114 protein-coding genes, 1 other RNA gene and 1 pseudogene (1 of these 116 running past the window's edge) are annotated in these 115343 nt (G+C 35.5%); 68 read left to right on the top strand and 48 right to left on the bottom strand.

The genetic code is table 11. The features are described from left to right. The 9 genes from RM706_RS08215 to RM706_RS08175 form a co-directional block, all read left to right on the top strand. Positions 1-434, top strand: the 3' portion of a protein-coding gene (locus RM706_RS08215; RefSeq protein WP_311350574.1) for a methylmalonyl-CoA mutase subunit beta. It extends 943 nt beyond the left edge of the window; only the last 434 of its 1377 coding nucleotides appear in the window; its start codon lies off the left edge, out of view; it ends in the stop codon at positions 432-434. Then, positions 427-2493: a methylmalonyl-CoA mutase gene (scpA, locus tag RM706_RS08210; protein ID WP_311350573.1), complete on the top strand. Its 2067-nt coding sequence runs from the start codon at positions 427-429 to the stop codon at positions 2491-2493. The genes RM706_RS08215 and scpA overlap by 8 nt, the downstream gene beginning before the upstream one ends. Before the next feature lie 147 nt (positions 2494-2640). Beyond that, positions 2641-3414, top strand: a complete 774-nt coding sequence (locus RM706_RS08205) for a ParA family protein (protein WP_311350572.1) — start codon at positions 2641-2643, stop codon at positions 3412-3414. Next, the gene (locus RM706_RS08200; protein WP_311350571.1) at positions 3415-4326 is read left to right on the top strand and encodes a ParB/RepB/Spo0J family partition protein; all 912 of its coding nucleotides are present in this window, start codon (positions 3415-3417) and stop codon (positions 4324-4326) included. Continuing rightward, complete coding sequence (locus RM706_RS08195; RefSeq protein ID WP_311350570.1) at positions 4319-4987, top strand: DUF5683 domain-containing protein; 669 nt, start codon at positions 4319-4321, stop codon at positions 4985-4987. Before RM706_RS08200 ends, RM706_RS08195 begins: the two co-directional genes overlap by 8 nt. 4 nt (positions 4988-4991) lie before the next feature. Beyond that, on the top strand, positions 4992-5690 hold the full coding sequence (gene dapB / locus RM706_RS08190; RefSeq protein ID WP_311350569.1) for a 4-hydroxy-tetrahydrodipicolinate reductase: 699 nt from the start codon (positions 4992-4994) through the stop codon (positions 5688-5690). Positions 5691-5739: 49 nt separating this feature from the next. After that, positions 5740-7449: a signal peptidase I gene (lepB, locus tag RM706_RS08185; RefSeq protein WP_311350568.1), complete on the top strand. Its 1710-nt coding sequence runs from the start codon at positions 5740-5742 to the stop codon at positions 7447-7449. Between the two features lie 17 nt (positions 7450-7466). Continuing rightward, the gene (locus RM706_RS08180; protein ID WP_311350567.1) at positions 7467-8099 is read left to right on the top strand and encodes a WbqC family protein; all 633 of its coding nucleotides are present in this window, start codon (positions 7467-7469) and stop codon (positions 8097-8099) included. Further along, entirely contained in the window at positions 8092-8400 is a 309-nt protein-coding gene (locus RM706_RS08175; RefSeq protein ID WP_311350566.1) for a DUF6122 family protein, read from the top strand. Before RM706_RS08180 ends, RM706_RS08175 begins: the two co-directional genes overlap by 8 nt. Here the strand turns inward: RM706_RS08175 and RM706_RS08170 are convergent. The 7 genes from RM706_RS08170 to RM706_RS08140 all read right to left on the bottom strand — a co-directional run bounded on the left by RM706_RS08170 (position 8377) and on the right by RM706_RS08140 (position 14618). After that, positions 8377-9417 carry an endonuclease/exonuclease/phosphatase family protein gene (locus RM706_RS08170; protein ID WP_311350565.1) on the bottom strand — a complete coding sequence of 347 codons (1041 nt, stop codon included), beginning with the start codon at positions 9415-9417 and terminating at the stop codon, positions 8377-8379. The two genes, RM706_RS08175 and RM706_RS08170, sit on opposite strands and share 24 nt — an antisense overlap. Before the next feature lie 3 nt (positions 9418-9420). Continuing rightward, positions 9421-10299, bottom strand: a complete 879-nt coding sequence (locus RM706_RS08165) for a rhomboid family intramembrane serine protease (protein ID WP_311350564.1) — start codon at positions 10297-10299, stop codon at positions 9421-9423. Position 10300: 1 nt separating this feature from the next. After that, the gene (locus tag RM706_RS08160) at positions 10301-11035 is read right to left on the bottom strand and encodes a rhomboid family intramembrane serine protease (RefSeq protein ID WP_311350563.1); all 735 of its coding nucleotides are present in this window, start codon (positions 11033-11035) and stop codon (positions 10301-10303) included. Further along, a complete protein-coding gene (gene mutL, locus RM706_RS08155; protein ID WP_311350562.1) occupies positions 11036-12865 on the bottom strand; it encodes a DNA mismatch repair endonuclease MutL in 1830 nt (609 codons plus the stop codon). Next, positions 12865-13149 carry a riboflavin synthase subunit beta gene (locus RM706_RS08150; RefSeq protein ID WP_311350561.1) on the bottom strand — a complete coding sequence of 95 codons (285 nt, stop codon included), beginning with the start codon at positions 13147-13149 and terminating at the stop codon, positions 12865-12867. Before RM706_RS08150 ends, mutL begins: the two co-directional genes overlap by 1 nt. Positions 13150-13357: 208 nt before the next feature. Then, positions 13358-13852: a 6,7-dimethyl-8-ribityllumazine synthase gene (gene ribH / locus RM706_RS08145; protein WP_311350560.1), complete on the bottom strand. Its 495-nt coding sequence runs from the start codon at positions 13850-13852 to the stop codon at positions 13358-13360. Positions 13853-13856: 4 nt separating this feature from the next. Next, entirely contained in the window at positions 13857-14618 is a 762-nt protein-coding gene (locus RM706_RS08140; protein ID WP_311350559.1) for a tetratricopeptide repeat protein, read from the bottom strand. Between the two features lie 114 nt (positions 14619-14732). Here RM706_RS08140 and recF point away from each other — a divergent pair, with 114 nt between their 5' ends. Genes recF through RM706_RS08125 form a run of 3 tightly spaced genes read left to right on the top strand, consistent with a single transcriptional unit; the run spans position 14733 to position 16529 of the window. Then, a complete protein-coding gene (recF, locus tag RM706_RS08135) occupies positions 14733-15812 on the top strand; it encodes a DNA replication/repair protein RecF (protein WP_311350558.1) in 1080 nt (359 codons plus the stop codon). Position 15813: 1 nt separating this feature from the next. Then, positions 15814-16233: a lipocalin family protein gene (locus RM706_RS08130; protein WP_311350557.1), complete on the top strand. Its 420-nt coding sequence runs from the start codon at positions 15814-15816 to the stop codon at positions 16231-16233. Continuing rightward, complete coding sequence (locus RM706_RS08125; RefSeq protein ID WP_311350556.1) at positions 16233-16529, top strand: DciA family protein; 297 nt, start codon at positions 16233-16235, stop codon at positions 16527-16529. The genes RM706_RS08130 and RM706_RS08125 overlap by 1 nt, the downstream gene beginning before the upstream one ends. 53 nt (positions 16530-16582) lie before the next feature. On the opposite strand, the gene RM706_RS08120 is transcribed toward RM706_RS08125, so the two are convergent. Both RM706_RS08120 and RM706_RS08115 read right to left on the bottom strand, forming a co-directional pair. Continuing rightward, positions 16583-17002 (bottom strand): nucleoside-diphosphate kinase, encoded by a 420-nt coding sequence (locus RM706_RS08120; RefSeq protein WP_311350555.1) that lies wholly within the window; start codon positions 17000-17002, stop codon positions 16583-16585. A gap of 48 nt (positions 17003-17050) precedes the next feature. Continuing rightward, a complete protein-coding gene (locus tag RM706_RS08115) occupies positions 17051-18094 on the bottom strand; it encodes an alkaline phosphatase D family protein (protein ID WP_311350554.1) in 1044 nt (347 codons plus the stop codon). A gap of 75 nt (positions 18095-18169) precedes the next feature. Here RM706_RS08115 and RM706_RS08110 point away from each other — a divergent pair, with 75 nt between their 5' ends. The 6 genes from RM706_RS08110 to RM706_RS08085 all read left to right on the top strand — a co-directional run bounded on the left by RM706_RS08110 (position 18170) and on the right by RM706_RS08085 (position 26315). Then, the gene (locus RM706_RS08110) at positions 18170-19186 is read left to right on the top strand and encodes a DHH family phosphoesterase (RefSeq protein WP_311350553.1); all 1017 of its coding nucleotides are present in this window, start codon (positions 18170-18172) and stop codon (positions 19184-19186) included. Further along, the gene (gene gldI, locus RM706_RS08105) at positions 19183-19731 is read left to right on the top strand and encodes a gliding motility-associated peptidyl-prolyl isomerase GldI (RefSeq protein ID WP_311350552.1); all 549 of its coding nucleotides are present in this window, start codon (positions 19183-19185) and stop codon (positions 19729-19731) included. Before RM706_RS08110 ends, gldI begins: the two co-directional genes overlap by 4 nt. 15 nt (positions 19732-19746) lie before the next feature. Continuing rightward, positions 19747-20856, top strand: coding sequence for a peptidylprolyl isomerase (locus tag RM706_RS08100; RefSeq protein ID WP_311350551.1), 1110 nt, complete (start codon positions 19747-19749; stop codon positions 20854-20856). A gap of 141 nt (positions 20857-20997) precedes the next feature. After that, positions 20998-22005 (top strand): DUF3810 domain-containing protein, encoded by a 1008-nt coding sequence (locus tag RM706_RS08095; protein ID WP_311350550.1) that lies wholly within the window; start codon positions 20998-21000, stop codon positions 22003-22005. Positions 22006-22072: 67 nt separating this feature from the next. Next, entirely contained in the window at positions 22073-25015 is a 2943-nt protein-coding gene (locus tag RM706_RS08090; RefSeq protein ID WP_311350549.1) for an amidohydrolase family protein, read from the top strand. Positions 25016-25025: 10 nt separating this feature from the next. Continuing rightward, a complete protein-coding gene (locus tag RM706_RS08085; protein WP_311350548.1) occupies positions 25026-26315 on the top strand; it encodes an amidohydrolase family protein in 1290 nt (429 codons plus the stop codon). 102 nt (positions 26316-26417) lie between these two features. Here the strand turns inward: RM706_RS08085 and RM706_RS08080 are convergent, their stop codons facing one another. Then, entirely contained in the window at positions 26418-27221 is an 804-nt protein-coding gene (locus RM706_RS08080) for a hypothetical protein (RefSeq protein WP_311350547.1), read from the bottom strand. A 68-nt stretch (positions 27222-27289) separates the two neighbouring features. On the opposite strand from RM706_RS08080, the gene RM706_RS08075 reads away from it, so the two are divergent. The 12 genes from RM706_RS08075 to RM706_RS08020 all read left to right on the top strand — a co-directional run bounded on the left by RM706_RS08075 (position 27290) and on the right by RM706_RS08020 (position 42746). Continuing rightward, the gene (locus tag RM706_RS08075; protein WP_311350546.1) at positions 27290-28084 is read left to right on the top strand and encodes a TrmH family RNA methyltransferase; all 795 of its coding nucleotides are present in this window, start codon (positions 27290-27292) and stop codon (positions 28082-28084) included. A 5-nt stretch (positions 28085-28089) separates the two neighbouring features. After that, positions 28090-29322 (top strand): M48 family metallopeptidase, encoded by a 1233-nt coding sequence (locus tag RM706_RS08070; RefSeq protein ID WP_311350545.1) that lies wholly within the window; start codon positions 28090-28092, stop codon positions 29320-29322. A 44-nt stretch (positions 29323-29366) separates the two neighbouring features. Next, on the top strand, positions 29367-31571 hold the full coding sequence (locus RM706_RS08065; protein WP_311350544.1) for a RelA/SpoT family protein: 2205 nt from the start codon (positions 29367-29369) through the stop codon (positions 31569-31571). Between the two features lie 36 nt (positions 31572-31607). After that, positions 31608-32063: a Fur family transcriptional regulator gene (locus RM706_RS08060; RefSeq protein WP_311350543.1), complete on the top strand. Its 456-nt coding sequence runs from the start codon at positions 31608-31610 to the stop codon at positions 32061-32063. Between the two features lie 13 nt (positions 32064-32076). Beyond that, on the top strand, positions 32077-33345 hold the full coding sequence (locus RM706_RS08055; RefSeq protein WP_311350542.1) for an adenylosuccinate synthase: 1269 nt from the start codon (positions 32077-32079) through the stop codon (positions 33343-33345). A gap of 100 nt (positions 33346-33445) precedes the next feature. Then, entirely contained in the window at positions 33446-35122 is a 1677-nt protein-coding gene (locus RM706_RS08050; RefSeq protein ID WP_311352003.1) for an OstA-like protein, read from the top strand. A gap of 15 nt (positions 35123-35137) precedes the next feature. Further along, the gene (locus RM706_RS08045; protein ID WP_311350541.1) at positions 35138-36331 is read left to right on the top strand and encodes an aspartate aminotransferase family protein; all 1194 of its coding nucleotides are present in this window, start codon (positions 35138-35140) and stop codon (positions 36329-36331) included. 87 nt (positions 36332-36418) lie between these two features. Continuing rightward, complete coding sequence (locus RM706_RS08040; protein WP_311350540.1) at positions 36419-37819, top strand: tetratricopeptide repeat protein; 1401 nt, start codon at positions 36419-36421, stop codon at positions 37817-37819. A 21-nt stretch (positions 37820-37840) separates the two neighbouring features. Further along, positions 37841-38758 (top strand): polyprenyl-phosphate transporter, encoded by a 918-nt coding sequence (locus RM706_RS08035; RefSeq protein ID WP_311350539.1) that lies wholly within the window; start codon positions 37841-37843, stop codon positions 38756-38758. A gap of 19 nt (positions 38759-38777) precedes the next feature. Further along, positions 38778-39815: a DUF368 domain-containing protein gene (locus tag RM706_RS08030; protein ID WP_311350538.1), complete on the top strand. Its 1038-nt coding sequence runs from the start codon at positions 38778-38780 to the stop codon at positions 39813-39815. Continuing rightward, a complete protein-coding gene (locus tag RM706_RS08025) occupies positions 39769-40518 on the top strand; it encodes a shikimate dehydrogenase family protein (protein ID WP_311350537.1) in 750 nt (249 codons plus the stop codon). The genes RM706_RS08030 and RM706_RS08025 overlap by 47 nt, the downstream gene beginning before the upstream one ends. Before the next feature lie 137 nt (positions 40519-40655). Then, positions 40656-42746 (top strand): DUF349 domain-containing protein, encoded by a 2091-nt coding sequence (locus tag RM706_RS08020; protein WP_311350536.1) that lies wholly within the window; start codon positions 40656-40658, stop codon positions 42744-42746. Positions 42747-42788: 42 nt separating this feature from the next. On the opposite strand, the gene rny is transcribed toward RM706_RS08020, so the two are convergent. From rny to RM706_RS08000, 4 genes are all read right to left on the bottom strand, one after another. After that, the gene (rny, locus tag RM706_RS08015) at positions 42789-44360 is read right to left on the bottom strand and encodes a ribonuclease Y (RefSeq protein WP_311350535.1); all 1572 of its coding nucleotides are present in this window, start codon (positions 44358-44360) and stop codon (positions 42789-42791) included. A gap of 50 nt (positions 44361-44410) precedes the next feature. Next, positions 44411-44521, bottom strand: a non-coding RNA gene (ssrS, locus tag RM706_RS08010) — 6S RNA. A gap of 52 nt (positions 44522-44573) precedes the next feature. Continuing rightward, a complete protein-coding gene (locus RM706_RS08005) occupies positions 44574-44867 on the bottom strand; it encodes a cell division protein ZapA (protein ID WP_311350534.1) in 294 nt (97 codons plus the stop codon). Positions 44868-44880: 13 nt separating this feature from the next. Next, a complete protein-coding gene (locus RM706_RS08000) occupies positions 44881-45171 on the bottom strand; it encodes a hypothetical protein (protein ID WP_311350533.1) in 291 nt (96 codons plus the stop codon). Between the two features lie 169 nt (positions 45172-45340). On the opposite strand from RM706_RS08000, the gene RM706_RS07995 reads away from it, so the two are divergent. Genes RM706_RS07995 through RM706_RS07985 form a run of 3 tightly spaced genes read left to right on the top strand, consistent with a single transcriptional unit; the run spans position 45341 to position 50167 of the window. After that, positions 45341-47032: a M23 family metallopeptidase gene (locus RM706_RS07995; RefSeq protein ID WP_311350532.1), complete on the top strand. Its 1692-nt coding sequence runs from the start codon at positions 45341-45343 to the stop codon at positions 47030-47032. 58 nt (positions 47033-47090) lie between these two features. After that, positions 47091-49505 carry a TonB-dependent receptor gene (locus RM706_RS07990; protein ID WP_311350531.1) on the top strand — a complete coding sequence of 805 codons (2415 nt, stop codon included), beginning with the start codon at positions 47091-47093 and terminating at the stop codon, positions 49503-49505. Between the two features lie 2 nt (positions 49506-49507). Continuing rightward, positions 49508-50167, top strand: a complete 660-nt coding sequence (locus RM706_RS07985) for a hypothetical protein (RefSeq protein ID WP_311350530.1) — start codon at positions 49508-49510, stop codon at positions 50165-50167. A gap of 2 nt (positions 50168-50169) precedes the next feature. Here RM706_RS07985 and RM706_RS07980 read toward each other — a convergent pair whose 3' ends face one another. Then, a complete protein-coding gene (locus RM706_RS07980) occupies positions 50170-51318 on the bottom strand; it encodes a cysteine desulfurase family protein (RefSeq protein WP_311350529.1) in 1149 nt (382 codons plus the stop codon). Positions 51319-51431: 113 nt separating this feature from the next. Here RM706_RS07980 and RM706_RS07975 point away from each other — a divergent pair, with 113 nt between their 5' ends. Beyond that, a complete protein-coding gene (locus RM706_RS07975; protein WP_311350528.1) occupies positions 51432-51953 on the top strand; it encodes a hypothetical protein in 522 nt (173 codons plus the stop codon). On the opposite strand, the gene RM706_RS07970 is transcribed toward RM706_RS07975, so the two are convergent. Next, positions 51950-52489: a DUF8465 domain-containing protein gene (locus tag RM706_RS07970; protein ID WP_311350527.1), complete on the bottom strand. Its 540-nt coding sequence runs from the start codon at positions 52487-52489 to the stop codon at positions 51950-51952. The genes RM706_RS07975 and RM706_RS07970 overlap by 4 nt on opposite strands. Before the next feature lie 90 nt (positions 52490-52579). On the opposite strand from RM706_RS07970, the gene RM706_RS07965 reads away from it, so the two are divergent. From RM706_RS07965 to RM706_RS07955, 3 genes are read left to right on the top strand one after another with little or no spacing between them, the layout of a single operon-like run. Further along, a complete protein-coding gene (locus RM706_RS07965; RefSeq protein WP_311350526.1) occupies positions 52580-52891 on the top strand; it encodes a DUF2752 domain-containing protein in 312 nt (103 codons plus the stop codon). An 11-nt stretch (positions 52892-52902) separates the two neighbouring features. After that, a complete protein-coding gene (locus RM706_RS07960; RefSeq protein ID WP_311350525.1) occupies positions 52903-53226 on the top strand; it encodes a CCC motif membrane protein in 324 nt (107 codons plus the stop codon). A 3-nt stretch (positions 53227-53229) separates the two neighbouring features. Then, on the top strand, positions 53230-53538 hold the full coding sequence (locus tag RM706_RS07955) for a CCC motif membrane protein (protein WP_311350524.1): 309 nt from the start codon (positions 53230-53232) through the stop codon (positions 53536-53538). Between the two features lie 40 nt (positions 53539-53578). Here RM706_RS07955 and RM706_RS07950 read toward each other — a convergent pair whose 3' ends face one another. Next, positions 53579-55780, bottom strand: a complete 2202-nt coding sequence (locus RM706_RS07950; protein WP_311350523.1) for a RecQ family ATP-dependent DNA helicase — start codon at positions 55778-55780, stop codon at positions 53579-53581. Between the two features lie 192 nt (positions 55781-55972). Between RM706_RS07950 and RM706_RS07945 the strand changes: the two genes are divergently transcribed. From RM706_RS07945 to lptB, 4 genes are read left to right on the top strand one after another with little or no spacing between them, the layout of a single operon-like run. Further along, positions 55973-56938: a KpsF/GutQ family sugar-phosphate isomerase gene (locus RM706_RS07945; protein WP_311352001.1), complete on the top strand. Its 966-nt coding sequence runs from the start codon at positions 55973-55975 to the stop codon at positions 56936-56938. Next, entirely contained in the window at positions 56938-57771 is an 834-nt protein-coding gene (tatC, locus tag RM706_RS07940; RefSeq protein ID WP_311350522.1) for a twin-arginine translocase subunit TatC, read from the top strand. The genes RM706_RS07945 and tatC overlap by 1 nt, the downstream gene beginning before the upstream one ends. Then, on the top strand, positions 57761-58111 hold the full coding sequence (locus RM706_RS07935) for a carboxymuconolactone decarboxylase family protein (RefSeq protein WP_311350521.1): 351 nt from the start codon (positions 57761-57763) through the stop codon (positions 58109-58111). The genes tatC and RM706_RS07935 overlap by 11 nt, the downstream gene beginning before the upstream one ends. 54 nt (positions 58112-58165) lie before the next feature. Continuing rightward, complete coding sequence (gene lptB, locus RM706_RS07930; RefSeq protein WP_311350520.1) at positions 58166-58906, top strand: LPS export ABC transporter ATP-binding protein; 741 nt, start codon at positions 58166-58168, stop codon at positions 58904-58906. A gap of 5 nt (positions 58907-58911) precedes the next feature. On the opposite strand, the gene RM706_RS07925 is transcribed toward lptB, so the two are convergent. After that, entirely contained in the window at positions 58912-59718 is an 807-nt protein-coding gene (locus tag RM706_RS07925) for a DUF4198 domain-containing protein (RefSeq protein WP_311350519.1), read from the bottom strand. A gap of 76 nt (positions 59719-59794) precedes the next feature. Continuing rightward, positions 59795-60517 carry a CDP-alcohol phosphatidyltransferase family protein gene (locus RM706_RS07920; RefSeq protein WP_311350518.1) on the bottom strand — a complete coding sequence of 241 codons (723 nt, stop codon included), beginning with the start codon at positions 60515-60517 and terminating at the stop codon, positions 59795-59797. A gap of 97 nt (positions 60518-60614) precedes the next feature. On the opposite strand from RM706_RS07920, the gene RM706_RS07915 reads away from it, so the two are divergent. The 9 genes from RM706_RS07915 to RM706_RS07875 all read left to right on the top strand — a co-directional run bounded on the left by RM706_RS07915 (position 60615) and on the right by RM706_RS07875 (position 73910). Then, positions 60615-61781 carry a lipoprotein N-acyltransferase Lnb domain-containing protein gene (locus RM706_RS07915; RefSeq protein ID WP_311350517.1) on the top strand — a complete coding sequence of 389 codons (1167 nt, stop codon included), beginning with the start codon at positions 60615-60617 and terminating at the stop codon, positions 61779-61781. A 2-nt stretch (positions 61782-61783) separates the two neighbouring features. Then, the gene (locus RM706_RS07910) at positions 61784-63661 is read left to right on the top strand and encodes an ABC-F family ATP-binding cassette domain-containing protein (protein ID WP_311350516.1); all 1878 of its coding nucleotides are present in this window, start codon (positions 61784-61786) and stop codon (positions 63659-63661) included. Continuing rightward, entirely contained in the window at positions 63661-64161 is a 501-nt protein-coding gene (locus RM706_RS07905) for a hypothetical protein (RefSeq protein ID WP_311350515.1), read from the top strand. The genes RM706_RS07910 and RM706_RS07905 overlap by 1 nt, the downstream gene beginning before the upstream one ends. A 164-nt stretch (positions 64162-64325) precedes the next feature. Further along, a complete protein-coding gene (locus tag RM706_RS07900; protein WP_311350514.1) occupies positions 64326-64883 on the top strand; it encodes a cob(I)yrinic acid a,c-diamide adenosyltransferase in 558 nt (185 codons plus the stop codon). 124 nt (positions 64884-65007) lie between these two features. Further along, positions 65008-65232, top strand: coding sequence for a DUF2795 domain-containing protein (locus RM706_RS07895; protein ID WP_013551418.1), 225 nt, complete (start codon positions 65008-65010; stop codon positions 65230-65232). Positions 65233-65364: 132 nt separating this feature from the next. Continuing rightward, positions 65365-68727, top strand: coding sequence for a preprotein translocase subunit SecA (gene secA / locus RM706_RS07890; protein WP_311351999.1), 3363 nt, complete (start codon positions 65365-65367; stop codon positions 68725-68727). A gap of 159 nt (positions 68728-68886) precedes the next feature. Next, entirely contained in the window at positions 68887-69765 is an 879-nt protein-coding gene (locus RM706_RS07885) for a sensor histidine kinase (protein WP_311350513.1), read from the top strand. A gap of 59 nt (positions 69766-69824) precedes the next feature. Continuing rightward, complete coding sequence (locus RM706_RS07880) at positions 69825-72341, top strand: M14 family zinc carboxypeptidase (protein ID WP_311350512.1); 2517 nt, start codon at positions 69825-69827, stop codon at positions 72339-72341. A gap of 6 nt (positions 72342-72347) precedes the next feature. Continuing rightward, entirely contained in the window at positions 72348-73910 is a 1563-nt protein-coding gene (locus tag RM706_RS07875; RefSeq protein ID WP_311350511.1) for an amidohydrolase family protein, read from the top strand. 9 nt (positions 73911-73919) lie between these two features. Here RM706_RS07875 and RM706_RS07870 read toward each other — a convergent pair whose 3' ends face one another. From RM706_RS07870 to RM706_RS07860, 3 genes are all read right to left on the bottom strand, one after another. Then, complete coding sequence (locus RM706_RS07870) at positions 73920-74156, bottom strand: hypothetical protein (protein ID WP_311350510.1); 237 nt, start codon at positions 74154-74156, stop codon at positions 73920-73922. Between the two features lie 316 nt (positions 74157-74472). After that, the gene (locus RM706_RS07865; RefSeq protein WP_311350509.1) at positions 74473-74715 is read right to left on the bottom strand and encodes a hypothetical protein; all 243 of its coding nucleotides are present in this window, start codon (positions 74713-74715) and stop codon (positions 74473-74475) included. Positions 74716-74897: 182 nt separating this feature from the next. Next, positions 74898-75572 carry a peptidoglycan DD-metalloendopeptidase family protein gene (locus RM706_RS07860; protein WP_311350508.1) on the bottom strand — a complete coding sequence of 225 codons (675 nt, stop codon included), beginning with the start codon at positions 75570-75572 and terminating at the stop codon, positions 74898-74900. An 83-nt stretch (positions 75573-75655) separates the two neighbouring features. On the opposite strand from RM706_RS07860, the gene msrA reads away from it, so the two are divergent. After that, the gene (gene msrA, locus RM706_RS07855; RefSeq protein ID WP_311350507.1) at positions 75656-76339 is read left to right on the top strand and encodes a peptide-methionine (S)-S-oxide reductase MsrA; all 684 of its coding nucleotides are present in this window, start codon (positions 75656-75658) and stop codon (positions 76337-76339) included. 48 nt (positions 76340-76387) lie between these two features. Here the strand turns inward: msrA and RM706_RS07850 are convergent, their stop codons facing one another. From RM706_RS07850 to RM706_RS07835, 4 genes are all read right to left on the bottom strand, one after another. Beyond that, positions 76388-77833 (bottom strand): hypothetical protein, encoded by a 1446-nt coding sequence (locus RM706_RS07850; protein ID WP_311350506.1) that lies wholly within the window; start codon positions 77831-77833, stop codon positions 76388-76390. Continuing rightward, complete coding sequence (locus RM706_RS07845; RefSeq protein WP_311350505.1) at positions 77805-78398, bottom strand: hypothetical protein; 594 nt, start codon at positions 78396-78398, stop codon at positions 77805-77807. The genes RM706_RS07850 and RM706_RS07845 overlap by 29 nt, the downstream gene beginning before the upstream one ends. Beyond that, on the bottom strand, positions 78382-78924 hold the full coding sequence (locus tag RM706_RS07840) for an RNA polymerase sigma factor (protein ID WP_311350504.1): 543 nt from the start codon (positions 78922-78924) through the stop codon (positions 78382-78384). The genes RM706_RS07845 and RM706_RS07840 overlap by 17 nt, the downstream gene beginning before the upstream one ends. Positions 78925-79059: 135 nt before the next feature. Further along, entirely contained in the window at positions 79060-79485 is a 426-nt protein-coding gene (locus RM706_RS07835; protein ID WP_311350503.1) for an Ohr family peroxiredoxin, read from the bottom strand. A 197-nt stretch (positions 79486-79682) separates the two neighbouring features. Here RM706_RS07835 and meaB point away from each other — a divergent pair, with 197 nt between their 5' ends. Genes meaB through RM706_RS07820 form a run of 3 tightly spaced genes read left to right on the top strand, consistent with a single transcriptional unit; the run spans position 79683 to position 82573 of the window. Further along, positions 79683-80711, top strand: a complete 1029-nt coding sequence (meaB, locus tag RM706_RS07830; protein ID WP_311350502.1) for a methylmalonyl Co-A mutase-associated GTPase MeaB — start codon at positions 79683-79685, stop codon at positions 80709-80711. 43 nt (positions 80712-80754) lie between these two features. Beyond that, positions 80755-81717, top strand: a complete 963-nt coding sequence (locus RM706_RS07825) for a glycosyltransferase family 2 protein (RefSeq protein ID WP_311350501.1) — start codon at positions 80755-80757, stop codon at positions 81715-81717. Further along, entirely contained in the window at positions 81698-82573 is an 876-nt protein-coding gene (locus tag RM706_RS07820; RefSeq protein ID WP_311350500.1) for a lysylphosphatidylglycerol synthase transmembrane domain-containing protein, read from the top strand. The genes RM706_RS07825 and RM706_RS07820 overlap by 20 nt, the downstream gene beginning before the upstream one ends. On the opposite strand, the gene RM706_RS07815 is transcribed toward RM706_RS07820, so the two are convergent. The 10 genes from RM706_RS07815 to RM706_RS07770 form a co-directional block, all read right to left on the bottom strand. Further along, positions 82570-84228 carry a glycosyltransferase family 39 protein gene (locus RM706_RS07815; protein ID WP_311350499.1) on the bottom strand — a complete coding sequence of 553 codons (1659 nt, stop codon included), beginning with the start codon at positions 84226-84228 and terminating at the stop codon, positions 82570-82572. The genes RM706_RS07820 and RM706_RS07815 overlap by 4 nt on opposite strands. After that, positions 84225-84800: a phosphatase PAP2 family protein gene (locus RM706_RS07810; protein WP_311350498.1), complete on the bottom strand. Its 576-nt coding sequence runs from the start codon at positions 84798-84800 to the stop codon at positions 84225-84227. The genes RM706_RS07815 and RM706_RS07810 overlap by 4 nt, the downstream gene beginning before the upstream one ends. A 3-nt stretch (positions 84801-84803) precedes the next feature. Continuing rightward, positions 84804-85031 carry a DUF8828 family protein gene (locus tag RM706_RS07805; protein ID WP_311350497.1) on the bottom strand — a complete coding sequence of 76 codons (228 nt, stop codon included), beginning with the start codon at positions 85029-85031 and terminating at the stop codon, positions 84804-84806. A 7-nt stretch (positions 85032-85038) separates the two neighbouring features. Continuing rightward, positions 85039-86448, bottom strand: a complete 1410-nt coding sequence (locus RM706_RS07800; RefSeq protein ID WP_311350496.1) for an MATE family efflux transporter — start codon at positions 86446-86448, stop codon at positions 85039-85041. A 2-nt stretch (positions 86449-86450) separates the two neighbouring features. Beyond that, on the bottom strand, positions 86451-87233 hold the full coding sequence (gene mazG, locus RM706_RS07795) for a nucleoside triphosphate pyrophosphohydrolase (protein ID WP_311350495.1): 783 nt from the start codon (positions 87231-87233) through the stop codon (positions 86451-86453). Between the two features lie 108 nt (positions 87234-87341). Then, the gene (locus RM706_RS07790) at positions 87342-87701 is read right to left on the bottom strand and encodes a CoA-binding protein (RefSeq protein WP_311350494.1); all 360 of its coding nucleotides are present in this window, start codon (positions 87699-87701) and stop codon (positions 87342-87344) included. 350 nt (positions 87702-88051) lie between these two features. Beyond that, a complete protein-coding gene (locus tag RM706_RS07785; RefSeq protein WP_311350493.1) occupies positions 88052-88606 on the bottom strand; it encodes a pyridoxamine 5'-phosphate oxidase family protein in 555 nt (184 codons plus the stop codon). Positions 88607-88615: 9 nt separating this feature from the next. Further along, on the bottom strand, positions 88616-89623 hold the full coding sequence (locus RM706_RS07780) for a 3-oxoacyl-ACP synthase III family protein (RefSeq protein ID WP_311350492.1): 1008 nt from the start codon (positions 89621-89623) through the stop codon (positions 88616-88618). Between the two features lie 110 nt (positions 89624-89733). Further along, the gene (locus tag RM706_RS07775) at positions 89734-91044 is read right to left on the bottom strand and encodes an ABC1 kinase family protein (RefSeq protein ID WP_311350491.1); all 1311 of its coding nucleotides are present in this window, start codon (positions 91042-91044) and stop codon (positions 89734-89736) included. A gap of 11 nt (positions 91045-91055) precedes the next feature. Beyond that, positions 91056-91715, bottom strand: coding sequence for a TetR family transcriptional regulator C-terminal domain-containing protein (locus tag RM706_RS07770; RefSeq protein ID WP_311350490.1), 660 nt, complete (start codon positions 91713-91715; stop codon positions 91056-91058). A 381-nt stretch (positions 91716-92096) separates the two neighbouring features. On the opposite strand from RM706_RS07770, the gene htpG reads away from it, so the two are divergent. From htpG to RM706_RS07755, 3 genes are all read left to right on the top strand, one after another. Next, positions 92097-93986 carry a molecular chaperone HtpG gene (gene htpG / locus RM706_RS07765; RefSeq protein ID WP_311350489.1) on the top strand — a complete coding sequence of 630 codons (1890 nt, stop codon included), beginning with the start codon at positions 92097-92099 and terminating at the stop codon, positions 93984-93986. Positions 93987-94079: 93 nt separating this feature from the next. Further along, on the top strand, positions 94080-95414 hold the full coding sequence (locus RM706_RS07760) for a hypothetical protein (protein ID WP_311350488.1): 1335 nt from the start codon (positions 94080-94082) through the stop codon (positions 95412-95414). 3 nt (positions 95415-95417) lie between these two features. Next, positions 95418-95777 carry a DoxX family protein gene (locus RM706_RS07755; RefSeq protein ID WP_311350487.1) on the top strand — a complete coding sequence of 120 codons (360 nt, stop codon included), beginning with the start codon at positions 95418-95420 and terminating at the stop codon, positions 95775-95777. Here the strand turns inward: RM706_RS07755 and RM706_RS07750 are convergent. Continuing rightward, positions 95774-96172: a hypothetical protein gene (locus RM706_RS07750; RefSeq protein ID WP_311350486.1), complete on the bottom strand. Its 399-nt coding sequence runs from the start codon at positions 96170-96172 to the stop codon at positions 95774-95776. The genes RM706_RS07755 and RM706_RS07750 overlap by 4 nt on opposite strands. Further along, positions 96165-96743: an RNA polymerase sigma factor gene (locus RM706_RS07745; protein WP_311350485.1), complete on the bottom strand. Its 579-nt coding sequence runs from the start codon at positions 96741-96743 to the stop codon at positions 96165-96167. The genes RM706_RS07750 and RM706_RS07745 overlap by 8 nt, the downstream gene beginning before the upstream one ends. Positions 96744-96872: 129 nt before the next feature. On the opposite strand from RM706_RS07745, the gene RM706_RS07740 reads away from it, so the two are divergent. Together RM706_RS07740 and RM706_RS07735 are read left to right on the top strand one after the other, a co-directional pair. Beyond that, entirely contained in the window at positions 96873-97220 is a 348-nt protein-coding gene (locus RM706_RS07740) for a DUF6249 domain-containing protein (RefSeq protein ID WP_311350484.1), read from the top strand. A 64-nt stretch (positions 97221-97284) separates the two neighbouring features. After that, positions 97285-97920, top strand: coding sequence for an MOSC domain-containing protein (locus RM706_RS07735; protein WP_311350483.1), 636 nt, complete (start codon positions 97285-97287; stop codon positions 97918-97920). Positions 97921-97975: 55 nt separating this feature from the next. Here the strand turns inward: RM706_RS07735 and RM706_RS07730 are convergent, their stop codons facing one another. After that, the gene (locus tag RM706_RS07730; protein WP_311350482.1) at positions 97976-98347 is read right to left on the bottom strand and encodes a T9SS type A sorting domain-containing protein; all 372 of its coding nucleotides are present in this window, start codon (positions 98345-98347) and stop codon (positions 97976-97978) included. A 199-nt stretch (positions 98348-98546) separates the two neighbouring features. On the opposite strand from RM706_RS07730, the gene RM706_RS07725 reads away from it, so the two are divergent. The 3 genes and pseudogenes from RM706_RS07725 (at position 98547) to RM706_RS07715 (ending at position 100320) form a co-directional block, all read left to right on the top strand. Then, the gene (locus RM706_RS07725) at positions 98547-99437 is read left to right on the top strand and encodes an AraC family transcriptional regulator (protein WP_311350481.1); all 891 of its coding nucleotides are present in this window, start codon (positions 98547-98549) and stop codon (positions 99435-99437) included. A 1-nt stretch (position 99438) separates the two neighbouring features. Then, positions 99439-100035 (top strand): alpha-ketoglutarate-dependent dioxygenase AlkB family protein, encoded by a 597-nt coding sequence (locus tag RM706_RS07720; protein ID WP_311350480.1) that lies wholly within the window; start codon positions 99439-99441, stop codon positions 100033-100035. A gap of 53 nt (positions 100036-100088) precedes the next feature. Beyond that, positions 100089-100320 (top strand): annotated as a pseudogene (locus tag RM706_RS07715) (DUF2805 domain-containing protein). 3 nt (positions 100321-100323) lie between these two features. On the opposite strand, the gene RM706_RS07710 reads toward RM706_RS07715, so the two are convergent. Then, the gene (locus tag RM706_RS07710) at positions 100324-101043 is read right to left on the bottom strand and encodes a S1/P1 nuclease (RefSeq protein ID WP_311350479.1); all 720 of its coding nucleotides are present in this window, start codon (positions 101041-101043) and stop codon (positions 100324-100326) included. A gap of 199 nt (positions 101044-101242) precedes the next feature. On the opposite strand from RM706_RS07710, the gene RM706_RS07705 reads away from it, so the two are divergent. The 6 genes from RM706_RS07705 (at position 101243) to RM706_RS07680 (ending at position 108922) form a co-directional block, all read left to right on the top strand. Then, on the top strand, positions 101243-102103 hold the full coding sequence (locus tag RM706_RS07705) for an SPFH domain-containing protein (RefSeq protein WP_311350478.1): 861 nt from the start codon (positions 101243-101245) through the stop codon (positions 102101-102103). Positions 102104-102151: 48 nt separating this feature from the next. Beyond that, positions 102152-102283 (top strand): type II toxin-antitoxin system antitoxin, encoded by a 132-nt coding sequence (locus RM706_RS07700; protein WP_311351997.1) that lies wholly within the window; start codon positions 102152-102154, stop codon positions 102281-102283. A 63-nt stretch (positions 102284-102346) separates the two neighbouring features. After that, a complete protein-coding gene (locus tag RM706_RS07695; protein ID WP_311350477.1) occupies positions 102347-104545 on the top strand; it encodes a DUF5916 domain-containing protein in 2199 nt (732 codons plus the stop codon). 126 nt (positions 104546-104671) lie between these two features. Then, entirely contained in the window at positions 104672-106870 is a 2199-nt protein-coding gene (locus tag RM706_RS07690; RefSeq protein WP_311350476.1) for a DUF5916 domain-containing protein, read from the top strand. Positions 106871-106913: 43 nt separating this feature from the next. Next, positions 106914-108176: a DUF819 family protein gene (locus RM706_RS07685; protein ID WP_311350475.1), complete on the top strand. Its 1263-nt coding sequence runs from the start codon at positions 106914-106916 to the stop codon at positions 108174-108176. Between the two features lie 44 nt (positions 108177-108220). After that, positions 108221-108922, top strand: a complete 702-nt coding sequence (locus RM706_RS07680; RefSeq protein WP_311350474.1) for a DUF4369 domain-containing protein — start codon at positions 108221-108223, stop codon at positions 108920-108922. Positions 108923-108926: 4 nt separating this feature from the next. Here RM706_RS07680 and RM706_RS07675 read toward each other — a convergent pair whose 3' ends face one another. From RM706_RS07675 to RM706_RS07640, 8 genes are all read right to left on the bottom strand, one after another. Further along, complete coding sequence (locus RM706_RS07675; protein ID WP_311350473.1) at positions 108927-109196, bottom strand: hypothetical protein; 270 nt, start codon at positions 109194-109196, stop codon at positions 108927-108929. A gap of 25 nt (positions 109197-109221) precedes the next feature. Then, on the bottom strand, positions 109222-110190 hold the full coding sequence (locus tag RM706_RS07670) for a type I phosphomannose isomerase catalytic subunit (RefSeq protein WP_311350472.1): 969 nt from the start codon (positions 110188-110190) through the stop codon (positions 109222-109224). Between the two features lie 17 nt (positions 110191-110207). After that, complete coding sequence (locus RM706_RS07665) at positions 110208-110615, bottom strand: 6-pyruvoyl trahydropterin synthase family protein (protein ID WP_311350471.1); 408 nt, start codon at positions 110613-110615, stop codon at positions 110208-110210. Further along, positions 110606-111139 carry an isopentenyl-diphosphate Delta-isomerase gene (idi, locus tag RM706_RS07660; protein WP_311350470.1) on the bottom strand — a complete coding sequence of 178 codons (534 nt, stop codon included), beginning with the start codon at positions 111137-111139 and terminating at the stop codon, positions 110606-110608. Before idi ends, RM706_RS07665 begins: the two co-directional genes overlap by 10 nt. Before the next feature lie 76 nt (positions 111140-111215). Next, positions 111216-112124, bottom strand: coding sequence for a PorP/SprF family type IX secretion system membrane protein (locus tag RM706_RS07655; protein WP_432264975.1), 909 nt, complete (start codon positions 112122-112124; stop codon positions 111216-111218). Positions 112125-112174: 50 nt separating this feature from the next. Then, positions 112175-114148, bottom strand: a complete 1974-nt coding sequence (locus RM706_RS07650) for a T9SS type B sorting domain-containing protein (protein WP_311351995.1) — start codon at positions 114146-114148, stop codon at positions 112175-112177. Between the two features lie 78 nt (positions 114149-114226). Beyond that, positions 114227-114871 (bottom strand): restriction endonuclease subunit S domain-containing protein, encoded by a 645-nt coding sequence (locus RM706_RS07645; protein WP_311350468.1) that lies wholly within the window; start codon positions 114869-114871, stop codon positions 114227-114229. A 28-nt stretch (positions 114872-114899) separates the two neighbouring features. After that, positions 114900-115343: hypothetical protein (locus RM706_RS07640; RefSeq protein ID WP_311350467.1), on the bottom strand; the 444-nt coding region annotated here is incomplete at its 5' end.

Genomic DNA, 115343 nt, shown 5'->3' with positions numbered 1-115343 from the left:
ATAAAGACAATGAGTTTGGGGAACGCATCGCAAGAAACCAGTTGCTGTTATTAAAAGAAGAGAGTTATTTTGATGAAGCAGTCCATGCAGTTGAAGGTTCATATTATATTGAAAGTTTAGCACAACAATTGGCGGAGAAGGCCTTAGCACTTTTCAAACAAATTGAAGCTGCAGGCGGTTTTTTAAAACAATTAAAAGGAGGTATCATCCAAAAAAAGATAAAAGAAAGTGCTGCAAAAGAGCAAACAAAGTTTGATTCGGGAGAACTGGTGTTATTGGGCACAAACAAATACCAAAATCCTGATGATAAAATAAAGGGTGATTTAGAACTATATCCTTTTGTCAAAAGAGAAAAACGCAAAACCGTTATCGAGCCAATTATCGAAAAAAGACTTTCAGAAGCAACGGAACAAAATCGTTTGAAAGATGAGTAGAAAAAATCTTCAAAATATCAAGCTGCAAGATCCAAAACTTAAACCACAAAATTCAAATTCCGGTTTTGACTTTGCGGCAGGAATTCCACCCTTTCTTCGTGGACCGTATTCCACCATGTATGTTCGCAGACCTTGGACCATTCGCCAGTATGCCGGATTCTCTACTGCTGAAGAAAGCAACGCTTTTTACAGAAGAAATTTAGAAGCAGGGCAAAAAGGTTTGTCAGTGGCCTTTGACCTACCAACGCATCGCGGATATGATAGTGACAATGAACGGGTTGTGGGGGATGTGGGCAAAGCAGGGGTAGCAATTGATTCGGTCGAGGACATGAAAATTCTCTTTGACCAAATTCCGCTAGACAAAATGTCGGTTTCCATGACCATGAATGGTGCGGTGCTTCCCATTATGGCGTTCTATATTGTAGCTGCAGAAGAACAAGGGGTTGCCTTAAATCAACTTTCGGGTACTATCCAAAATGATATTTTGAAAGAATTCATGGTGCGCAATACTTATATATACCCTCCAGCGCCATCCATTCAAATAATTGCTGACATTTTTGAATATACAAGTCAAAAAATGCCCAGATTTAACAGTATCAGTATTTCTGGTTACCATATGCATGAAGCTGGCGCACCTGCAGCTTTAGAAATAGCCTATACGTTGGCCGATGGAATCGAATATATTAAAACAGGAATAAAAGCAGGGTTGAAAATCGATGATTTCGCGCCACGTCTATCTTTCTTTTGGGGTATTGGCATGAACCATTTTACTGAAATTGCCAAAATGCGCGCTGCACGAATGCTATGGACCAAATTGGTAAAACAGTTCGATCCAAAAAATGAAAAATCGCTGATGTTGCGAACACATTCCCAAACAAGTGGTTGGAGCCTAACCGAGCAAGACCCTTTTAATAATGTTGCGAGAACCACCATTGAAGCTATGGCAGCTGCTTTGGGGGGCACCCAAAGTCTTCACACCAATGCCTTGGATGAAGCCATTGCCCTACCGACAGATTTTTCAGCTCGAATTGCACGAAACACTCAAATTTATTTACAGAACGAAACACAAATCACAAAAACTGTTGATCCATGGGCAGGTAGCTATTATGTTGAAGGTTTGACCAAAACCATAGCAGATGAGGCATGGAGACTTATCAATGAAGTAGAAGAATTAGGTGGAATGACCAAAGCTATTGAAGCAGGAATTCCAAAACTCCGTATTGAAGAAGCTGCAGCCAAAAAACAGGCCCGTTTAGATAGCGGTCAAGAAGTGTTGGTAGGAGTCAACAAATATGTTTTGGAAGACGAAGACGATTTACAAATTCTTGAAGTAGACAATCAGAAAGTACGTCAACGGCAAGTGAGCAGTTTAGCTGAAATAAAGGCTTCAAGAAACACAGAGAAAGTTTCAGAAGCCTTGCAAAAGATAGAAAATGCCGCAGCTTTAAAAATGAAAGGCAAAACCAGTAAAAATTTGCTAGCTTTAGCCGTAACAGCAGCAAGAGAACGAGCCACACTGGGAGAAATCAGTGATGCCATGGAAAAGGCTTTTGGTCGTTATCGTGCTCAAATTCAATCAGTAAGCGGTGTGTATTCAAAAGAAATCAAAAACGATAAAAGCTTTGAAAAAGCTAAGCAGATGGCAGACGACTTCGCCGAGAATGAGGGGCGTCGCCCTCGTATAATGGTGGCAAAGATGGGTCAAGATGGTCATGATAGAGGAGCAAAAGTAGTCGCTACTGGGTATGCAGACTTAGGCTTTGATGTGGATATTGGTCCATTGTTTCAAACTCCCGCAGAAGTAGCAAAGCAAGCTGTTGAAAATGATGTACATGTATTAGGTATTTCTTCATTGGCAGGCGGGCATAAAACATTAGTGCCAGAAGTTATTAAAGAACTAAAACATTATAGTAGAGAAGATATTATGGTCATTGTGGGTGGAGTCATCCCCAAACAAGATTATGATTTTTTATATAAAAGTGGGGCAATTTCGGTTTTCGGACCAGGAACAAAAATTAGTGAAGCCGCTATAGAAATCTTAGAAATTTTAATGGATTAGCTGAGAGAATTACAGTTAAATAAATAACTTCATTTAAACTTTAACTTTCCTTAACGCAGATAGCAATACTTATTCACTTTGTGTTAACAAAATACATTTTACAGCGTTGTAAATAATCGTATTTTTACCTTTTAACTTACTTGATAAATGGGCAAAATTATTGCTATTGCTAATCAGAAGGGAGGGGTTGGTAAGACCACAACAACAGTAAACCTAGCGGCCTCTTTGGGTGTTTTAGAGAAAAAAGTGCTTCTTATTGATGCTGACCCCCAGGCAAATGCCACCTCTGGACTTGGTGTTGATGTAGACAGTGTTGAAAAAGGTACGTACCAATTGTTAGAGCATACTTCAAATGCTCTAGATACAATTCTTACCACAGATTCTCCAAACGTAGACTTGATTCCTTCACATATTGACCTTGTGGCCATTGAAATTGAACTAGTGGATAAGGACAATAGAGAATACATGATGAAGCAGGCGATTGGCAGCCTAAAGGAAAGTTATGATTATATTTTGATCGATTGTGCCCCATCATTGGGCTTGCTGACTTTGAATGCGTTAACAGCGGCTGATTCTGTTGTGATTCCTATTCAATGTGAGTATTTTGCTCTTGAAGGACTTGGGAAACTTTTAAATACAGTTAAAAGTGTTCAAAAAATTCACAATCCTGATTTGGATATTGAAGGCATGTTGTTGACCATGTTCGATTCACGTTTGCGCCTATCAAACCAAGTAGTCGAAGAAGTGAAAAAACATTTTGCCGACATGGTATTCGATACCATTATACAACGTAATGTTAAGTTGAGTGAAGCACCAAGTTATGGAGAAAGCATTATAAAATATGATGCTAGCAGTAAAGGAGCCTCGAACTATTTAAACTTGGCAAATGAAATTTTGAATAAAAACAAGGAGACCGTTTAAATGGCGAAAGCAACAAAAAAACAAGCTCTGGGCAGAGGTCTATCTGCATTATTAAAAGACCCTGAAAACGATATTCAATCGGTATCAGACAAGAATGCTGATAAAGTTATTGGCAATGTTGTGGAGCTTGAAATTGATTCTATTGAAGTAAATCCGTTTCAACCCCGTTCCAATTTCAATGATGAGGCTTTGCAAGAGCTGGCCAGTTCAATTCGTGAGTTGGGAATAATTCAACCGATTACAGTTCGAAAACTTGATTTTAACAAATTTCAATTGGTATCAGGTGAGCGGCGTTATCGTGCCTCAAAACTTGTAGGTTTAGAAACCATTCCTGCCTATATCAGAATTGCGAATGACCAAGAGTCATTAGAGATGGCTTTGGTAGAAAATATACAAAGACAAGACCTTGATCCAATTGAAATTGCACTTTCATACCAACGATTGATTGATGAAATTCAATTGACCCAAGAAAAAATGAGTGATCGGGTAGGCAAAAAAAGGTCTACTATCACCAACTATTTGCGACTTTTAAAATTAGACCCTATTATTCAAACCGGAATGCGAGATGGATTTTTAAGCATGGGGCATGGTCGAGCATTGGTAAATATTGAAAAGAAGAAGAACCAATTGGGTATTTATGAACGTATTTTGACTGAAAAATTATCAGTTCGAGAAACCGAACAATTGGTCAAAGAGCTTCGCGATGATAAAAAAGGAAAATCTACGTCGTTAGCTAAAAACAGTTCTAAAGAACTTCCTGGATATATATCAAAACATATCGATTCCATCAAAAATCATCTTGCCGTTAAAGTTGATGTTTCATCATCTGCTTCCGGAAAAGGAAAAATTGTAATTCCATTTCATTCAAAAGAAGAATTTCAACGACTGAAAAAAATATTATCAGGTGAGTAAACTAAGTTGCTTTTTTGTTCTTTTTTTAATCTTTAATTCCTTTATTTTTTCACAACAAGAAGAACAAGAAGATAAAAAAAAAGAAGCCCTTCCTGAACAAAAGGCTGATTCACTTAAAACAGGCCTTGCTGAGGAGGGTGTTGTTTTTGAAGAGGTCACTTATGAACAACTCGTTATAAATCCTTTAGCGCCAAGCAAAGCTGCCTTTTATTCTACTATTCTTCCTGGATTAGGACAGATTTATAATAAACGCTATTGGAAGGCCCCTATAGTCTGGGGTGCTATTGGGCTTGGCGTGGCGAGTTATTCAGCAAACAATACCGAGTACAGACGTTTTCGTGATGCATTTAAACGAAGACGTGCTGGATTTACAGACGATGAATTTTTTGATTTGGGAGAACCAGATCTAAATAAAACTACAGCCGATGTCTCTGATGAAGCTTTACAAGATGCTCAGGAAGCTGCTCAGCGAAATCGTGATTTAGCCTTATTGATTACCATTGCTTTATACGCTTTAAATGTAATAGACGCCAATGTTGATGCACATTTAAAACAGTATAATGTTGACGATAGACTAGCCATGGATATTAAGCCCTACATAAACCTTAATCCCATAAATGCGGATCCTAACTATGGATTGGCATTAGTGGTGAAATTCTGATAAAATGAATATAGCTTTATTCGGATATGGAAAGATGGGGCAAATGCTTGAAAAGATTGGCATTACTCGAGGGCACCAAATTGTAGCTAAAATTGATGTTGATAATGCTAATATCGATTATTCAAATATTGATGTCGCCATCGATTTTAGCACTCCTGATGCTGCCTTCGAAAATATTACCAATTGTTTTGAACATAATGTGCCCGTAATCTCGGGAACTACAGGTTGGTTATCAAAAATGAATGAGGCAAAGTCTATCTGTAATCGTAATAAAAGTGCCTTTATCTATGCCTCTAACTTTAGTCTTGGAGTAAATATCTTTTTTGAGTTAAATAAAAGTTTGGCAAAAATGATTGCCAATCTTGAGCAATACAAAGTGTCACTTGAAGAAACGCACCATACTCAAAAATTAGATGCTCCAAGTGGTACCGCAATCACCTTAGCCGAAGGAATTATCGAAAACGCTGTATATTCGGGTTGGAAAATGGATGAAGTAGAAGAAAATGAAATTCCGATAACATCAAAAAGAATTGGCAAGGTTCCTGGGACGCATACCATTACTTATGAAAGTTTAGTTGATGCCATTGAAATTAAGCATACCGCTCATAATCGCGAAGGTTTTGCGTTGGGCGCTTTAGTTGCCGCCGAATGGATTCAAGGCAAAACGGGTATTTTTTCTATGAAAGATGTGTTAAATCTATAGTAAATCGTAACAAAAAACACTTAGCTCAGTCTAAGAAACAAACTAATTTATGAACGGTACACAGTGGATTATTTTTATTCTGATTATTCAGGTCATTCATTTTCTTGGTACTTGGAAGTTATATGTAAAAGCCGGTCGAAAAGCATGGGAAGCTGCCATACCAGTTTATAACGGTATTGTATTAATGCAAATTATCAACAGACCTAAATGGTGGGTTCTGTTGCTATTCATACCAATAATTAATTTATTGATGTTTCCTGTGGTTTGGGTCGAAACTATTAGAAGCTTTGGTAAGAACAAATTAGTGGATACTTGGCTAGTTATTTTGACACTTGGTTTTTACATCGCCTATATCAACTATGTCGAAGATGTTAATTACATTGAAAATCGTGACTTAAAACCACGAACAGGTTTGGGCGAATGGGTAAGCTCTATTGTTTTCGCCATTGTTGCTGCAACCTTTGTCCACACCTATTTTATTCAACCTTATGTCATACCCACTGGTTCATTGGAGCGTACTTTGAGAATTGGCGACTTTTTATTTGTAAGTAAATTTCATTTTGGAGCTAGAACACCGATGACCGCAGTAGCAGCTCCAATGGTTCATGATACTATTCCAATTATAAAAAAGAGGTCTTATCTCAATGAACCTCAAATTCCATATTTCAGGCTTCCAGGTTTTCAGACACCAAAAAAAAATGATATTGTTGTATTTAGTTGGCCTGCTGATACTGTGCAACAGTTTTTTGTGAAATCTGAAGGTGTTGAAAAACCAATTGACAAGAAATCAAATTATGTTAAGCGTTGCGTAGGCACACCTGGTGATTCGTTAGCTGTTATTGATGGTTATGTGCATATCAATGGTAAAAAATTGCGACTTTCCGATCGAGCTAAGGTCATGAATAATTATATCGTTTATTCTTCTAAAGGAGTTTCGAGTAGGTTATTAAATGAAATAGAAGCAACAGACTATACCAGAAAATATATTCCCGCTACATTATCACAAAACCAATATAATGTGCTACGCGCTAATGGAATTGCCGTTGGGACTGATGAAAATGGAAAGCCTGCCATTTATACAGAACCGAAAGGCCTTCCTATTGAGTTGATACGACAATTGCGCCTTTCTTTAAAGGAAGAGTCTCCACGTTCAAAAGTTGCTAACATGACAGATGAAATGGTCGAACAACTCAGAGCTAATTCGGCAATAGATTCTGTTGTCATGGAAGTAAATCCAGCCGGTGAACCTGGTTACAATGTTTTTCCTCAAAGCCCATATTATCGATGGAATGTTGACAATTTTGGTCCCATTTATATTCCAAAAGCTGGAAACACTGTTGAAATCAACAAAAAAACAATTCCGCTTTACAAAAAGATTATACGAGATTACGAACATAACGATGTCAAGGTAGAGGCTAACCGAGTACTCATCAATGGTAAAGAAGTCAATTCATATACATTTAAGCAAGATTATTATTGGATGATGGGTGATAATCGTGATCATTCTGAAGATAGTCGAGCTTGGGGCTATGTAGCTGAAGACCATATTGTTGGTAAGCCTGTCTTTATTTGGTTAAGTTTTGACAATTTTCAAGATGGCATCAAATTCAATGAAAAATTGCGTTGGGATCGTATTTTCACTACTGTTGGTGGCAGTGGCGAACCTGTTTCTTATTTCAAATATTTTTTAATCTTATTGGCAGGCTATTTTGTATTTGACTTTTTTAGAAAAAAAAGAAAGTCAAAATCGACAACCTAACTACTTAATCATATAGTTTGAAGGTATTACTCCATCCAGCATATTTCCCCAATATAGCAACTGTTGTCACTATGGAAAAACACCAAATTGTTTGGGAAACCCAAGATAACTACCAAAAGCAGACTTATCGGAACCGTTGTCACATTTGTACTGATCAAGGTAAACATCTGTTAACCATACCGATTAAACATGTCGGTGGTAGTTCAGGACGTCAAAAGTATAAAGACGTTAAGATTGATAATAGTTATCGTTGGCAACAACAACATTGGAGAACTCTGGAAACAGCATATAGAACATCTGCTTTTTTTGAATTTTATGAAGATGAATTGGAGCCTTTATTCGCTAAGAGGTATGAATTTCTAATGGATTTTAATCTTGAGAGCATCGAATTTATCTCTGAAGCGTTGGGTATTATGCCATCAAAAGAAAAGACTAATAGCTATCAATCTGGTTTCAACCAAGGTATTGATGGTCGGTTTTTGGTAAATGCTAAAAAAGAACTTGCATTCAAAAACACTCCTTATTTTCAAGTTTTTGAACATCGAAATGGTTTTACACCAAATACCTGCAGTCTTGACTTATTATTCAATGAGGGTACAAATGCATTAAGCTATTTGAAAAATCAAAATCTACCTTTTTTAAATGCTTAGGCATATTTTACACTATGGAATTCACTTTATAGTGCCTATAGCCATAGGCCTTTTCTTTTTCAAAAAAGACCAACTTAAAATAATTTTAATACTCTTAGCAAGTATGCTAATAGACTTGGATCATTTATTGGCAAATCCAATTTTTGACTCGAATCGATGTAGTGTTAATTTTCATCCCCTGCACAGTTATTGGGCAATAGCCATATATCTAATATTAACATATTTAAAAAAAACAAGAATACTAGGTTTGGGTTTACTCATTCATATTTTGGCAGACCTAGTCGACTGCGCCTTTATCTGACTTTAATTTTACGGTGGCCATAACTGGATAATGGTCTGATAATTTTATATCAAAATTCGTATGTGAGGTAAATTCAAAATTGTTATCAGCAAAAATATAATCGATTCGCATTGGAAAGCCAAATAGCTCATAGGTTTTACCTAACGCTGATCCTTTTTCTAAAAAGCTATCCTGAAAATTATTATTTATGGTACGGTATACATTAGAAAACTGAGTATTATTAAAATCTCCCATAATGATTTTACGATAATTTATACTATTCATATGATCTCTAATAATTTTAGCTTGTTCCAGTTGTTTTTCAAACGTTTCATTAATTTTTTTATATGTCCTTTTTGTTGTTTTCTCTTCTGTTAATATTTCAGTATTAGGTACAATATTGAAGGATTGTAAATGAATATTATAGACCCGTATAGTGTCATTACCAATTAAAATATCAGCGAAAATTACATTATTTGGAGTGTTTGGTAGATTTAAAGACCCTTCATCTATAATCGGAAATTTTGAAAAAATTGCTTGTATGCTTTTTGGTATTGTTTTAGGTGTTTCACTTCTATATGTGTATTGTCGTAATTGTTGATAGCGTATTCTACTATGTTCTTGTAAACATAGAATATCGGGGTTTTGCTTACTGATAAACTCAGTGATTTTATCACCAATGTTCGGTTCTCTAATCCATTCATTTTTGTTAAAACCCCATACATTATAGCTTAACACCTTAAGCTCTTTCTTTTTTTTGGGATTACTATCTTCAAAATTAATCTTGTAGAAACTACCAAATACAATATGCGATATCAATAAAAGTCCTGCAGAAATTAATAAAACTGTTTTGCGTTTAACTAACCAAAAACACAAGAAAACAGCATTGATAACATATAACAAAGGAACTGCAAGACTTAATACAGATAAAAAACCCGACACATTAAAAAAGTAGGAGAATAGTGTTAGCAAAAGTAATGATGCGAAAACAATATTTAAACCCAATAACAACCTATAAAAGAATAGCTTTCTTTTCAACCCTTAATCTTCTTTACCTGCTTTAAACAGAAAATCTTTTTCAGCTTGTGATAAACTTTCATAACCAGATTTACTGATTTTGTCTAATATAGCATCTATTTTTCTTTGTCGGGTTTCTTTATCATAGTCGACCTTACTTCCTGTACGCTTTGTAGTGTTCTTTTTATAAACAGTCTTTAAAGGTGCTTTCTTTTGACTAGGTTTAAACAAATCGCCTATATTATTTAAAAAATTAATAAAACCTTCGCCAATATCTCTGCCCTTAAATAATTGCCTTGCGTAAACATAACCCAATAGTGCCCCTCCTAAATGAGCAAACATTCCACCAACGTTTTCCCCTGAAGCTAGGGTAACTACATCTTTTAAAATTACAAATGCGCCCAATTGCCAAAGCTTTACATTAAAGAAAATAATCCGTATTTCTTGATTGGGAATATAAGTACATGTAAAAATTAAGACCGCCGTAACTCCTGCAGACGCCCCAATAAGTATAGCATTGGTATCAGATAGCGTCGGAAAAACATTGTATGCCATAATAAACAATGCCCCACCAATAATAACACCTAGAAAATAGACCGCTATGAACTTCTGACTGTCAAAAAGGTTAAAAAAGATTCGACCAAAAAAGTAGAGTAACAACATGTTCCAAAAAATATGCCCAAAACCTGCATGAAAAAAGGAATAAGTAACAATAGACCATGGTTGTGATATAAAAGGGACTATAGCTTCCGGCAACTCAAACCAGCTTATTATCTGTTCACTTGAAATACCAAATAGAACTGGTAATAGGTTTACCAATAAAAAAATAAGCACGTTTACCGCAATTAATTTTTCTGCAAAATTTAACCGTGCAAATTGATATTGTAAATTTCCACCTGCCATATTAGTTCCAACGGTTTTTATTAAACTGGTTTTTTTTCCAGTACCACATTATGATAAAGCCGATTAAAGCTCCTCCGATATGTGCAAAATGAGCAATACCCGTGTTAGCACCTGAAATACCAAAAAATAAATCACCGAGTATGATTAGTGGAACGAAATACTTCGCCTTTATAGGAACTGGCAGAAAAATAAGCATTAGCTCTGCATTGGGGTACATGAATGCGAAAGCTACCAAAACCCCATAAACGGCACCAGAAGCGCCAACAGCCGGTGTATTAAAGGCGGACAACATTCCATCAACAGTATCTCTTCCCACAATATCATTCCAACCAGGACTATATTGCCCATTCTTTAATGTTTCTAGAACTTGACTTCTTGATACTCCACTATTTACAAGAGCTTCCAAGCCTTCATTAAAATAATAATAATTGACTGCCGTATGCAATAATGCGGCTCCAAGGCCAGCTGAGAAATAAAAGAACAGAAATTTATTGCGTCCCCAAGCACTTTCTAAAGGAGAACCAAACGCCCACAATGCATACATATTAAAAAGAATATGCATAAAGCCACCGTGCATGAACATATGGGAGACGATTTGCCACCATCGAAAATTTGAACTTTCAGGGAACCATAGAGAAAACCATAGATACATTTGGTCTCCATACAGTTGCGTAGCAACGAAAAAGAGTACGTTTATTATTAATAAATGCTTAATCGCATCTGTCAACCTTCCCATTTACATAAATTTTTTTTCTATCGCCTCAGTCTCTATCGTCGTATAAATTATTCTATTGAACGGGTCTAATTTAGACTCTTTACAACCAAAAAGATCATTGACTAAAGCCATTTGTGATTCTGCATCCATCGCTTGTCCAGTTTTAAGAGCAATAGTTTTACAAAGCGTTTTTGCCATAAAATCTGCCGGTGAGATTGAATCGTTCCTATTTTCTACTAACTCAGCCAATACCATGCCAATTGAGGTTTCTGTCATGATATTCGGAATACCAGACACAGTGACTTGTTCTTCATTATCAAATGTCAAAATAAATCCTAAAACAGCAAGATTTTCACAAAGTCCTTTAAGTTGTTCAATCTCTTGTACAGTAAACTCTAACTGTAGCGGAAACAACAATTGTTGGCTAGCACCTTGTTTTAGGGTATCATCACCAAGGAATCTTTCATACAATACTCTTTGGTGCGCTCGATTTTGGTTAACGACCAACATGCCTGATTTTATTGTGGTCACAATATATTTCCGTCGCAACTGAAACGTAATCTGATTGGTATCTAAATCTTCCGTTTCTCCTTCAAAAATATCAGGAGTTTCAATTTCTGATTCAAAATGAACACTACTAAAAGGCGTATCATTTTCAACAGAATCTACATATAAATTTTCCCATCCCTCAGCAGATTCCTTTCTAAAGGTATTTCCAGCTTTTTTGGTTATTTGGGAGCCTTCATCAAAAGGGTTAAATCTAGAATCTACTGTTACTCGGGGTAGAATCGCTTCTTTACCTTGATATGAATAGGGAGTCTGTAAATTATTGTCATGTTCAAAATCTAAAGCTGGAACAACGTTAAACTGCCCCAAACTATGCTTGATTGTGGAACGTAATATAGCATATAGTGTATTCTCGTCATCAAACTTTACTTCGGTTTTTGTTGGATGTATATTAATATCAATCGACCCAGGGTCCACATCTAAAAAAAGAAAATAGCCTGGTTGCATCTCTGATTTTATTAATCCTTCAAATGCTGCAATAAGGGCATGATGCAGATAAGGGCTTTTAATAAATCTTCCATTGGCAAAGAAAAATTGTTCGCCCCTGCTCTTTTTTGCAAATTCAGGTTTGCAAATAAAGCCAGATACCTTGAGTACTTCTGTCTCCTCTTCAACAGGTACCAATCGCTCGTTCATACGATTGCCAAAAACATGAACAATCCGTTGTCGAAAGCTTTCAATGGGCAAATTAAAGAGCTCAGAGCCATTATTATAAAATTGAAAAGCAACTTCGTGATGTACCAAAGCTACCCGCTGAAATTCATCTGTGATGTGACGCAACTCTACTTGATTTGATTTTAAAAAATTTCTGCGGGCGGGAATATTGAAAAACAGATTTTTAACGGCAATAGAAGTCCCTTTTGGTGTAGCACTAACCTCTTGCGAAATAACTTTACTGCCCTCTATTTTTAAATGAGAACCTATATCAGCCCCATCAAGTTTAGTTTGTAGATCAACGTGAGCAATAGCGGCAATAGAAGCCAAAGCTTCACCTCTAAACCCCTTAGTGTTCAAATTAAACAAATCTTCAGCAGCAGAAATTTTTGAAGTAGCGTGACGTTCAAAAGAAAGTCGAGCATCAATTTCACTCATTCCACTACCATTATCAACAACATGAATAAGTGATTTACCTCCGTCTTTAACAATTAGCTTAACATTGCTTGCGCCAGCATCAATAGCATTTTCCAATAACTCCTTCACAACAGAAGCTGGTCGTTGCACTACCTCACCCGCTGCAATTTGATTGGCGACATGGTCCGGTAAAAGTTTTATAATGTCGGCCATTAAGGTTTGAAAAATATGGACAAATCGAAGTCAATAATGTATAGAAATAGCAAAACTAAGACCGCCAAGATAATTAAAAAACGTATTTTAAGATTTCTATCTCCTTCTGTCTTTAAATCATCAAAAGCTGAGGAAAACTTATTCTTTAACCCTCTATTGCTTGTTGCTGTACTCCGGTATTTATCAAGTTTATGTTCAATCTTGAATGGACTACCCTCACCTTTATAATAACGTGGTTTATATTCGAAAGTTCTATTTCCTCTAAGTTTTAAAAAGTTTCGCATTATGTCCTTTCACTATGTTCTCAAAGGTAATTAAAAAGGAAAAGTACGCTATCACCTAGCTCACAAAAAATGTTAACAGATGTTTCGTAACCATCCTTGATTTTCTTCTGAACAATACCTCAAAACTCACTCTTATCGCTTTTTAAGGTAAACTTAAGATTGAGTCTTGGACTTGACAAGATTTTTGAATTTGTGTTTGAATTAGTTCTTAAGCTTTAACTTCACTCCCTAGAACCGCCATTTGAATAGCTGCGATGGCGGCTTCAGTACCTTTATTACCATGCTTTCCTCCACTGCGGTCAATAGATTGCTGTAAGAAATCGTCTGTCAAAACACAAAAAATCACTGGAGTATTATATTGAACGTTAAGGTCTTTAATGCCTTGTGCAGTAGCTCCGCATACATAATCAAAATGACTGGTTTCACCTCGAACAACACTACCTATAGCAATAACCGCGTCAACCTCATGAGTAGTCAACATTTTTTTGCTCCCAAAGACAAGTTCAAAACTACCAGGGACATTCCATCTAAGAATATTTTCTGCTTGCGCACCACAATCTATCAGTGTATCAAAAGCCCCATTGTATAATGCTTCAGTAATATTGTTATTCCATTCTGAAACAACAATTCCAAACCGAAGTTTTTTAGCGCTTGGGATTATCGATTTGTCGTAAACAGATAAATTTTTATTCTCGGTAGCCATTTTGCTACTTTTTTACAGAACCTATAAGGGCCTCGATATTGTTTGCTTCATTTGCAGAAGAGAAATCATTTTGAATACGCTCAAAAAACTCTAATGCCTTATCTGTATATCCTAGATTCATTGCTGTAATTCCTGCTTTATATAAATATTTAGGAGTTGTATAAGCATTAGCATTGTGGGCAATAGCCTTCTCATAATAATCCAAAGCATCTTCAGCTTGATTCAATTGAGAAAAAGAATCGCCGATAGCACCTTTCGCGAGCGCCCCTAAAACTGCATCATCGGAAGAAAAATTTTCCAAATAAGAAATGGCCTCTTGGTAATTTTGGGTATTTAAATACGCCATACCAGCCGAATAATTCGCCAGGTTTGCAGCTTTGGTACCTTTATATTCTTCAATAATATCTAAAAAGCCATATTTACCTTCAGACCCCACTAACGCCAAATTCAATAAAGAATCTTTATTTGCTTCATTGGCCATCGCCTGGTCAAAATACTGTTGTGGATAATAAAGTTCGTTTGCGGCACTTGTCTCCTTTGGCTTTTGAACAAATTGATTATATGCCAAATATCCTAAAACCCCAATCGCAATTGCACCGATAACACCGAGAATATAGTTCTGGTTTTTAGAAACCCAAGCCTCGGTTTTAGAAGCGCTCTCATCTAAAGTACTGAACACTTCTGCCGTCGTACTGTCTTTCACATCAAATTCTTGCTCCTCTGCCTTATTTTTTGGCTTGTAGCCCCGCTTCTTATATGTAGCCATTATTTGTTTTATTAATCGCGCAAAAATAAAGTTTTTATCCAAAACCGAAAGGTAAATTATTCGTTATTTTTGGAATCTTTGCTATTCAAAAACCAATTCGCCCTAAAGCAAAATATGTTTTTAAAACGCTTATCATTAGTTAATTACAAGAATTTTTCTTCTCAAAATCTAGATTTTGACCCAACAATCAACTGTTTTGTAGGTGCTAATGGTATAGGCAAGACGAACATTTTAGATGCGATTTACCATCTTTCTTTCGGTAAAAGCTATTTCAATCCTGTAGCCACGCAGAACATTAGACATGGTTCAGATTTTTTCATGGTCGAAGGCGAATTTGAAAAAGCGAACCGATCTGAAAAGATTGTTTGCAGTTTTAAAAGAGGCCTAAAAAAGGTTATTAAAAGGAATGGAAAGGCTTATGAAAAATTTTCTGATCACATCGGTTTTTTACCATTAGTACTTATTTCACCGGCAGACCGTGATCTCATCACTGAGGGTAGTGATACCAGAAGAAAATTTATTGATGGGGTAATTTCGCAATCTGATAAGGAATACCTACAAACGCTTATCAAATACAATAAGGTTTTAGTTCAGCGCAATTCATTATTAAAATATTTTGTTGCCAATAACACTTTTGATCAAGACAATCTCACTATTTATGATGGGCAGCTAGCCACACTTGGAACATCTATTTTTACAAAAAGACAACGCTTTTTGGAAACCTTCATTCCTATTTTTAAAGAACAATATTTTAATATCTCAGGAAAAGAAGAAGGGGTTTCGTTAGCATACCAAAGCAAATTAAAAGAACAAGGCTTAATATCATTATTAAAGGATTCCGTACAAAAAGATAGAGCCATGCAATATACTAGTGTTGGAATCCATAAAGATGATTTAGAATTTACGATTGACGGATATCCTATCAAAAAGTTTGGAAGTCAAGGCCAACAAAAGTCTTTTTTGATTGCTCTTAAACTTGCTCAATTTCATTTTATAAAAAAACAGGCAGGTACTACACCAATCTTACTTTTGGATGATATTTTTGATAAGTTGGATGAAAATAGGGTCTCCCATATTGTTTCATTAGTTGATAATGACACCTTTGGACAAATTTTTATCAGTGACACCCATGCAGACCGTACGGAAAATGTGGTAAAAAGCATACATCAGAGTTACAAAATATTTAACTTGTAATATGTTTCGTTTTCGGCTATTCTTTATTTTGACTTTTTTTGTTGGCTGTTCTAGTGCTATACAAAAAGAAAACCTCAATCTGCTAAATGGGTATTGGGAAATAGTATCTGTTGAATTCCCGGATGGACAAAAAAAAAACTATAAGGTTAACCCCAGTATTGATTATATCGAATTAAATAAAATGCAAGGCTATAAAAAGAAAATGCATCCGAAATTAGATGGCACTTATGATACCTCAAATGACGCGGAATCCTTTAAAATCATAGCAAAAGGAAATATATTCTTGATTTCATATAAAAATGATTTAAGTGCTTGGGAAGAACAATTGACCAAACTAGAAAAGAACTCTTTCAGTGTTGTGAATGAAGATAACATTACATACTCGTACAGGCGTTATGAACCTATCAATATTCAAGAGTGATGGCAAAACGAAAAAACTCACATTTGAATATGGGCGATGCCCTGAACGAGTTCATCAAAGAAAATAAGCTGCAGAAAGGTATTGACAAAGTAGACGCAAAAGAAGCATGGGTGAAATTAATGGGTAATGGTGTCAATAATTATACTACTCAGGTTGAATTGAGAAATGAAACACTCTTCGTATCACTTTCCTCTTCTGTGTTACGGCAAGAACTAAGTATGGGTAAAAGCAAAATCATTGCAATGCTCAATGAAGAATTGGGTAAAAATTTGGTTAAAAAGCTAGTTTTACGATAATAAAAAAAGCCATCAGTAAATAATGGCTCCTAACTATAATTTAAACTTACCCATTAAAAAACTTCTCTAGCTGCAAAATGAAAAGCCCCTTCTATAGCAGCATTCTCATCACTATCAGAGCCATGGACCGCATTTTCTGCGATGTTACTAGCATATAATTTTCTAATAGTTCCTTCAGCAGCTTCGGAAGGATTTGTGGCACCAATCAATGCGCGAAAATCTTCAACGGCATTATCTTTTTCTAAAATAGCCGCAACAATTGGTCCTCTAGTCATAAATTCTACCAATTCTCCAAAGAATGGTCGCTCACTGTGAATTGCATAGAAAGCCTGAGCGTCACGTACGCTTAAATGGGTATATTTCATAGCTGCAATTTTAAAACCAGCAGCAGTTATTTTTTCCAAAATAGCACCAATGTGTCCATTTTCAACGGCATCTGGTTTAATCATGGTAAAAGTTCTATTAGTCGTCATTTTCTTAAATTTTGCGCAAAAATAAGCTTTTTATATAGCCTGACAAGCCTAGTAGGCTTGTTTTAATTCTTGGAGTACCACTCCATGATCACCAATTATTTTCAATGTTGCCGTTTTTTTCTCAATATCAAATTCAATAAGCCCAAAACTTGGTATGGCAGTTACTTCGCCAACACGATACTGGTTGGGTTCTCCACTATAACTTGAATAAGAATGTGTCAATCCACTGCTGGTAAAATCAATCAAAGGATAAGACAAACCCTTCAAATCTTTTCTTGAGAATTCAGAAATATGCCTATCACCAGAAAGAATAAGTACTCCTTTGGCTCCAGAGCTGGTAATAAGCTTTTCCATTTTATCCACTTCGGCTGGGTGATTGGCCCATTTTTCAAAGCCATGTTCATTCGATAAAAATTGTATACTACTTACAATTAAATTGAAATCAGCATTTGAAGTTTTCAACTCATTTTCAAGCCATTGCCATTGGGCTTTTCCTAAAATGGTTCCATCTCCATAATCATTAGGCTTATACCTTCTGCCTTCTTTTTTATCATCAATCAAACCAGTCCTGAAATAACGGGTATCTAAATTGATGATTTTAATCAAACCGTTAGGTTTAGAAATCATCTGCGAAGAATAAACACCTTCTTGTTGCCTTCTCTCATCGTTTTGTGGAACATCCATAAAATTCAAGAAAGCTTGTTGACTTCCTTTTTTAGCAGAAAACTCTATGCCTCCATCATTTAGACCATAATCATGGTCATCCCAAGTACCAGTTATAAAAACTTTCTCTTTTAAGGTCGCATAATTTGGGACGGTATCTTGCAAATCATAATGCTCTTGTATTTTTGAAGTGTTATCGGTGTCTGCATAAACAATATCACCTCCCCATATAAAGGCATCTGGATTTTGAGCCAGAATATCATCCCAAAAAACATTTTCCATATCGTGTTTATTGCAAGAACCAAAGGTGATAATGAAATCATTCTCTGAAGTTGCCATATTTTTAAGCTCATCTGAGACAATTGAAGATTTAGATCTACAAGCAACTATTAAAGAAAATAGTAGCATTAAAAGAAAAATATTACGCATAAGCTGAATTTTTAACTGAACAAAAATAGCATATCATGAATTACCACTGTGTTATATTATTGTATCTTTGAGCGCATGAATTCAGCTGACATCGCTACCTTAAAGTCGCTATTTGCAACTCCACAAAGCATTGTAATCGTACCACATAAAAACCCAGATGGTGATGCTATTGGCTCTACTTTGGGCCTTGCAAAGTTCTTAGAAGCTTTAGGACAACAGCCTAAAGTAATTGTGCCTAATGATTATCCCAAGTTTCTAAAATGGATTCCGGGCAATGAAGCAATTCTAAATTTTGAAAGAGAAAATTCTCAAGCAAAAAGACTTATCGAAGAGGCCAACATAATTTTCACCCTAGATTTCAATCATTTATCAAGAACAGGGCAAATGGAATCATTCTTAAAGGTTGCCAAAGCTGATTTTATAATGATAGACCATCACCAACAACCAGATGATTATGCCATGATCACCTATTCTGATGTGGGTATGAGTTCAACTTGTGAAATGGTTTACAATTTTATTGATTCCCTCGATGGTACTGATAAAATAACTAGAGAAATTGCCACTTGCCTTTATGTTGGTATAATGACCGATACAGGATCATTTAAATACTCATCAACAACCAGTCAAACCCATAAAGTGGTTGCGAATCTTATAGATAAGGGTGCAGAAAACATGCAAATTCATCAGCAAGTTTTTGACACGAACTCACCGGCGAGACTTCACTTGTTGGGAGTTGCTCTAAATAATTTAGTGATTTTAGAGGATTTTAAAACTGCCTATATCACAATGTCACAAGAAGAGCTCGATAAGTACGATTACAACAAGGGCGACACCGAAGGTTTTGTTAATTATGGACTTACCTTAGAAGGAATTACTTTTGCAGTAATTTTTATTGAAAATAAAGAAGAAGGCATTATAAAAATATCGTTTAGATCTGTAGGTGACTTTTCGGTCAACGAGTTTGCTCGGGCTCACTTTAATGGAGGTGGTCATACGAATGCTGCAGGTGGACGAAGTGAAGTTGGTATGAAAGAGACAACAAGTAAATTTATAAGCTTATTGCATGGCTACAAAAACCAATTGAATCCATGAAACGGCTATTGACAGTTTTTACTCTTATATTATTTTGTGGATGCGGTCAACCCGAGCCAAGAAAACCTGTACAAATAAAATCAGGTAGTTTTTTTAAAGCTTCTATTGAGCGTAGTAAAAAGTTATTGGCCGAAGAAGAAGCCTTATTTAAAAGCTATATAAAGAAAGATACCATTCATGAATATTTTATGAGCGATACTGGGTTTTGGTATCGGTATGAAGCTAAAAATGAAACTTCTGACTACGAGTTAAAAACGAATGATGAAATTTTACTCGCTTACACCATTACAAATTTTAATGGTGATATTATCTATTCTAAAAATGATATTGGAATAGTGCAACATGCCATTGATAAATCACAATTATTTCCTGGTTTGCGAAATGCGGTAAAGCTTTTGAAAGAAGGAGAAAAAGCGACTTTTTTATTTCCATCTTCCCAGGCTTATGGCTATAAAGGCGACAATAATAAAATAGGTCCGCAGACACCTATCATAGCAAGTCTTGAACTATTAGAAATTCTCAAAAAACGAGACAATTTAAATTAAATATTTTAGAATACAATGAAACAATTTTTTATTTGTTCCGCAATTTTATGCTTGGTTTTAGTAAGTTGTAAATCCAGTAAGTACGCAGATTTAGGCGATGGAATATATGCCGATATTCAAACAAACAAAGGTGATATTGTGGTACAGTTATACCATGGGGCCACACCGGTAACCGTCGCAAACTTTGTCTCACTTGCAGAAGGCAACAGTCCTTTTGTAAGCGACGAATACAAAGAAAAGAAATATTATGATGGGCTTACTTTCCATAGAGTCATGAAAGACTTTATGATTCAAGGGGGAGATCCCTTAGGTCTGGGAACTGGTAATCCGGGATATAAATTCAAAGATGAACCGGTAGACTCCCTTACACATTCTGGAAAAGGTATCCTTTCTATGGCTAACAGCGGACCAAAAACCAATGGTAGCCAATTTTTCATTACCCACAAAGAAACGCCATGGTTAAATGGAAAACATACCGTTTTTGGAAAGGTGGTGCATGGCATTGAGGTTGTGGATAGCATTGCCAACGTAAAAGTGTTGGCTCAGAACAAACCTGAAGAAAATGTGGTGATGAACCACGTTGAGATTATCAGAAATGGTAAAGAGGCAAAAAAGTTTGACGCCATTCAGATTATGACAGACTACTTCGCTGAGGAGGAGAAAATAATAGCTGCAATGGCAAAAATGAAATCAGATTTTGTTGCTGAATTGAAAGAGCAAGAGGTGAACGCGGTTGGCACAACTAGTGGGTTAAAATTATTCTCTTTAAAAAAGGGTGAAGGTGAACAACCTAAGATTGGACAACAAGTAGCTCTTAATTATGCTGGCTGGTTAATGGCAGACGGTACGCTATTTGATACTAGTGAAGCCGAAATTGCTCAAAAATTTGGAAATTTTGCGCAAATTAATCAGATGCACCGTGGGCAATTTTCTCCAATGGTTAGCAAGTTTAGCCCAGAAGCGCCATTGGCACCTGGTTTTAGAGAAGGAATGCTAACAATGAGAGTTGGTGATAAAGTACGTTTGTTTATCCCACCACACTTAGGGTATGGCGATAACGATTATGGTCCAATACCTGGTGGTTCAACTTTAGTATTTGACCTTGAAATGGTTAATATTCAATAAAAAAATAAAAGCTGTTTTGAAACTCCGATGAAACCCATCGGAGTTTTTTGTTTTAGTTAGAATCTAATGTTTACTTTTAGTTTTGTGAAATTTTCAAAAAAGACGGTACTTGCTCTATCGATAATTCCCCAAATTATTTTTGTGAAATGGTTTGGAAGCTATCCTGAATTAGTTGAAAAGTATTATTCGGAAGGAATCTATCCTCTTATTTCGAAGTTTTTAAGAACTCTTTTTGGTTGGATTCCTTTTTCAGTAGGTGATATTTTCTATACACTATTGGTATTTTCTGCAGTCCGTTATTTGTACCTAAATGCCAAGTTCATCAAAATAAAACCAAAACAGTTTTTTCAGCACATCGGAATAGTATTTTCTATTGCTTATTTTCTTTTTCACCTATTGTGGGGCATGAATTATTATCGACTACCCATTAACGAAAAATTAAATTTTGAAATGGAGTATACTAATGAAGACTTGGCCACATTCACTATGAAAATGGTCAATTATACTAACAATTTGCAGTTAAGACTTACTAATGACAGCACCAAAGCTGTGCAAATACCTTACAGTACAAAGGAGATTTATAAAAAAACATTAGAGAGCTATGAAAGAGCATCTAAAGTGTTTCCAAGTTTTGTCTATGAAATACCAAGTCTGAAATCTTCGCTTTACTCTTTGCCATTGACCTATATGGGGTATGGGGGATATTTAAATCCGTTTACCAATGAAGCTCAGGTCAACGCTATTGTGCCAAATTTAAGATTACCCTCAATTAGTGGGCATGAAGTTGGTCATCAACTGGGATATTCTTCTGAAAGTTCAACGAATTTTATAGGTCTTTTAGTTACATCGGGTAACTCTGACCTTTTTTTTAGATACGCTGCTCAATCACATGGTTTAGCCTATTGCCTATCAGATTTAAAGATGAAAGACGAAAAAGCCTTTGAAATTTTGTTTTCTAAACTCAATATTGGTGTTAAAAAGAACTATCAAGAATTGAATGTTTTTTGGAAACAATATGAAAACCCGACCGAGCCCATTTTCAAATCTATTTTCAATACTTTCTTAAAAGCGAACAATCAAGAAGAAGGTATTGAAAGTTATAATGCTGTAGTTGGTTTATTAATCAATTACGACAAGGCATATCAGTAGTATTTTCAATTTGCACAACTAGCGTTGTTATTTTACCTTTAGAAAGACTAATTCAAAAAATGTATTAATGAAAATGAGACTTCTCTCGATTGCCCTATTATTGTGTGGGGCTACTTTATTTGCGCAAGATTATTTTCCTAAAAATGATGGCGTAAAATCAAAGAACAACAACTACATCGCATTCACGAATGCTAAAATTTATGTCTCACCAGTACAAGTAATTAATAAAGGAACATTACTTATTCAAAATGGAAAAGTTGTTCAGGTAGGTACTTCCGTAACGATTCCTAAAAATGCGGTCATTGAAGACTTAAATGGCAAATCTATCTATCCATCATTCATTGATGTATTTTCAGGTTTTGGAGTTGAGAAAGCAAAACGCAACCCTGCTCGAGGACGTTCAACACAGTATGAAGCAACAAGGGAGGGTTTTTATTGGAACGACCATATTATGCCAGAAAATGAAGCTATTGGAAAGTTCAAATATGATGATAAAAAAGCTACTGAACTTCGTAAAGCTGGTTTTGGAGTTGTAAACAGTCACTTTCAAGATGGTATTGCTCGTGGCACAGGAGTACTTGTTGCCCTAAACGCAAGTGGTAACGATGGTGATCGAATTTTAGAAGATCAATCGGCCCAATATTTTTCTTTCACAAAAAGTATTGCTAAAAGACAATCGTATCCGACATCGTTGATGGGGGCAACTGCATTATTACGTCAATTGTATTATGATTTGGATTGGTATGCAAAGGGTAACGTGAGCACTAAAGATCGTTCATTAGAAGCTCTTTTAGAAAATAAGAATCTTCCACAAATATTTGCTGCTGGAAGCAATGGAAATGTGATGCGTGCTGATAAAATAGGTGACCAATTTGGAATTCAATATGTCATTTTAGGAGGTGGTGATGAATATCAGCACATTGAAGCAATTAAAAATACCAATTCAAAATTGGTTATACCTATAAACTTTCCAAACGCGTACAATGTTTCAAATCCGAATGCCGCTGAATACGTAAATCTATCGGATATGCGTCATTGGAATCTGGCACCTACCAATCCTAAGGTATTAGCAGACAATGAAATACAATTTTCATTGACAGCTCATGACTTAAAGTCGCCATCAGATTTTAAGACCATGTTGATGAAAGCGATAGCACATGGACTTTCTAAAACAAAAGCTTTAGAAGCTTTGACTACTGTGCCAGCCAGTATCCTTGGAAAGTCAAATACTATAGGTACGCTTCAAACAGGTAGGCAAGCCAACTTTTTGATTACCTCAGGAGATATTTTCGATGAGAGCACCACACTTTATGAAAATTGGGTGCAGGGTACTAAAAATGTCATCAATAACAAAGACCAAAAAGATATTAGGGGTGATTATGATTTGGTAGTAGTTGGCCAAGCCTATAAAATGGTGGTGACCGGAGAAATTAGTAAACCAAAGGTTGAAATCAAGAAAGATACCACCAAGTTAAAGTCAAAAATTGATTATACCGGAGATTGGTTAAATTTTTCATTTACAACGGCAGACGACAAAATTTATAGAATGACAAGTTTGGTAGTCAATGACTCCAATAATTTATCGGGTAAGTTATTTCTACCAACTGGCAAGGAAAGTTCATTTAATGCTACAAAAACAAGTTCATTTGAAGCAGCTGTAAAAAAGAAATCTAAAGAAAAAGTGCCTGAACTTGTAGCCCTAACCTACCCTAATATTGGTTATGGCAATGCATCCAAGCCAAAACAAGAAACCATGTTATTCAAAAATGCTACCGTGTGGACTGGGGAAACTGTGATGGAAAATACAGATGTATTGGTAAAAAATGGAAAAATCACTCAAGTAGGTTCTGATTTAAATGCCAACGGCGCAACAACAGTTGATGCAACTGGAAAGCATTTAACCGCAGGTGTTATTGATGAGCACTCGCATATTGGGGCATTGGCCATTAATGAAGCTGGGCACAACTCAACCGCAGAAGTAAAAATGGAAGATGTGGTCGATTCAAAAGACATTGATTTGTATCGTAATCTTGCAGGTGGGGTAACAACCATTCAGCTTTTACATGGCTCCGCAAACCCCATTGGTGGTCGTTCGGCTATTCTTCGTTTAAAGTGGGGAGAAGATGTGAACGGATTATTATTTCCGAACATGCCTAAATTTATCAAGTTTGCCTTGGGTGAAAATGTAAAGCAATCTAACTGGCAAAGTTTTGCACGTTTCCCGCAAACGAGAATGGGCGTTGAACAGGTATTTATTAATTACTTTCAAAGAGCCAAAGAATATGATGCCAAGAAAAAATCAGGGCAAGCATATCGTATTGATGAAGAAATGGAAGCTTTGGCGGAAATCTTAAACGGAGAACGTTATATCAGTTGCCACTCTTATGTTCAAAGTGAAATCAATATGCTTATGAAGGTTGCTGAAAAATTTGATTTTAAAGTGAATACGTTCACTCATATTTTAGAGGGCTATAAAGTAGCTGATAAGATGGCAGAGCATGGCGTGGGCGGTTCTACATTTAGTGACTGGTGGGCTTACAAATATGAAGTAAACGATGCGATTCCGTATAACGCTGCAATTATGGCAAGCCAAGGGGTTACTGTTGCTATTAATAGTGATGACGCTGAAATGTCTCGCAGATTGAATCAAGAGGCTGGTAAAACCATTAAATATGGAGGAATGTCCGAAATTGAAGCGTGGAAGACCGTTACGTTAAACCCTGCAAAACTTTTGCACATTGATCATAGAGTTGGGAGCATTGAGGTTGGTAAAGATGCCGATTTAGTACTTTGGTCTGACCACCCCATGTCCGTATATGCGAAAGCAGAAAAGACCTTAATTGAAGGAACTGTTTATTTTGATTTGGAGAAAGATAGGGCACAGCGCGAAGCTATTCAAAAAGAACGTAACAAACTGATTACAATGATGTTGAACGAGAAAGCTAAAGGTGCTAAAATGCAAGGACCAAGACAAAGCAAAAAAGCACGGTTTGTGTGCGAAACTCTTTAAAAAATTAACAATGAAAAAATTAAATTTAATACTGGCAGTTTTATGGGGTTTTGTTTTAGTGGCACAACAAACCCCTGCAAATGAACAATCAGCACCTTTGACTATTGAAGGTGCAGTGGCGCATTTAGGTAATGGCGAAGTTATTGAGAACTCGCTTATCATGTTTGCTGATGGTAGAATAACTTTTGTGGGCGATGCCAAAATGAAAATAGCACGAATTGGTGAAGTCATTGACGCTTCTGGAAAGCATGTGTACCCAGGGTTTATCGCTCCAGGCAAATCTCTTGGCTTGGTAGAAGTCAATGCTGTTCGTGCAAGTAATGACCAAGATGAAATTGGCGACATCATCCCGCATGTCCGCAGTTTAATCGCTTACAACGCCGAATCTAAGGTGGTGGAAAGTATGCGTCCAAATGGGGTTTTGATAGGTCAGATTACACCACAAGGGGGGCGTATTTCAGGAACCTCATCCATCGTGCAATTTGATGCTTGGAACTGGGAAGATGCCGCTTTAAAAGTGGATGATGGCATTCATTTAAACTGGCCCAGTTCATTTAGAAGAGGTCGGTGGTGGTTGGGTGAGCCAAGGGGGTACCAACCAAATAAAAATTATCAAAAAAATGTCGATGAAGTTAAAACCTTTATAGGTGATGCTTTAGCTTATGGCAAAGTTCCTTCAAAAGAAATGAATCAAGCTTTCGCAGCAATGCAAGGGCTTTTTGACGGTTCTCAAAAATTATATGTTTATGCGCATGGGCAACTTGAAATTATGGATGCCATTAACTCAGCAAAGAATGCCGGCGTACAACATGTTGTCTTGGTTGGAGGGTATCATGCTCATAAAGTTACCGACTTTCTAAAAAAAAATAACATTCCCGTTTTGGTGCGTTTCACACATACCCTACCTTTCTTTGAAGATGATGACTATGACTTTACGTTTAAGCTGCCAAAAATGCTTCTAGATGCTGGCTTGTTGGTGGGATTACAAAATTCTGATGCTTCTAACTTTCAAACTAGAAACCTACCCTTTTATGCAGGTCAAGTGGTGGCACAAGGCTTGGATAAAGAAAAAGCCTTGCAATTGATTTCAAGTAACAATGCCAAAATACTCGGTATAGATACCGATTATGGCACCTTAGAAGTTGGTAAGAGCGCTACGCTTTTTATATCAGAAGGTGATGCCTTAGACATGCGCTCCAACCTATTGAACAAGGCCTTTATCGATGGGCGTGATATTTCATTGGAGACACACCAAACCAAACTTTGGAAACGCTATATAGGAAAGTTTGAGGGAAAATAAGATTTAAAGAAACATATCGATTGGCTTTTAAATTGAGACTAATCGATGTGTTCTAAAGCTGACAGATTCGTTAAATATAATTAGAAAAGTCAAAAGAGTATTCTACTCTTCTTTAGGCTTCTCCCAATAAACCGCCCTTTCAGGCTTCACGTAGAAATCGTCAGAAAGTTTCGCCTCACTAACTGAAATGTTTTCAAACTCCACCGTATTTCTAGCCTCTTTGATATTACGACCTTCGTAATTATGCCAAGTAATTGATTTTGGCAAAGCCAAACCATTGACAGGTGCCCAATCATCATAGCGAATCCACTTTACATTATCTGATTTTTCACCGCTACGATAGGTAACGGTATAGCCTAACCAAGCCATTTGATTAGTTTCAGCGTCATAGTGAATAAAATACTCGTCTTTAGGGGTTGTACCTACTCCACTATTATAACTAATACTTATTCCTGGATAAGTAATCCCATCAAAAACCAAATCTTCAGTTTCTCCGTACACAATACCATCATCTGCCAAAACAAAAGGCATAGCGTAGAAATAGAACATAAGGTTATGGTAAAATTCTACATTACCTTCATAATTTTCATTACTGTCTAACAACCAAGGTTTACCATCAAAACCCATTGAAAATTGATCCGTATCAATTCGGTCTTTTCTATTCCATAGGTCCGTGGTATGTGTTTCCGGATTATCCGCCTTGGAAATGGTATAAATAAGGGTACGCTGCTTTTTCCACAAGTCAAGTCCGCCGTGTGCATCAAAGACAACCACCAAGCCCTCTGGATAGGTTTTCGTTATAATTTTTTCTTCTACTTTGGTTTCAGCAGGAATAGCCGATTCTTTTGGGGTTTGCTTACACGATACAATAAATAATGTCAGTAATAGAAAAGAAAAAATCTTCATGGTTTTGTTATTTACAATTTCTGTCGGATAGTATCTATTAAAATTACGCGAATACTTATTTTTAAGCCGTGGAGGAACAAAAAATAATCACCAGTCTTCAAAACCCTTTGATAAAGAAGGTATTACAACTCAAAGAAAAGTCTCGTGAGCGAAAAAAGTCAGGCCTTTTTATTATTGAAGGTCAACGAGAATTAGAATTAGCGCTAAAAGGTGGGTATACCATAAAGACTTTAATGGTTTGTCAAGAATTAAGAGATGATACGGAATGGTTCCAAAAATCGAGTCATCCAACCATCCAAATATCCAAACCAGTTTATGAAAAATTGGCTTATCGTAAAACCACTGAAGGTATTCTGGCTATTGCAAAAGCCAAACCTCATGCTTTGAAAGCTATTACGTTCCAAACAAAAAAACCCCTGGTTTTAGTAGCTGAAGCCCCTGAAAAACCAGGTAATATCGGTGCGCTACTCCGTACTGCTGATGCTGCCAATTTAGATGTGGTAGTTATTGCTAATGCTAATACTGATCTTTACAACCCCAACATCATTAGATCAAGTGTGGGTTGTGTTTTCACCAGGCAGGTTGGAATGGGCACAACGGACGAAATCATCACTTTTTTAAAAGAAAATAATATTAAAATCTGTTGCGCTGCTCTTACAGCTTCAGATAACTACATAAATACAGATTACACAGATGCAACAGCAATTGTGGTAGGTTCAGAAGCTACTGGTTTAAGCAACAGCTGGTTAGAAAATTCAGACCAAAACCTAATAATTCCGATGCAAGGTGAGATTGACTCCATGAATGTTTCGGTGTCGGCAGCAATACTTATATTTGAGGCCAAGCGCCAACGCGGATTCTAAATTTCATGAATAGCAGTTCCCTATTTTATTCGATTATTGCCATTTTGATTATTCAATTTCTAATTGATTTTTTGCTAGATTATTTGAATGCAAAGCGTTTTAAAGAAAGTATTCCAAATGAACTCAGTGATGTTTTTGATAAAGAAGAATATAATAAGTCGCAAGCTTATAAAACGACCAATTACCGTTTTGGAATATTAAGCGATGTGTTTTCGTTACTCATCACTCTAGGTTTCTTGTTTTTTGGTGGCTTTGAATGGTTAGATGCTATAGTTAGAGGCTTTACAGAGAACCCTATTATCATGGCATTGTTCTTTTTTGGTATTTTGGTTTTTGGCAATAGCATAATTTCGTTGCCTTTCTCTTTGTACCAAACTTTCGCAATTGAAGAAAAGTTTGGGTTCAATAAGACTACTAAAAAACTTTTTTTTATTGATATCTTAAAAGGATGGTTGATGACCGCCATTTTAGGCGGTGGCATATTGGCTTTGGTCATCTGGATTCTGCAATGGTCAGGACCCGACTTTTGGTTGTATGCGTGGGGAGTTTTTATCATTCTAATGCTTCTTATGAACCTGTTTTATAGCAAGCTCATTGTTCCACTTTTTAACAAACAAACTCCACTCGAAGCCGGGAATTTAAAAGATGCCATTGAGGGATATGCCAAAAAAGTAGGTTTTGAGCTTAAAAACGTTTTTGTTATCGATGGTTCAAAACGGTCTACTAAAGCGAATGCTTACTTTTCAGGTTTTGGAAAACAAAAAAGAGTTACCCTTTTTGATACGCTTATCAATGATTTAGATGAAGATGAAATCGTTGCGGTTTTGGCCCATGAGGTTGGCCATTATAAGAGAAAGCACATCATTTTTAATCTTATAGCATCAATATTGCTAACTGGACTAACACTTTTTGTTTTATCTCTTTTTGTAAACAATCCTGATTTATCATTAGCTATCGGAGTTCAGAAGCCTAGTTTCCATGCTGCTTTAATCGGTTTTGCGCTACTTTACAGCCCAATTTCGGCAATTACTGGTCTAGCCATGAATTATCTTTCTCGGAAGTTTGAATTTCAAGCAGATGATTATGCCAAAGAGACTTTTGAAGCGATTCCTTTGATCACATCTTTAAAAAAACTATCCAAAAATAGTTTGAGTAATTTAACTCCGCATCCTGCATACGTTTTTATGCATTACTCACATCCGCCATTAATAGAGCGCATCCGCAATTTAAAGGCATAATATTTGTTGCTAAGCTGTTAAGATTACATTAATTTTAATATTCAATGACTGAAGCGGCTATCGAATTAGAAAACAAGCAGATTGCAAAGCAATACAAAGAATTGCTTCGCATTAGCTATCAAACGCTTACCCCATCGGATAAGAAACTGATACGCTCCGCTTTTGATGTTGCCGTTGATGCCCATAAAGAACAGCGAAGAAAGTCAGGTGAAGCTTATATTTTTCACCCCATAGCCGTGGCTAAAATTGTAGCTGCGGAGATTGGCCTTGATGCCGTTTCAATTGCCTCTGCCCTGCTCCATGATGTTGTGGAAGATACACCGTACACGCTAGATGATATTGAACGAATGTTCGGTGAAACCGTCGCTCGTATTGTAGATGGACTCACTAAAATTGCGCATCTTAAAAAAGACAAAAATATAAGTCAGCAAGCTGAGAATTTTAGAAAGATGTTATTGACTTTAAACGATGATGTTCGGGTAATCATCATTAAAATAGCTGACCGTTATCACAATATGCTCACTATGGACTCCATGCCAGAGCATAAGCAAGTAAAAATTGCTTCTGAAACCCTATACATCTATGCTCCTTTAGCTCATCGCATAGGACTTTACAATATCAAAACTCAACTTGAGGATCTCAGTTTAAAATATACTGAACCTGAAGTCTATGATGATATTTTCAATAAAATTGAAGATACCGAAGAAGAACAAAAAGCATATATCAGTTCTTTTACAAAAGTAATTGGAGATTCTTTAGATACCGAAAAGCTTAACTATACTATCAAGGGACGCATGAAGTCCATTTTCTCAATTAGAAGAAAAATGATAGCCCAAAATGTTGCTTTTGATGAAATCTATGACAAATTTGCCATCAGAATAATTTATAGCGCAGACAGAAAGAATGAGAAGTTTATTGCATGGAAAATTTATTCCATTGTAACCGATCATTTTACGCCAAACCCAGTAAGACTTAGAGACTGGATCACTTCACCTAAATCTACAGGTTATGAAGCACTGCATATTACTGTAATGGGGCCTGAAGGCAAGTGGGTAGAAGTACAAATACGTAGTGAACGTATGCATGAAATCGCCGAAAAAGGCTATGCAGCGCACTTTAAATACAAACATGGCGAACAGAAAGAACAAGGTATTGAAGTTTGGCTCAATAGATTACAAGAAGCCTTGGAAAGTGCCAACAGTAATGCAGTTGATTTTGTTGAAGAATTTAAACTCAATTTATATTCTAAAGAGATTTTTGTATTTACCCCTAAAGGGGAGCTAAAATCATTACCTAAAGGAGCAACCCCATTAGATTTTGCGTTTCATATACATACAGAGGTAGGAATGAAAACTCGGGGAGCTAAAGTAAACGGGAAACTCGTGCCTCTCAATACCATATTGCATAGTGGCGATCAAGTCGAAATTATGACATCGGAAAGTGCAAAACCCAATCAAAATTGGTTGGACTATGCCAGTACTGCTAGAGCGAGAGCAAAGATAAAGTCATCATTGCGGGAGGAAAAAAGAGAAGTTGCAGACGAGGGCAAAGAAATATTAAGGCGCAAGTTAAAGTCACAAAAAGTCAACTTGAATGAAGATGTTGTCAACAAAATGGTCATCTTTTTTAAATTAAAGACCAGCCTTGATCTTTTCTTTAGAGTAGGTAATGGAATTATTGACAATCAAAAAATAAAAGAGTTCGCATCATCTTACAACAATGCATTTCTTAATTTCTTTAAAAACAAGATTAGGCGCACCCCTGCACTTGAAGATGTAAACAAAGATGAAATCACAACTAACTATGACATGCTTGTTTTTGGTGGTGAAGAAGAAAAACTACCTTATAAACTATCACAATGTTGTAACCCAATACCAGGAGATGAGGTTTTTGGTTTTGTTAGTGTTAGCGATGGCATTAAAGTACATACCAAGAACTGTCCAAATTCAATCTCACTGCAATCAAATTATGCATATCGCATAATGAGTGCAAAATGGATAGATTCAACTCAAGAAGAGTTTACTGCAGATATACAGATAACGGGCATAGACAACCTTGGTCTTATCAATGAAATCACCAATATTATCTCAGACAATATGCATGTAAATATGCGAAATCTTAATTTTAGTACTAATGGTGGTACTTTTACCGGGAAAATAACAGTGGTAGTAAAAAATAATGCCATCCTCAAAAAATTAACCGCTAATCTTAAGCAAATCGGAGGCATTGATAAAATCACCAGAATATAATTTTTAGCTGTACATTTGCAAGATAGTATTATCACTATGGGCAACGTTAAAAATCAAGAGATTGTAAAAAATGTTTTTACCTCGTTTTTAGAAGAAAACGGGCATCGAAAAACGCCTGAACGTTACGCTATTTTACAAGAAATTTATGAAAGTGATGATCATTTTGATGTAGAATCTTTGTACATTAAAATGAAGACCAAAAATTATCGGGTAAGCAGGGCTACGCTTTACAATACAATTGAATTACTATTAGATTGCAAGTTGGTCAGAAAACATCAATTTGGTAAAAATCAAGCACAATACGAAAAGTCTTATTTTGATCGTCAGCATGATCATGTCATTTTAACTGATACTGGTGAGGTCGTGGAGTTTTGTGATCCGCGTATTCAGTCGATAAAAAAAACAATTGAAGAGGTTTTTGATATTAAGATTAACAACCATTCATTATACTTCTACGGAACCAGAAACAAAGAAGAAAACCTAACCGAATAACCAAAAAAACTTCATGGTAGATTTATTGCTTGGACTCCAATGGGGAGACGAAGGAAAAGGAAAAATAGTTGATGTTCTTACCAAAGATTATGATATTATAGCAAGATTTCAGGGAGGTCCAAACGCAGGGCATACCTTGGAATTTGACGGCATCAAACACGTTTTGCATACCATCCCCTCAGGAATATTCCACAAAAACGCCTTGAATGTAGTTGGCAATGGTGTCGTAATAGACCCTGTAATCTTTAAAAAAGAATTGGATAATCTCAAAAAGTTCAATATTGATATTGTTTCAAAGCTTTTTATTTCTAGAAAAGCACATTTGATTCTGCCTACCCATCGCCTGCTGGATGCTGCCTCTGAGGCAGCTAAAGGGAAAGCAAAGATTGGTTCTACTTTGAAAGGGATTGGCCCTACTTATATGGATAAAACTGGGCGAAATGGAATGCGCGTTGGCGATTTGGAATTTGAAAATTGGAAGGAAAAATATCGAGCTTTGGCCAATAAACACGAAGCGATGATAGATTTTTATGATGTCGATATCCAATACGATTTAAAAGAACTTGAAGCTGAATTTTTAGAAGGAGTTAAAGAGTTGAAAAAATTAAAATTTATAGATAGCGAAGAATTCATGTTTTCTGCTATGTATAACGGAAAAAAAATATTAGCGGAAGGTGCACAAGGGTCTCTATTGGACATTGATTTTGGAACCTATCCTTTCGTGACTTCATCTAATACCACAGCAGCCGGAGCATGCACCGGTCTTGGTGTTTCTCCTAATAAAATTGGTCGCGTATTAGGTATTTTCAAGGCTTATACTACAAGGGTTGGAAGTGGACCTTTCCCAACTGAGTTGTTTGATAAAGATGGTCAAACCATGGGTCGCGTGGGCAATGAGTTTGGAGCCACAACTGGGCGTCCAAGACGTTGTGGTTGGTTAGACCTGGTTGCCTTAAAATATGCAGTTCAAATTAACGGAGTAACTGAACTAATGATGATGAAAGGTGATGTTCTAAGTGGTTTCAAAAAGCTAAAAGTCTGTACCGCTTATCAATATAAAGGCGAAGAAATTAATCATCTACCCTATAATATTGAATCTGAAAATGTAACTCCGATTTATAAAGAAATGAAAGGATGGGACAAAGATTTGACTCAGCTTACTTCAGAATCAGAATTTCCCGATGCTTTAAATAATTATATCGATTTTCTTGAAAAAGAACTCAATGTTCCGATTAAGATTGTTTCGGTTGGACCCGACAGAACCCAAACGATACATCGATAGGTTTTCCCAAACCTTTCTAAATCTAAATAAGTAGTTGTTTCAAAAATCCTACTTTTGGGCAAAATTGTACGATTTGAAAAGATTATTGGTTTTCGTTTTTATGATATCTTTTTTTATTACCAATGCACAGGTAGAAGCCAAAGAAGAAAAGCAAATCAATATTGTCTATGGTGCCAATTTCACAAAGGATGAAGCACAATTTCCTGGAGCTTCTATTTTTTCAAAAGATGATGAAAGACAAGTTCAGTTTGAACATCAAGGTGCCGATTTATGGTGTGATATTGCAATCTTTTATTCGGCAGAAAATAAATTAAGGGCAATAGGGAACGTTCGCTTGCAACAGGGTGATTCCATCGAAATGAACAGCGGTAAAATAAACTATGATGGTAATACCAAATTAGCAAAGGCCTGGGAAAATGTCGATTTGACCGATGGACAGATGACCCTCACTACCGATACTCTCTATTTTAATCGCGAAAAACAAGAATCTTTTTACAATTCTGGCGGTAAGGTGGTTGATTCGACAAACACGTTGACAAGTATTATTGGAACCTATTTCATGGAGCTTAAAAAAGTACAGTTTCAGGATAGCGTTCATATTGACAATCCAGAATACATTATTGATTCAAAGCAACTAGATTATTATCGGGTTTCCAAAAACGCCTATATGTATGGTCCATCGACCATTGTCGGCGATGAATATACAATTTACTGCGAACGGGGTTTTTATGATACTAAGATAGAACAAGGCTATGGGGTAAAGAATACCACCATCAATTATAGCAATCGAATCATTGAAGGTGATAGCGTGTATTTTGATAAGACAACATCATTTGCCTCGGCTACCAATAACATCAAGGTTACAGATACTATCAATAATGGTGTAATAAGAGCACATTATGCAGAGGTTTTTAAAGAAAAAGACTCTGTTTTCGCTACAAAAAGAGCGGTTGCCATTAGTCTAGTACAACAAGATTCTCTTTATATTCATGGTGATACCCTATTAGTTACTGGGAAACCCGAAGCACGAATATTACGAGCTTTCAGAAATGCAAAGTTTTACAAAACAGATTTGAGCGGTAAGTGTGATTCCATTCACTCCGCTGAAAAAACAGGAGTGACCAAATTAATTACAGATCCTATTTTATGGAATGTTGACAATCAAATGACAGGCGATAGCATCCATTTGATCTCTGATTTAGAAACTGAAAAATTGGATTCTTTAAAGGTCATAGAAAATGCCTTTATCATAGCATTGGACACTATCGGAAAAGTAGGATATAATCAAGCTAAAGGAGTAAATCTTTATGGCAAGTTCATTGAAAACGAGCTTAAAATCATTGATTTAGTCAAAAACACAGAAGTCATCTATTATTTGTACAATGATGATGATGAATTAATAGGTATTGACAAAACCATTTGCAGCAAAATTCGCTTGTTCATGGAAAACAATGACATTGAAGACATTACTTTTTTCGTGAATCCAGAAGGCGATATTTTTCCTGAAGAAGATTTACCAGTTGATAGCAGAAAACTAAAAGGTTTTATCTGGCGCGGTGAAGAACGTATTTATTCTAAAGAGGATATTTTTGATGAAGATGACAATAACATTCAACTTGTAAAAATAAGGGGAATAGATAATCCTGTGGATATTGATACGGAGGAACGTGAACGAAGTGGTCTACCTCCTCTAGAGAAACCAAAAGGACAAATTCCCAATTCAAAGGCGACAAAAACCAAACGATCCTTTTTAAAAAAGGTGGACAGTAACGAATAATTCCAGATTACTGAAATGAAGGATGATTTCTTCAAATACCAGGCACAAACCACACCGTACCCATTGGCACTAGAGATATCTCACGCCAAAGGCAGCTATATTTATGATACCGATGGAAATGCTCATTTAGATTTTGTAGCAGGAGTATCGGCTTGTAGTCTCGGTCATTGTCACCCCGAAATTGTCAAAGCAATAAAAAATCAGCTAAATAAGTATATGCACGTTATGGTGTATGGCGAATATGTGCAACAATCGGCTGTTGAATACACCAAATTATTGGCTTCATTATTACCCAAAAATTTAGAAACCACGTATTTAGTAAATTCAGGTACAGAAGCCATAGAAGGAGCATTAAAACTTGCGCGTAGAGTTACAGGTCGCACACAATTTATAGCTGCAAATCATGCATATCATGGCAACACTATGGGCAGTTTAAGTATTATGGGGTTTGAAGAGCGCAAAAAAGCTTTTCGTCCTTTGATTCCGGATGTGACATTTTTACAGTTCAATTCTGAAGAAGACTTAGATAAAATAACAGTCAAAACGGCAGGGGTCGTACTAGAGACAATTCAGGGTGGTGCTGGTTTCATCCTTCCAAAAGGTGGGTACCTAAAAAAGGTCCGCCAACGCTGCGATGAAGTTGGTGCTTTATTAATTTTAGATGAAATTCAACCTGGATTTGGAAGAACAGGAAAACTATTTGCTTTTGAGCATTATGGCATTACTCCAGACATTCTAGTCATTGGAAAAGGAATGGCTTCTGGGCTACCCGTAGGTGCATTTGTAGCCTCTCACCAAATGATGGCCTCATTCCAAGATCAGCCTAAACTCGGTCATATTACCACTTTTGGCGGAAATCCTGTCATAGCGTCTGCCTGTCTAGCCACATTAAAGGTCTTAACTGATAATCAATTTATTGCCCTTGCACTGGTAAAAGAAAAATTGTTTAAAAGGTTTTTGGTACACCCTTTGATTATGGAGATAAGAGGAAAAGGGTTGATGCTGGCAATGCTATTTGAAAATGCCGAAATTGTTAACTATTTGATATTGTCTGCTGCTAGGAAAAAGCTTATTTTGTTCTGGTTGTTATTTGAACCTAAAGCCGTTCGTATTTCTCCGCCTCTAACAATTTCGGAAGAAGAAATTGAAGAAGGGTGCGGGCAAATTATCGAAATATTGAATTGCTATCAACCAACGACTGTTAACTAAATTGTTGATAACAAACCCAAATCAAGGACCAGAATCAGTCTACATATAGGCTAATTTTAAGTCCATAGTAAAACCAAAAACGTTTCTATGGCGTTACAACCTAACGAAAATAACGAAGATTCTGTTTTAAAGTTTGAGTCAATGCTCAAAACTGATGATGTCTATTTTTTTGATGCTGACGATTTTGAGGGCATTATTCATCATTATTTAAATCATGGCAAAGTCTCTCTAGGCAAAAAAGCTATTCAAATTGGTTTACAACAACATCCGCATTCAGTTGAATTAAAATTACTAAGAGTAGAGGTACTGGTTTTTGAAGACGACTTTAAACAAGCAGAGCTTTTACTTGATGATTTACAAACAATAGATAGCAATAATGAAGAAATTTTTGTTCAACGCGCCAATATTCTATCCAAACAAGATGATCATCAAGGGGCAGTGAATATGTTGCTTGAAGCTTTACATATGGCTGACGATAGTTTTGACATTTATTCTTTGTTGGGTATGGAATATCTGTTTATGGATGATTTTGAACAAGCAAAAAACAGTTTTATCAAATGCTTACAGTTAGATGAGAGCGACTACTCTTCATTATATAATGTTATTTATTGCTACGAGTTTTTAGAAGATTTTGATGGAGCAATTGTCTATTTAAATGACTACCTAGAACGAAATCCATATTGCGAAGTAGCATGGCATCAGCTTGGAAAAATGTTTTTCACAAAGGGCATGTACAAAGAAGCTCTTACCGCTTTTGATTTTGCCATTATCTCAGACGAATCATTTTTAGGAGCTTACTTCGAAAAAGGAAGGGTTTTAGAAAAGTTGGGGAAATACAATGAGGCTATAGAAAGTTACCAAACGACCATAAATATTGATGACCCAACCTCGCACGCATATCTAAGAATTGGCAGATGCCATGAGCGCTTAGGCAATGATGACTTAGCAAAATATTATTATTACAATACAGTGCATGAAGATCCCCTATTGGATAAAGGTTGGATAGCTATTACTGAATTTTATACCAAGAAAAAAGACTATAAAAAAGCTCAGAGATATATCAATAAAGCAATAAACATTGATGGGGAAAATGCGTTGTACTGGAAAAAGAGCGCTAAAATATTCGTGGCCCTTAACAATTTAGATGAAGCTGACTTTGCTTTCAAACAAACAGTTGATTTAGGCAACTACGAACTAGATACTTGGCAAGAATGGGCTGTGGTACTTCAAAAACTTAATGACTATCATTCAGGTGTGCAGGTATTATTACAAGGTCTCGAGTTTTATCCCGATAATGCCGAAATGTGCTATCAATTATCTGGTTTATATCTAAAGACTGACCAAATAGCGTTGGCAAAAGAAAAATTAAGTGATGCCTTACAATTAAATTCAGAAAAAGCAGTTTTCTTTAAGAAGAAATTTCCTGAATATAGTAATGTCAAATGGGTAAAGGATATTTTTACTGAAAACAAAAAAGCATCTACTTAATTCATACATCTTAGAAAATAAATGGCAGGTCGAAATTCAATTGACTACGTACTTATCGCGCTTAAAGGTATTGCAATGGGTGCTGCAGATGTTGTACCTGGGGTTTCAGGAGGAACAATAGCATTTATTTCTGGTATATATGAAGAACTAATTTCTTCTATTAACAATATTAATTTAGGGCTGTTAAAAACACTAAAAAAAGAAGGTTTTAAAACTTTTTGGGAGCAACTTAATGGCAACTTTTTGTTGGCACTGTTTTCAGGAATTTTTATCAGCCTTTTTTCATTGGCCAAATTTCTCAGTTGGCTATTAGAAAACGAACCTATTCTACTTTGGTCATTCTTTTTTGGTTTAGTAACAGCTAGCATATTTTTGGTAGGGAAAGAAATAAAAAAATGGAATATTATTTCAATCACCGTACTGCTCTTAGGTGCAGCCATAGCCTATTTTATTACAACTTTACCTCCAAATGAGAATGTAAATAGCCTTCCTTTTCTTTTTTTATCCGGTGCTTTGGCAGTATGCGCTATGATTTTACCTGGTATCTCAGGAGCTTTTATTTTGGTTCTCTTAGGTTCTTATAAGACAATTTTGGATGCCGTTCACGAAAGAGATATCAAAATGGTAGCCACCGTTGCAATTGGCGCTATTTTTGGATTATTAAGTTTTGCCAGATTGTTAAAATGGATGTTCAAAAACTACAAGAATACAACCCTAGCACTTTTGACCGGATTTATTTTAGGTTCTCTCAATAAAATATGGCCTTGGAAAAAAGTTCTAGAAACCAAGGTCTTTGATGGTAAAATCATTCCGATTAAAGAAAACAGTATTTCTCCTTTCACTTATGAAGGTGATTCTCAATTAATGTTGGCAACTATACTCGCCATAGTGGGATTTTCTCTTATTTTTATCCTTGAACGGGTGGCTACCAAAAAATAAGGAAGTCTAAATACCATTTATGCATCAACCAAGAACGTTAGTTGATAAAATCTTTTTAGTCGTTAAAGGGCTCTTTATGGGTGCTGCAAATAAAGTGCCAGGTGTATCTGGTGGTATTGTGGCATTTGTGGGCGGTTTTTATGAAGAGTTTATCTATTCACTCCAAAAGATTAATGCTAAGGCCTTCAAACTTTTATTAAATGGAAGGTTCAAAAGTTTTTATAAATATATAAACGGAACATTTTTGGTGCTATTGATAACTGGTATGCTTATTAGTTATTTTAGCATATCACGACTGCTGGACTATTTTTTAGACAGAAAAGAGCTTTTTGTTTGGGCCGCTTTCTTTGGTATGGTTTTGGGTTCGATCTATTACATTTCTAAAGACTTCGAACATTGGAACAAAAAGACTATTATAGCAGGATTAATAGGCTTGTTTGTAGGTGTTTCAATTAGTTTTTTAAGCCCAGCAAAAGAAAATGACAACCTTATCTTTATTTTTTTCTGTGGAATAATCAGTGTTTCTGGAATGACATTACCTGGACTTTCGGGGTCATTCATTCTAATTTTATTGGGTAACTATGTGCTACTCTTAGTAGACTCTGTAAATAGTCTTTATGACACCTTTGCCGAATTTATAAATGGTGATTTTAGTTTTTACAAAAATAAAGCACGGATGCAAACACTGACTATTTTGGTTGTATTTACTTTAGGCTCCGCAACTGGTTTAGTCACCTTATCACATTTGTTGGGTTACGTGTTAAAACATTACAAAAAAATAACCACAGCTGTGATTATTGGTTTTATTACAGGATCTTTAGGAGTATTATGGCCATGGAAAAAAAGTATTTTTAAAACTGATTTTTTAGGAAATGTGCTATTAGATACCAATGGTAACCAAATTATTTTAAATTATCGGCGTTACTGGCCCAATATAACATCAATGGAAACTTGGGGTGCTATTTTCTTTATTATTTTTGGAATTTTCATATTATTGAGTTTAGATTGGTATGGCAAAAACAGAACGCAAAAAAAACAGGTTCGGACTGGTCGGTAAGAACATTTCTTATTCTTTTTCGCAAGGATTTTTCACAGAGAAATTCAAAAAACTTGGTTTAGTCAACACTTCTTATCAAAATTTCGATCTAGATGATATTACTAAATTCCATGATTTGATAAATGATAATAATTTAAAAGGTCTTAACGTTACCATTCCTTATAAGGAACTTATAATTCCTTTTTTAGATTCTTTAGATTTAAACGCAGAAAGTATTGGTGCGGTAAATACAATCAAATTTACTTCTGGCACATTAAAAGGTTTCAATACTGATGCCTATGGGTTTGAAAAAGCCATAAAGCCTCATTTGAAAACACAACATAAAAAAGCGCTTCTTTTGGGAACTGGTGGGGCTTCAAAAGCCATCGCTTATGTGTTTGATGCCCTGGGTGTAGATTATACTTATGTTTCAAGGAATCCCACAAAAAACCAATATACTTATCATAAATTAGATAAAACTATTCTTAGTGAGTATACCATAATTGTAAATTGTAGTCCTGTCGGCACTTACCCTAATATTGAAGAAAAACCTAATATTCCGTATGAATACATCACTCCCAAACACCTGCTTTTTGACCTAATTTACAATCCTGAAAAAACTGCTTTTTTAAAAACTGGTGAAGCCAATGGAGCAACAATTCAAAATGGTCTTGCTATGCTCGAGTTTCAGGCTGAAAAAGCATGGGAAATTTGGAATTCATAGCTTTTCTGCTTCAAGTATATCGACTTCTTTAAACATCAAATCATCAAAAGAATAAGAGTTATCTTTGCCATTGCTGGGTATAGTTAGTAACTTACCCATAAATGCCATCAATCTAAAAACCGTAAAGAATAATCGTGATGGACGAAAAAGAACACAAACTGCAAGATATTGCAGGTGATAAAGAACAGGCGACCCCTGATACAGAAACAAAAAAGGATACTGTTGAACAAAATACAGTTATCGGAGAACCCGTATTGGAATCCACCTCTGATACTGACACTAAAATTTCAACTACTGAGGAAAATCAATTAAAAGAAGAACCCTCATCGGATACTGATGCCGTAGTTTCATCTTCTAAAGAAAACCAGCCCAATAAAGATGATAAGGTCTTGGAGGAAATTGACCAAGAAAATGCTGAGGATGCTGAGGACACGGAAAACCAAAAAAGGCATCAAATTCCTGTGCTTGATTACCATTCCATGTCCATGGAAAATTTGGTGGGTGAATTGCAGCGGTTGGTAAAAAATGAGAAAGTACAGGCTATAAACAAGCATGTTAACGATATCAAGCATGAGTTTGACCATAAATTTCAAGAATTTTTAGAGCATAAAAAAGAGGAATTTATAGCCAGTGGTGGTAATGAGATAGACTTTAGGTACAATTCAGTCACCAAAAGACAATTTAATGAGGTATATGGAGAATTTCGTGAAAAGCGTAATCAATACTACAAAAACTTAGAGCAAAGTCTTAAGCAAAACCTTGAAAAACGCTTAGGAATTATTGAAGAACTAAAAGGGCTGGTGAATGTTGAAGAGGATATCAACACCACTTATAAAAATTTCAAGGAAATACAAGAACAATGGCGCAATGCTGGCCCGGTTCCTCGAAATAACTACAATGATGTTTGGCGGACCTATCACCATCATATTGAAATTTTCTATGATTTTTTACATCTAAACCGGGAGCTTCGGGATTTAGACTTTAAACACAACCTTGAAGAAAAACTAAAATTAGTTGAGGCCGCAGAATCATTACAAAATGAACCTGACCTAGGAAAAGCATTTAGAGAGCTACAAACCTTCCATAAAGTTTGGAAAGAAGATATTGGACCTGTAGCCAAAGAACAGCGAGAAGAAATTTGGGAGCGCTTTAGCAATGCTACCAAAGCCATTCATACAAGAAGGCAAGAACATTTTAACCAACTAGAAGCCTCTTACGAGAAAAACCTCATCAAGAAGAATGAAATCATTGCTTCGATACGTACCATATCGGAAAATATTTCAGATAACCATAGGGGCATTCAAAGTCAAATCAAAGAAATAGAAGCGCATAGAGAAGCCTTCTTTAAAGCAGGTAAAGTTCCCCAAAAGGTAAATGAAGCCACTTGGTCTAGTTTTAAAGATGCCGTGCGTGCTTTCAACAGGGGAAAAAATAATTTTTATAAGGGACTTAAAAAAGAACAACACGATAATCTTGAGAAAAAACGTGCGTTGCTTGGTTTGGCATTGGCATTAAAAGATAATGATGACCATGCCATGGCAACTCCAGAAATGAAACGTATTCAAAGTGAGTGGAAAAAAATAGGACATGTCCCCAGAAAATATTCCGATAAGATTTGGAACGAATTCAAAAACGCATGTAATCACTACTTTAACAAGCTTCATTCTGAAAGGAATGAGACTCAAAAAGAAGAGTTTGCCAACTTTGAAAAAAAGAGTGCTTGCTTAGACCGCTTGAAGGTATTTCAGCTAAGCGGTGATAAGAAAAAAGATATTACTGCTATCAAAGAATTTATCGCCGAGTGGAAATCATATGGTCGGATTCCGTTTAATAAAAAACATATTAACGGTAAATTCAATAAAATCATTGATGCGCTTTTCAAAAAACTAGACGTTTCTAAACAAGAATCAGAATTGCTTAAATATGGTGATAAAATAAAGCAGCTGGCAAAATCTGATAATGATAATGCCATCAATAACGAGAGAACTTTTGTTAGACGTAAGATTGAAGAAAGTAAAAGTGAAATCCGTCAACTAGAGAATAACCTTCAATTTTTCTCTAATGCTTCTGAAGACAACCCATTAGTAAAAGATGTAATTAAGAACATCAATAGACATAAAAAAGCTTTGGATAGCTGGAAGGCGAAACTTAAGAACCTCAATATTATGGAAAATAACCTTAACAAAGAGTCTCAAGAAAAAGAAATTGAATCAAGCGAAGAAGAATAGCAATCGCTTTCAATTAATTCCACTTTCGTAAGATTCACGAAGCTATTTCGCCACGTTCACCGCTCTTGTCTCCCGAATAACAGTCACTTTAACTTGACCAGGGTAAGTCATATCCGTTTGTATTTTTTGCGATATTTCAAATGATAGTTCTGCGGCTTTGTCATCATTCACTTTTTCGCTTTCTACAATCACCCTTAGCTCTCGACCAGCTTGTATTGCATATGCTTTTTGAACTCCACTAAAGCCAAAGGCAACGTCTTCAAGATCTTTCAAACGCTGAATATAAGAATCCAATACTTGTCGGCGTGCCCCAGGTCTTGCTCCACTAATAGCATCACAAACTTGAACAATTGGAGAAATTAAGGTTGTCATTTCAATTTCATCGTGGTGAGCTCCAATCGCATTACATACATCTTTTTTCTCACCAAACTTTTCAGCCCACTGCATTCCTAAAATAGCATGTGGTGTCTCTACCTCAACTTCAGTATTGGGTACCTTACCTATATCATGCAATAAACCTGCTCGCTTGGCAATCTTGGGGTTAAGACCCAGTTCCGCCGCCATTACACCGCAGAGTTTCGCAACTTCTCTTGAATGTTGTAACAAGTTTTGACCATAAGAAGAACGATATTTCATTCTCCCAACTGCCTTAATTAACTCAGGATGTAGTCCGTGAATTCCTAAGTCGATTACGGTGCGCTTACCAATCTGAACAATTTCTTCATTGATTTGTTTTTCGGTCTTTTTTACAATCTCCTCAATTCTCGCAGGATGAATACGACCATCTGTTACCAAACGATGAAGTGATAGTCGAGCAACCTCTCTACGAACAGAATCAAAACATGACAATATAATAGCTTCGGGGGTATCATCAACAATAATTTCTACCCCTGTAACTGCTTCTATAGCTCTTATGTTACGACCTTCACGACCAATAATACGACCTTTGACATCATCAGACTCAAGATTAAATACCGATACGCAATTTTCAACAGCTTCTTCTGTACCAATGCGTTGTATGGTGTTGATAACTATTTTACGAGCCTCTTGCTGTGCCGTAAGTTTGGCTTCTTCCAAGGTGTTTTGGAGGTAGGCCATTGCATCAGTCTTAGCAGTGCCCTTTAGAGATTCCAGCAACTGGCTCTTAGCATCTTCAGCTGATAGGCCAGAAATTACCTCAAGCTGTTGTACTTGACTTTTATGAAGTTTATCAACTTCTGATTGTTTCTTGTCAAGGATTTCGCTTTTGTGATCAACCTCTTTTATTCGACTCTCTAATTGCTCGTTAAGTCTTTTCCCTTTTGCAAGCTCACTGCTTACTTGAGATTCTTTATCTCTTGTACGCTTTTCGGCTTCTGCAATTTTCTTGTCTTTATTAATAATTACTTTTTCATGCTCTGCTTTCAGTTCTAAAAACTTTTCTTTAGCCTGAAAAATTTTATCTTTTTTAATATTTTCACCTTCTTTTTTTGCTTCTCGAATGATACTAGATGCCTCTTTTTTGGCACTTGTCATTGTTTTTGCAGCTTTTCCTTTCTCTAACACCTTGGCAATTATAAAACCAATTACCAGTCCGACTACTGCTGCTATAATACTTATTGTGGTACTATCCATAATGCTATGTTTGATTAAAAAAAAAGCCCACATTGAATGAAGTTTTGTACAAACTCCTAAATAACAGGTTTAGGGCTAACAAGCTGCTCAAGAATCCCTATGCGAGTAGGGCCCGCTTTTACAACTTAAACTCACCCTTTTTAAATGTAATAACGTTGAGTTTGTCAAAAAATAAATACCAATGTGGGCAGTAAAATTATTTTAAAGAACGTTTTATGACCCTAGTTTACTGTGAATTAATTCATCCAAAGCCCTTAAACGTTGCTCTGCGGATTTCGTATTCTCAGATTCATTTATTCCACCTTGCTCAATTTTAGAGGCGAATTGTAAGGCGCACATAGCAAGAACATCTTGTTTATCACGCACTGCATAATTCTGCTCAAATTTTTTCGCCAAGTGGTCAATATTCTTAGCGGCTTTTCTCAGACCCTCTTCTTGCTTTGGATCAATCGTTAATGGATATACCCTATCTGCAATTGATAGTTTGATTTTGAGCTTCTCCTCCATACTTTTTACAAAACTATTCAGCCAATTGGGCAATACAACTGTCCAATTCTCTAATTAGTGTATTTATTTTAAGCTTAGCTTCTGTCTTATTTGTATTACTGCCTAACATTGAACTTGCAAGTTTGAGAGAGTTATATTTCGCTTCCCAATCAACCAAGGCGTTCTCCTTTTTTTGTTGCTCTTCTTTTACCGTCATCAAATCTTCGTTCAATTTGATATTAGTCTTTTGTAGAACCTCTAACTTATGTAGAAGTTTGCTTAACTTATTTTCTAAAGAATCAACAATTTCAACAAGTTCGCTCATATGCAAATAGCAATGCGTATTAAAACAAAGTTAACCAACCTTGACCAACCAAGCAATAGTTTTATCATTTAATATAATCGTGGTATTTTGTAAATATCTTGATGTTATATACTCCCTTTTTTAAAGATTCAACTCTATTCGCTACTTTAGTATAAATTTCTGACTTACTATGCAATTACGCTTTTGTAGTGTACTATTTTTCACCTTTTCATTTCTATTTTCACAGGATAAATATCCAAAAGATGTCTTTGCAAAACCCTTAGACATTCCTATTGTGCTTGCCGGAACTTTTGGTGAACTACGATCCAACCACTTTCATGCGGGTATAGATATTAAAACCCAAAGACGTCAAGGCCTTCCGGTATATAGTATTGCTGATGGTACGGTAACACGTATTAAAATATCGCATTGGGGTTATGGAAAAGCGCTTTACATAGCACACCCAAATGGATTCACATCAGTTTATGCACATCTTCAAAAATTCAGCCCAGAAATAGAAGCTTATATAAAAAAACAGCAGTATCGAAAACGGTCTTATGAAATAGAGGTCTTTCCAGATTATGGAGAATTACAAGTCGATAAGAAAGCACTTATTGCCTATTCTGGTAATACTGGTGGCTCATCTGGTCCCCATCTTCATTTTGAAATACGAAGTAGTGTGACGGAGAAACCCACGAACCCGCTATTATATGGCTACCAGGTCAGAGATGCCACAAATCCTACTTTAATTGGCCTTTTTGGATACCCACTTTCGGAAGATGCCCAAATCAACCAGACCGCCAATAAAGTTCAAATCAATTTCACCAAACAGAATGATGGGTCTTTCTTGGCTGATAAGGTGACAGCTTCCGGCTCGATTGGCTTTGGATTCAATGGTTTTGATAGACAAGATATGGCCGCCAATAAAAATGGGGTTTACTCCGTCAAACAGACTGTCAATGGTAAAGTACATTCTGAATATGATTTTGAAACTTTTTCGTTTAGGGAAACACGTTATATCAATACCTTAATTGATTATGCTCATTTTGGAAAGTTCAGACAACGTATTCAAAAATGCTTTAAAGACGAAAATAATAAGTTAGACATTTACAAATCACTCTATTTAGATGGTAAGGTTTTGGTTAAAGAAGGTTTTAATTATAATGTGGAAATTGAAATAGCCGATATTGAAAACAATACTATAAAGGTTATCATTCCTGTCGAAGGGAAGAAAGAAAGCCTGCGAAGAGAAAAGGAAATACCAAAAACTGACCACTTCATTTTAGCTAACAAGCCAAATACTTTTGATTTGGGTGGTGCCAAGGTCTACTTTCCTATAGGTACTTTTTACCAAGACTTATTTATAGATTTAAAAAAGGGTAAGGACACGATACAAATACATAATGAGACTGTTGCGGTGCATCGAAATTTCACTATTTCTTTTGACGCTTCGAAGTTTCAGAAATCAGAACAAAAACAATTTTTCATAGCCCGTATCGATGATAAAGGGAACCTACGGTATAATAAAACATACAAAAGAGAAAATACGTTTACCACTAGAACACGAGCTCTTGGCACATACTCTGTAGCTAAAGATACTATAGCACCAGTAATAAAACCTAAAAATTTCAAACCAAAAGAATGGTTGAGCAATTATAGATATTTAAGCCTAAAAATTACGGATGATTTAAGCGGTATTAATAATTATTCTGCTTACTTAAACGGAGAGTGGATTTTAATGGAATATGAACCTAAGACAAACACCATTACCTATAATTTTGACGATAAGATTGCTAACCAAACAAAATGTGACCTAATAGTGGTAGTTGTAGATAATGTAGGCAATTCAACTACCTTTGAGCAGACTTTCTTTAGAAAATAGCGTTTTGAGCCGAACAAAATCGTTGCTTTTTATATTTCTTTTTTTTTGTGCCAGCACTATGTTTGCACAAATTGCAACTATTACGGGTGTGGTTTTAGACGAAAATAATCGTCCTATTCAAGGTGTAAACATTAGTACTACCAACTCTGGTACAACCACAAAATCAGATGGAGTATACCTTTTACAAATAATTGCTGATGTAAAAAACACCATTACCTTTTCACATATTGCGCATGAAAACATTGTTCTTGAGAATATCATTTTAAACACTAATGAAACTTTTGAATTTAATCCGATTATGAAAGTCGGTGCAATTCAAATTTCGGGAGTTGAGGTTTCGCCAACTGGCAAAAAAAATGTAGAAGGCATTACAACCGTGGCTCCAGAATTAGTACGAAAGATACCAGGGGCAAATGCAGGTATTGAAAATATTCTAAAGCTTTTACCTGGTGTTTCTTTTAATAACGAACTAAGTACGCAATACAATGTTCGTGGCGGTAATTTTGACGAAAATTTGGTCTATGTTAATGGGATTGAGGTATACCGTCCTTTTTTGGTACGCTCAGCACAACAAGAAGGCTTCAGTTTTACAAACAGCACCATGATTGAAAGTCTCGAATTTTCGGCAGGAGGTTTCCAAGCAAAACATGGAGATAAGTTATCATCAGTACTTGACATTCAATATAAAATTCCTAGTTCCTTTGCAATACAGGCCGATGCAAGTCTTTTGGGTGGGGGAATTACCCTAGAAACCTCGTCAAAAAATAATGATTTGACAAGTATTACCGGAGTGCGATATCGCGACAATAGCCTTTTTGTCAATAGCCAACAAACCCAGACTAATGTGAATCCTACTTTTGTGGATGCACAAACCTTTCTGACCTATCAGTTTACAAAAAGTTTCAGGCTTAATTTTTTGGGGAATTTTTCAATTAATGATTACCAAAATCAACCTTTGACACGACAGACCAATTTTGGTACTATTACTGAACCAAGAGCTTTGCTCATTTTTTATGAGGGGGAAGAAAAGAACCGCTACCAAACTGAGTTCGGAGCGCTAAAAGCACATTACTTATTAAATGAGACTATAAAATTAGAGTTAACTGCATCGGTATACCATACCACCGAAGAAGAGTTTTCAGATATTATTGCTACTTATCAGCTTGGAGCAGTAGACACCAATTTAGGTAGTGAAAACCTTGGCGAGATTACAGATTCACGTGGTATTGGCGCGCAACAGAACAGGGCAAGAAACCAATTGGATGCTTTGATATTTAATCTATCTCATCGAGGTTTCCTTAAAAAAAATAGGGCTTCACTTGAATGGGGCGCAAAATTTGCCCATGAAGATTTTAGAGATCAACTGAGAGAATCAGAATTTATTGATTCTGCCGGTTTTTTTATCCGCCCTCGTGACCCGCAATTCGCAAACAATCAACCCGAACAACCTTTCGAAGGTGATATCGTGCCCTTTGAAAGTGCAAGAGCATCCAATTTTGTACGAACTAATCGATTATCAGGATATATACAATTTGAAGACCAGACCAAATGGGGTAATAATAACATCTATTACAATTTAGGAATTAGGGCACAGTATTGGAGATTAAGTGGTGATAATATTATGAGCAATGCTCAATATTTGGTTAGCCCAAGGATGCAATTTGCCATCAAACCAGGCTGGAAAAAGGATATGTTGTTTCGTTTTGCAATTGGAAGTTACGAACAACCACCCTTCTATAGGGAACTCAGAGATAGAAACGGAGGAGTAAATCCGGAAGTTAAAGCCCAAAAGTCTGTACATTTTGTATTAGCTAATGAGTACAGTTTTAATTTGTGGAACCGTCCTTTTAAATTAGTAAGTGAAGCCTATTACAAAAAGCTAAATGATGTGAACACTTATACCGTGGAAGATGTTAGAGTCCGTTATTTAGCAGAAAATAATGCAGAAGCTTTTGCATACGGATTCGATTTTAGATTAAATGGTGCTTTTGTGCCAGGTGCTGAGTCTTGGGTAAGTTTAGGATACTTGCGAACTGAAGAAAATATTGATGATCGTGGGTACATTTCAAGGCCTACTGATCAGCGTTTTAAATTTGGATTATTGTTTCAAGATTATATGCCGACCATACCTAACTTGAAGTTATACCTAAATCTTATATACAATACTGGAGTTCCTGGTGGGTCGCCAAATAATTCCGACCCTTATGAATTTCAGAATAGATTAAGAGATTATAGACGTGCTGATTTAGGAATTTCATATATTTTTGCCGACAGAAATAACGAATATCCAAAAGGGCATTGGTTACATAGGTTCAAAGAGTTGAATGTCGGTTTTGAAATTTTTAATTTGTTCAATACTCAAAACTCAATAACAAATACTTGGGTCAGAGATGTTGATACACAACAACAATTTGCCGTACCCAACTTTTTGACCGCTCGTATACTAAACCTTAAACTGAGTACAAGGTTCTAATTATGATTTTAAAGAAACTATTTTTAACAACATTTGTTTTTATTGGTCTTTTGATCAATGCCCAAAAAAACATCTACGAGAGTAGTCGTTTTGATCAGCTCAGTGAAGAACATGAAGTACTGGCAATCATCCCCTTTCTTGCCAAATTAGAACTCGAACAGACTATTTCAAAAGATGAATTGATACAACTTGCTAAACGTGAAGGCTATGCAGTACAAGACGCTCTAGAAACCTATTTTTCAAGAAGAAAGAAACGAAAGAAATTCAATGTTGAATTTCAGAATATTGATGACACTAATGCACTTTTAGCCCAAAACAACATTACTTATAGTAATATCGATATATATACTATAAAACAGTTAGCAGAAATTTTGAATGTTGACGGTGTCATTAGTGGAAATCTTGATCTTAATATTTTATTGTCAAAAGGGGTCCCGACGAATTTTAGCTTTTTAGATTATTTCAACGGTAGTTCTGATTACGGCAGAATCGGCATTAAAATAAGTGATGGCGCTTCTGGTAAACTTCTATGGAAATATGAAAAACAAATCAATAAAAAAACTGGAAAAAACACCTCAGAACTTATTGATAAGATGATGAAGCTAGCTTCTAAAAAGTTTCCTTATGACAAAGAGAAAAAAAGAAAAAAAAGAAAAGCTTAACACTAGCTTTCCGAAAATTCTTTTAATACACCTATAGTATAATCCAACTCTTCTTTAGTATTATACTTAGAAAAAGAAAATCTTAATGAAGGCTTAGCAAGCTCTTCATCCGTCAAAATTTCAGAAAGTACATGAGACCCTTTTGAACTGCCAGACTGACAAGCACTCCCTTTTGAACATGCTATTCCTTTTAAATCAAGATGAAAAAGTAACATTAATGACTTTTGAGCATCAAAGGGCAAACGAACATTGACCAAAGTATACGTACTTTGATCTAAATCACCTGATAATCCATTGAATTCAACCTCTGGAATCTCATTTTTGATACGTTCGATAAAACATTTTTTAAGCCTAGTAACATACTCTTTTTCTTCATTTAAATTGTCATAGGCCGCAATAAAAGACTCTTCTAAACCAACAATATTATGAAAAGGTTCTGTACCAGCCCTGAATCCGCGTTCTTGGGCACCACCGACGATTAAAGGCTTTAGGCCCGAATTTCTTCTTATAAAGGCAAAACCAATTCCTTTTGGGCCATGAAATTTATGAGCTGCTGCTGTTAAGAAGTCAATAGGTGTTTCCCCTAAATCCCAATTAAAATGTCCTACTGATTGTACGGTATCTGAATGAAAAAGCGCATTTGCATCTTTACATAGTTTGCATATCTTATCGATATCAATAATATTTCCTAATTCATTATTGACATGCATTAGACTGACCAACTTCTTTGAATCATTTTCAGCCAACAAGACTTTTAAGTGGTTCAAATCAGGATTCCCAAATGTATCTAAATCGACAAATTCCAATGAAATTCCGTACTCTTTTTCTAATTCTTCAGCGGTATGTAGAACAGCATGATGCTCTATTTTTGAAGTGATTATAGTCTTTACACTTAAATCACGAACGGCGCAGCGTAAAATCATATTATCGGCTTCAGTGCCTCCTGATGTAAAAATAATTTCAGAAGGGTGTGCATTCAAATACTTGGCTATTGTCTTTCTAGCTTTCTCAATTGCAGTTTTAGCAGACCTTCCAAAACTATGGGTAGATGAAGGATTACCATAAAAACTACCTAAGGCATCCTGCATTTTTGTAATTACTTCATCGCGTACTTGAGTCGTAGCGGCGTTATCTAAGTAGACTTTTTGCATAGTTACTACGTGGTATTAGAATTTGCCAAAAATAGCTATTATTACGTTAATTTCTTCCAAATTCAATAGAATCAAATAGGATATTCAAATGGAATTCCTTTAAATTTGAGCCAATGAAAAATGCCCTGTTATTTCTATTGTTAATTTCGCTATGTGCTTGTGATGATGGTGACCTACAGATTGAAACCTTAGATTTCGATAGCGTCAATCTAAATTTTTGTGATGACCCAATTGCAACATCTAGCAATATTCTTTTCAAGATAAATGATGATGAAACATTAATACTGACCCTACAGAGTGGCGTTTTAAATAACGGCGTGATTGGTACGGACACAACAACAACAGAAAGTACAGTACCAAATCAGTCACAAGTTACTTATCGTATTTTTTCTGATAATGTAACAAGCACTTATTTCTGCGGTGATATTCCACCGGTAACACCAACTGTCATTGAAGAAATTGATGCTGAAGATGGTACCGTAACCATTAAATCTATAATGAGTGCAGATTCAACTTTATTTACTCATGTAATCGAACTTAGTGGAATATCGTTGGTAAGTGGTATTGGAGAACGTATTACCGATCTTACCATAAGTGAATTTGGAGAGGTTACTACTGCAGTACCTGCCAATTAAGGGTTTTGAAAAATATACACTTCATTAGCTCCCAAGCCATATTTCTGATAATCAGCATCATAGAATTTAACATTTTCATATCTGTTAAAAAGATACTTTAGTTCTTCTTTAAGCACCCCTTCACCCACTCCATGTATAAAAACTATCTTTTGAATATGCTTACGCATAGCGAACTCTAGCTGCCTTTTTGCAGTCTCTAATTGTAGATTGAGCATTTCAAAATTTGTCATTCCCTTAGTTGAATTAATCAGCTGATGAATATGCAAATCAACTTCCATTTTAGGTGAATTCCTTTCTTTTGATTTGAATATTTGAACAGTTTTTTTTTTCTGAATTTCCTTTTGTGATTTTATTTGGGCGACTTCATCATTAGTAACTTTAATCGCTGTGGTAATCTTTACTAATTGTGAAGGGTCAAACTCTAATAAGAATCCATCTACATCTTCAACCGTAATCTTGTTATTGATAACGTTTATTACCTTGCCTTTAATGACTTCATCTAAAACTTCAACCTTATCCCCTATCTGAAATTCCATTATTTTGAAAAGATTTGAACGAAAAATTAAATTGACTATCAATGATATACAAAAATAATAGTATTTTGGGCCTTATAAATAGTCTGGGTTATGAATGCAACGGAGAATATCGCATATATGGGGCTGCAAGACTATATGTTACCTTGTGCAAGCAAACAAATATTGGGTTTTGACTGTCCTGGTTGTGGATTACAGCGTTCAGTACTACTGCTATTTCAAGGAGAATTTTTAGCGGCTTTTGAAATGTATCCGGCGATTTATACCCTGATTCCCTTGATTTTATTGATTGTGGTCAACAAACTGTTCAGTCTAAAAATCGGAGGGAATATACTGCTTATTGCTCTAAGCATTTCGAGCGTTTTTTTGATATTGGCAAACTTTATTTTTAAACTTCTACACTAAATAACCTAATTATGGAACAACAAAAATTACCCAGCGTAACTATCGCGCTTGTATTAGCTATTTTATCATTTCTCTGCTGTTGTTTTGGCGGAGCTCCAGGACTTATATTAGCTGTAATCGCCTTTTTCCTAATAAGAAAGGATGAAAAAACATATGCTCAAAATCCTGATGCTTATAGTAATTATAGTACTTTGAAAACTGTAAAAATCATCTCTATTATTGGAATGGTAATAGGTCTCCTCTACTTAATATATACTATTTGGGTAATTAGTTCTATGGGGGGCTGGGAAGGCTACATGGAGAAGGTAAATGAGATGATGGAGCAATATCAATAATATATGAATCAACAACCTTTACCAGGGGCAAGCACTGTACTTACTATGGGAATTATTTCTATAGTAGGCACAGTGCTATGTTGCGGCCCTTTCGGAATAATTTTTGCAATAATTGGTCTTGTAAAAGCCAAAACCGCAGAGAGACTATATCTAGATAATCCTGAACAATACAATGATTACAACAATGTAAAAACTGGAAGGATATTATCTTATATCGGCATGGCTATAGCCATAATTTATTTGGTATTGACCATTATATACTTTGGATTTATCATTGCCATGATATCTACCGGGGAATTTAATGATTTTTAAAAAAGAAAACTAAGCTTCGATTTCTCGTCGAAGCTTAGTTTTAATTTGCAACCTCGCTCATAAATTTGAGACGATATATTCTTAAGTCTTCTTCTTCGTACTCACCATCAAATTCTGATACGGCATCATCGATAGAATCAGATTCAGCTTCCAAGAAATACTCATGTATTTCTTCTTGTTGGTCTTCATCTAAAAGTTCATCTACCCAATAGCCCAAGTTCAACTTTGTGCCACTAAAAACAATTTGTTCCATCTCTTTAACTAATTGAGGAATTTCAAGGCCTTTTGCTGCAGCAATATCCTCTAGGGGCAATTTTCTGTCCACATTTTGAATAATGTACAGTTTCAAACCAGAGTTCGCCCCGGTACTTTTGACTACTAAATCATCAGGTCGAATAATCTCATTTTCTTCTACGTAAGTACTGATAAGCGAAACAAAAGGTTTTCCATATTTTTTAGCCTTACCCTCTCCAACTCCATGAATATTTAAAAGTTCTTCCATTGAAATAGGGTATTTTAAGGACATATCATCTAATGAAGGGTCTTGAAAAACCACAAAAGGTGGAACATCATTCTTTTTTGCCTCTTTCTTTCTTAAGTCTTTTAATAGACGAAGTAATTCTTCATCTGCAACACCCCCAGAAGATTTTGCCGCTGTAACAATAGCATCATCATTTTCAGCGCTGTACACATGGTCTTTGGTCATCATGAATGAATGCGGATTCGCTAGAAAAGTATCTCCTAGTTTTGTGACATGTAAGACGCCGTATTGTTCAATTTCTTTCTTTAAAAGTCCTACAACCAAAACCTGCCTGGTCAATGCCATCCAAAAGGCCTCATCTTTATCATTGCCAATACCAAAAAAGTCCTTCTCATCAGTTTTATGTGAAGAAATTAAAGCATTGGTTTTGCCTACCAAGGCTTTTACAATTTCTTTAGTCTTAAACTTTTCCATAGTGCCTTTCACCACTTTCAAAAGTTTAACAACTTCTTCCATGGCCTCCACTTTTGGCTTTGGATTTCGGGCATTATCATCCATATCAGCACCTTCTCCGTTTTCAGAATCAAATTCTTCTCCGAAATAATGCAAAATAAACTTCCGCCTAGACATGGAGGTTTCCGCATAGGCCACTATTTCTTGAAGTAGCGCATTACCTACCTCTTGTTCAGCAACGGGTTTGCCCGACATGAATTTTTCAAGTTTTTCAACATCTTTATATGAATAGTATGCCAAACAATGGCCTTCACCACCATCACGACCAGCCCTGCCGGTTTCTTGATAATAGCTCTCTATACTTTTTGGAATATCATGATGGATTACAAACCTAACATCTGGCTTATCAATTCCCATACCGAATGCAATGGTCGCTACTACAACATCAACATCTTCCATTAAGAACATATCTTGATATTTAGAGCGGGTTTTTGCATCAAAACCTGCATGATAAGGTACTGCACTAACTCCATTGACTTGAAGTACCTGGGCTAATTCTTCAACTCGCTTTCTACTGAGGCAATAGATAATACCTGATTTACCCTGATTTTGCTTTACAAAACGAATAATATCTGCATCAACGTTTACCGTTTTTGGTCGTATTTCATAAAAAAGATTGGGTCTATTGAAAGATGCCTTAAAAACCTTGGCGTCACTCATTCCTAGATTTTTAATAATATCTTCTTGCACCTTTGGAGTAGCAGTAGCTGTTAGACCTATAATAGGAATGTCATCATCCAATCTACCAATAATATTTTTAAGATTTCGATATTCAGGTCTAAAGTCATGTCCCCATTCCGATATACAATGGGCTTCATCAACAGCTACAAAAGAAAGTTTTACAGTTTGCAAAAAATCCACATAATCCTCTTTTGTTAATGATTCAGGAGCTACATAAAGCAATTTGGTAATACCGTTGGTCATATCTTCCATCACCTGCTTTACCTCTGTTTTATTTAGTGAAGAATTTAAAACATGTGCTATTCCATGCTCTGAAGACACCCCCCTTATTGCATCTACTTGGTTTTTCATCAAAGCGATTAAAGGTGATACCACAATAGCTGTACCCTCTTGCATAATAGCTGGTAGTTGATAACATAATGACTTGCCACCTCCAGTAGGCATGATTACAAAAGTGTCTTTACCCTGCAATACATTATTAATTACATCTTCTTGGAGTCCTTTGAACTTTGAAAAGCCAAAGTATTTTTTCAATGCAGTGTGCAAATTCGTTAAAGTCGAACCCATTTTTGGTATTCTATTAATAAAATAATACTATGGTGCTATACTCTTTTTTTGAAGAAAAGGGTCAGTGTTAGTGTTTATGATAGCACCCTTTTTATCTTAAATAATCTACAATTACGATTACGTTTGTTTAATTTTGTAATCTTAAAGATAAGACATTCTTTTAGGAATGCAACCCAAAATACCAATATTACGTTGAAGCCTGATAACTCTATTCTTGACATTGCCAAACAGACTATCAAAAATGAAAGCGATGCCATCAAAAACTTAATTTCTCAATTGAATAAAGATTTTGAAGATGCAGTTAATTGCATCATTGAATCCAATGGCAGAGTAGTGATTTCCGGAGTTGGCAAAAGTGCGCTCATTGCTTCAAAAATTGTTGCCACATTTAATTCTACTGGTACGCCTGCCATTTTTATGCATGCTGCCGATGCGATTCATGGTGATTTAGGAACTGTCCAAAAAAATGATGTCGTTATTTGTATCTCAAAAAGTGGTAATACCGAGGAAATTAAAATGTTGATTCCACTTATAAAGCGCGGGGGCAACAAATTGATAGGTATTACCGGTCAAATGGATTCTATTCTTGCAAAACAAGCCGACTTTGCTTTAAATTCATACATCGAAAAAGAAGCATGTCCGAATAATTTAGCACCGACAACAAGTACTACTGCACAACTTGTTATGGGTGATGCATTGGCTATCTGTCTATTGAAATTAAGAGGGTTTAGTAGCGCCGATTTTGCTAAGTTCCACCCCGGTGGATCATTGGGCAAAAAGTTATATTTGAGAGTATCTGATATTGTTGGAAATAATTTAAAGCCTAAGGTTTCTATTGATTCTAAGGTAAAAGAAGTTATTGTTGAAATTTCTGAAAAAATGCTCGGAGTAACTGCTGTCCTTGAAAATGGCAAAGTAGTGGGCATTGTAACTGACGGTGATATTAGAAGGATGCTGAACAAACATGAAAATATTGGCGGACTTACTGCAAAAAATATTATGACCAATAACCCTAAAACAATAGATTCGAATGTTTTGGCAATAAAAGCTCTTGAGGCAATGCAAGAGAAAGGAATATCTCAATTATTAGTGATGGATAAAGCGGAATACGTTGGAGTGATTCATATTCATAACCTCATAAACGAAGGTATTTTATAATGGCAGAAGCGACCAAAAGCCCCGATGAAATGTCCTTTTTGGACCATTTAGAAGAATTACGATGGCATTTGATTCGTTCAGTAATTGCCATTGTGCTGGTTGGATGTGTTGCTTTTGTAATGAGTGATTTTATTTTTGACACTATCATCTTTGGTCCAAAAAAAATGGACTTCCCAACCTATCAATTCTTTTGTAATATTGCCACCTTTTTTGGAATCACTTCAGAATTTTGTGCCGATGCATTGCCGTTCACTATTCAAAATCGAACCATGGCCGGGCAATTTTCAGCTCATATTTGGACCTCCATATGGGCAGGATTCATACTTTCTTTCCCTTATGTTTTATGGGAAGTATGGCGTTTTATCAGTCCTGGTTTGCATAAAAATGAACGAAAACATTCTAGGGGGTTCATTCTAGTTGCTTCTGCCTTGTTCTTTTTAGGAGTGCTTTTTGGATACTATGTGGTTGCCCCACTTTCCATTAATTTTTTAGGTACTTATCAAGTCAGTAAAGAAGTATTAAATGAAATTGATATTAGTTCCTTCATTGCTACGGTACGCGCCTCCGTAATTGCCTGTGGTATCATGTTTGAACTGCCCATAATCATTTATTTTTTAACCAAAGTCGGCTTGGTTACCCCCGAAATTCTAAAGAAATATCGCAAAATTGCCTTAGTAGTGGTTTTAATACTGTCTGCAGTCATTACCCCCCCTGATGTAGCAAGTCAAATTGTAGTTTCCATTCCGGTACTGATTCTATATCAAGTAAGTATTTACATTTCAAAATTAGTTATTAAACGCGACGCAAAAAGAGAAGCTAAATATGCCAAATAAAGTAGAAGAGTTCAATGCTTATAGGGCAAAAATGAACGATAAACTCCTTGCAGAAAATAATAAGGTTATCAAGCGTATTTTTAATCTAGACACCAATGCATTTATGCCTGGTGCTCTTGATGTTAAAACCAAAGAACTTCTTGGACTTGTGGCTTCAGCAGTTATGCGATGTGATGACTGCGTTAAATATCATTTAGAGAGCTCAAAAGAAAGCGGTGCATCAAAAGATGAAGTTATGGAAACATTGAGCATTGCAACTTTAATAGGCGGCACTATTGTAATTCCGCATTTGCGAAGAGCTTATGAATATTGGGAAGAGCTTGAAGAATCGAACCATTAAAAAATTCACAAAGACCAATTTGTTAAAGCATAATATGTTTAGCTTTGAGAGCTGATGAAGTTACGTGCTGAAAATATAATGAAGGCCTATCGAGGGCGAAAAGTAGTAAAGGGAATATCTCTTGAAGTAAATCAGGGAGAAATTGTTGGACTTCTTGGTCCTAATGGTGCTGGTAAGACAACTTCATTTTATATGATTGTTGGTCTTATCAAGCCCAACGGTGGACATATCTATTTAGATGATATGGAGATTACTGATTTTCCTATGTACAAAAGGGCTCAAAATGGCATTGGATATTTAGCCCAAGAAGCTTCAGTTTTTAGAAAGTTAAGTATTGAAAAGAACATTTTTAGTGTGCTGCAGACTACGAATCTTTCGAAAAAAGAGCAGCATATGAAAATGGAGTCACTCATCGACGAGTTTGGATTGGGCCATATTCGCAAAAACCGTGGTGACCTTCTCTCAGGCGGAGAACGTAGGCGAACCGAAATTGCTCGAGCTTTAGCAACTGACCCAAAATTTATTTTATTAGATGAACCATTTGCAGGTGTTGACCCTGTGGCGGTTGAAGATATTCAACGAATCGTTGCCCAACTCAAAAATAAAAATATTGGTATTTTGATTACTGACCATAATGTTCAAGAGACATTGGCCATCACAGAACGTTCCTATTTAATGTTTGAAGGTGGCATCTTAAAAGCAGGTATTCCTGAAGATTTGGCACAAGATGAAATGGTGCGCCAAGTGTATTTAGGTCAAAACTTTGAGCTACGTAAAAAGAAACTTGATTTTTAATACCCCTATTTTACGCCAAAGGTCAAAGTAGCCCAATTAGACTCATAGTCAACTCCTTTTTCTTGGCTTTTCACCATATGTATGGTCGCCACATACCAATTGCCCGACTGGGTAGGTGTCATTGTCATGACTCCATTTTCATCCGTTCTAGTCGAACTTTCATTTTCATGAGCATCTTTTTCTGGCATTGATGTACTATAGTGTACAATATGATTTGGCAATGGCTTTCCGTTACTCAACAATTTAAAAGAAATAGTATCCCCTGCACTCGCTTCATAGGGGTTATTGACCGGAATAAACTCAACAGGGAACCCGAATTCGGCTTTGAACTCTTCTGTTTTCTTATCTCCAACTTGAAGCAATAGTTTTACATGCTTTGAATATTTTTCTCTGGCCCCGTGGGTAAAACTTCCGTCTTGTTTGCGCTTTAAGATTGTATCTTCTAACCCTTCATGTTCCAAATAATCATTAAATGCTTTGGCATCCATTTCAATCATTTTTGGTAAGGTCAAAACTCCAGCAACATACGTACCTGCCGAACCAGCTTTGAACTTCAAATAAGTGCTTTTTTCCTTGTCATAATAATCCTTCTCCTTCATAAATTTTTCAAAATCTGGGCCAATAATCCTAGAGTCTTGTATTCTATCCCTTGTGATATTGTTTTCACTCTTATCAAAGGTGCCATTGTACAGATAAAGCTCACTTGATGTTTTAGGTGAGATGAAATAAGAATCAGTTTTTAAAAACAATTCATGAGATGAAAAAAGAATATAAGCTGCTAAAAGCAGCACCATTGAAATAAGTCGTTTCATGTTATTACTATTCTATTTACTTTTTATTTATCTACGAAGAAACAAGAATATAGGTTTTAAAATAAGACAGAAAATCTTAAGATTTTTTTACTAACAATGATGCACAGATATAAAGAAGAATTATGATAGGGATTGCCAAAAACTTCATGGTCAATAACAACACCATACTTCCGATCAAGAACAAATATTTTATTCCATTATCGCTAAAACTCCAATTTTCGAATTTTAAAGCAAAAAGTTCAATTTTAGAGTTTAATAAATAAGTGCTTAAAAGGGTCAAACCAATTAAAAACGATTGATTTAGTATTATCCCATTTAAGACCTCATTGTTCTGGTAAAAAAGAATCAATGGTAACGATAAAATCAATAATGTATTTGCAGGAGTTGGTAGGCCTATGAAAGAAGAAACTTGATTTTCATCTACATTAAATTTAGCTAACCTATATGCAGATGCTAGGGTAATGGCAAAGCCAAACAAAGGTAAAATTCCTACTTCAGTGTGCATCCCAAACAAATCTAGATTCCACCCTCCTTTTTGAGCCATGTTCAATAATTGAAACATTACAATGCCTGGAACAACCCCACTTGTAACCATATCAGCTAAGGAATCTAATTGCACTCCTAATTCGCTCTTGACCTCTAATATCCGAGCGGCAAATCCATCTAAAAAATCAAAAAAAATACCAAGAAAAACAAAAATCGCAGCAAACTCTAGTTGATTCATCACTGCAAAAACCGTCGCAATACATCCGCAAAAAAGATTCAGCAGTGTTATGAAATTAGGAATATGCTTCTTCATCGGTTGGATTTTTGTAAAAATAAGCTAAAATTTAAGTTTTAATGGATTCCAAAATCGCTCCACATTCTAAATATGTTGATATTTGCGTTGCTATACTATGAAGTCAATACTTTCTATCATAATTATTTTTTTGGCGCATACATTTCAAATGCTTCATGCCAAAATTCCAACCCTTTCAGAAAAAGCGCAAATAAGTGTACTCACATGCTCTTCGGGCGATGAGCTTTTTTCTTCCTTTGGACATACCGCTTTTAGGGTTCAAGATCCTGTTTTAGGTATTGATATTGTTTATAATTATGGCACATTTGACTTTAACAAGCCGAATTTCTATTTAAATTTTGCTAAAGGAAAACTAATTTACTCGCTTTCGAGAAAAAGTTTTGAAGCTTTTTTATATGACTACCAACTTGAAAAAAGATGGATTAAAGAGCAGTTGTTAGATTTAAACCAAGAACAGACCAATCAGCTCCTTAAATTTTTTGAAGAAAATTACAAACCTGAAAATCGAGACTATCCATACGACCCTCTTTTTAATAATTGCTCTACTATTACAGGAGATATTTTAGAACAACAGTTGGGAAAATCCATCAAGTTCAATGGCTCCCACCTTAAAGAATTATTGACTTTTAGACAATTAGTCCATCAGCATATAAAGACCAATAAATGGGGGACTTTCGGTATTGATTTGGCTTTTGGAGGCATCACTGATCGCGAGGCAACTGTTCGTCAACATATGTTTTTACCCTATTATGCTATGCATCAGTTGAATAACACAACTTATAACGGCAAGCCTATCTTAAGTAGAGAACGAACTATTTCAAATTACCCTGAAAAATCTGACCAAAGTACTTTTATGCTATCTCCGCTTTTTTGGTTCTCTTTGTTATTGGCATTTGTAATTGCTATCACATACCTAGATAAAAAACACCATGGGCGAAGCAGGTTTTTAGATTTTGTCTTATTCTTTATTTCTGGTCTTGCAGGTCTCTTTATTCTTTTGTTATGGTTGGCGACAAATCATGTGGTCACACAATTAAATTTCAACTTTCTATGGTTGTTACCTTTCAACCTAATCGTAAGTTTTTATCTTTTATCAAAAAAGAAACTGCCAAATTGGTTGTCGAAATACCTTTGGGTAGCGCTGGGACTAATAATAATAATGCTAGTAATTTGGATTTTTAGGATTCAGGTTCTATCATGGTTAAACCTTATTTTAATGCTTGTCTTGACCATCCGTTATTTATTCTTGCTTAAGAAAATTTGATTATGAATCTGCTGACCGTGGAGAATATCTCCAAATCATATGGAGAGTTAGTGCTGTTTTCCGACATTTCATTCGGCATCAACAAAGACCAGAAAATAGCCCTAATAGCAAAAAATGGGAGTGGAAAAACTTCTATTTTAAATATCATTTCAGGCAAAGACAGTGCTGAAACAGGGCAGATTACTTCAAGAAAAGGAATCAAAATCTCTTTTTTAGAACAAGAGCCCGATTTAAACCCAAATCTCACGATTGAAGAAACCATTTTTGCATCAGGTAACGAGGTTTTAACGGTAATAACAAAGTACGAAGAAGCTGTTCAAAATCCCGATGACCAAGAGGCATACCAAAAGGCATTTGAAGCTATGGACAGATTTCAAGCTTGGGATTTTGAAACGCAGTACAAACAAATACTCTTCAAACTTAATTTGACCGAACTTGGCTTAAAAGTAAATGTACTTTCAGGAGGCCAAAAAAAACGCTTGGCATTAGCAAATGCCCTTATCAATAAACCAGATTTGCTGATTTTAGATGAACCCACAAACCACCTAGATTTAGAAATGATCGAGTGGCTTGAAGAGTTTTTCAAAAAAGAAAACATCACCCTTTTTATGGTCACTCACGACCGTTATTTTTTAGAACGGGTATGCAATGAAATTATTGAATTGGACAACAACCAACTATATAGTTATAAAGGAAATTATTCTTATTACCTAGAAAAGCGAGAGGCTAGATTAGAACGTGAAGCAGTAGAACAGCACAAAAATAAAATATTATATAAAAAAGAATTGGATTGGATGCGTCGTCAGCCAAAGGCCAGAACCACCAAATCTAAATCTCGAATAGATGATTTTCACGAAATAAAATCAAGGGCAAATCAACGTAGACAGGAACATGAAGTTCAGTTAGAATTAAACATGGAACGTTTAGGTAGCAAAATAGTAGAGCTTCATAATATTACAAAATCATACGGCGAAAAAACTATACTGAACAAATTTGATTACAGCTTTACTAAAGGAGAACGCATTGGTATCATTGGTAAAAATGGCACCGGAAAATCTACCTTTTTAAATGTACTCACCGGCACAGAAGCTATTGATGGTGGAAAAATAGTCATAGGCGACACCATTAAATTTGGATACTACACCCAAAAAGGAATTCCTGTAAAAGAAGGTCAAAAAGTGATTGATGTCATACGAGAATATGGTGACTTTATACCTTTAAAAAAAGGGCGGCAAATATCTGCCCAACAATTATTGGAGCGCTTTCTTTTTGATAGAAAAAAACAATATGATTTTGTTGAAAAATTAAGTGGGGGTGAGCGAAAACGCTTATACTTGTGCACGGTGTTGATTCAAAACCCAAATTTTTTAATTCTAGATGAGCCTACCAATGATTTAGATATTGTGACCTTGAACGTTCTTGAAAGCTTTCTATTAGATTTTCCTGGCTGTTTGATTGTGGTCTCTCATGATCGTTATTTTATGGACAAAATCGTAGACCATCTTTTTGTATTTGAGGGCTATGGAAGAATTGAAAATTTCCCAGGTAATTACTCAGATTATAGGGTTTATGAAAACAGTAAAGTTTTAGAAGAACGTGAAACCAAAGCCAATAATGGGGAGAAAAATGAAAAGGTGAATTGGAAAGAAAAAGATGATTCAAAAAAATTATCTTATCAAGAACAAAAAGAATACAATAGACTTGAAAAAGAAATACAAAAATTAGAGGAGAAAAAAACCACACTCCAAAATAGGTTCTCCAATGAAACATTATCTGGTGATGATATTAACTTATTTTCTATTGAATTGGGTGAGATAGAAAGTGAAATTGAAACTAAGACAGAACGTTGGTTTGAGCTAAGTTCGATAATTGAAGGATAATGCTTTTTCGTTTGGTCTCTTATTTGAATTTTCTTCGTTACTCCACTAATCAACATGATGTGCACTCCCCTTTCGTTTATAATTTTGTGATTAAATGCTTATATAGTAAACCAAGAGAATCAAAAAAAAAGCTTTTAGATGTAGCGTTAAAAACTATCAAGTATTTTAATTTCAAAAGTATTTTAATCGAAAAGAATGAATCTCTTAAAAATGAACTAATCAAGCACTATCCTAAATTAAGCTTGGGCGATAGACGATCTGATTTGATTTACTTACAGGGCCCTAGTTTGAATGATTTAAGCTTCATGCTTTTCAACAAACAAATCCATAACGACACTATGCTCATAGTGGACGACATACACAAAAACAAAGAAAACAAAAGGGCTTGGAATACAATTATCAAATTACCAGAGATTACAGTAAGCATCAACTTGTTTCATTGTGGCGTCTTATTTTTTAGGAAGGAACAAATGAAAGAACATTTTACAATACGGATTTAAAAAAGTAATTTGGTGTATTAAAGAATTGTTAGAATGAATAATATCATTTTTTACATTTTGGGAGTTTTAGCTATCATCTATTTTGTGGTTTTGTTTAAAAACAAGCGAAATAGTAAAAAGCGAAAGTCGCGTTCTTTTATGCAAGGAAAAAGAAGACATGACAAATGAAAATTTACACCAAAACTGGCGATAAAGCTACTACTTCTCTTTTTACAGGCAAACGGGTATCAAAACACCATATCAGAATTGAAAGCTATGGTACTATAGATGAACTGAATTCTTTTTTGGGTTTATTACGTGACCAAGAAATTGATAGTAATTCAAAAGAATTATTAGCTATTATTCAAAACAAATTATTCACGCTTGGGGCTATTTTGGCTACTGAACCGAAAAAAGACAATCGGTTGAAAATAGCTAGAATTCATGATGAAGACATTCAACAACTTGAAAAAGAAATGGATTTAATGAATGAAAAACTTCCTGAAATGACTCATTTTATCCTACCTGGGGGCCATACCACGGTGTCATACTGTCATATTGCAAGAACGGTATGTCGTCGTGCCGAACGAATGATATCTTATTTGCACGAAAATGAGCCGGTACCTGATAACTTACTAGCCTATATTAACAGATTATCAGATTATCTGTTTGTCTTGGCACGAAAGTTGTCAAAAGATTTGCAAGCCAAAGAGGTCAAGTGGATTCCTGAAAAATTACACTAATAAATCTCCATTTTACACGTTACTGATTTATTAAGTTGAAAATAATTTTTAAATAATTTAAAAATTGCTTGGCAGATTGGGTTTAAAAATTATTTTTGCAAAAAATTAAAATCAAACCATTACTATGTACTGGACATTAGAATTAGCCTCATATTTAAGTGATGCGCCTTGGCCAGCCACCAAAGACGAATTAATAGATTACGCAATTAGGACAGGAGCTCCTCTAGAAGTTGTAGAGAATTTGCAATCTATGGAAGAAGAAGGTGGTGAAATATATGAATCTATTGAAGAAATATGGCCCGATTATCCCACCGAGGAAGATTACCTCTGGAATGAGGACGAGTATTAATTACAAATAGAACAACAAGATAAGAAGCCTCATTTTTGAGGCTTTTTTTATGTAATTTTGGCAGCCTGATTGCCATAAATGGTCAATCTAGACTATGGAACAGCTTTTGCTGAAATAAACAAAAAATCACCAATGAGTATTTTAAATTCTGTACTAAAGGTTTTTGTAGGAGATAAATCGGAGAAAGATGTAAAGTCAATGCAACCTTTGGTCAAAAAGATAAAATCTTTTGAGCAAGAAATAGAAGCCCTAAGTAATGATGAACTTCGCCAAAAAACACTTGATTTTAAATCAAAGATAGCAGAGAACTGCAAAGACATAAATGATAAAATAGACGACTTAAAAGAAGAAGTTGAAACTTCATCTAACATTGATAGAAATGAAGAAATCTATACCGAAATAGATAAGCTTAATGAAGAGGCCTACAAAATTTCGGAAGATGTATTGAACGAAATCCTTCCTGAAGCCTTTGCTGTTGTTAAGGAGACTGCCAAGCGTTTTGCAAACAACGATACGCTTAACGTAACAGCATCTGAATTTGACCGTGCATTATCAGGGTCCGCTGACTATGTTACTCTTGAAGGGGATAATGCCGTTTGGAAAAACTCTTGGGATGCCGCTGGCAAGGAAGTGACTTGGGATATGGTACACTATGATGTTCAGCTCATTGGAGGTATTGCACTGCATCAAGGTAAAATTGCAGAAATGCAAACTGGTGAGGGTAAAACCCTGGTGGCTACTCTGCCCCTTTACTTAAATGCGCTTCCTGGTAAAGGAGCGCACCTGGTAACTGTTAACGACTATCTAGCAAAACGCGATAGCGCATGGATGGCACCTATTTTTGAATTTCATGGGCTTTCTGTAGACTGTATAGACAAGCATCAACCCAATTCAGAGGGAAGACGTAAAGCCTATAATTCTGATATCACTTATGGTACCAATAATGAATTTGGTTTTGACTACCTGCGTGATAATATGGCCCATACTCCAAATGATTTGGTACAACCACCACATCATTATGCCATTGTTGATGAAGTAGATTCTGTATTGGTTGATGATGCAAGAACTCCATTGATCATTTCAGGTCCTGTTCCAGAAGGTGACCGTCATGAGTTTAATGAGCTAAAGCCTCAGGTGGCTAATATTGTTCAAAAACAACGTCAACATTTGACTGGCGTTCTGGCTGAAGCTAAAAAATTAATAAAAGAAGGAGACACCAAAGAAGGCGGTTTTTTATTGCTACGTGTGCATCGTGGTCTTCCAAAAAATAAAGCTTTAATCAAATTTTTAAGTGAAGAAGGGGTGAAACAACTCTTGCAGAAGACAGAAAACTTCTATATGCAAGACAACAACCGTGAAATGCCAAAGGTTGATGAGGATTTATTATTCACTATTGAAGAAAAAAACAACCAGATTGAACTTACCGATAAAGGGATTGAGTACATCTCTGGTGATGGTGATAAAGATTTTTTTGTAATGCCTGATATAGGCGGTGAAATCGCAAAAATTGAAAATCAAGACCTTGATATTGAGAAAGAAGCTGAACTTAAAGATGAGCTTTTCAAAGAATTTGCCGTGAAAAGTGAGCGTATCCATACCATGAGTCAGTTACTCAAAGCGTATACCTTATTTGAAAAGGATGTGGAATATGTAGTGATGGATAACAAAGTAATGATTGTGGATGAGCAAACCGGACGTATCATGGATGGTCGTCGCTACTCCGATGGACTGCATCAAGCCATTGAAGCAAAAGAAAATGTAAAGATTGAAGCATTGACCCAAACTTTTGCGACCATTACTTTACAGAACTATTTCAGAATGTACAACAAGCTGGCCGGTATGACTGGTACTGCGGTTACTGAAGCTGGGGAATTCTGGGAAATCTATAAATTGGATGTAGTTGAAATTCCTACCAATAGACCAATTGCTCGTGATGACAGACACGATTTGATTTATAAAACCAAACGAGAAAAGTATAACGCAATTATTGAAGAAGTAACGCAACTTTCAAAAGCAGGGCGACCAGTATTAATTGGCACAACATCCGTGGAGATTTCAGAGTTACTTTCAAAATTATTAAGTGTTCGTAAGATTCCCCATAACGTACTAAATGCAAAATTGCACAAAAAGGAAGCTGATGTAGTTGCTGAAGCTGGTCAAGGTGGTATTGTAACTATTGCGACCAACATGGCCGGTCGTGGTACGGATATTAAATTGTCTTCAGAAGTAAAAGCAGCTGGTGGTTTGGCCATTGTAGGAACAGAACGTCATGATTCGCGGCGTGTTGACAGACAGCTAAGAGGTCGTTCTGGTCGACAAGGAGATCCGGGTAGTTCTCAATTCTATGTTTCTTTAGAAGATAATCTAATGCGTCTTTTTGGTTCAGATAGAGTAGCTAAAATGATGGATAGAATGGGCTTGGAAGAAGGAGAAGTGATTCAACATTCCATGATGACCAAATCTATTGAACGGGCACAGAAAAAGGTTGAAGAAAATAACTTTGGTATTCGAAAGCGATTATTAGAGTATGATGATGTAATGAATGCTCAGCGTGAAGTTGTTTACAAAAGAAGACGACATGCACTTCAAGGAGAACGTTTAAAGGTAGATATCGCAAATATGATTTACGATACCTGTGAAGTAATTTCTGAGACCAATAGGGCTGCTGATGATTTCAAAAATTTTGAATTTGAATTAATTAAATATTTTTCAATCACTTCTCCAGTAACCGAGGAAGATTTCAGTAAGCTTGGTTTTCAAGAAATTGCTAATAAAGTTTATAAAGTTGCTTACGACCATTATCAAGAGAAGATGGAGCGTAGCGCTACTCAGGCATTTCCCGTAATCAAAAATGTTTATGAAGACCAGGCCAATAAATTTGAAAGAATTGTGGTACCGTTTACAGATGGAGTCAAGTCTTTAAATGTAGTCACTAACCTTAAAGATGCCTATGAAAGCGATGGTAGGCAATTGGTTACAGATTTTGAAAAGAACATCACCTTAGCCATTATTGATGATTCATGGAAAACTCACCTTCGTAAAATGGATGAGCTAAAACAGTCCGTTCAATTGGCAGTGCATGAACAAAAAGACCCTTTATTGATTTATAAGTTTGAGGCTTTTGAGTTATTCAAAAGTATGATTGACAAAGTGAATAAAGAGGTGATTTCATTCTTATTTAAAGGAGAGCTTCCAGCGGAAAATACAAATCAAATACAAGAAGCTAGAAATGTTCGTCGTCCAAAACAAAACATAAAGACCAGTAAGGAGGAAATTCCAAACAGTGATGAGCTTGCAGCACAAAATCGCGCTGCAGGCCAAACGCAAAGTCAACGCCCTCAAAAGACAGAAACTATAGTAAGAGAACGTCCAAAAATTGGGAGAAATGATAGGGTTACCATTAAAAACGTATTGTCTGGTGAAAGTAAATCGGTAAAATACAAACAAGCAGAACCACTCATCAATAAAGGGGAATGGGTATTAATTGAAGATTAATCAGAGAAAATACTAGTTGAAGTCCGTAGTGCGGCGACCAAATTTTGGTCGCCGTTTTTGATTATGTAATAAAACATATTTAGATTTACAACTGATTAACACCCCAAGTCGCATTTATGGATGTTCTTGTCATACATAACTGAATAACCGAACACATACATGAAAAACCTAACCAAAGAAAATCAGCATTCGAAGTCAAAAGCTCGAATGTTTGAGACTTTAAACTACATAGCTGCATTTATGGCTGTTGCCCTAGGGGTTTTCTCATTCACAAAAGGCAACAATATTGGATTTTTAGTCATCTTATTTTTTTTAGCGATTTTGTTTGTAGCAACAGCATTATTTATTAGAAGTTTGGCTGTAAATAAATCTTCGAATGAAGCTTTAGAACAAAAGCTAAAAGAAAAAGAAACATTACTAAAAGAAGTACATCATCGCGTCAAAAATAATCTTCAGACTGTTTCAAGTTTATTGAGTTTGCAATCAAGATCAATAGAGGATAAAAAAATAAGTTCTATTATAAAAAGTAGTCAAAATAGGGTTGTATCTATGGCAATGGTACACGAAATGCTCTATAAACGCGATGATTATATTTCAAAAATAGAGCTTAAACCTTATGTTGAAGAACTCTGTGAGTACTTGGTTCGTTCTTTAAAAGGTAATGAGAACAGTATAAGTACAAAGTTGGACATCGGTGATTTTAAATTAAGTATAGATACCGTTATTCCGCTTGGTCTAATTATTAACGAAGCGGTTACCAATGCCTTGAAATATGGTATTCCCGAAGATGCAAATGGTGAAATCTTGGTTAGACTTTCAAAAAAAGGGGTTAATACCTATCAAATGTACCTTGGCGATAATGGCATTGGATTTCCAGAGGATATTAATCCAACCAATATAAAATCATTAGGACTTAAATTAATACATAATTTATCGAGGCAATTACGAGGCTCAGTCCAACGTGATATGAACAGTAAAGGCACTTATTATCAAATCACTTTTGAAGAAGTTATCGACGATTTTAATTCGGTAGATTAACTGGTATTTTTGAGCAAGTTCTTTATCTTTAGTGGATAACTCAAAAGATTACCAACTCAATGTTCAAGAGACTCTTTCTTGTAGCACTATGTATTAGTGGTACACTTTCCGCACAAGATTATTTTTTCAAGAAATTTCAACCCTTCAATGCCGAGATCCCTTCCCCTGAAACCTTTTTAGGTTATGGAATCGGTGAACATCATACGCGCCATGATTTGATTGTGGCATATTTGACTGAACTAGCTAGAGTTTCTGACCGTGCCAGTATTTATGAATATGGACGAACCCATGAAGGACGTAAATTGATAATGCTGACAATTACCACTCCAGAAAATCTAAAAAACCTAGATAATCTGAAGCAACAACATCTTGCTTTTACGGATCCGGGGCAATCGGTTTCTAATTATAATGATGTTCCCGTTTTTATCAATTTGGCTTATAATGTGCATGGTAACGAACCGTCAAGTTCTGAAGCAGCTTTACTAACGGCCTACACCTTCGCAGCTTCAAACAGCCCAGAGATTTTAAAATACTTGAATAATGCAGTCATTTTTCTTGACCCAACCATTAATCCTGATGGGCGTGATAGACATACGCAATATGCAAATATGTATCAGGGGAATCCATTGGTCGCCGACCCACAAGACGCCGAACATAATGAATACTGGCCACGTGGTAGAACCAACCATTATTGGTTTGACTTAAACCGTGATTGGCTATTGGGTATTAATCCTGAGAGCAGAGGTAAATTGACTTGGTATCATGAATGGTACCCTAATGTGGTGACCGATTTTCATGAAATGGGAAGTCAGAGTTCGTATTTCTTTGAACCCATGAAAGTTAATGCCTCCCAGAACCCTATCATGCCAAAAGAAAATTATGAAGATTTGAATAATTTATTCGGGGACTATTTTGCCAGTGCCCTTGACAGTATTGGGTCATTTTATTTTACGAAAGAAGTATTTGATGGCACCTATCCTGGTTATGGGTCTTCGTACCCCGATTTACAGGGTGGCTTGGGGCTTTTATTTGAACAAGCTAGTTCTCGCGGACATAAACAGACTACCAAATTTGGAGAAATCACTTTTCCATTCACGATTAGAAATCAATACACTTCTAGCATTGCAACAGTTAGGGCAGCCGCAGAGAATAAAGGAATGCTTAGAAAGTATCAACAAGATTTCTTTAAAAGTGCTTTAGGTAATGCTTCAAAAAGTAGAGTTCGTGGTTACACTTTTAAGGATGATTATGATAAAAATCGAGAGAAAGCATTTATTGATAAACTCTTATTGCACAAAATTGATGTTTATAAATCTGAAAATCAATTTGTAGTACCAACAAATCAACCACAATATCGTATGGTTCAAACTATGTTTGAAACTTATTCTAAATATCGTGATAGTGTGTATTACGATGCCTCAGCTTGGTCTGTAGCTAATTTCTACAATATAAAATATAAGCCCGTAACAAGTCTTAATTTAGGCGATAAAATAACCTCAACAGCTGACTTAGTTAAAACATCGGCTGTTCAGAAAACAGATTACGCATACATTGTTGACTACGATGACTACAATGCAACCGCTGCTCTAAACTACTTGCAAAAAAATGGTATCGTTGTCTCCTCTGCCTTTAAACCATTTACAACAAAAACCAACAAAGGTCAGACTACTTTTAACTATGGTACCCTAGTAATACCTGTAAGTCTTCAAAAGAAAGACACTGATAAAGTTTTTGAACTGGTTCAAAAAGCTCAACAAAAATTTCAAGTAAGCATACATAGTGTGAGTTCGGGCTACAGCAGTAAAGGGATTGATTTAGGCAGTCGTTATGTATCACCAATAACAAAACCAAAGGCAATGATGTTAATTGGTGATGGTGTTCGTTCTTATGAAGCTGGCGAGGTTTGGCATTTGTTGGATACTCGAGTCCATATGCCCATTACCAAAATACCCATGCGCAATTTCAATCGCGCCAATATGGATAAGTACAATACCCTGGTCATGGTATCAGGCAATTATAATTTGAATAAAAAACAGCTTGAAAAAGTTAAAAATTGGATTAGCAAAGGAAATACGTTAATTACTATTGGAAGTGCTTCAAAATGGGCCATAGATAAGAAACTGGTTAAAGAAAAGCTTACTGAAGGGGCTAAAAAAGATAGTACCGAAGTCGCAGAAAGAAAACCCTATGTTGATGCGGGAGAAAATTTAGGCAAAGAAAGTATTGGAGGTGCTATTTTTAAGGTGGATTTAGATTTGACCCATCCTTTAGCATTTGGATATAGGGATACTCAAATTCCGGTATATAAGAACAATTCTGTTTGGTTAGCACCAAGCAAGAATGAATATGCTACTGTCGCTAAATATGCCAAAAGTCCTCATATTGATGGATTCATCACCAAAAAGAACAAAGAGGAATTTTTAAAACCGTCTGCCTCATTATTGGTAAGCAAAGTTGGTAGTGGCCGTGTTGTTCTTTTTGCAGACAACCCCAATTTTAGGGGAAGTTGGTATGGCACCAATCGTTTATTCTTAAATGCGCTGTTTTTAGGGGATAAAATTAGAATACCTGAATAAAAAATTATGAAAAAACTATTCGTCTTTATTTTTACGATATCGCTTTTTCAAACTGGTTTTCCCCAAGAAAAACTAAGCGAAGGGCCTTTTAACCAGTTAATCATTCGGGGAGTAACCCTTATCAATGGGAATGGAGCACCTCCAAGAGGACCGATTGATATTGTAGTTGAGAATAACAAGATTGTAAAAATTCAGGTGGTGGGTTACCCAGGAGTGGCTATTGATGAAGCTAAACGTCCCAAACTTAAAGAAGGTGGTAAAGAACTGGATTGTTCAGAAATGTATGTATTGCCAGGTTTTATTGACATGCACACTCATATAGGCGGAGTATCTCAAGGAGCGGACTATGATTATGTCTTCAAACTTTGGATGGCACATGGCATAACAACAGTACGAGAAGTTGGAGGTCGCGGTTTGAACTGGTCTTTAGATTTAAAGAAAAAAAGTGCTGAAAATAGCATTATTGCCCCTAGGATTCTTACCCATACCGTTTTTGGTCAAGCTACCGAAAAGCCTTTGAGCACTCCTGAAAGAGCCAGGGAATGGGTTAGGGAAAACGCAAAAAAAGGTGCAGATGGTGTTAAGTTTTTTGGTGCACCACCTGAAATCATGGCAGCGGCATTGGATGAAAATAAGAAATTAGGTCTTCGCTCTGCCTGTCACCACGCTCAAATGGATGTGGCGCGATGGAACGTACTACATTCTGCAAGAGCTGGTTTAACTAGTATGGAGCATTGGTATGGACTACCAGAGGCACTGTTTGAAGACAGAACGGTTCAAGACTATCCGTTAGATTATAACTACCAAAACGAGCAACATAGGTTCGAGGAAGCTGGAAAACTCTGGACCCAGGCGGCAAAACCCTTTTCAGAACATTGGAATAAGGTTATGGATGAATTGATTTCATTGGATTTTACCATTGACCCTACGTTTAATATTTATGAGGCCAGTAGGGATTTACAAAGGGCTCGACGTGCTGAATGGCATGAAGAATATACCTTACCTTCCCTTTGGGAGTTTTATCAACCAAGTAAAATAAGTCATGGTAGTTATTGGCACGATTGGGGTACCGAACAAGAAGTTGCTTGGCGCGAAAATTATAAACTTTGGATGACCTTTGTCAATGAATATAAAAATAGGGGTGGTCGAGTGACAACAGGTTCAGATTCGGGGTTTATATTCCAATTATATGGTTTTGCTTATATCCGTGAAATGGAGTTATTACGAGAAGCTGGTTTTCATCCTCTAGAGATTATCCGTTCCGCAACTCTAAACGGTGCCGAGGCCTTAGGTATGGATGCTAAAATTGGAACCGTAGAAGTAGGCAAACTCGCAGACTTCGTGGTTGTAGAAGAAAATCCATTAAAAAACCTGAAAGTATTGTATGGTACAGGAGCAATTCGACTAACGGAGGATAATGAAGTAGTTCGAGTAGGCGGAGTAAAATACACTATAAAGGACGGGGTGGTTTTTGATGCTAAGGCTCTTTTGAAAGATATAAAAGCAACAGTAGCGAAGCAAAAAGAAAAATTGAACTACACAATAAAACAACCTGGGGTAGAAAAGTAAATGAAATCATTATGCCATTTTTGATTTGTTCCTTTTAGTTTTAAAAGCCAATGCTTTTTTAACTCTAGAATTTTTAAACATATAAAGTCTTGCAACCTCAGTTTTGATTTCTTTTTCAACTTTAACCTCAACATTTAATTCAACTGAAACGTTAATTGTTTCTACCTTAACTTCTTTAGTAGTATTCTGAGCAAATGCTGCTGTTGTGAAGAAGATTACTGCGATAAAGGTTAAAATTGCTTTCATAACTTGGGTTGTTTTACTTTGTAAATGTACCCTGAGGTCAATGCAGTAGCGAGATAACTCGTTTTACAACCAGAATTACTCGTTTAATAACACAAGTTTGGATTAAGTGTAAAAAACTATCGATAACGGTTTTTAATCCGATGAACAACACACCGAACACAGGTGTCGTTTATCGATGATGATATAAGAGGATGTTTGCGGTTTCTCTACTTTTTAACAGAAACTTTTGCTATTTTAAGTGAAAGTAAATATGCAGTGATGACAAAAATTATGCTTAATACTAAGGTCACAGGTATTATAATAGTTTCTAACATCCTTAAGCCAATTTTGATTTGTTTCTTTTAGTTCTAAAAGCCAAGGCTTTCTTTATTCTAGAATTCTTGAACATATAAAGTCTTGCAACGTCATTTTCAGTCTTAGTCTCTTTTTCAATTTTAACTTCTGAACTCGTAATAACAGTTTCAGCTGTAGTTACAACTTGTACTTGGATGTTAGCATCTTGAGCAATAGCTACAGTTCCGAAGAAGATTACTGTGATAAGGGTTAAAATTGTCTTCATTACTTGGTTTGTTTTACTTTGTAAATGTACTCTGAGGTCAATGCTGCAGAGAGATAACTCGTTTTACAACAAGAATTACTCGTTTAAAAACACAAGTTTGGATGAAGTGTAAAAAAGCATCGATAACAGTTTCAGATCCGATGAACAACACACCGAACGCAGGTGCACTTTATCGATGTTTTCTAGTAAAGCCCTAATAGTAGATTAGGGTCTGGGCAGTTGTTTTGGTAAAAGCTTAAGTCTGAATTACTGCAGACTCCGGGGTAATCACCTTTAAATTTTTGAACATCATCAATCAATTGAAAATGAAGATGTGGTGCATAATTCACGTTAATAGGTGTATCGCCTAAAGTAGCAAGTATTTCTCCCTTATTAAATTGCTTTCCTATATATAAGCCACCTAAAGATTCTAGAGATAAGTGTCCATAAAGTGAATAAAAGGTAATATCCTTTACAATATGCTCAAGAATAATTGTTGGACCATAGTTACCAGAATCAGCATTGTTCTTAAAACTATGTACTATTCCTTTGATAGGCGTTATAACCTTAGTCCCAGCAGCACACCAAAAATCAACTCCTAAATGAATGCTTCTAGGCTCACCTATAGAAAACCTGTCAGCACTTGAATAAAGATTTCGCTTCTCAAGATAACCGCCATAGGCAACTATTCCATTAGCTTTTGATAAAATACTTTTAATATAAGTTTGACATTTCCATGGATCAGTAATATCAATAGTTTCTAAGTCTTTATTAGTAGACGATAAATCAATAGGGTAATATTGTGAAAGAGAAATTGAAGCATCCATAATTGATATGGGGCTTTCAGAAATAGTATGTAATAGATTATGTAAATTCATAATAGATATAGGAACTTAACATTTTTTAACTTCCTATTTTGTAATTCGTATTATATTACAACAACTAAGCTCAAAACCGCATTATGAATATAATCAGAAATTTATTTTTAATTCCTATTACGTTGCTGTTCATAAATTGTCACGCAAAAGTAAAATCGGATACTAATACAACTGCAAATAACATTGTTGCTAAAAAAACCATTTTATCATCGGCGGAATTACAGAAAAACGAGACGGCCTATTTTGCCAGTGGCTGTTTTTGGTGTGTAGAGGCAATTTTCGAGAGTGTAAAGGGGGTTAAAGAAGTTGTTTCTGGCTATTCTGGGGGAAAAGAGCAAAATCCGACCTATGAGCAAGTAGCCTATGGAAGAACTGGACATGCTGAGGCCGTAGAAGTATATTACGACCCTGAGGTGATTTCTTATTCGAAACTGGTTCAAGTCTTTTTTGGTTCTCATGATCCGACCACCTTTAACAGACAAGGACCTGATAGAGGGGCCCAATACCGTTCCATAGCTTTCTATAAGAATGAAGAAGAAGAAAAAATAATTAGAGACTACATTGCAGCTTTAGAAGAGAATATGGTTTACGACGCTCCAATAGTAACCGAAATAATCGCTTTTGATAAGTTTTGGAAAGCCGAAGAATATCATCAAGATTTTGAAAGAAGAAACCCCAATCAGTCATATGTAAGGGCTGTTTCAGTGCCAAGATTAAATCGCTTTAAGCAGAATTTTAAATCGTTTTTAAAAGAAGAGACGCACTAAATAAGAAGGTATCACCATTTTTGATTTGAGAGTATTAAACGCTAAGTATTAGTTTTCCAAAACTACTTCGCTATACTTTGAGTTCACTGTAATTAATTTACCCGAGTTATTATTGTTTTTATAGCCTTTATGAATAATTGTTTCAAAGTTATTAGTTGTATTCATTTTTAAATCTGATGGGTAAACAATCTTAGATTTGGTTCCATTCAGGTAAAGTGAAACGGCATCACTGGGCATCTTACATTGGAACTCTCCATTTTGTACAGTTACATCTATATCGGTAAAATTATTTGAGACGGCATTAATGACCAATTCCCCAAGATCATTTACAATCATAGCGCGATCATTTAAACGATCAATAATAATATTTGAAGAAGTTGCATTTAATCTTAAATCCACAACTTCTTTAAGACTTACATGTTCTGCATAATCTGCCTTTAACTGGCCATAATTCCATTTTTGAACAATAACTGGACTATAAGATGCTCTTATGTCAGTTTGTTCACCTTCTATTGTAGAAGCAAGCAAGCTTGCATAACGCAAGCTTGCATTCATATTTTTGGTCGTCGCCGCTAATTTCACCTCACCATGTTTAACATTCATTTTTAAACGTGTTGACTTTGGCATTTTAATTTTAATTGTCTTCTTTACTTTGTATTTTTTACCCTCACCATCCAAAGAGAAATAGAAAATGCTTGGTTCATCGTCGTCACTATCACGTGACATAAAAAAACTTCTTTGCTCTCTTTCTTCTTCCATTTTTTCCCTGCGTTCTTCCATAAGTCTAGCACGTTCTTCCATTCTTTCAGCCCTTTCAGTAGCTCTTTTTTCCATTCGCTCAGCACGTTCTCTATTTCTTTCTTCCATTCGCTCAGCAAGTTCTTCAGCGCGTTCTTCATATTCTTCGCCCCATTCTTCAAGCTTTTGCTTGTACTCTTTATCAAAATCTTGCCTAAACTGTTTTGTGAACTCCTTTAAATACTTGTCACCATCTTTTTTATATGCATCATAATCAAATTGTTTAAAATTCATGGGGGGTATTGGAGAAACAATAGCCATTTCAGGCCATTCTACAATTTCTGGTAACTCAGGTATCACTATGTCTAAAAAAAGTGGTTCTACAAAAGGCTCATTGTCAAAACCAAGGACAAAATCAGAACCTAATAAACCATGGCCAAAAGTATTTTTTCCAGAGGTACTAATTTCTATTTCACTACTATTGCCAATCATTTTAAAAGGTGGGGCTTTCAAATACTCTGCTGCCTCTTCGTTACTTGCCCCTTCAAGTTCTACCGTAGCAATAATCTCAACTTCGTTCTTGTCCCATGTTTCAAATTCGATGTCAGTGTGCGTAGTATTGATCTCGAGTACTGCATCTTCGCTTACATTAAACGTTTCTTTATATGTTTTAGATTCTGTTTGGGCAGATAGCCCCATGGTCATAACTAACGTAAAGACCAATGATTTAAATAATATTTGTCGATTCTTGTTCATTTTTTGATGATTTTAATTGATTTAACTTTGATTTTAATTTTTGCATTAACTGTAATCGCAATTGAAGATTATTGATTGCTGCTTCTATGGTTTGGTCATTAGGCCCAATTTCATTCAGCTCTTTGTTCAAATCTTGATATTCAACATTCAGTTCTTCTAAACGTGATAGAAAACCGTCAACCACTTCTTTGTTTTCTTCATACACTTCAAGTTTAGAAAGTTCATAATTGATATTGGCCACATAGTAATTCTCAACTTTTTTTAGCTCCGGTGATAAATCACCAAATGAAATAGGCTGTCTTGTCTCCGTTGTTTCTTCTTTATCGACAACATTAATTGTGGTCGTATCAATTTTCGAATGATTTTGCATAAACAAGTAGCTAGCAACACTTATTATGATTACTACTGATGCTGCTATCTTTAGCCATTGGTAGGTACTATCATTCTTACCTTTCGGAAGTTCTTTTTCCAATCGGTCTAAAAACCGATCTTCATGATCATCTTTCATTGAAAACTTCTCGTTTTTGCGTTGCTCTTTAAACAACTCTCTAAGATCCCGTGCCATACTTTAAGTCTTTAAGCAATTCTTTTAATTGTCCCTTACCTCTCACCAAACGTGTTCTTGATGCTGTTTCAGAAATATTCAATATTTCAGCTATCTCATTATGGTCATAACCTTCAACTAAAAAAAGCTGTACTACATATTTATATTTATCTGATAGGCTATCAATGGATTTTTTAATTTCACCTATATCAATACCTTCGTCAACATCCCAATTATCATCATCAGCGACATGCATATATCCTTCATCTAACGCTACTGTTCTTTCTCTTTTCGATTTTAAAAAATCGATACTTTTATTGACCACAATTCTTTTCAGCCATGCGCCAAAAGTCACTTCACCACTAAACTGTTCTATTTTTTGAAAAGCTTTGATAAAAGATTCTTGCAAGACATCTTCCGCATCATCACTATTTTTCAAAAACCGCATCGCAACACAGAACATACCATCACAATATTGCCTATATAGCTTTAATTGCGCCTTTCGGTCATTGGCTTTGCACCTTTCCACCAATTCTAAATGAAACATGGTCAGTTTTGGTCTTGTTTGTTGTTATCTAAAAGACGATCAAAAAAAATAAATGTGGCAAAGTACTCTTATTTTAAACAAAAAATCCCGTTGATAATTTATCAACAGGATTTTAGTAACTCAAAAACCAGCTAATTAATCATCTAATAATAAATTTAGATGAACTGTAATATTATCTCTAGTCGCTTTGCTGTATGGGCATATTTTATGTGCGGTATTTATCAAATTTTCTCCCATTTCTTGATTAACATTTGGTAAATAGGCATCTAAAGTAGCTTCCAAAAAGAAGCCATCTTCTTCTTGATTAAATGAAATGATCGCACTAACACTAAAATCTCCTAAATCATCAATATGATGTTCTTTAGCAACATGCTGTAAAGCCCCCGCAAAGCAGGTAGAGTAAGCGGCTGCAAATAATTCTTCAGGATTTGTTGTACCTGCATTCAACTTTCCCTCACTAGTTGGCATTTCAATTTTATGATCTATAGTGCCGTCTTCGCTTTGAACATGTCCGGTTCTTCCGCCTGTATTGGTTGCTTTTGCTTCAAATAGAGTTTTCATCTGTATCTTGTTTATATCACAAAAATTAATAATTGTATTCGTATACAAGTATCGAGTACTATTAAATTTATGTGAAATGAGTTATTAAACTGCTAGTTAGAATCGAAATCATTAGTAAAGAATTCATATGACCTTAAAAAATCAAACCATTAGATATAGATGAAAACTATACCTTAGTGGTGCAATAAGTTCAAATAGTGGAAAAAAAGGGACCCATTCCGAAACAAAAAGCAGGTAAAATCAAAAAGCAAGCGATTTCAAACGAAGAACTTTTATCTGGCATTCGTAATGGGGACAAAGCTTTACTGGCTCGATCAATTACACTTGTAGAAAGTACCAAACTCGCTCATCTCGAAAAAGCGGAAGAACTGATTAGTAATTGTTTAAAAAACAAAACGGATAGCATCCGTATTGGAATTACTGGCGTGCCAGGAGTCGGCAAGAGTACTTTCATAGAAGTATTCGGATCTTATTTGACCAAAACTGGAAAAAAAGTTGCTGTATTGGCCGTTGACCCTTCAAGTTCATATACAAAAGGAAGTATACTGGGTGATAAAACAAGAATGGAAACCCTAGCTAAAGACCCCAACGCTTTTATTAGACCCTCGCCAGCTAGTGACTCTCTTGGCGGTGTCACCCGAAAAACTAGAGAAACCATAGTACTTTGTGAAGCGGCGGGTTATGATGTTATTTTAGTTGAAACTGTAGGTGTTGGGCAAAGTGAAACTGCTGTTCACAGCATGGTAGATTTCTTTTTACTGTTAAAATTGGCTGGCGCAGGTGACGAATTACAAGGAATAAAACGTGGTATTATGGAAATGGCTGATGCCATAGTCATCAATAAAGCCGATGGTAACAATTTGAAAAATGTAAATCTGGCACAGACTGAGTTTAACCGTGCGTTGCACTTGTATCCTTCCAAAGAAAATGAATGGACCCCTAAAGTGTTGAGCTGTTCGGCACTAGAAAATAAGGGCATTGCAGAAATTTGGAGTATGATAGAAACTTTCACCCATCTCACTAGAAAGAACTCTCATTTTTTCAAAAATCGCGCAAAACAAAATAAAAACTGGTTTCTGCAGACCGTTGACTCACTTTTACACCATAAGTTCTATCAAAATTCAACAACCAAAGTGCAATTACAAAAGCTGCTGGTAAAGATTGAAAAAAATGAAATATCCCCTTTTACAGCAGCAAAAAGACTGGTCAATGGTACAAAGCAGTAACTAGATTAAAAACGCTAAATTTGCGCCGAATTATAATCATAAGATGCATATTGTAACTGATTCTTTTTTATCAATTGTTGTCCCTCTCTATAATGAACAAGACAATGTAGTTTTACTTACCCAAAAAATTCATGAAAGCCTTGTTGGGTATACTTATCAAATCATTTATGTTGATGACTTCTCAACCGATTCTACAAGAAAGGTAGTCAAAGACATGGATGATGACAAAGTGCATTTGATAGAATTGAAAAAAAACTATGGACAAAGCTTAGCATTGGCCGCTGGCATTGATTATGCAGAAGGTGATTATATTATTACGATGGATGGGGATTTGCAAAATGACCCATCTGATATACCACAAATGTTGGAGTTTGCTACCACGGATGAGTACGACTTAATAACTGGTATAAGACAAAAAAGAAAAGATTCTCTAATCAAAAAAATACCTTCAAAAATTGCTAATTTCTTAGTTAGAAGAGTAACCAAATTAGATATAAAAGATAATGGTTGTGCCTTAAAAATCTTTACCAAGGATATTGCCAAAGGATTGAACCTTTATGGTGAAATGCACCGTTTCATAACCCTTCTGGCCCATTTAGAAGGAGCTCAAATCAAGCAAGTACCTGTTAAGCACCATGCAAGAAATGCTGGGGTATCAAAGTACGGTTTAGAACGGGTTTTTAAAGTGGTAGCAGATATGATGCTGTTACTTTTTATTCGTAAATACTTTCAGCGCCCTATTCACTTATTTGGTATTTTAGGAGTACTGCTCATTATTCTAGGAATTTTCATTGAAATGTATCTCTTAATTATCAAATTTGGTTTTGGTGAGGATATAGGAACACGTCCATTACTTATTTTTGGAATGATGTTTATTTTGGGTGGAATTCAATTGTTTACGATCGGCATCGTAATGGAACTTTTAATCAGAACATATTACGAATCGCAATCAAAACGCCCATACAGAATCAAGAAAATCACTATAGGTGACGGAAAAGCAGCGTAAACTTTTAACCACTACTTTAAAGATTGTCGTTAGTGCGCTTCTCATTTACTTCATTTTTACCAAAATAAACTTTGAAAATGTTCTTAAGGCACTAAAACAGGCAAAACCTGGGTATCTTTTACCTGCAGTAGTGCTCTTTGTGTTTTCGAAAATTTTGAACTCTTTTCGACTCAATCTTTACTTTCATACCATTGGCGTGAAATTGACACAGCCCAGTAATTTAAAATTGTATCTGTTAGGGATGTTCTACAACCTCTTTTTACCTGGCGGTATTGGAGGAGATGCCTATAAGGGCTATGTGATTCAAAAAAAGTATCAATCGGGTACTAAAAAAGTAATCTCAGTCTTATTACTTGACCGATTAAGCGGAATGCTATTGATTTTCATCTATGCTTGTATTTTAGCAATACTATTACAAAATCAAATTATTGAGAAATATGCTTTATTTTTTTTGGTAGCAATTCCCATTAGTGTATTTGTATTTTGGTTTTTGAATAAAAGATTTTTTGATTTTGCCCTATCGGCATTTTGGGGAGCATTTGGTTATTCGGCATTCATACAAGCGACGCAGCTATTGGCCGTTGTATGTATTTTAAAGTCACTCTCCATCACCTTAAATGAAATTGCTTACCTATTCGTGTTTTTGGTTTCCTCTATAGTCTCTGTTGTTCCCCTTACCATTGGCGGTATCGGAAGCCGTGAGGTAACTTTTTTATATGGTTCTAAGTGGTTGGCATTGAACTCCGATACATCAATAGCAATTAGCATGATTTTCTTTTTAATTACTGCACTAGTATCGTTATTTGGTATTATTTACCATTTTAGAAAACCTGAATTAAAGCTTTTGCCTAATTAATAGAGATGCACCAAATGCATTTTATTCAATTTTTTGGCTCTAGTAGCAGGTTTTAAAAATTTTAGTTGTAGACGAGTAATTCGAAATTGGTCAACAGTAAGCTGCTTGTCCCAGTCTAAACCTGATGCTATCATTTCTTTAAGTCCATTGTCATCGGAGTAAACCCAAATGTCTTTTTTATCATTCAATTCGGAAAGTGAAGCTATTTTAACTGGCTGTTTGTTATAAAAATCTAATGCCCAACTATGACTCTCTGAAAACTTATAAATAGCAGTTACATCGATATCATTTTCTTTTACTTTTTGAGCCATGCTAGAACCGCCTTGATATTTTAATAGCGATGGATAGAATTGCATGTTCAATACTCCGTTTAACAAAAGAGAACTACAAACGGACAAGGTGATAATGCGCATGTAATACGCTTCTCTTTTAAGGCAGAAATACGTAATTGCCGCGAGAACGGTTATCAAAATTGCGTAACTATACCAATTCTGAAACTTAAAAACATAGAAACAGATTAGAACAGAAAAAATAAACACCAATGCTAAAATAAAATACTGCACCCCTAAAAGAAATTTTATGGCTTTATCTTTCGTAAAGCGATTCAAGCTATGCAAATATGAGGCTGTTAAAATTGCATAGAGCGGCATCATGATATTCATATAATGAGGAAGCTTAAACTGCGCAAAACTGATAATAAAAAATATAAAAGTAATGCCTCCCAAGGTCAAAAATTCATAGTTTGAATTATATGTAAACCTTAATTTTATAAATGTCTTTATACGCCACCAGTAAGCTATTAATGCTAACACAGTCCATGGTAAGAAAACCCATAAAAAGGTATGAAAGAAGAAAAAGTAATCACTACTATTCTTTCCCATGCCATCACCACTTAGGCGTTCAAAACTCTGTTCCCAAAAAATAAAAAAGATTCCGCTACGATTGTTTCTACCACGAATAATTTTTTCAGGATGTAAATCAAATTGAAGGTAATAAGCATATAGCATTGGGGAGATTGTTACTAAAAAAACCAAAAGTGCCACCAAAACTTTCCAGCTTAAAAATTGTTTCCATTTGCGGGTATAAGTTATGTGGCAAAAAATACAAATACCTATGACCAATAGTGCTATTTGACCTTTGGTAGAAAATGCCATTCCTGCACCAAATGCCCCTAGAAGGATGTTCTTTAAGCTATTTTTCTCAATATAAGTGACCAATTGCCATACGGCAAAAATGGTGAATCCGGTCAACACCGCATCAGTACGGACATCAATAACCGAGAGTACTATGGTCTGACAGGTCATAAAAATTAGAGCAGCAAACTTTCCAATATCATGATTGTACAATAATTTTCCTAATCCGAAACAACTATAAGCCCCTAAAAGGGTGGCTAATAGCCCAGGAATACGATACGTCCAATCATAAATTCCAAAAATTTTAAAGAAGATTGCCGCAAGCCAATAATGCATATGTGGCTTATCTAAATACTCATTAGGACCTTTAAAAAGATTGATGAAATCATTTTCTTGTACCATGCGCATTGCCATAACAGCAAACTGGGCAGAATCATTCTCAAAAAGAGTTGCAAACATTCCAGCGATATAGACCAGAACAATCAAAGCAATTAAAAACCAATACCTGACCGATGAAATCATGCCTTAAATTTAAATGTTGCAAATATATATAACTTGGCAAAGATCCAACCTAAAAGAAAACCCATTGCAAGCCCGGTCAACACATCTAATGGAAAATGGACTCCAATATAAATACGGCTATAACTGACCAATAATGCCCAGATTAAAAGAAAAGGTATCAAAAACTTAAAACTGGTTTTAAAAAGAATTGTAAAAAAACTGGCAAGTGCAAAAGAACTGGCAGCATGTGCAGAAAAATAACCGTATTTACCACCACAATAGCTCTTGACCAATCGCATCAAACTGCGTATCTCCTCATCATGACAAGGACGGAATCGACCCACACCATACTTGAAAAAATTAGCTAGTTGGTCAGTACAGGTAATCATTAAAGCTATGGAAACCAATAAAATTCCTGTTTTTTTTAACCCAAATGATTTATAAGATAGAAACAGTAAAAAAACATATAATGGAATGGTAATTAAGCTGATTTTTTCTGAAAGGTACATCCAGAAACCATCCCAAGTTTCTGTTCCTAGACCATTGAGAAACAGAAAAACTTCTTTGTCTAATTGTATAAACTCTTCTAACATGAATTAATCTTCATATCTAGAAACTTCTCGGTCATAAAAAGCTGTGGCAGCTTTAATCATATTCTCCATTTCTGCCTCAAGTTCCGACTCATCTTCCTTATCAAATTCCTCTAACCATTCTAATTCATCATCTTCCAAGTTAATAACAAACCTCGGAAACGCAGTATGTACAATAAAAATTCCGTTCGGGTAATCTGTATTATCGCCAAGCAAAAATTTGGGTAATTCCATTCGTGTTTTATTTCTTTTTTTTAGCCTTTGAAGTAGTTGATTTTAAAATCAGACGATTGGTTAAATAATTAAATCGAATATACAACATTACGGCTGACGCGCTCAATCCTAAAAGCAATCCAATCCAAATTCCTGTACTTTTATATTCAGTATAAAGTCCTAAATAGTAACTCACAGGAAAGCCAATCAACCAATAGGCAATAAATGTAATCAAAGTTGGAATTTTAACATCTTGAAGTCCTCGAAGTGCACCCAAAACCACTACCTGAATTCCGTCAGAAATTTGAAATATCGCTGCCATCAATAATAATTTTGCTGCCAAAACAATTACTTCAGCATTATCAATTTGGTTCGCAACATCATCAACATCAAGATAGATTGTAGGTAACCATTCCCTACCCACTAAAAATAGGGCAGCAAAAACAACCTCTAATAAAAAAGTAAGAAAGACAATGGATTGCGCTATCCGCCTTAGTTCAGTAAAATTCTGGAGTCCTTTTTGGTTTCCTACACGAACCATTGCTGCTACACTAAGCCCCATACCTACCATAAAAGTCATACTGCTTAAATTCAATGCTATTTGATTAGCTGCCTGAGCATTTTTACCCAGCACACCACTCAACCAAATGGCAGCAGTAAATATGGCAACTTCAAAAAACATTTGTAATGCGGAGGGAAAACCTAAATTGATGATTTTTTGCATTACCTTCTTTTCAATCTTCTTGAAATTAAAACCGGTGACATAATCTTGAAACTTCTTTTTCTGCTTTAATAAAAACCAAATATAGAACACCATTATAATTCTCGAAACCAAAGTACCAATTGCCGCACCAACTATACCCAATTTAGGGAATCCAAAAGAACCAAATATTAAAAAATAGTTTAAGACAATATTCACCACATTAGCAATTATGGTTGCATACATAGGGTATTTTGTCTGTGAAAGCCCTTCTGAAAATTGTTTAAATGCTTGAAATATGATCAAAGGCACCAGTGAAAATGCAACCAATTCTAAATACGGAATTGCAAGCTCTACCACTTCTGGCGGCTGTTGCATCATATGCATTAGTGGTTTGCAGAGCAAAATGATTCCGAAAAGCGAAAGACCCAAGATGGTGCAAAGCACTAAACCATGCTTTAAAGCACTCTTTCCATCTGCTTTATTACCAGCGCCATCAGCCTCGGCAACTAAAGGAGTTATTGCCGTTGAAAAACCAATACCCAATGACATTGCTATAAAAACAAAGCTGTTGCCCAAAGAAACTGCTGCTAATTCAGCTGTCCCCAACTGCCCGACCATTATGTTGTCCGCAAATGCTACAAACGTATGGCCTAGCATTCCAAGGATAACTGGGTATGACAATTTTAAGTTGTAAGCAAATTCTTTGGTATATCGCTTCAAGTTGAATATTGACATTGTTATTTATTGTCTGCTAATTTAGCCTGCTCCCAAAAGACATTCATTTCAGCAAGAGTCATATCCTTTAATGATTTACCTAATTCCTTCGCCTTATGTTCTAAAAACTGGAAGCGACCAATGAATTTTTTATTTGTCCTTTCTAAGGCATTTTCAGGATTAATATCCAAAAAACGAGCATAATTTACCATTGAAAAAAGGACATCTCCAAACTCAGCTTCCATATTTACCTTATTTTCAAGCTTAACCTCTTCTTGAAATTCGGCCAACTCTTCTTTTAATTTTTCAAAGACCTGTTCTGGTCTTTCCCAATCAAAACCAACACCAGACACTTTCTCTTGGATTCGATTGGCCTTTACCAAAGCTGGCAAACTTCTTGGGACACCTTCAAGAACACTTTTTTTGCCCTCTTTAAGTTTTATGTTCTCCCAATTCCGTTTTACCTCTTCTTCATTCTTAACCTTCACATTGCCGTAAATATGAGGATGTCTGTTTATCAACTTTTCACAGATTGTATTTGCAACATCAGCAATGTCAAAATCTTGCGTTTCTGAACCTATTTTTGAATAGAAAACTATATGTAAAAGCAAATCACCTAATTCATTCTTTACTTCTTCTAAATTATTATCTAAAACAGCATCACCTAATTCGTAGGTTTCTTCAATAGTCAAGTGCCTAAGCGATTGCATAGTCTGCTTTTTATCCCATGGGCACTGCTGCCTCAGTTCGTGCATAATGGTTAACAATCTATCAAAGGCTTCTAGCTGTTTTGTTCTGGTATTCATCTAATGTGATTGAGTATCAAAACTACAAACTCAATAGCAATCATAATCTCACTTGACAAAAAGAAAAACAATCATTTATTAACTATTCAAAATTTACAATTGAAAAAGTCAATATTGCCCCGTTGCCAACAAGACTAAAGTACATGATACCTCAACTTGAATATTGTGTTTTTCAAGTAATTTATAAAACTCTGGGTTTTCAGTTCCGGGATTAAAAATAACTCTTCTTGGTTTAAGTACTATGATGCTATCATAGTATTGCTTTTGCCGTTCAGGGTTTAAATATAACGTTACAGTGTGAATTTTTGGTAGTTCACTTAAATTGGTTTTAATTTGCACTTCATCAACCAAGCCAGTTTTTAATCCAAAGGCAACTGTATTTACGTTATTCTCTAAAAGACGTTTTATCGCCAAATTACTGTATCGGTTCGGTTTTAAAGAAGCTCCAAAAACGAGTGTGCTTTGCATATGTTAATTTATGTGTTAAACAAATGGAAAATGGTAACAATAGCGAAAAAAATACGTCTATTGTAAACAATTAAGAAATTAATCGTTGATAAGACTGTATTTTTATAGTTAATGGTTAGTGTTTAGTATGGCTTATCAATGAAAAACCCTGATATCTGCAAAGATTTTCAGGGTTTACTTTTTTTATCGCAACAATTATTATTCTAATATTTTGAAAAAACGGTAACATAATACCGAAAAAGACGTCTCTTAATAAAAGGGTTAAAGCATCCTTAAAATATTGACCTAGCTTGAATAGTAAATGGTTGGTTAGTTCTTTTCAAGAGGTCAATAAAACCCTGGCATCATTGTCAGGGTTTGTTTTTATTTAAAATTCCAGTGGAATACCCATCAAGGCTTTTGGTGTTTTTCTTTCCCCAGTATGTTTTAATTCCATCATCACCCTGGTCTTCCGCCCAATTAATCAGTCCTTGACGTTGCTCTTTATAATCCATCAAGGGAACTCCCATGCCACATGACGTCTGGATCAACTCTATCTTCATATCTATTAACTGCCTCTTTCCTGGTATTTCTGGGAAAAGTGAAATGTGCTTATCCCAAAATGGGTCATATTCATGATATATCTGTGCGACGCCATATAATCTTAAAATTATTGGAGGCCCGTCAAAGGCACAGAACATTATGGTCATTCTATTATCATTCAATAAATGAGCTGCGGTTTCGTTTCCACTACCTGTCAAATTAAGCCAGATTACTCGATTTTCATCAAGTACGCGAAGGGAATCCAATCCTTTAGGAGAAATATTTATTTTTCCCTCTTTCATAGAGGTGCCCACAAAAAACATAGACTGATTTTCAATAAAATCAACAAGTTTAGGGGTTAGTTTTTTTAATTGTTTGCCCATGAAATTTTTCTACCACCTAATAATTACACTTCCCCATGTAAAACCGCTTCCAAAAGCGGCTAATACCACCAAATCTCCTTCTTTTACTCTACCAGCTTCCCAAGCCTCAGTCAATGCAATAGGGATTGAAGCAGCCGTAGTATTGCCATACTTCATAATATTATTAAAGACTTGATCATCAGAAAGTCCAAATTTTCTTTGCACAAACTGAGAAATTCGAAGATTGGCTTGATGTGGAACCAACATATCAATATCAGTAGCTTCCAATCCATTTTTTTGGAGCCCTTCAACAATTACTTCACTAAATCGCACAACGGCATTCTTAAATACAAACTGCCCATTCATATATGGAAAATAGGATTCATCATCAGGGTTATTATCATTGATTATATCCGTAACCCAACGTTTTCCCATACCTGGTGCTATGAGTGATAATTCTTCAGCGTGCTGCCCTTCGGAATGAAGATGCGTAGATAAAATACCTTTTGAAGCATCTTCTTCTCTGCTTACTACAGCGGCACCAGCTCCATCTCCAAAAATAACCGAAACACCTCTGCCCCTTGTGGTCATATCCAATCCTCTTGAATGCACTTCTGAGCCTATAACAAGAACATTTTTGTACATACCACTTTTAATGTACTGGTCAGCCACTGAAATACCGTATACAAAACCTGAGCATTGGTTTCTAACATCTAAGGCACCCACTGTTTTAATACCAAGGTCACGCTGTACTAGAACGCCAGGACCAGGAAAATAATAATCAGGACTTAGGGTAGCAAAAACAATAAAATCTATCTCATCTTTATCTATACCTGCACGTTCAATCGCAACCTTAGCAGCTTCAACACCCATAGAAGTTGTCGTATCTGCCTCAGAATTGACATGCCTTCTCTCTTTGATTCCTGTTCGCTCCTGAATCCATTCATCATTGGTATCCATCAACTTTGAAAGGTCATCGTTGCTCACAACATTGTCAGGAACGTAATAGCCAAGTCCAGTTATTTTAGAATTGTACATAAAATTGTAATTAATTTACGGTTTATAGATACCGCTATTTAATGGAAAAGTAAAAAAATATATTTGGTAGTACTAAGAATAGGTAAAATTTTAGCCCCTGGTCCGGTAAACTAATCTAAATATTGCCTGAAATTGTTCACCTCAACCTTAGCTTTTAAATCATGTAATAGATTATAAAGCCCAAAGAATGTTCGGTTCATATACAAGAAGTGCTTTGACCCACGATTACCGTTCATTTTCCGAATCTGCTCGTCTTTGGAATAACGCTCGCTCAAATCTGCAATTTGCGACCAAAATTCATCTGCTCCAAAATCAAAGGTTTCCCTATTAAAAGGAGATGTAAATAAAGTTAGCATTTCTTTAAAAAGAGAAGTGAAAAACTGTAATTCCTTTTCGGAATCGGTTGGCGTCAAAATTTCCAGCTCATATAATTTCTCGGCAAACAATTCTGGATTGTTAATATTATCTTTCTCTGCCAACTCAAAATAAGGAACGTAGAATTCATCTGGAATCTCTTTGATACATCCAAAATCAATAGCAATCAAAATATTTTCAGTACTTATCAAAAAATTACCGGGATGTGGGTCGGCATGAACTTTTCGCAATCCATGAATTTGAAACATATAAAAATCCCAAAGTGCTTGCCCTAACTTATCGCCTATTTTTTGTGTAAAACTTGTTTTAGCAAATTCGCTGAGATGCTGACCCTTCATCCAATCCATAGTTATGGTTCGCTCACTGGACAACTCGGGATAGTATTTAGGAAATTTGATATTGGGGATTAAATGACACGCTTCTGTAATTTCTTTGCTTTGTCTTAATTCGAGTATATAATCAGTTTCTTCCACCAATTTGTTTTCAACTTCTTTGAAGTACTTGTCAGAGTCTTTCCCTTTTAAGTTAAACATACGAATCGCGATAGGCTTAACGATCGCCAAATCGCTACTTATACTTTCTGCTACTCCAGGGTACTGAATTTTAACAGCTAAAGTTTTGCCTTCTTTAGTTGCTCTATGAACCTGACCTATACTAGCTGCATTAACAGAATCTCTTTCGAAAGTATCGAATACCTCCTCTGGATACTTACCCAAATACTTTTTAAACGTCTTACGCACCAATGGAGCCGATAAGGGTGGAACTGAAAATTGGGACAGTGAAAATTTTTCTACATAAGCATTAGGTAAAAGATTTTTTTCCATGCTTAACATCTGAGCGACTTTTAAAGCACTCCCTTTTAAACTTTTGAGTCCATCGTAAATGTCTGTAGCATTATCTTCATTCAATTCATCTTTGCCTAGCTCACGATTGACCAATTTCTTTCCGTAATACTTAGCATAATTTCCACCAATTTTCACACCGGTCTTTACCAACTTACTAGCTCGCTCAATCTTACCTGTTGGAATTTTATCCAGTGTTTTCATAGTTAAAACGTTTAGGCAAAATTTTCTTTGTACAAAAATTTTCCAAAATCAATTATACTATCTAAAGGCGTATTATCAAAAACGTCAAAAATTGTGGTCACAGATTTCTCAATGGCCAAATCTGTTTTCTCAAATCCTGCAGAAGAATCGTCCATCCAAAACTTAAGCAAGAATAAAAACTGTACCCAGGCACCATCAGAAAATATTCTGGGGCTCTGCTTGGTGATCTTTAAATTTTTATCCTCATTAGATTCTTCAATTAATTCAGCGGTAAAATTCTTAATGTGACTTCTTAAATCTTTGAGCTCAGACATTTTGTCAAGCATTTTTCTATTTGTTCCCAACGTGAAAAGTACATAGCTGCGATTCATGGTCAATAATTCAAAAATGGTATAGAAAAAAGTGAGCATTTTATCTTTATTGCTAAAACCTTCATATTCTTTATTCTTATTCAGTAAGGTTGTGGTATTGGTGAAGAATTTGTTCCATATTCCTTTTTGTAAGGCCTCAAACGAACCAAAAAATTGATAGAACTCATCTTCTTTGATTTTATTCTCTTTACAAAATTTATAGATAGACTTTGGATGTACTTCATGTTCAAGTACAAAATCCATATATATGCTTATTATTTTGTCATCTGTAATTTTTGCCGTGTTTGCTTTTGTAGCCATAGAAATATTTGTTAAATAAAAACTATAATAATCATAACAGTAAAGATAACGATTTGAATATTTAAAAGGCTTAAACGTGAAGCGCGCTTCTTACCAAAAGCGCGCTTTCAACAACCTAACCAATAAATAAACAAACTTGTTACAGAAATCATCTTTTTCATAGCAATAAATTTTCTATAACAATTCAAAAATAATAATTGTTTAATTATTTTCAATAAATATTAAACAAAATGTTTGTTAAAGTTTTAAGTTAATAATTCGGAATCCATAGAATGTCAGTTTGTCACCTTCAATCAAATTGGTACTCTTATTGAAAAGCAAAGAGAAAAGAAACACAAACATTTCTGCGATTGTAGAAATTAAAATCAAATTATAATTATTATGGCTACAGGTAAAATCAATGTTTCAGTAGAAAACATCTTTCCTTTAATCAAGAAGTTTTTATACAGTGATCACGAAATTTTCTTGCGTGAACTAATATCCAACGCTACGGATGCGACCTTAAAATTAAAACACTTAACATCAATTGGTGAAGCGAAAGTAGAATATGGCAATCCACAGATTGAGATTAAGATTGATAAAGACACCAAAAAGATCCATATTCTCGATCAAGGTCTAGGGATGACGGAAGACGAGGTCAAAAAATACATTAATGAAGTTGCTTTTTCCGGGGCTGAAGAATTTTTAGATAAGTACAAAGATGCTGGTCAAGATGCTGGTATTATTGGTCATTTTGGCCTTGGGTTTTATTCAGCCTTTATGGTAGCTGAAAAGGTAGAGATCATAACTAAAAGTTTTAAAGATGAACCCGCCGTTCATTGGATATGTGATGGTTCTCCTGAATTTAAATTAAAGGCTTCTAAAAAGACCGAGAGGGGGACAGAAATCATTTTGCAAATAGCCGAAGATTCTACTGAGTTTTTAGAGGAGACCAGAATAAGCACCTTGTTGACCAAATACAATAAGTTTATGCCTATTCCGATTAAATTCGGAACCAAAACAGAAACTCTACCAAAACCCGAAGGCGCAAAAGAAGAAGATCCAGCACCTACTCAAGAAGTTGATAACATCATTAACAATCCTGCTCCAGCTTGGACCAAAAAACCTGCAGATTTAAATGAAGATGATTATAAAGGGTTTTATAGGGAATTATACCCTATGCAGTTTGAAGAGCCTTTGTTCAATATTCACTTGAATGTAGATTATCCATTCAACTTAACAGGAATATTATACTTCCCAAAGTTGACCAATGACATGAACATTCAAAAGGATAGAATTCAACTTTATCAAAATCAGGTTTTTGTGACTGATAATGTAGAAGGTATCGTACCTGAGTTTTTGACCATGCTTCGTGGTGTTATAGATTCACCAGATATCCCTTTAAATGTTTCTAGGTCGTATTTGCAAGCCGATGGTGCTGTAAAGAAGATTTCTTCTTACATCACTAAAAAGGTTGCAGATAAAATGAATTCTATCTTTAAAAACAACCGCGAAGACTTTGAACAAAAATGGAATGACATTAAGGTAGTTATTGAATATGGCATGCTTTCTGAAGATAAATTCTTTGAAAAAGCAGAAAAATTTGCACTTTATCCTTCTGTGGATGGTAAATACTACACTTTTGAGGAACTAGAATCTAAAATAAAGGATTCACAGACCGATAAGGATGATAAAATGGTTATTCTTTACGCTTCTGACAAAGAGGCACAGCATAGCTATATTGAAACAGCAAAAGGCAAAGGATACGAGGTGCTGTTGCTAGACTCCCCTATCATCCCTCATCTTATTCAAAAGTTGGAAACATCAAAAGAGAAAATTTCTTTTGCTCGTGTTGATGCCGATCATATTGATAATCTGATTAAAAAAGAGGATACGGCCATTTCTAAATTAAGCGATGAAGAAAAAGACAAATTAAAAGAACAAATTGAAAGTGTCGTAGGTGAAAACAGCAATTTTACTGTTCAATTAGAAGCTATGGATAGCACATCACAACCCTTTATCATTACTGAGCCTGAGTTTATGCGCAGAATGAAAGATATGCAACAAACCGGAGGTGGTGGAATGTTTGGCATGGGCAATATGCCAGATATGTTCAATTTGATCGTGAATACTAACAATGAATTAGTCAGTGAAATCCTCAATACCAAAACCACGAAAAAGAGAGAACGATTGATCAATCAATCTTTAGATTTGGCAAGACTTTCAAAGGGTTTATTAAAAGGTGAAGAGTTGACCAAATTTATCAGCAGAAGTTATGAGATGATAAAATAAAAATAACTACTACAAAATATAAAACCGCTTAGACAACTGTTTAAGCGGTTTTTTTATGCAAAAGTTCTATCTTGAAACAGAAACCAAAAAACAATGCACAACGATTATAAAAGCCCGGCCTTTAAAAAACTACTTGACTCGTTACAACAACAAAGTTGGGAGTTGGAGCTGCTAATTTCAGGTTTCGCAATTTTTGGCCTATTTACTGCTTATGAGCCTATTAAAATTGAAATGGCCAATGCCAGCAACGAACAACAAGTCTATGGATTCGTTATCTATTTTTTAGCACTTACCGCCTGTTCCATTCTTCTTTTCAATCTACTGTTACACGTTATTTTAAGAGGGCTTTGGATTGGTGCATTAGGCCTAAGATATGTCTCCGGAGATATTGAATTTGATAAATTAAAATATTCAGAGCGCTTTAAAAAATACCTAAGCAAAAGAATAGTTTCTTTTGATCGTTATATTGGCAGTCTTGAAAACTATTGTAGTGTTCTTTTTGCGGTTTCTTTTCTATTGATTTTTTATGTACTGGCACTAACAACAGTAATTATTACTATTGTTCTTATCGTAAATTTTATCTTAAAAAATGAAAACTTGCCAAATTGGATTTCTCAAGGTCTAGGTATTCCATTGTTAGTCTTTATCTGCTTGGGAATGTTTTTGACCTTTTTTGATTTTATTACCCAAGGCCTTTTGAAACGAAATAAATGGATTTCTAAATTTTATTTTCCTGTTTATTGGGTATTTAGCTTTTTGACCTTATCATTTTTATACCGACCTCTGGTTTATAATTTTTTAGATCATAAATTTGGAAAAAGGTTGATTCTTTTTCTTACCCCTATTTACTTATTGATTTTAGTAGTAGCATCATTAGAATATCAAAACTCTAATTTTCTTGATAATGAAAGGAACTCTTCTCCTCTATTTGCGAACAAAGAGAATTATTTGGATTTAATGACTGAAAATGAAGATTTTCCTGGTGACATAGTCATTCCATCAAAAATAATAAGAACACCATATCTACCTATTTTCATTCCATATCGCGAAAATTTAGAAGACCGAATTTTCGCCTATGATTCTACCATTACCCCTAAAAATGATAAAAGAGGGCTAGCTTCGGGAATTAATTTTGGAAATGACTGGGAAGATGAATGGGAAACTAGAAAGCAGCGAGATAGTATAAGAAAAAGGTATTTAGAAATATTTAATGAAACATATTCATTTAAAATTGATACTTTAAAATTAGATGAAGATTTTATTGTAACTACCAATAGTAAAGGTCAATTGGGTTTTGAAACGAATTTGAATATTAGGGAAATATCTGAGGGTAAACATGTATTACATTTAAATAGATTGCAGAAACAAAAAGATACCACTCAAACATTGACTGAGTCCCAAGTCCCCTTTTGGTATTTTAAAGAATAAATTATGAGTTACCCTTGGCATTTATACTTAATGGCTGCAATCTATATTTTTGCCGGTATCATGCACTTTATTAAGCCAAAGGTTTATCTACGAATTATGCCCCAGTATCTACCCAATCACAAAGCATTGGTTTTTTGGAGTGGAGTTGCTGAAATTATATTGGGAATTGGGCTTTGTTTTTCGGCAACTAAAAATTTTTCCATTTGGGGAATCATCGCAATGCTAATAATCTTTTTTGTTGTACATTTTTATATGCTCTCAAATGAAAAGGCAGCTGTTGGAGTACCAAAATGGATTTTAATTCTTAGAATTCCCTTACAATTTGCTTTAATATATTGGGCATCTAGGTACTTATTACTTTAGGCTATTCTGCTATCAAAATGCCTTTTCAATAAAATAGTTTGTATACAAAACATTAATCCGGCAAAAATGATAATGTAGACTACCGTTTTTGAAAACCGGAATTGGGAAAATAAATCATTTACCGAAGTACCTACCACGTTTAATCTATTTAAATAGCTCTGGTCAATTTCAGATAAGCCATATGAATTCAAAACAAAATATGTTACTGCTACAATTAAGGCAACGGCAAGTACAAAAATGGATTTTGGCAGTAATGGCTTATAAACAAAAAATGAATTTCGCTTAATAGGTAATCTTGCTATCACATTTTTGGTGAAATCTGTAGAAGGTGAATCTAAGCTATCTTCAATCATTAGCTTATCGATCAAATTTTTCAATTCTTTTTGGCTATCCATAATTTTCAATAATTCTAAGCGCTAATTTTTCTTTTAATATCAATGCCAAACGTGCTCTTGCTCTGAACAAACGTACTTTAACAGTGTTTTCTGCCAAATCTAAAATATCACTCAACTCTTTTAGACTTTTCTCTTCAAAATAAAAAAAAGTTATCAATGCAGCATCCTTAGAAGCTAATTGCTCAATGCATTTTCGTATCAACAATGATTTTTCACTTGCAATAATATCCTCTAAAGCATTACTGGTATCTTCTATTTCAAAACCTGTTATTTCATCTACTGATTTGTTCAAAAATTCTTTTTTATTCTTTTTTAATCGGTCAAGACAAGTATTGTACGCTATTCTATAAATCCAAGTTGAAAACTTAGAATCACCTTTAAAGTATTTTAATGACTTAAAAACCTTAATAAAAGTATCTTGTGCAACTTCTTCAGCCTCTTCAGTATTCTTTAACATCCTTAGTGCCACAGTATAGACCAAGTTTTTATGGCCATCCACAAGTTTAGAAAAAGCCTGTGAATCTCCATTTAGAATAGCATCGATATTTGGTTGGCTGCCCTTTTGTTCCATTCTATTCCATATGACGGTAATTAGTCCTGAAAGGTTACATCAAAATAAAAAATATAATTTTTGTAACCTGCATGAACAAACTGTCGTCATAAGTGGAAAATGAGTTTATTTATAATTTAAAAATCAATCATGGCAGAAGCAATTTTAATACCCATAAGTTTTTTTTTAACGTTATTTGCAATCCTATACCTCTACTTTTCCACTCGAAATAAAGAACGATTAGCGCTCATAGAAAAGGGTGTCGACGCAAATGTTTTTGTAAAAACCAAAGATTCAAATGATGTAGCGACTTGGAAAATATTTCTTATAAACTTTGCAATTTTACTAATAGGTATTGGAGTTGCAATTTTTATAGGCTCCATCCTAGAATCTACTTTAGGCTTAGATGAGGATATAGCCTATCCCGGCACCATATTCTTAATGGCCGGTATTAGTCTTTTAGTCGGATTTACAATGACAAAAAGATTAGAAAAATAGTTGAGCAGACCACAAATAAGAAAAAGCTATCGTATAAAACGATGGCTTTTTTTATCTTCAAGGTATGAAAGTCATTGCAACCAATATTGGCCAATCTACAACTGTTGATTGGCGAGGCAGAAAAATTCAAACTGGTATCTTTAAGTACCCTGTAAACGAACCTATTTTTTTAAAGAAAGAAGATGTAGCAAAAGATAACGTAATCGATAGAAAACACCATGGTGGTGAATTTAAAGCTTGTTACCTTTTTTCTTCGGACTATTATAATGATTGGAGAGAAAAATACCCTAATTTAAAATGGGACTGGGGTATGTTTGGTGAAAATCTCACCATAAAAGGCTTAGATGAGAACGGCATATTTATTGGTGATATTTATGAAATGGGCGATGCTATGGTTCAAATTACCGAGCCAAGACAACCATGCCATAAATTAGGTATTCGTTTTGGCGACCAAAAAGTAATCAAAGAATTTATTGATTATGGGCATTCCGGTACATATATTAAGATTTTAAAAGAAGGTCATGTAAAGGTCAATGATTCTTTGACTTTAAAAAAATCTTCAAATAATGGCTTAACCGTGCAACAATACAATGTTTTGGTCAATAGCCGTGACAAGGATTTAGATTTGGTCAAACTTGCGGTTGAAAATGAAGGCATTCGGTTTAAAAAGAGAGAAATATTAAAAAAATTATTGCAATAAAAAAGCCCTAACGTTTCCATTAGGGCCAAACTGACTAAATTAACTATAACTAAACTTACTTTACTGCAACTTTTTCTTTAAATGTTTTGTCGTTATCTATAATAACAACAGTATAGTTACCTTCATAGGCTTTTTCAAAGTTGAACGCCTTTTCAACAACTATATCACCTTCGATAACCTCTTTAAATACTATTCTTCCTTCGCTATCGATTACTTTAATTGTTACTTTCTCTTGATCTAAATTCAAAAGGTTAACAAATAATTTTTGTCCTTTTTTCTTAAAAACTGGATCTAGCTTTACGCTGATTAAGTTTTTTTCTACCTCTAAAGTCTTCTTTCCAAAAGTACTTTCAGGTCCGTTTGCCAAGCTTACTACTGTAGTAAACATTAAGGCCGCTACTAATGTGTTTTTCAAAATTGATGTCATAACACTCGTTTTTAGATTTGTAAATAAATTACACTGCAAACATACGCCTGTTGTATATGAGTAAACTACCTCAGTATTTTCCAATATCTGTGCTATTTTATCATAAAGAGTATGTTAAATACTCTTAAAAGTTAAAATAGAACATATTTTAGGTAATTTTGCATAGAACCTTTGTTTTGGTTAGGTATAATTTTACTTTATGGAAAAGACAATAACACTAAATAAACAGAAGCCTGCATTTGAAGCGATTGCACCAAATTTTGGGCATTCTTTCACCTATAAAAAGTATGAAGAAGGCAATGAAAATAAGTTTACTTCATGGCATTATCATCCAGAGCTTGAACTTGTTTACATTAATGGTGGCTCTGGAAAAAGGCAAATAGGAAGTCATGTTTCTTATTTTGGTGATGGTGATTTGATTCTAATTGGTTCTAATTTACCGCATTGCGGTTTTACCGATATATTGACAGGCAATAAAAGTGAAACCGTAATTCAAATGAAACCCGATTTTTTGGGAAATGACTTTTTCGAAATCCCAGAAATGAAAAATATTCAAAAGCTTTTTGACATTGCCAAAGGTGGTGTTGCTTTCAGTGGAAAAACCAAGAAAAAAGTTGGTGAAAAAATGGAAGTATTAGAATATCAAACCGATTTTCAACGATTACTATCCATATTGAACATCTTAAATGAGCTGAGCGCATCAGATGAGTATAAAGTACTTAATGCCGAAGGCTTTTCAATACAAACTGAAATTAAAGACAATGATAGAATCAATATTGTTTTCAACTTTGTCAAAACAAATTTTAAAGAACATATCAGTCTTGACGAAATAGCAGATTTAGTAAGTATGACAGTACCATCATTTAGCCGATACTTTAAAAAAATTACAAATAAAACTTTTGTGCAATTTGTTAATGAGTATCGTTTGGTTCATGCTTCAAAACTTTTGGCTGAACAAACAATGAGTATCACCGAAGTGAGCTTTGAAAGCGGTTTTAATAATTTTTCGCATTTCAATAAATCTTTCAAGGCATTTACCGGTCAAAATCCTTCAGAATATCGCAATCAACTGAAAGCAGTTTTGAGATAAAATGGAGTTGTTTGGTAATAAGATAACTTTAGATTTACCCAAGTCGGATATTTGTTACCATCCAAACTTTATACACCCTCACAAAGCCAATTACTATTTTGAAAAATTAAAAAATGAGGTGCCATGGCAACAAGATGACATTTCGGTTTTTGGAAAAACTTATACGCAACCAAGATTAACGGCTTTATATGCAAATAACGATAAGCCTTACTCTTATTCCAATGTTACCATGCATCCACATCTCTTTAATAATGAACTCTTAGAGATAAAATTAGCAATTGAAGATTTGGTCAATACACAATTTACCACCTGTCTTTTAAATTTATATCGTGATGGTCAAGATAGTAATGGCTGGCATGCCGATGATGAAAAAGAATTGGGTAAAAACCCAACTATTGCATCAATAACATTAGGACAAGAGCGCTTCTTTCATTTAAGAAATAAAGAAGATAGAAATCTTAAGCATAAATTGCTTTTGAAACATGGGAGTTTATTGCTAATGCAGGGAGAAACACAACATTATTGGCAACATCAAATTGCTAAAACTTCCAAGCCGATTGGGAGTCGTATTAATTTGACCTTTAGAGTCATTAGATAAATTTAATGTTTATCATACTAAAAATTTATTTATCAGAGTACTCTTATAATAAGATGAAGAAGAAATTTACAGAACGAGAATTAGATTGTATTATAGAAATGGCTTGGGAAGATCGAGCACTATTTGATACTATTACCTTTCAATTCAAAATTTCAGAACAAGACACTATAGAAATTATGCGTCGAGAGATGAAACCCAGTAGATTTAGAATGTAGAGCACATGTGGGGAGGTTCAAATGTTCTCGTCAACGACATATTTCTGGGAATAAGGTGTCAAAAAGGTAAAATCTAACTAAAAATTTCATTTAAAACCTTAGCCAAGCGAAAGCCCCCTTTTTGCAGTTGCTTGAATAGCATATCATTGTATTTATAAGCGTATTTAAACCGTAGCTTTTCCCCAACTCTTATTGAATCGTATACCTCGGCGGCTAATTGATGTGTCTCGTCGACCCAATCATAAATAGTGCCGGCTTGAAGAATTCTTATTTCTTTTTTTGCGACACTTCCCTCTAGCTCATCACCTAACTCATAATACGTCATTCCATAAGAGTTAATAAGGTTTGAATCCCATAAGCGATGTAGATTGGTACCTTCATCAAACCATTGTATTTGTATATCATTGCCCCCTCGGTCATCTCCCCTACTAGCATGCATTGGCTGGTGCATATCCCCAATTAGGTGGATGAGCATTTTCAAATAAAAGACCTTATTTTCTTTCGAACTGGTCTTATCAGTAAGGATTCTTTTGCAGTTTTCAATTCCCATAACCACATCACCAAACTTACTTTTTTCTGAGTCTTCATATCGCAAATTAAGGGGGTAATTGACATAGTGCCATGGCGAAAACATAGAAAAACTTCTATCTGCCTTAATTTCATCAGCAAAAGTCGAAGCAAATGCTAAACTATGGCCATCCAATAAATCATCGACCGCCTTTCTAGCTTTTCTGGTCAAATGCTTTTCTGCTATATGACCAGTAACTCTATGACCGGTTTTTGACCAAATCATATTAGCATTACAGGTTATGCAGATAAAGAAATTACAAATCAAAAGAAACCGCATTGCCTTTATTTTTCGGTAAAAGTAACATCAAAATCCTTTACACATCTATGATTTCGTAAATATTCATGTTTTCATAACAGTTGTAAAGTTTAATTGAATTTAATATATTTATGATATCATTTTAATATCATATAATTTTTATACTATGTCAAACGAAAAAATAGTAGCTCCCCTTAATGGCTACTTTATGCTATTTATAAGCTTATTACTTTTTATTGGGGGAATAGTAGCTTTAATAAACACTGAATCTCCGTGGTTCGCATTTAGTATTTTTTTTGGGATAGTTACTGCTCTTGGTTTGGTCTTGGTCAATCCAAACAGTTCAAGGGTCCTACTACTATTCGGAAAATACGTAGGTACCATTAAAAAGAACGGTTTATATTGGGTCAACCCGCTATATTCAAAAAAGAAAATCTCATTGCGCGCCAGTAACTTTGATAGCGAGCGTCTTAAAGTCAATGATAAATTAGGTAACCCGATAATGATCAGCACCATTTTGGTTTGGCGGGTCACCGATACGTATAAGGCAGCCTTTGATGTAGATGATTACAAAAACTTTGTTCGTGTTCAAACTGACGCGGCCGTTCGTAAGTTGGCAAGTATGTACCCCTATGATAATTTTGCCGACGAAGGTATTGAAGAAGACATCACACTGCGTTCAAGTGTAAACGAGGTAAGTGAAGCCCTAGAAAAAGAGATTCAAGATAGGCTTGAAATGGCTGGCATTGAAGTTTTAGAAGCTAGGATTGGTTATCTTGCTTATGCTCAAGAAATTGCCAATGCAATGCTTAAAAGACAGCAAGCTACTGCAATTGTTGCTGCAAGACATAAAATTGTGGAAGGTGCTGTGAGCATGGTAGAGATGGCTTTGGCAGAGTTAAGCGAAAAACAAATTGTAGATTTAGACGAAGAAAGAAAAGCAGCCATGGTCAGTAATCTTATGGTAGTTTTATGCTCAGATAAAGACGCTTCACCAGTTTTAAATACGGGAACCTTAAACCACTAAAATAAGGCATTGAAGAAAAAAGCTTTCGCTTTGCGAGTAAATGAAAACATGCTAAAAGCTATTGAAAAATGGGCTAATGACGAATTTCGTAGTACCAATGGCCAAATTGAATGGATGCTAATGAAAAGTTTGAAAGATGCCAAACGAGAACCAAAAAATAAAAGACCAGAAAAAGAGTAACCCTTTTTACATTTTTTTAACGTAGCTAAAGCTTAAATTTGGGCGACTAATTCAAACCGATCTATGGCAAAGACTCATGCCTCGCTTTTTTTTCTGCTACTCTGTATCCAACTAAATGCTCAAAATCAACAAAAATCTTTCACAGTAAAACTTATTACCGATGAGATTAAAATAGATGGTATTCTTGATGAGGCTATTTGGGATACTGCTGAAAGTGCTAAAGATTTTCACCAATATTTCCCTTCAGATTCCATTTTAGCACTACAACAGACAGATATCAAAATGCTATATAGCAAAACCACACTATATATAGCTATTAAAGGGAATGCCCAGGGAAAAGATTTTCTAACTAATTCATTACAACGCGATTTTAGAGGCGGAGGTATAGACCAGGTAAGTTTAGTTTTTGACACTTTTAATGATGGTACCAATGCCTTCCTTTTTGGAATAAATCCTTTTGGGGTCAGAAGAGAAGCTTTAATTTCTGGAGGCGGAACTGCCAGAAATGGTTTTACAACTTCTTGGGATGTAAAATGGCGAGGTGAATCTAAAATAAATGACGACCATTTTATTGCTGAAATAGCAATACCATTGACTTCTTTTAAATTTAAAGAAGGTGAGACCAAGTTCCGTTTTAACAGCTACCGTCTTGACATGCAAACAAATGAACGCACTACTTGGATTAAAATCCCGCAAAACCAATTCATTTTTAGTTTGGCATTTATGGGCGATATGATTTTTGAAAAGCCTTTGGGAAAATCAAGAACACCTCTTGCTCTAATCCCATATTTGAATGGTATTAGTGCAAAAGATTTTGAAAACAATGAAAGTCTGAATAATTTTAAAGTTGGGGCAGACGCAAAAATAGCTGTAGGTAATAGTTTAAATCTTGATTTAACCATTAACCCAGATTTTTCTACAGTCGAAGTTGACAATTTTATCACCAATCTCACTCGCTTTGAGGTAGCTTTACCAGAACGCCGTCAGTTTTTTGTAGATAATAATGACCTTTTTGGGAGTTTTGGTGGTGGAAGAGATGCCAATCCTTTCTTTTCACGCAGAATTGGTATTGCTGTTGACACAGCCGACAACACCATTGAAAATAGAATTATTGGAGGCTTGCGGCTAAGTGGAAAATTAAATCAAAATCTTCGATTAGGATTCTTGAACATTCAAACAGAAGAGGATGCTGAAAATGAGATAGCATCTAATAATAATATGATGTTTGCTTTGCAGCAAAAGTTGTTTTCAAGGTCTAACTTAGGGGTGTTCTTTATCAATAGGCAAGCCATTAATGCAGCTTCTTTTTTACCTGAGGATAAAGAATATAATCGCGTAGTTGGTTTAGACTATAACTTGGCCTCCGCGGATAACAGCTGGACAGGTAAATTTTATGCCCATAAGTCATTTCAACCTGAAGATAATGAAGGTAATTATTCATTAGGCTTCAACCTGGGAAAAAACACCCGTAATTTTTCAGCGATTGTTGATGCTGTTTCAATTGATGAAGAATTCAATTCAGACTTAGGTTTTATTAGGCGAAAAGATATTTTTAAAATCGCCAATATTTTTGAGGGGCGATATTGGCCAAAAAAAGGAAAAATAAATCGATATCAAGCACAGCTCTTTAACGTGGTGACCTGGCGTCCAGGCTTAGATTTTAGGAATACTGATTACGATATTTCATTAGAAACTTCTGCAGAATTTAAGACATTGGAACGTCTTCGAATTAGGTATGGAAAACGATTCGTATACTTAACGGATGAGTTTGAGCCCACTGGTAAAGATAATGCAGTACCATTACCCGCGAATCAAGGTTATCATTTTAGCAATGTCTCTTTGGGTTTTGAATCAGACAATCGAAAACTCTTTGCTTTTGCTATACAACCAAGTTATGGAAGTTTCTTTAATGGTAATCGTTATTCTGTTGAAACCCAATTTACTTTGCGATTTATTCCTAAAATCAACATTGGGTTTAACGCACAATATGACCATATTGAATTGCCAACCCCCTACTCCAGTGCGGATATATGGCTAATTAGCCCGAGAGCAAACATTACTTTTAGTAAATCTTTGTTTTGGTCTACTCTAATTCAATATAGCAACCAAAGAGATAATCTGGGCATAAATTCAAGGCTACAATGGCGTTTTGCACCTTTATCTGATCTTTTTATTGTCTATAATGACAATTACTTCGTGAACTCCTTTATGCCAAGAAGCCGCTCAATAAATCTAAAATTGACCTACTGGCTTAATATCTAAGTGCTCAAAAAACTTAACCATCTATTGATGAAGGTTTCATTATAGTCAACAGATTTTATCAATTTTTTTTTGGGATTTTTTTAACGCCCCTAAAGCTTAAATTTGAACGCTAATTCAAATGTACCTATGTCGAAAATTTACGTTTCGCTAGCATTTTTGCTTGTTTTCTTTCAAAGTTTTACTCAAAACAACCCTAAATCATTTACTGTAAAGTTCATTGAAGATGAAATCAAAATTGATGGGATATTAGATGAACCCATTTGGGAATCAGCGGAAAGCGCCAATAATTTTCAGCAGTATTTTCCATCAGACTCTATTCTAGCCGTTCAACAATCCGATATTAAAATGCTATACAGCAATACGACTTTGTACGTGGGTATAACGGTTTATACAGCAGGCGATGATTACGTAGTTCCGTCATTACAACGTGATTTTAGGGCTGGTGGTAATGATAACATCAGTATCATGTTCGATACGTTTAACGATGGCACCAATGCCTTTTTATTTGGTTCAAACCCTTATGGTGTAAGACGAGAAGCTTTGATTTCTGGTGGAGGATTTGATTTGAACGGATTTACAACATCTTGGGATGTAAAATGGCGAGGTGAATCAAAAATTTACGACGGGTATTATATTACCGAATGGGCAATTCCATTGACCTCTTTTAAATTTAAAGAAGGTGAAACCAAATGGCGAATGAACAGTTATCGTTTTGATACGCAATCAAATGAAACCAGTACATGGATGGAGATTCCTCAAAACCAATTAATTTTCAGTCTAGCTTTTATGGGCGATATGGTTTTTGAAAAACCTTTGGGTAAGTCAAGAACCCCTATTGCATTAATACCATATGTAAATACGATAAGTGCTAAAGACTTTGAAAACAATGAAAACCTGAACACCTTAACTGTGGGAGGTGATGCAAAAATATCCGTTGGGAATAGTTTAAATCTGGACCTAACAATAAATCCAGATTTTTCTACAGTTGAAGTAGACAATTTTATTACAAACCTCACTCGATTCGAAGTTGCACTTCCAGAAAGACGACAGTTCTTCGTAGACAACAATGACCTTTTTGCAAGTTTTGGAAATAGACGTGATGCGAATCCCTTCTTTTCAAGACGTATCGGTATCGCTGAAGACATTGATGGTGAAAGTGTTGAGAATGGTATTATTGGTGGCATACGATTAAGTGGTAAGCTTAATGAAGATTGGCGCTTGGGGCTTTTAAATCTTCAAACTGAAGAAGACTTATCAAATGAAATAGCAAGTAATAATAATACTGTATTCGCGCTGCAAAAAAAGATGTTTTCTAGATCAAATCTTAGTTTCATTTTTGTTAACAGAGAAACTTTTAAAGATTATGATTTCGTTGAAGAAACGGATAGATACAATAGAGTAGTTGGTCTAGATTATAACTTGGCTTCAGCAGATAATACGTGGGTAGGCAAATTTTACTTTCATAAGTCTTTTGCGAACGACATTGGTGACGATGACAGTTCCACAGGTATAGACTTACGATACAATTCAAGAAATATAAATTTTGGTTTAAGAGGCAATTATGTTGGTAATGACTTCAGGTCTGATTTAGGTTTTGTTAGACGCACAGATATTATTGCCGCGCGACCATTTGCAGAGTATAATTTTTGGCCAAAGAAAGGAAAATTGAATTCGCATGGTTTTAGAATTAGTCCTAACTTTATTTGGAGGCCAACTCTTGATTATCAAAATACGGATTATACCATTTTTAGTTCCTGGGGTGCGCAATTCAAGCAGCAAGAAGAGATATCTATAAGAATGTTTAACAGATTCACTTTTCTAACAGATACTTTTGACCCTACCGGTACTGATGGAGCTATAGAATTGCCGGCTGACGTGGGTTATTATTACACGTCTTTTGAGTTGCAATATCAATCAGACAGAAGAAAAACATTCTCTTATTCTTTAGAACCTCAATATGGAGATTTTTACAATGGAACTCGTTTTTCACTTGAAGGAGACATGAGTTTACGCTTACAGCCGAAAGTGTTTTTATCATTGAATTTAAATTATGATAAGATTACGTTACCAGACCCTTTTCCAAGTGCTGATTTATGGTTGATTAGCCCCAGAATAAATATTACTTTCAATAAATCTGTTTTCTGGTCAACTCTAGTTCAATACAGTAACCAGCGCGATAATCTTGGCTTCAACTCTCGCCTGCAATGGCGTTTTGCCCCACTATCGGATTTATTTATAGTTTATAATGACAACTATTTTGTAGATACCTTTATGCCCAGAAGCCGCTCAATAAACTTAAAGTTTACGTATTGGCTTAATATATAGCTCATTCTGATTTTGCTATATTTGGAGAAATAGCAACAACCCTATGAACCAACTACCATTTACCGAAGATACTTTAATCTTTGGTCTTCTTGCACTATGTTTAGGCTTTGTCTTTTATACCTCTTCAAAAAAAAACACTTTTTGGGAAAAATTTTATTCCATTGTACCCACCGTGTTAATGTGCTATTTATTACCGTCTATTTTGGCAAGTAGTGGGATTATCGATGAGAAAAGTTCGCAATCTTATTATATCGCAAGTCGCTATTTATTACCTGCAGCTTTAATACTTATGACCTTAAGTATTGACTTAAAAGCAATCTTAAATCTTGGTTCAAAAGCCTTAATTATGTTTTTAACAGGTACTGCAGGTATTATTATTGGTGGGCCAATTGCTATTCTTACGGTTTCCATTTTTTCACCCGAAACGGTCGGCGGAGTTGGTCCAGATGCAGTTTGGAGAGGTTTGGCAACTATTGCTGGTAGCTGGATTGGTGGTGGTGCCAACCAGGCCGCTATGTTAGAAGTTTTCGAATTCAATCAAGAAAAATATGGAGGAATGGTCTTGATAGATATTGTAGTAGCAAATCTCTGGATGGCAGTCATCTTACTAGGAGTTGGGAAAACCAAAAAAATTGATACTTGGTTAAAAGCTGATACTTCCTCGATTGAAGCCCTTAAAATAAAAGTATCAGAACATACCGCCAAAATTGCAAGAGTAACCTCGCTTCATGATTTTATGATGCTATTACTATATGCTTTTGCGGGAGTTGGTCTTGCTCATTTTCTTGGAAATCATTTTGCGGAATTCCTAGAAAACACTTTTGAAGTAATCAGGGATAAAGAAAAAGTATTGTCATCTCTTGGTTCAAAATTTCTTTGGATGGTCGTATTTGCTACCGTAATCGGCATAGGGCTTTCTTTTACAAAAGCCAAGAATTATGAAGGTGCTGGTGCCAGTAAAATCGGGAGTGTTTTTATTTATATTTTAGTTGCTACCATCGGAATGAAAATGGACTTGGGCGCTGTCTTTGAAAATCCAGGTTTGATAGCTATTGGTCTTATTTGGATTACAATTCATGCAGGACTCTTAATTATAGTAGCTAAAATTATTAAAGCTCCCTTCTTCTTTTTAGCAGTTGGTAGCCAAGCTAATGTTGGTGGTGCGGCATCTGCTCCTGTGGTTGCCGCGGAGTTTCATCCGTCTTTGACGTCAGTAGGTATTTTATTAGCGGTTTTTGGATATGTGGTCGGTACAGGAGGCGCTTATTTATGCGCTCTTTTAATGGAAGTCGCTTCAAAAGTTTAAAAAGACAAACACTTTCTCGATATTTGCGCTTCTAAATTTTAAAAATGAAAAGATTAGTTCTAGCAATTGTTCTGTTAACCCTTATAGGTGCATGTGAAGAAACCTCAGAAAGAACCATGAATGTTACTGGCAACATTGCTGGTCTTAAAAAGGGAACGCTCTATTTACAGCACTTTCAAGACTCTTCTTTGATCAATTTAGATTCTTTGGAGATAAAAGGGAATGGTAATTTCACATTTACTCAAGAGCTTGAGAGCCCTGAAATTTTCTATTTATACTTAGATAAAGCAGATAATAATGATATAAACGATAGAATTACCTTCTTTGGTGAACCTGGAAATATATCAATTAAAACAGCATGGAATACAGTTGATACCAATACTGAAATTAACGGTTCTAAATCGCATGAATCGTTCTCTAAATTTAAAGCTATGTTGTCAAAGTTCAATACTCGCGATATTGAAGTTTTTCAAACCAGTCTTTTGCCTGAGCTGAAAGACAATGCCAAGGCATTGGATTCACTTGCTGCAATTAGTCAAAAAAATGCAATCAGAAAGTATCAGTATGTTCTTAACTTTAGCCTCAATAACCCTGACTCATATATTACGCCTTATGTAGCCCTGACCGAAGCATCGGACGCAAATCCAAAATATTTAGATTCTATTCATAATAATCTAAGCCAAAAAGTAGCAGATTCTAAGTACGGTAAAGCTTTAAAAGAGTATTTAGAAAGATTAAATAGGTAATTCTTTAACTTCCTAAGGCATTTAACTTTTCTACCAATTCTGTAGCTTTTGTTTCTAGTTCGGTACGAACCGATTTGAAATGTGCTTTTTTATCTTCGGCTTTGGTATTCACTTTGTCCATCAAATAGTCAAAAGTATCAATAGCCTTATCTACTAAAGCAGAGCCTTCTTCAGAATTTTTATTGTTCGTCGCAGCCTCCCACTGATAAACCGCTTCTATAATATCGCCAAGAACAAAATTGATGTCCTTTTTTAAATCGCGAATACTAGCCATAATATCGTTTTAATCAAAAGTACTACTAAATTGTTACTTCTAAAAGCTGTGCTCCGTTAGTTATGATTTCAAGTTTCTGGGCTGATGCAGGTATCAATACTGTTTCTCCCTTTTTAAAGTCAATAATGCCATTTTCGGTGGTAATTTTCCCTTTACCACTAACGCACATCAGAATAGTAAAAGAGTCCCTTAAACCTATATCTTGTGACATATCTTTTGTAAGATGTAAAGAATTGGTCTTAAAGTAAGGACAATCTACCATTTGATTTACTTTGTCCTTATCAGTACCATATAGAACCTTGAAATCATCTTTCTTAGAATAGTCAATCGCATCTAATGCCAAATCAGTATGTAATTCCCTAAGATTCCCATTTTTATCCTTTCGATTAAAATCGAAAACCCTGTACGTAACATCTGAAGTCTGTTGAATTTCAGCCAAAAGCACACCTGCACCAATGGCATGTATTTTTCCAGTATTAATAAAGAAAGTATCCCCTTCTTTCACTTCTTCATAATTCAAAAGTTCTAGCAGCGTATTGTCTTCAAGGCTATTTTTATATGTCTCTTTCTCGACATCCTTATTGAAACCTACAATCAAATTTGCACCGGAATCAGCATCCATAATGTACCACATCTCTGTTTTTCCAAAGGAGTTATGGCGCTCTTTTGCCAACTCATCATTAGGATGTAGTTGTATAGATAAATCTTTTTTTGCGTCAATAAATTTTATTAAAATAGGAAAATCATGACCAAAGCGTTCCACCACATTTTTTCCTAACAATGCCTCAGCTTGTTTGTTAATCAAGTATTGCAACGAGGTTCCTTTTAAATCCCCATTTGCAATTACTGAAACGTCACCTTTTACTGTCGAAAGCTCCCAACTCTCTCCCGTAATATCACTTTCTATAGGTTTGTTCAAAACATCTTTTAGTTTAGTACCGCCCCAAAGACGCTCTTTTAGAATGGGCTCAAATTTTAAAGGGTAAAGATTCATGTTTTTATTATATAAGTTTAGCCTAAGTAAGTGACAAAGTTCCGAGGTGTTTCATACAAAATTATCTCTAGTTCATTTTCTGGATTGATATGTGGTCGAAGCCGATTCCATATAACAACTGCAATATTTTCAGCTGTTGGGTTCAAACTTGCAAAATCAGGTACGTCTAAATTTAGATTTTTATGGTCAAAAGCCTCTTCAACTCTATCTTTGATCAAATCTTTAAGAACTTTCATATCCATTACATAGCCTGTTTCTGGGTCGATTACACCAGTTACGCTAACTATCAAATCATAGTTATGACCATGAAATCTAGGGTTATTGCACTTACCAAAGACTTCATCATTTTTTTTGCTGCCCCATTCAGGATTATATAACCGATGCGCAGCATTAAAACTTGCCTTTCTACTAACTTTTACGCGCATGGTTCAGAATTTTTAATCAAATAATCATAAAATCTATCAAAAATTATCTTAAACCAAGCCGTATATTTATCTGGGTTTTCAGCAATATCTTCTTTGATAGCTTCAGGATGCATCCATTTCCAGTTTGCTACTTCCTCAAGATTTATTTTGGGTTCTTGATTAGAATAACCAATCATCACGTGATCAAACTCATGTTCCGTAAGGCCATTATCAAAAGGAGCCTTATATATAAATGAAAAGAGTTCTTTCAGTTCAACCATAAAACCCATCTCCTCCATTAACCTTCGTTTACCAGCTTCGATATTGGTTTCACCATCTCGTTGATGACTACAACAAGTGTTTGTCCAAAGTAAAGGAGAGTGATATTTATGGGCCGCACGCTGCTGCAGCATAATCTCTCGTTTTTCGTTCAACACAAAAACCGAAAAAGCCCTATGAAGAATTGCTTTTTCATGAGCCTCCATTTTGGGCATTAAACCTATTTGTCGATTATTTTCATCAACAAGAACAACTTTCTCTTCCATTAGGTAAAAATATAACCTTTAAAGGAAATTCATCAATCCTTTTGGTTATAAAATATTATGCTTTCATAAGTAAAATCTAGAAGAAGCGAGGTGATTTTAGATTACCTACCGCTCTAATAAAATCGTAACGCAATACAATTTCAAAAGAACCATCATTGAAAGTAGTAGCTCCTAAATCGGTAATCTCTCTGTCGTAAGCAATGCCAATTAGAAACTGGTCGGATATTTGAAAACCTGCTAAGCCACTAAAAGCAGCATCCCATCTATAAGCTGCTCCGACAACAAATTTTTCATTAAACATAAAATTAGCTGAAACATCTACCTGTAATGGAGCTCCTTGAGTAGCCTTAGCCAAAACTGCTGGTTTAAATTTTAAAAAGGCATTTAAATCCCAAACATAGCCCGTAATAAAATACCAATTCATCTGTTCAGCAGCAGTTGATAAAGATGATTCATCAAAATGTGTAGTTTCTAAAAACCTTGGAATAGAAAGGCCTGCGTAAAAATTTTGTGTATGATAATATACCCCGGCACCAACATTAGGTGAAAAGCGGTTATCAATATTTTGTTGTAGTGTAGGATCTGGACCTTGACCGCCATCCTGATTTAGTTCTGAAAATTTTACATCCAGCAAATGCGCGCTTGCCTTTAAACCAAAACTAAGTTTTCCCTCTATACCAGTTAGAACCGTATAAGAAAAATCTAAATCGAAATACGTTTCTGAAGTCGGTCCTATAATGTCATTAACAAATGATAGTCCAGCTCCAACACCTCTATATCCTAAAGGGGTATGAATATTTAATGTTTGGGTTTCTGGCGCGCCGTCTAAACCTACCCATTGTGCACGATATAATGCACCAATACTCATATGCCCACGAGAACCTGCATATGCAGGGTTTACACTTACAGTATTGTACATATATTGTGTATACTGTGCATCTTGTTGGGACACTATAGAATTGCATGACAATACTATCAATAACAAACCTAGTCGTACAAATCCTTTTTTTAGTCTCTTCTCCACAGCTTTTTCTTTTACCTATTAATGTATATGTAACCTGATAATTGTTTCATACTACCTGTTAGGTCTTCGTAATCTATGATATAGAAATACGTACCAACAGGAAGTTTGTTGTCTTGATCAATGGTAACCCTACCTGTAGAGGTACCATCAAAGACATTGCCTGAGGAGTTATAGGACTTGGTTATGAAAACCTGTACGCCCCATCTATTATAAATTTTAACGGTATTGTTTGGGTAATCTTCTATGTTTGCTATTCGAAGTACATCATGAATACCATCACCGTTTGGAGTTAGTACATTAAATACTTCTATTTCATCTACTTGAGTTGGACCCAAATCTGGGTCTAAATAATTAGGAACCCCATCCTGATCTGAATCATCATTGGCGAAATTACCATCAGCGTTCAAATCTTCATCAATTGTTTCAATTCCATCATCATCATCATCTAAATCCCTATAGTCAGGTTCTCCATCTTGATCGGTATCTGGTAAATCAGAACTTGGGTCATCTATCTCATCATTTATGTCATCATCAATCTGGGTATCGCCTTCATAACCATCATCAAGACCATCCATATCTTTATCAGACCCCGTCCAAACTAAATCTGGAGCGCCATCTTGATCAAAATCGTGGGCTTCTATATTGTCGGGCACACCGTCACCATCACTATCATCATCAACATAGTCAGGCAATCCATCACCATCAGTATCAATAGGAATCAAACCGATATTACCATTGCCTTCATAAGCATCATCAAGACCATTAGTATTCAAATCTTCTCCACTCGGTGAAATATATCCAATCGTATCTTGAGATTCAATATTATCAGGAATACCATCATCATCACTATCAATATCTAAATAGTCAGGAATACTGTCTCCATCCGTATCTGTTGGGTCAGTTGCAGGGTTATTATCCCCATCAAGATTTAAATCTTCAAAACTGTCAATGATGCCATCATTATCCGCATCAATGTTTGATACCGTATTATCAGTTACAATTATAGTAATGGTTGCCGTATCACAATTACCTTGATCATCACAAACCGTATAATCAAAACTATCTGTTCCAATAAATCCTGGATTCGGAACATAATCGATATCATCGTCTGATGGATTATTTGGTGTGCTATTATCATTCAATACAACAGTTCCGTTGGCTGGGTCGGTATTTGTAAACGTGCCTACATTTGGCAGGTCATTGTCATTTAAACTCCATGGGATATTAATTGTAACATCTTCATCTGTAGTTACAGAATCGTCAAAAGTATCGACTATAGGAAGTACGTCAATGGTTACGGTAGCTGAACTGCAATCGCCAGAAGAATTGCAAACCGTATAATCAAAGGAATCTTGACCATTGTAGTCTGGGTCTGGGATATAAGTTACTATATCATCTGTTGGGTCGTTTGGTGTCCCATTGTTATCAATAATTACGGAACCATTCGCAGGATCAGTTGTAGTTAAAGTACCTGTTGCCGGTAAATCAGAATCATTATCGAAAATTGGGACTACAATGGATTCGTCTTCGTTGACAGAAATTAAATCATCAACAAGATTTGCTGCCTGATTTAAACAAACCACCGTAAATCTCGGTAATTCTATTGAATTTCCTGCTTTAGTAATTGTTGCTATATAACGTTCTACATCTTCTGTAGCTGTTACGGTCGGTTGTAATTGGTCTCCCATTAACGTTGGATTCCAACTGGCAGTTGCCGTTGCAGGAACATTTGCTGTGATATCTAGAGTAACTTGATTATCTGGTACAGTACAATCAGTTAAGATAAAATAGCCTGTGGCATTTGAACCGCACAAAGTACCATCATAAGTAGCGAAATAGATACCAGGTTGTGTAGCTTCGTAAAATGAACTTGTTCCCAAAACAGTTGAAGTATCTTGCGCTTCGTACCATTGGTAATTATTCTCATCACCGGTATTCGGAGCCTGTAGCAAAAACTGTGCATTGGAAACCAGCATACCGAGCATTACAAAGGTAATACCGAGGATACTTGTTTTATATATATTTAAATTTTTCAAATCGATTTGGGGTCGTTTTTGACTAAATTATTTTACAACAAATACCACGTTAATTAATGAGTTGTAGTCAGCTGGTGGATTAAATATTTCATAGGACAAAACACCAGATGTATTAATCGACATATTTTGAACAGCACTTCCATTGCCAAATACATCAACATCTGCTTCAGTCACATAATAATAGAGTTCAGTCCTACCATATGTAGGTATGTCAACTGCCTCGCTAGAAGCGACTGGGGAGTCAAATTGGTCAAGATAGGCCTGATAAAGGTCAACACTTCCCGTCCCATTTGTTGAAGCATCAATAGCAATTGAAGGCGGATAAAAAATTCTACCAGAAGCTGATGTTATTGGGGCTATTGCTTGTAAAGCCTGTTCAACTGTTGTTTCATCAGTGGGCGAAGAAACACCTCCTTCATCCATATCAATTGGGGTAATCAGATCAACTTCACCGGCATTTTGTGTATCTGTAGTCACCCAACCTGATGTAGTATACATATATACTTTTTGGTCATCGATAATAAAAACAGATGAGCCTATATTTGGTGAAGTAATCGTGGCCATTTCTGCAGCTGTTAACTGAGGAATACTAGGTATGGAAGTACCTTCTATTTGTGCTTTTACTGATATACAGAAAACAAATAATCCAATGGTTATTATTGTTTTTCTCATTATTTAAACTTCTTGTTAGTGTTTGATTTTATGGAATTACGATTACAATAAACATAAATTCGAGATCGATATCGTCTTTTTGTGTTGAACCATTATCGCTATCACCTATATTAATTTTAAAACCAGTTGTCTGTTGATCATAATAGGTAATCCCTGGGTCATCATAGTCAGCTCCTGTATTACCAGGGCAATCTCCTCCACAATCTAATGTTGCTACCTGAATAATGTAATTCGCATTTGCAAGTGCTGTTGAAAAAGTGACCTGGTAATCACCTTCAGTATCTGCTGTAACTCTGGCAACTGTTGCACCATAAATAGATATTGCAGTTCCAGTTCCTGCAACTTTACCAGTAGCATAAATTTTTGGCATTGCGTCTAAAGCACTGAGTGCCGCTTGTACCGTTGTTTCATCTGTACCATCTTCGTTTAGGTCAACATCAGTAGCTAAATCAACTTCATCAGCTTCTTGGTC

The organism is Croceitalea rosinachiae (assembly GCF_031846445.1).
Classification (GTDB): domain Bacteria; phylum Bacteroidota; class Bacteroidia; order Flavobacteriales; family Flavobacteriaceae; genus Croceitalea; species Croceitalea rosinachiae.
The sequence above is the reverse complement of the archived record's forward strand: the minus strand, read 5'-3'. Positions and strand labels throughout refer to the sequence as shown.

What these genes read in the sequence shown, in the direction of transcription:
- RM706_RS07970 (WP_311350527.1), bottom strand. Translation starts at nt 52,489, where the DNA reads ATGGAATTTCAGATAGGGGATAAGGTTGAAGTTTTAGATGAAGTCATT.
- RM706_RS08125 (WP_311350556.1), top strand. Translation starts at nt 16,233, where the DNA reads ATGGCAAAACGAAAAAACTCACATTTGAATATGGGCGATGCCCTGAAC.
- RM706_RS07745 (WP_311350485.1), bottom strand. Translation starts at nt 96,743, where the DNA reads ATGGAACAAAAGGGCAGCCAACCAAATATCGATGCTATTCTAAATGGA.
- RM706_RS08140 (WP_311350559.1), bottom strand. Translation starts at nt 14,618, where the DNA reads ATGGCTACATATAAGAAGCGGGGCTACAAGCCAAAAAATAAGGCAGAG.
- RM706_RS08175 (WP_311350566.1), top strand. Translation starts at nt 8,092, where the DNA reads ATGCTTAGGCATATTTTACACTATGGAATTCACTTTATAGTGCCTATA.
- dapB (WP_311350569.1), top strand. Translation starts at nt 4,992, where the DNA reads ATGAATATAGCTTTATTCGGATATGGAAAGATGGGGCAAATGCTTGAA.
- RM706_RS08050 (WP_311352003.1), top strand. Translation starts at nt 33,446, where the DNA reads ATGATATCTTTTTTTATTACCAATGCACAGGTAGAAGCCAAAGAAGAA.
- msrA (WP_311350507.1), top strand. Translation starts at nt 75,656, where the DNA reads ATGAATATAATCAGAAATTTATTTTTAATTCCTATTACGTTGCTGTTC.
- RM706_RS08165 (WP_311350564.1), bottom strand. Translation starts at nt 10,299, where the DNA reads ATGGCAGGTGGAAATTTACAATATCAATTTGCACGGTTAAATTTTGCA.
- RM706_RS07675 (WP_311350473.1), bottom strand. Translation starts at nt 109,196, where the DNA reads ATGGCTAGTATTCGCGATTTAAAAAAGGACATCAATTTTGTTCTTGGC.
- RM706_RS07825 (WP_311350501.1), top strand. Translation starts at nt 80,755, where the DNA reads ATGCATATTGTAACTGATTCTTTTTTATCAATTGTTGTCCCTCTCTAT.
- RM706_RS07695 (WP_311350477.1), top strand. Translation starts at nt 102,347, where the DNA reads ATGGCAAAGACTCATGCCTCGCTTTTTTTTCTGCTACTCTGTATCCAA.
- RM706_RS07880 (WP_311350512.1), top strand. Translation starts at nt 69,825, where the DNA reads ATGTTCAAGAGACTCTTTCTTGTAGCACTATGTATTAGTGGTACACTT.
- RM706_RS07870 (WP_311350510.1), bottom strand. Translation starts at nt 74,156, where the DNA reads ATGAAAGCAATTTTAACCTTTATCGCAGTAATCTTCTTCACAACAGCA.
- RM706_RS07790 (WP_311350494.1), bottom strand. Translation starts at nt 87,701, where the DNA reads ATGCAAAGCACACTCGTTTTTGGAGCTTCTTTAAAACCGAACCGATAC.
- ribH (WP_311350560.1), bottom strand. Translation starts at nt 13,852, where the DNA reads ATGGCTACCGAGAATAAAAATTTATCTGTTTACGACAAATCGATAATC.
- RM706_RS07690 (WP_311350476.1), top strand. Translation starts at nt 104,672, where the DNA reads ATGTCGAAAATTTACGTTTCGCTAGCATTTTTGCTTGTTTTCTTTCAA.
- RM706_RS07750 (WP_311350486.1), bottom strand. Translation starts at nt 96,172, where the DNA reads ATGGATAGCCAAAAAGAATTGAAAAATTTGATCGATAAGCTAATGATT.
- RM706_RS08030 (WP_311350538.1), top strand. Translation starts at nt 38,778, where the DNA reads ATGCATCAACCAAGAACGTTAGTTGATAAAATCTTTTTAGTCGTTAAA.
- RM706_RS07865 (WP_311350509.1), bottom strand. Translation starts at nt 74,715, where the DNA reads ATGAAGACAATTTTAACCCTTATCACAGTAATCTTCTTCGGAACTGTA.
- RM706_RS07720 (WP_311350480.1), top strand. Translation starts at nt 99,439, where the DNA reads ATGGAGTTGTTTGGTAATAAGATAACTTTAGATTTACCCAAGTCGGAT.
- RM706_RS07860 (WP_311350508.1), bottom strand. Translation starts at nt 75,572, where the DNA reads ATGAATTTACATAATCTATTACATACTATTTCTGAAAGCCCCATATCA.
- RM706_RS08130 (WP_311350557.1), top strand. Translation starts at nt 15,814, where the DNA reads ATGTTTCGTTTTCGGCTATTCTTTATTTTGACTTTTTTTGTTGGCTGT.
- RM706_RS07760 (WP_311350488.1), top strand. Translation starts at nt 94,080, where the DNA reads ATGCACAACGATTATAAAAGCCCGGCCTTTAAAAAACTACTTGACTCG.
- RM706_RS07835 (WP_311350503.1), bottom strand. Translation starts at nt 79,485, where the DNA reads ATGAAAACTCTATTTGAAGCAAAAGCAACCAATACAGGCGGAAGAACC.
- RM706_RS07800 (WP_311350496.1), bottom strand. Translation starts at nt 86,448, where the DNA reads ATGTCAATATTCAACTTGAAGCGATATACCAAAGAATTTGCTTACAAC.
- RM706_RS08040 (WP_311350540.1), top strand. Translation starts at nt 36,419, where the DNA reads ATGGCGTTACAACCTAACGAAAATAACGAAGATTCTGTTTTAAAGTTT.
- RM706_RS08080 (WP_311350547.1), bottom strand. Translation starts at nt 27,221, where the DNA reads ATGAAGATTTTTTCTTTTCTATTACTGACATTATTTATTGTATCGTGT.
- tatC (WP_311350522.1), top strand. Translation starts at nt 56,938, where the DNA reads ATGGCAGAAGCGACCAAAAGCCCCGATGAAATGTCCTTTTTGGACCAT.
- RM706_RS07850 (WP_311350506.1), bottom strand. Translation starts at nt 77,833, where the DNA reads ATGAACAAGAATCGACAAATATTATTTAAATCATTGGTCTTTACGTTA.
- RM706_RS08060 (WP_311350543.1), top strand. Translation starts at nt 31,608, where the DNA reads ATGGGCAACGTTAAAAATCAAGAGATTGTAAAAAATGTTTTTACCTCG.
- scpA (WP_311350573.1), top strand. Translation starts at nt 427, where the DNA reads ATGAGTAGAAAAAATCTTCAAAATATCAAGCTGCAAGATCCAAAACTT.
- RM706_RS07915 (WP_311350517.1), top strand. Translation starts at nt 60,615, where the DNA reads ATGAAGTCAATACTTTCTATCATAATTATTTTTTTGGCGCATACATTT.
- RM706_RS08070 (WP_311350545.1), top strand. Translation starts at nt 28,090, where the DNA reads ATGAATAGCAGTTCCCTATTTTATTCGATTATTGCCATTTTGATTATT.
- RM706_RS08085 (WP_311350548.1), top strand. Translation starts at nt 25,026, where the DNA reads ATGAAAAAATTAAATTTAATACTGGCAGTTTTATGGGGTTTTGTTTTA.
- RM706_RS07770 (WP_311350490.1), bottom strand. Translation starts at nt 91,715, where the DNA reads ATGGCTACAAAAGCAAACACGGCAAAAATTACAGATGACAAAATAATA.
- RM706_RS07805 (WP_311350497.1), bottom strand. Translation starts at nt 85,031, where the DNA reads ATGGAATTACCCAAATTTTTGCTTGGCGATAATACAGATTACCCGAAC.
- idi (WP_311350470.1), bottom strand. Translation starts at nt 111,139, where the DNA reads ATGGAAGAGAAAGTTGTTCTTGTTGATGAAAATAATCGACAAATAGGT.
- RM706_RS07815 (WP_311350499.1), bottom strand. Translation starts at nt 84,228, where the DNA reads ATGATTTCATCGGTCAGGTATTGGTTTTTAATTGCTTTGATTGTTCTG.
- RM706_RS07645 (WP_311350468.1), bottom strand. Translation starts at nt 114,871, where the DNA reads ATGAGAAAAACAATAATAACCATTGGATTATTTGTTTTCTGTATATCA.
- RM706_RS07935 (WP_311350521.1), top strand. Translation starts at nt 57,761, where the DNA reads ATGCCAAATAAAGTAGAAGAGTTCAATGCTTATAGGGCAAAAATGAAC.
- lepB (WP_311350568.1), top strand. Translation starts at nt 5,740, where the DNA reads ATGAACGGTACACAGTGGATTATTTTTATTCTGATTATTCAGGTCATT.
- RM706_RS08045 (WP_311350541.1), top strand. Translation starts at nt 35,138, where the DNA reads ATGAAGGATGATTTCTTCAAATACCAGGCACAAACCACACCGTACCCA.
- gldI (WP_311350552.1), top strand. Translation starts at nt 19,183, where the DNA reads ATGAAACGGCTATTGACAGTTTTTACTCTTATATTATTTTGTGGATGC.
- RM706_RS08005 (WP_311350534.1), bottom strand. Translation starts at nt 44,867, where the DNA reads ATGGAGGAGAAGCTCAAAATCAAACTATCAATTGCAGATAGGGTATAT.
- RM706_RS07680 (WP_311350474.1), top strand. Translation starts at nt 108,221, where the DNA reads ATGAAAAGATTAGTTCTAGCAATTGTTCTGTTAACCCTTATAGGTGCA.
- RM706_RS08110 (WP_311350553.1), top strand. Translation starts at nt 18,170, where the DNA reads ATGAATTCAGCTGACATCGCTACCTTAAAGTCGCTATTTGCAACTCCA.
- RM706_RS07925 (WP_311350519.1), bottom strand. Translation starts at nt 59,718, where the DNA reads ATGAAACGACTTATTTCAATGGTGCTGCTTTTAGCAGCTTATATTCTT.
- RM706_RS07725 (WP_311350481.1), top strand. Translation starts at nt 98,547, where the DNA reads ATGGAAAAGACAATAACACTAAATAAACAGAAGCCTGCATTTGAAGCG.
- RM706_RS07740 (WP_311350484.1), top strand. Translation starts at nt 96,873, where the DNA reads ATGGCAGAAGCAATTTTAATACCCATAAGTTTTTTTTTAACGTTATTT.
- RM706_RS07665 (WP_311350471.1), bottom strand. Translation starts at nt 110,615, where the DNA reads ATGCGCGTAAAAGTTAGTAGAAAGGCAAGTTTTAATGCTGCGCATCGG.
- RM706_RS07785 (WP_311350493.1), bottom strand. Translation starts at nt 88,606, where the DNA reads ATGGGCAAACAATTAAAAAAACTAACCCCTAAACTTGTTGATTTTATT.
- RM706_RS07980 (WP_311350529.1), bottom strand. Translation starts at nt 51,318, where the DNA reads ATGCAAAAAGTCTACTTAGATAACGCCGCTACGACTCAAGTACGCGAT.
- RM706_RS07875 (WP_311350511.1), top strand. Translation starts at nt 72,348, where the DNA reads ATGAAAAAACTATTCGTCTTTATTTTTACGATATCGCTTTTTCAAACT.
- RM706_RS07950 (WP_311350523.1), bottom strand. Translation starts at nt 55,780, where the DNA reads ATGGGTTCGACTTTAACGAATTTGCACACTGCATTGAAAAAATACTTT.
- RM706_RS07960 (WP_311350525.1), top strand. Translation starts at nt 52,903, where the DNA reads ATGGAACAACAAAAATTACCCAGCGTAACTATCGCGCTTGTATTAGCT.
- RM706_RS07905 (WP_311350515.1), top strand. Translation starts at nt 63,661, where the DNA reads ATGCTTTTTCGTTTGGTCTCTTATTTGAATTTTCTTCGTTACTCCACT.
- RM706_RS08020 (WP_311350536.1), top strand. Translation starts at nt 40,656, where the DNA reads ATGGACGAAAAAGAACACAAACTGCAAGATATTGCAGGTGATAAAGAA.
- RM706_RS07810 (WP_311350498.1), bottom strand. Translation starts at nt 84,800, where the DNA reads ATGTTAGAAGAGTTTATACAATTAGACAAAGAAGTTTTTCTGTTTCTC.
- RM706_RS07780 (WP_311350492.1), bottom strand. Translation starts at nt 89,623, where the DNA reads ATGTACAATTCTAAAATAACTGGACTTGGCTATTACGTTCCTGACAAT.
- RM706_RS08115 (WP_311350554.1), bottom strand. Translation starts at nt 18,094, where the DNA reads ATGCGTAATATTTTTCTTTTAATGCTACTATTTTCTTTAATAGTTGCT.
- RM706_RS07710 (WP_311350479.1), bottom strand. Translation starts at nt 101,043, where the DNA reads ATGATTTGGTCAAAAACCGGTCATAGAGTTACTGGTCATATAGCAGAA.
- RM706_RS07990 (WP_311350531.1), top strand. Translation starts at nt 47,091, where the DNA reads ATGTTTGCACAAATTGCAACTATTACGGGTGTGGTTTTAGACGAAAAT.
- RM706_RS07730 (WP_311350482.1), bottom strand. Translation starts at nt 98,347, where the DNA reads ATGACATCAATTTTGAAAAACACATTAGTAGCGGCCTTAATGTTTACT.
- lptB (WP_311350520.1), top strand. Translation starts at nt 58,166, where the DNA reads ATGAAGTTACGTGCTGAAAATATAATGAAGGCCTATCGAGGGCGAAAA.
- RM706_RS08090 (WP_311350549.1), top strand. Translation starts at nt 22,073, where the DNA reads ATGAAAATGAGACTTCTCTCGATTGCCCTATTATTGTGTGGGGCTACT.
- RM706_RS08035 (WP_311350539.1), top strand. Translation starts at nt 37,841, where the DNA reads ATGGCAGGTCGAAATTCAATTGACTACGTACTTATCGCGCTTAAAGGT.
- RM706_RS07975 (WP_311350528.1), top strand. Translation starts at nt 51,432, where the DNA reads ATGAAAAATGCCCTGTTATTTCTATTGTTAATTTCGCTATGTGCTTGT.
- RM706_RS07705 (WP_311350478.1), top strand. Translation starts at nt 101,243, where the DNA reads ATGTCAAACGAAAAAATAGTAGCTCCCCTTAATGGCTACTTTATGCTA.
- RM706_RS07900 (WP_311350514.1), top strand. Translation starts at nt 64,326, where the DNA reads ATGAAAATTTACACCAAAACTGGCGATAAAGCTACTACTTCTCTTTTT.
- RM706_RS07670 (WP_311350472.1), bottom strand. Translation starts at nt 110,190, where the DNA reads ATGAATCTTTACCCTTTAAAATTTGAGCCCATTCTAAAAGAGCGTCTT.
- RM706_RS07955 (WP_311350524.1), top strand. Translation starts at nt 53,230, where the DNA reads ATGAATCAACAACCTTTACCAGGGGCAAGCACTGTACTTACTATGGGA.
- RM706_RS08120 (WP_311350555.1), bottom strand. Translation starts at nt 17,002, where the DNA reads ATGACGACTAATAGAACTTTTACCATGATTAAACCAGATGCCGTTGAA.
- RM706_RS07965 (WP_311350526.1), top strand. Translation starts at nt 52,580, where the DNA reads ATGAATGCAACGGAGAATATCGCATATATGGGGCTGCAAGACTATATG.
- RM706_RS07885 (WP_311350513.1), top strand. Translation starts at nt 68,887, where the DNA reads ATGAAAAACCTAACCAAAGAAAATCAGCATTCGAAGTCAAAAGCTCGA.
- RM706_RS07995 (WP_311350532.1), top strand. Translation starts at nt 45,341, where the DNA reads ATGCAATTACGCTTTTGTAGTGTACTATTTTTCACCTTTTCATTTCTA.
- rny (WP_311350535.1), bottom strand. Translation starts at nt 44,360, where the DNA reads ATGGATAGTACCACAATAAGTATTATAGCAGCAGTAGTCGGACTGGTA.
- RM706_RS08025 (WP_311350537.1), top strand. Translation starts at nt 39,769, where the DNA reads ATGGCAAAAACAGAACGCAAAAAAAACAGGTTCGGACTGGTCGGTAAG.
- RM706_RS08100 (WP_311350551.1), top strand. Translation starts at nt 19,747, where the DNA reads ATGAAACAATTTTTTATTTGTTCCGCAATTTTATGCTTGGTTTTAGTA.
- RM706_RS08160 (WP_311350563.1), bottom strand. Translation starts at nt 11,035, where the DNA reads ATGGGAAGGTTGACAGATGCGATTAAGCATTTATTAATAATAAACGTA.
- RM706_RS07840 (WP_311350504.1), bottom strand. Translation starts at nt 78,924, where the DNA reads ATGTTTCATTTAGAATTGGTGGAAAGGTGCAAAGCCAATGACCGAAAG.
- mutL (WP_311350562.1), bottom strand. Translation starts at nt 12,865, where the DNA reads ATGGCCGACATTATAAAACTTTTACCGGACCATGTCGCCAATCAAATT.
- RM706_RS07755 (WP_311350487.1), top strand. Translation starts at nt 95,418, where the DNA reads ATGAGTTACCCTTGGCATTTATACTTAATGGCTGCAATCTATATTTTT.
- recF (WP_311350558.1), top strand. Translation starts at nt 14,733, where the DNA reads ATGTTTTTAAAACGCTTATCATTAGTTAATTACAAGAATTTTTCTTCT.
- RM706_RS07895 (WP_013551418.1), top strand. Translation starts at nt 65,008, where the DNA reads ATGTACTGGACATTAGAATTAGCCTCATATTTAAGTGATGCGCCTTGG.
- RM706_RS08000 (WP_311350533.1), bottom strand. Translation starts at nt 45,171, where the DNA reads ATGAGCGAACTTGTTGAAATTGTTGATTCTTTAGAAAATAAGTTAAGC.
- RM706_RS07845 (WP_311350505.1), bottom strand. Translation starts at nt 78,398, where the DNA reads ATGGCACGGGATCTTAGAGAGTTGTTTAAAGAGCAACGCAAAAACGAG.
- RM706_RS07910 (WP_311350516.1), top strand. Translation starts at nt 61,784, where the DNA reads ATGAATCTGCTGACCGTGGAGAATATCTCCAAATCATATGGAGAGTTA.
- RM706_RS07985 (WP_311350530.1), top strand. Translation starts at nt 49,508, where the DNA reads ATGATTTTAAAGAAACTATTTTTAACAACATTTGTTTTTATTGGTCTT.
- mazG (WP_311350495.1), bottom strand. Translation starts at nt 87,233, where the DNA reads ATGAATACCAGAACAAAACAGCTAGAAGCCTTTGATAGATTGTTAACC.
- RM706_RS07775 (WP_311350491.1), bottom strand. Translation starts at nt 91,044, where the DNA reads ATGAAAACACTGGATAAAATTCCAACAGGTAAGATTGAGCGAGCTAGT.
- secA (WP_311351999.1), top strand. Translation starts at nt 65,365, where the DNA reads ATGAGTATTTTAAATTCTGTACTAAAGGTTTTTGTAGGAGATAAATCG.
- RM706_RS08150 (WP_311350561.1), bottom strand. Translation starts at nt 13,149, where the DNA reads ATGCGAAACTTTTTAAAACTTAGAGGAAATAGAACTTTCGAATATAAA.
- RM706_RS07735 (WP_311350483.1), top strand. Translation starts at nt 97,285, where the DNA reads ATGAAAGTCATTGCAACCAATATTGGCCAATCTACAACTGTTGATTGG.
- RM706_RS07700 (WP_311351997.1), top strand. Translation starts at nt 102,152, where the DNA reads ATGCTAAAAGCTATTGAAAAATGGGCTAATGACGAATTTCGTAGTACC.
- RM706_RS07685 (WP_311350475.1), top strand. Translation starts at nt 106,914, where the DNA reads ATGAACCAACTACCATTTACCGAAGATACTTTAATCTTTGGTCTTCTT.
- RM706_RS08055 (WP_311350542.1), top strand. Translation starts at nt 32,077, where the DNA reads ATGGTAGATTTATTGCTTGGACTCCAATGGGGAGACGAAGGAAAAGGA.
- RM706_RS08200 (WP_311350571.1), top strand. Translation starts at nt 3,415, where the DNA reads ATGGCGAAAGCAACAAAAAAACAAGCTCTGGGCAGAGGTCTATCTGCA.
- RM706_RS07650 (WP_311351995.1), bottom strand. Translation starts at nt 114,148, where the DNA reads ATGCTCGGTATGCTGGTTTCCAATGCACAGTTTTTGCTACAGGCTCCG.
- RM706_RS08205 (WP_311350572.1), top strand. Translation starts at nt 2,641, where the DNA reads ATGGGCAAAATTATTGCTATTGCTAATCAGAAGGGAGGGGTTGGTAAG.
- htpG (WP_311350489.1), top strand. Translation starts at nt 92,097, where the DNA reads ATGGCTACAGGTAAAATCAATGTTTCAGTAGAAAACATCTTTCCTTTA.
- RM706_RS08065 (WP_311350544.1), top strand. Translation starts at nt 29,367, where the DNA reads ATGACTGAAGCGGCTATCGAATTAGAAAACAAGCAGATTGCAAAGCAA.
- RM706_RS07920 (WP_311350518.1), bottom strand. Translation starts at nt 60,517, where the DNA reads ATGAAGAAGCATATTCCTAATTTCATAACACTGCTGAATCTTTTTTGC.